133 protein-coding genes, 1 tRNA gene, 1 rRNA gene and 3 pseudogenes (1 of these 138 only partly in view) are annotated in these 110404 nt (G+C 47.0%); 67 read left to right on the forward strand and 71 right to left on the reverse strand.

Annotated features, from left to right (window positions below; all coding sequences use genetic code 11):
• Window positions 1–74 precede the first annotated feature (74 nt).
• The 5 genes from NWF04_06150 to NWF04_06170 all read right to left on the reverse strand — a co-directional run bounded on the left by NWF04_06150 (window position 75) and on the right by NWF04_06170 (window position 4340).
• Window positions 75–752 carry an anaerobic ribonucleoside-triphosphate reductase activating protein gene (locus NWF04_06150; GenBank protein MCW4006159.1) on the reverse strand — a complete coding sequence of 226 codons (678 nt, stop codon included), beginning with the start codon at window positions 750–752 and terminating at the stop codon, window positions 75–77.
• Entirely contained in the window at window positions 752–2896 is a 2145-nt protein-coding gene (locus NWF04_06155; protein MCW4006160.1) for a ribonucleoside triphosphate reductase, read from the reverse strand. Before NWF04_06155 ends, NWF04_06150 begins: the two co-directional genes overlap by 1 nt.
• Window positions 2893–3378 (reverse strand): transcriptional regulator NrdR, encoded by a 486-nt coding sequence (nrdR, locus tag NWF04_06160; protein MCW4006161.1) that lies wholly within the window; start codon window positions 3376–3378, stop codon window positions 2893–2895. The genes NWF04_06155 and nrdR overlap by 4 nt, the downstream gene beginning before the upstream one ends.
• A 339-nt stretch (window positions 3379–3717) precedes the next feature.
• The gene (locus NWF04_06165) at window positions 3718–4050 is read right to left on the reverse strand and encodes a hypothetical protein (GenBank protein MCW4006162.1); all 333 of its coding nucleotides are present in this window, start codon (window positions 4048–4050) and stop codon (window positions 3718–3720) included.
• A gap of 134 nt (window positions 4051–4184) precedes the next feature.
• Window positions 4185–4340: a ribbon-helix-helix protein, CopG family gene (locus NWF04_06170; protein ID MCW4006163.1), complete on the reverse strand. Its 156-nt coding sequence runs from the start codon at window positions 4338–4340 to the stop codon at window positions 4185–4187.
• Window positions 4341–4507: 167 nt separating this feature from the next.
• Here NWF04_06170 and NWF04_06175 point away from each other — a divergent pair, with 167 nt between their 5' ends.
• From NWF04_06175 to NWF04_06265, 19 genes are all read left to right on the forward strand, one after another.
• On the forward strand, window positions 4508–5695 hold the full coding sequence (locus NWF04_06175; GenBank protein MCW4006164.1) for a DUF2213 domain-containing protein: 1188 nt from the start codon (window positions 4508–4510) through the stop codon (window positions 5693–5695).
• A gap of 43 nt (window positions 5696–5738) precedes the next feature.
• Window positions 5739–6164, forward strand: coding sequence for a DUF2190 family protein (locus NWF04_06180; protein MCW4006165.1), 426 nt, complete (start codon window positions 5739–5741; stop codon window positions 6162–6164).
• A gap of 11 nt (window positions 6165–6175) precedes the next feature.
• Window positions 6176–7141 (forward strand): phage major capsid protein, encoded by a 966-nt coding sequence (locus tag NWF04_06185; protein ID MCW4006166.1) that lies wholly within the window; start codon window positions 6176–6178, stop codon window positions 7139–7141.
• 19 nt (window positions 7142–7160) lie between these two features.
• A complete protein-coding gene (locus NWF04_06190; GenBank protein ID MCW4006167.1) occupies window positions 7161–7415 on the forward strand; it encodes a hypothetical protein in 255 nt (84 codons plus the stop codon).
• Window positions 7412–7651, forward strand: a complete 240-nt coding sequence (locus tag NWF04_06195) for a hypothetical protein (GenBank protein ID MCW4006168.1) — start codon at window positions 7412–7414, stop codon at window positions 7649–7651. Before NWF04_06190 ends, NWF04_06195 begins: the two co-directional genes overlap by 4 nt.
• Before the next feature lie 4 nt (window positions 7652–7655).
• A complete protein-coding gene (locus tag NWF04_06200) occupies window positions 7656–8873 on the forward strand; it encodes a hypothetical protein (GenBank protein ID MCW4006169.1) in 1218 nt (405 codons plus the stop codon).
• Window positions 8870–9100: a hypothetical protein gene (locus tag NWF04_06205; protein ID MCW4006170.1), complete on the forward strand. Its 231-nt coding sequence runs from the start codon at window positions 8870–8872 to the stop codon at window positions 9098–9100. The genes NWF04_06200 and NWF04_06205 overlap by 4 nt, the downstream gene beginning before the upstream one ends.
• Before the next feature lie 7 nt (window positions 9101–9107).
• Complete coding sequence (locus NWF04_06210) at window positions 9108–10304, forward strand: hypothetical protein (protein ID MCW4006171.1); 1197 nt, start codon at window positions 9108–9110, stop codon at window positions 10302–10304.
• 56 nt (window positions 10305–10360) lie between these two features.
• Window positions 10361–11260: a zinc dependent phospholipase C family protein gene (locus NWF04_06215; GenBank protein MCW4006172.1), complete on the forward strand. Its 900-nt coding sequence runs from the start codon at window positions 10361–10363 to the stop codon at window positions 11258–11260.
• Between the two features lie 112 nt (window positions 11261–11372).
• Window positions 11373–11741, forward strand: coding sequence for a hypothetical protein (locus tag NWF04_06220; GenBank protein MCW4006173.1), 369 nt, complete (start codon window positions 11373–11375; stop codon window positions 11739–11741).
• Between the two features lie 2 nt (window positions 11742–11743).
• Window positions 11744–12826, forward strand: a complete 1083-nt coding sequence (locus NWF04_06225; protein MCW4006174.1) for a hypothetical protein — start codon at window positions 11744–11746, stop codon at window positions 12824–12826.
• A complete protein-coding gene (locus tag NWF04_06230) occupies window positions 12823–13164 on the forward strand; it encodes a hypothetical protein (protein MCW4006175.1) in 342 nt (113 codons plus the stop codon). Before NWF04_06225 ends, NWF04_06230 begins: the two co-directional genes overlap by 4 nt.
• Window positions 13161–14135 carry a hypothetical protein gene (locus NWF04_06235; protein ID MCW4006176.1) on the forward strand — a complete coding sequence of 325 codons (975 nt, stop codon included), beginning with the start codon at window positions 13161–13163 and terminating at the stop codon, window positions 14133–14135. The genes NWF04_06230 and NWF04_06235 overlap by 4 nt, the downstream gene beginning before the upstream one ends.
• A gap of 6 nt (window positions 14136–14141) precedes the next feature.
• Window positions 14142–14999, forward strand: coding sequence for a phage tail tube protein (locus NWF04_06240; GenBank protein MCW4006177.1), 858 nt, complete (start codon window positions 14142–14144; stop codon window positions 14997–14999).
• Between the two features lie 11 nt (window positions 15000–15010).
• Window positions 15011–15484 (forward strand): hypothetical protein, encoded by a 474-nt coding sequence (locus tag NWF04_06245; GenBank protein MCW4006178.1) that lies wholly within the window; start codon window positions 15011–15013, stop codon window positions 15482–15484.
• Window positions 15485–15514: 30 nt separating this feature from the next.
• Window positions 15515–15883 (forward strand): HK97 gp10 family phage protein, encoded by a 369-nt coding sequence (locus NWF04_06250; protein MCW4006179.1) that lies wholly within the window; start codon window positions 15515–15517, stop codon window positions 15881–15883.
• Entirely contained in the window at window positions 15880–16422 is a 543-nt protein-coding gene (locus NWF04_06255) for a hypothetical protein (GenBank protein MCW4006180.1), read from the forward strand. The genes NWF04_06250 and NWF04_06255 overlap by 4 nt, the downstream gene beginning before the upstream one ends.
• Before the next feature lie 2 nt (window positions 16423–16424).
• Complete coding sequence (locus NWF04_06260) at window positions 16425–18011, forward strand: hypothetical protein (protein MCW4006181.1); 1587 nt, start codon at window positions 16425–16427, stop codon at window positions 18009–18011.
• Window positions 18012–18020: 9 nt separating this feature from the next.
• On the forward strand, window positions 18021–18209 hold the full coding sequence (locus NWF04_06265; protein MCW4006182.1) for a hypothetical protein: 189 nt from the start codon (window positions 18021–18023) through the stop codon (window positions 18207–18209).
• A gap of 359 nt (window positions 18210–18568) precedes the next feature.
• Here the strand turns inward: NWF04_06265 and NWF04_06270 are convergent, their stop codons facing one another.
• Both NWF04_06270 and NWF04_06275 read right to left on the reverse strand, forming a co-directional pair.
• Entirely contained in the window at window positions 18569–18841 is a 273-nt protein-coding gene (locus tag NWF04_06270) for a hypothetical protein (protein ID MCW4006183.1), read from the reverse strand.
• Between the two features lie 43 nt (window positions 18842–18884).
• Complete coding sequence (locus tag NWF04_06275) at window positions 18885–19121, reverse strand: hypothetical protein (GenBank protein ID MCW4006184.1); 237 nt, start codon at window positions 19119–19121, stop codon at window positions 18885–18887.
• Window positions 19122–19299: 178 nt separating this feature from the next.
• Here NWF04_06275 and NWF04_06280 point away from each other — a divergent pair, with 178 nt between their 5' ends.
• The 11 genes from NWF04_06280 (at window position 19300) to NWF04_06330 (ending at window position 26019) form a co-directional block, all read left to right on the forward strand.
• Window positions 19300–19428 carry a hypothetical protein gene (locus NWF04_06280; GenBank protein MCW4006185.1) on the forward strand — a complete coding sequence of 43 codons (129 nt, stop codon included), beginning with the start codon at window positions 19300–19302 and terminating at the stop codon, window positions 19426–19428.
• Window positions 19429–19570: 142 nt separating this feature from the next.
• Window positions 19571–19789, forward strand: coding sequence for a ribbon-helix-helix domain-containing protein (locus NWF04_06285; GenBank protein MCW4006186.1), 219 nt, complete (start codon window positions 19571–19573; stop codon window positions 19787–19789).
• Window positions 19790–20059 (forward strand): type II toxin-antitoxin system RelE/ParE family toxin, encoded by a 270-nt coding sequence (locus tag NWF04_06290; protein MCW4006187.1) that lies wholly within the window; start codon window positions 19790–19792, stop codon window positions 20057–20059. It begins immediately after the preceding gene.
• 134 nt (window positions 20060–20193) lie between these two features.
• Entirely contained in the window at window positions 20194–20601 is a 408-nt protein-coding gene (locus NWF04_06295; protein MCW4006188.1) for a hypothetical protein, read from the forward strand.
• The gene (locus NWF04_06300; GenBank protein ID MCW4006189.1) at window positions 20594–20842 is read left to right on the forward strand and encodes a hypothetical protein; all 249 of its coding nucleotides are present in this window, start codon (window positions 20594–20596) and stop codon (window positions 20840–20842) included. Before NWF04_06295 ends, NWF04_06300 begins: the two co-directional genes overlap by 8 nt.
• Window positions 20843–20878: 36 nt before the next feature.
• The gene (locus NWF04_06305; GenBank protein ID MCW4006190.1) at window positions 20879–21208 is read left to right on the forward strand and encodes a hypothetical protein; all 330 of its coding nucleotides are present in this window, start codon (window positions 20879–20881) and stop codon (window positions 21206–21208) included.
• Entirely contained in the window at window positions 21205–22638 is a 1434-nt protein-coding gene (locus NWF04_06310; GenBank protein ID MCW4006191.1) for a terminase family protein, read from the forward strand. The genes NWF04_06305 and NWF04_06310 overlap by 4 nt, the downstream gene beginning before the upstream one ends.
• Window positions 22635–24086 (forward strand): ATP-binding cassette domain-containing protein, encoded by a 1452-nt coding sequence (locus tag NWF04_06315; GenBank protein ID MCW4006192.1) that lies wholly within the window; start codon window positions 22635–22637, stop codon window positions 24084–24086. Before NWF04_06310 ends, NWF04_06315 begins: the two co-directional genes overlap by 4 nt.
• Before the next feature lie 329 nt (window positions 24087–24415).
• Entirely contained in the window at window positions 24416–25483 is a 1068-nt protein-coding gene (locus tag NWF04_06320; GenBank protein MCW4006193.1) for a DEAD/DEAH box helicase, read from the forward strand.
• 34 nt (window positions 25484–25517) lie between these two features.
• Entirely contained in the window at window positions 25518–25682 is a 165-nt protein-coding gene (locus tag NWF04_06325; protein ID MCW4006194.1) for a YHS domain-containing protein, read from the forward strand.
• Between the two features lie 190 nt (window positions 25683–25872).
• Window positions 25873–26019: a hypothetical protein gene (locus NWF04_06330; GenBank protein ID MCW4006195.1), complete on the forward strand. Its 147-nt coding sequence runs from the start codon at window positions 25873–25875 to the stop codon at window positions 26017–26019.
• 6 nt (window positions 26020–26025) lie between these two features.
• Here NWF04_06330 and NWF04_06335 read toward each other — a convergent pair whose 3' ends face one another.
• The gene (locus NWF04_06335) at window positions 26026–27303 is read right to left on the reverse strand and encodes a DUF1015 domain-containing protein (protein MCW4006196.1); all 1278 of its coding nucleotides are present in this window, start codon (window positions 27301–27303) and stop codon (window positions 26026–26028) included.
• A 180-nt stretch (window positions 27304–27483) separates the two neighbouring features.
• On the reverse strand, window positions 27484–28566 hold the full coding sequence (locus tag NWF04_06340; GenBank protein MCW4006197.1) for an alanine--glyoxylate aminotransferase family protein: 1083 nt from the start codon (window positions 28564–28566) through the stop codon (window positions 27484–27486).
• 333 nt (window positions 28567–28899) lie between these two features.
• On the opposite strand from NWF04_06340, the gene NWF04_06345 reads away from it, so the two are divergent.
• Window positions 28900–29145, forward strand: a complete 246-nt coding sequence (locus NWF04_06345; protein MCW4006198.1) for a hypothetical protein — start codon at window positions 28900–28902, stop codon at window positions 29143–29145.
• Between the two features lie 178 nt (window positions 29146–29323).
• On the opposite strand, the gene NWF04_06350 is transcribed toward NWF04_06345, so the two are convergent.
• The 9 genes from NWF04_06350 to NWF04_06390 form a co-directional block, all read right to left on the reverse strand.
• Complete coding sequence (locus tag NWF04_06350) at window positions 29324–29659, reverse strand: hypothetical protein (protein ID MCW4006199.1); 336 nt, start codon at window positions 29657–29659, stop codon at window positions 29324–29326.
• A gap of 300 nt (window positions 29660–29959) precedes the next feature.
• Window positions 29960–30190: a DNA-directed RNA polymerase subunit N gene (locus tag NWF04_06355; protein MCW4006200.1), complete on the reverse strand. Its 231-nt coding sequence runs from the start codon at window positions 30188–30190 to the stop codon at window positions 29960–29962.
• 14 nt (window positions 30191–30204) lie between these two features.
• Window positions 30205–30615: a 30S ribosomal protein S9 gene (locus tag NWF04_06360; protein MCW4006201.1), complete on the reverse strand. Its 411-nt coding sequence runs from the start codon at window positions 30613–30615 to the stop codon at window positions 30205–30207.
• Window positions 30616–30617: 2 nt separating this feature from the next.
• Window positions 30618–31061: a 50S ribosomal protein L13 gene (gene rplM, locus NWF04_06365; GenBank protein ID MCW4006202.1), complete on the reverse strand. Its 444-nt coding sequence runs from the start codon at window positions 31059–31061 to the stop codon at window positions 30618–30620.
• A 5-nt stretch (window positions 31062–31066) separates the two neighbouring features.
• Window positions 31067–31429, reverse strand: a complete 363-nt coding sequence (locus NWF04_06370; protein ID MCW4006203.1) for a 50S ribosomal protein L18e — start codon at window positions 31427–31429, stop codon at window positions 31067–31069.
• Window positions 31426–32244 carry a DNA-directed RNA polymerase subunit D gene (locus tag NWF04_06375; GenBank protein MCW4006204.1) on the reverse strand — a complete coding sequence of 273 codons (819 nt, stop codon included), beginning with the start codon at window positions 32242–32244 and terminating at the stop codon, window positions 31426–31428. The genes NWF04_06370 and NWF04_06375 overlap by 4 nt, the downstream gene beginning before the upstream one ends.
• A 101-nt stretch (window positions 32245–32345) precedes the next feature.
• Window positions 32346–32747 carry a 30S ribosomal protein S11 gene (locus NWF04_06380; protein MCW4006205.1) on the reverse strand — a complete coding sequence of 134 codons (402 nt, stop codon included), beginning with the start codon at window positions 32745–32747 and terminating at the stop codon, window positions 32346–32348.
• Window positions 32741–33325, reverse strand: a complete 585-nt coding sequence (locus tag NWF04_06385; GenBank protein MCW4006206.1) for a 30S ribosomal protein S4 — start codon at window positions 33323–33325, stop codon at window positions 32741–32743. The genes NWF04_06380 and NWF04_06385 overlap by 7 nt, the downstream gene beginning before the upstream one ends.
• A gap of 3 nt (window positions 33326–33328) precedes the next feature.
• The gene (locus NWF04_06390) at window positions 33329–33802 is read right to left on the reverse strand and encodes a 30S ribosomal protein S13 (protein ID MCW4006207.1); all 474 of its coding nucleotides are present in this window, start codon (window positions 33800–33802) and stop codon (window positions 33329–33331) included.
• A gap of 316 nt (window positions 33803–34118) precedes the next feature.
• On the opposite strand from NWF04_06390, the gene NWF04_06395 reads away from it, so the two are divergent.
• Window positions 34119–34790, forward strand: a complete 672-nt coding sequence (locus NWF04_06395; protein ID MCW4006208.1) for a hypothetical protein — start codon at window positions 34119–34121, stop codon at window positions 34788–34790.
• Between the two features lie 4 nt (window positions 34791–34794).
• Window positions 34795–35562: a hypothetical protein gene (locus NWF04_06400; protein MCW4006209.1), complete on the forward strand. Its 768-nt coding sequence runs from the start codon at window positions 34795–34797 to the stop codon at window positions 35560–35562.
• A 295-nt stretch (window positions 35563–35857) separates the two neighbouring features.
• Here NWF04_06400 and NWF04_06405 read toward each other — a convergent pair whose 3' ends face one another.
• From NWF04_06405 to NWF04_06425, 5 genes are read right to left on the reverse strand one after another with little or no spacing between them, the layout of a single operon-like run.
• Window positions 35858–36658 carry a hypothetical protein gene (locus NWF04_06405; GenBank protein MCW4006210.1) on the reverse strand — a complete coding sequence of 267 codons (801 nt, stop codon included), beginning with the start codon at window positions 36656–36658 and terminating at the stop codon, window positions 35858–35860.
• A 23-nt stretch (window positions 36659–36681) separates the two neighbouring features.
• A complete protein-coding gene (locus NWF04_06410) occupies window positions 36682–38193 on the reverse strand; it encodes a glutamate synthase-related protein (protein ID MCW4006211.1) in 1512 nt (503 codons plus the stop codon).
• Window positions 38193–39335, reverse strand: a complete 1143-nt coding sequence (locus NWF04_06415; protein ID MCW4006212.1) for a glutamine amidotransferase family protein — start codon at window positions 39333–39335, stop codon at window positions 38193–38195. Before NWF04_06415 ends, NWF04_06410 begins: the two co-directional genes overlap by 1 nt.
• Window positions 39328–40620 (reverse strand): FAD-dependent oxidoreductase, encoded by a 1293-nt coding sequence (locus tag NWF04_06420; GenBank protein MCW4006213.1) that lies wholly within the window; start codon window positions 40618–40620, stop codon window positions 39328–39330. Before NWF04_06420 ends, NWF04_06415 begins: the two co-directional genes overlap by 8 nt.
• Window positions 40621–41064, reverse strand: a complete 444-nt coding sequence (locus NWF04_06425) for a 4Fe-4S dicluster domain-containing protein (GenBank protein ID MCW4006214.1) — start codon at window positions 41062–41064, stop codon at window positions 40621–40623.
• Window positions 41065–41339: 275 nt separating this feature from the next.
• Between NWF04_06425 and NWF04_06430 the strand changes: the two genes are divergently transcribed.
• On the forward strand, window positions 41340–42443 hold the full coding sequence (locus NWF04_06430; GenBank protein ID MCW4006215.1) for a phosphate uptake regulator PhoU: 1104 nt from the start codon (window positions 41340–41342) through the stop codon (window positions 42441–42443).
• A gap of 95 nt (window positions 42444–42538) precedes the next feature.
• Window positions 42539–42769 carry a hypothetical protein gene (locus NWF04_06435; GenBank protein ID MCW4006216.1) on the forward strand — a complete coding sequence of 77 codons (231 nt, stop codon included), beginning with the start codon at window positions 42539–42541 and terminating at the stop codon, window positions 42767–42769.
• Between the two features lie 21 nt (window positions 42770–42790).
• On the opposite strand, the gene larB is transcribed toward NWF04_06435, so the two are convergent.
• Window positions 42791–43579: a nickel pincer cofactor biosynthesis protein LarB gene (larB, locus tag NWF04_06440; protein MCW4006217.1), complete on the reverse strand. Its 789-nt coding sequence runs from the start codon at window positions 43577–43579 to the stop codon at window positions 42791–42793.
• Window positions 43580–43659: 80 nt separating this feature from the next.
• On the opposite strand from larB, the gene larC reads away from it, so the two are divergent.
• On the forward strand, window positions 43660–44901 hold the full coding sequence (gene larC / locus NWF04_06445; protein MCW4006218.1) for a nickel pincer cofactor biosynthesis protein LarC: 1242 nt from the start codon (window positions 43660–43662) through the stop codon (window positions 44899–44901).
• Window positions 44902–44908: 7 nt separating this feature from the next.
• A complete protein-coding gene (gene larE, locus NWF04_06450; GenBank protein ID MCW4006219.1) occupies window positions 44909–45736 on the forward strand; it encodes an ATP-dependent sacrificial sulfur transferase LarE in 828 nt (275 codons plus the stop codon).
• Here larE and amrB read toward each other — a convergent pair.
• Genes amrB through NWF04_06465 form a run of 3 tightly spaced genes read right to left on the reverse strand, consistent with a single transcriptional unit; the run spans window position 45733 to window position 48826 of the window.
• On the reverse strand, window positions 45733–46611 hold the full coding sequence (gene amrB / locus NWF04_06455) for an AmmeMemoRadiSam system protein B (protein ID MCW4006220.1): 879 nt from the start codon (window positions 46609–46611) through the stop codon (window positions 45733–45735). The two genes, larE and amrB, sit on opposite strands and share 4 nt — an antisense overlap.
• A 9-nt stretch (window positions 46612–46620) precedes the next feature.
• On the reverse strand, window positions 46621–47559 hold the full coding sequence (gene rpsB, locus NWF04_06460) for a 30S ribosomal protein S2 (GenBank protein ID MCW4006221.1): 939 nt from the start codon (window positions 47557–47559) through the stop codon (window positions 46621–46623).
• A 16-nt stretch (window positions 47560–47575) separates the two neighbouring features.
• Window positions 47576–48826, reverse strand: coding sequence for a phosphopyruvate hydratase (locus NWF04_06465; protein ID MCW4006222.1), 1251 nt, complete (start codon window positions 48824–48826; stop codon window positions 47576–47578).
• Between the two features lie 281 nt (window positions 48827–49107).
• On the opposite strand from NWF04_06465, the gene NWF04_06470 reads away from it, so the two are divergent.
• From NWF04_06470 to NWF04_06510, 9 genes are all read left to right on the forward strand, one after another.
• Window positions 49108–49479, forward strand: coding sequence for a prefoldin subunit beta (locus NWF04_06470; protein ID MCW4006223.1), 372 nt, complete (start codon window positions 49108–49110; stop codon window positions 49477–49479).
• A gap of 21 nt (window positions 49480–49500) precedes the next feature.
• Window positions 49501–49788, forward strand: coding sequence for a DUF3194 domain-containing protein (locus NWF04_06475; protein ID MCW4006224.1), 288 nt, complete (start codon window positions 49501–49503; stop codon window positions 49786–49788).
• Window positions 49785–50789, forward strand: a complete 1005-nt coding sequence (locus tag NWF04_06480) for a DHH family phosphoesterase (protein ID MCW4006225.1) — start codon at window positions 49785–49787, stop codon at window positions 50787–50789. The genes NWF04_06475 and NWF04_06480 overlap by 4 nt, the downstream gene beginning before the upstream one ends.
• 10 nt (window positions 50790–50799) lie before the next feature.
• Window positions 50800–51687, forward strand: a complete 888-nt coding sequence (locus tag NWF04_06485) for an ATP-binding cassette domain-containing protein (protein MCW4006226.1) — start codon at window positions 50800–50802, stop codon at window positions 51685–51687.
• Window positions 51687–52511 (forward strand): energy-coupling factor ABC transporter ATP-binding protein, encoded by an 825-nt coding sequence (locus tag NWF04_06490; protein ID MCW4006227.1) that lies wholly within the window; start codon window positions 51687–51689, stop codon window positions 52509–52511. The genes NWF04_06485 and NWF04_06490 overlap by 1 nt, the downstream gene beginning before the upstream one ends.
• Window positions 52508–53299, forward strand: coding sequence for an energy-coupling factor transporter transmembrane protein EcfT (locus tag NWF04_06495; protein MCW4006228.1), 792 nt, complete (start codon window positions 52508–52510; stop codon window positions 53297–53299). The genes NWF04_06490 and NWF04_06495 overlap by 4 nt, the downstream gene beginning before the upstream one ends.
• 159 nt (window positions 53300–53458) lie before the next feature.
• Complete coding sequence (locus NWF04_06500) at window positions 53459–54772, forward strand: hypothetical protein (GenBank protein ID MCW4006229.1); 1314 nt, start codon at window positions 53459–53461, stop codon at window positions 54770–54772.
• A gap of 65 nt (window positions 54773–54837) precedes the next feature.
• Window positions 54838–55707, forward strand: coding sequence for a TIM barrel protein (locus NWF04_06505; GenBank protein MCW4006230.1), 870 nt, complete (start codon window positions 54838–54840; stop codon window positions 55705–55707).
• Window positions 55708–55790: 83 nt separating this feature from the next.
• On the forward strand, window positions 55791–56135 hold the full coding sequence (locus NWF04_06510; protein ID MCW4006231.1) for a hypothetical protein: 345 nt from the start codon (window positions 55791–55793) through the stop codon (window positions 56133–56135).
• A gap of 36 nt (window positions 56136–56171) precedes the next feature.
• Here the strand turns inward: NWF04_06510 and NWF04_06515 are convergent, their stop codons facing one another.
• The 19 genes and pseudogenes from NWF04_06515 to NWF04_06605 all read right to left on the reverse strand — a co-directional run bounded on the left by NWF04_06515 (window position 56172) and on the right by NWF04_06605 (window position 67900).
• Window positions 56172–57440, reverse strand: coding sequence for a molybdopterin-binding protein (locus NWF04_06515; protein MCW4006232.1), 1269 nt, complete (start codon window positions 57438–57440; stop codon window positions 56172–56174).
• Window positions 57415–58665, reverse strand: a complete 1251-nt coding sequence (locus NWF04_06520) for a molybdopterin molybdotransferase MoeA (protein ID MCW4006233.1) — start codon at window positions 58663–58665, stop codon at window positions 57415–57417. Before NWF04_06520 ends, NWF04_06515 begins: the two co-directional genes overlap by 26 nt.
• Window positions 58666–58988: 323 nt before the next feature.
• Window positions 58989–59480, reverse strand: coding sequence for a 50S ribosomal protein L30 (locus NWF04_06525; protein MCW4006234.1), 492 nt, complete (start codon window positions 59478–59480; stop codon window positions 58989–58991).
• 1 nt (window position 59481) lies between these two features.
• Complete coding sequence (locus NWF04_06530; protein ID MCW4006235.1) at window positions 59482–60132, reverse strand: 30S ribosomal protein S5; 651 nt, start codon at window positions 60130–60132, stop codon at window positions 59482–59484.
• A 131-nt stretch (window positions 60133–60263) separates the two neighbouring features.
• Window positions 60264–60842 (reverse strand): annotated as a pseudogene (locus NWF04_06535) (50S ribosomal protein L18).
• Window positions 60842–61297, reverse strand: coding sequence for a 50S ribosomal protein L19e (locus tag NWF04_06540; GenBank protein MCW4006236.1), 456 nt, complete (start codon window positions 61295–61297; stop codon window positions 60842–60844). Before NWF04_06540 ends, NWF04_06535 begins: the two are co-directional and overlap by 1 nt.
• 257 nt (window positions 61298–61554) lie before the next feature.
• Window positions 61555–61947: pseudogene (locus NWF04_06545) on the reverse strand (50S ribosomal protein L32e).
• A 1-nt stretch (window position 61948) separates the two neighbouring features.
• On the reverse strand, window positions 61949–62494 hold the full coding sequence (locus NWF04_06550) for a 50S ribosomal protein L6 (GenBank protein MCW4006237.1): 546 nt from the start codon (window positions 62492–62494) through the stop codon (window positions 61949–61951).
• Between the two features lie 27 nt (window positions 62495–62521).
• Window positions 62522–62905, reverse strand: coding sequence for a 30S ribosomal protein S8 (locus NWF04_06555; GenBank protein ID MCW4006238.1), 384 nt, complete (start codon window positions 62903–62905; stop codon window positions 62522–62524).
• 14 nt (window positions 62906–62919) lie between these two features.
• Complete coding sequence (locus NWF04_06560; GenBank protein ID MCW4006239.1) at window positions 62920–63084, reverse strand: 30S ribosomal protein S14; 165 nt, start codon at window positions 63082–63084, stop codon at window positions 62920–62922.
• A gap of 15 nt (window positions 63085–63099) precedes the next feature.
• Window positions 63100–63651 carry a 50S ribosomal protein L5 gene (locus tag NWF04_06565; protein ID MCW4006240.1) on the reverse strand — a complete coding sequence of 184 codons (552 nt, stop codon included), beginning with the start codon at window positions 63649–63651 and terminating at the stop codon, window positions 63100–63102.
• On the reverse strand, window positions 63635–64477 hold the full coding sequence (locus NWF04_06570) for a 30S ribosomal protein S4e (GenBank protein ID MCW4006241.1): 843 nt from the start codon (window positions 64475–64477) through the stop codon (window positions 63635–63637). The genes NWF04_06565 and NWF04_06570 overlap by 17 nt, the downstream gene beginning before the upstream one ends.
• 120 nt (window positions 64478–64597) lie before the next feature.
• Window positions 64598–64960: pseudogene (rplX, locus tag NWF04_06575) on the reverse strand (50S ribosomal protein L24).
• A 9-nt stretch (window positions 64961–64969) separates the two neighbouring features.
• Complete coding sequence (locus NWF04_06580) at window positions 64970–65368, reverse strand: 50S ribosomal protein L14 (GenBank protein ID MCW4006242.1); 399 nt, start codon at window positions 65366–65368, stop codon at window positions 64970–64972.
• Window positions 65369–65411: 43 nt separating this feature from the next.
• Window positions 65412–65729, reverse strand: coding sequence for a 30S ribosomal protein S17 (locus NWF04_06585; GenBank protein ID MCW4006243.1), 318 nt, complete (start codon window positions 65727–65729; stop codon window positions 65412–65414).
• The gene (locus NWF04_06590) at window positions 65729–66010 is read right to left on the reverse strand and encodes a ribonuclease P protein component 1 (GenBank protein MCW4006244.1); all 282 of its coding nucleotides are present in this window, start codon (window positions 66008–66010) and stop codon (window positions 65729–65731) included. The genes NWF04_06585 and NWF04_06590 overlap by 1 nt, the downstream gene beginning before the upstream one ends.
• Complete coding sequence (gene rpmC / locus NWF04_06595) at window positions 66007–66270, reverse strand: 50S ribosomal protein L29 (GenBank protein MCW4006245.1); 264 nt, start codon at window positions 66268–66270, stop codon at window positions 66007–66009. Before rpmC ends, NWF04_06590 begins: the two co-directional genes overlap by 4 nt.
• Window positions 66270–67412 (reverse strand): 30S ribosomal protein S3, encoded by a 1143-nt coding sequence (locus NWF04_06600; protein MCW4006246.1) that lies wholly within the window; start codon window positions 67410–67412, stop codon window positions 66270–66272. The genes rpmC and NWF04_06600 overlap by 1 nt, the downstream gene beginning before the upstream one ends.
• A complete protein-coding gene (locus tag NWF04_06605; GenBank protein ID MCW4006247.1) occupies window positions 67412–67900 on the reverse strand; it encodes a 50S ribosomal protein L22 in 489 nt (162 codons plus the stop codon). Before NWF04_06605 ends, NWF04_06600 begins: the two co-directional genes overlap by 1 nt.
• A gap of 356 nt (window positions 67901–68256) precedes the next feature.
• Between NWF04_06605 and rrf the strand changes: the two genes are divergently transcribed.
• From rrf to NWF04_06625, 4 genes are all read left to right on the forward strand, one after another.
• Window positions 68257–68376: ribosomal RNA gene (gene rrf / locus NWF04_06610) — 5S ribosomal RNA — on the forward strand.
• Window positions 68377–68467: 91 nt separating this feature from the next.
• Window positions 68468–69535: a hydrogenase expression/formation protein HypE gene (hypE, locus tag NWF04_06615; GenBank protein MCW4006248.1), complete on the forward strand. Its 1068-nt coding sequence runs from the start codon at window positions 68468–68470 to the stop codon at window positions 69533–69535.
• Between the two features lie 281 nt (window positions 69536–69816).
• Entirely contained in the window at window positions 69817–70638 is an 822-nt protein-coding gene (locus NWF04_06620; GenBank protein ID MCW4006249.1) for a helix-turn-helix domain-containing protein, read from the forward strand.
• Between the two features lie 81 nt (window positions 70639–70719).
• Window positions 70720–70807, forward strand: a tRNA-Leu gene (locus NWF04_06625).
• Between the two features lie 57 nt (window positions 70808–70864).
• Here the strand turns inward: NWF04_06625 and NWF04_06630 are convergent.
• From NWF04_06630 to NWF04_06640, 3 genes are all read right to left on the reverse strand, one after another.
• Window positions 70865–72157 carry a tyrosine-type recombinase/integrase gene (locus tag NWF04_06630; GenBank protein ID MCW4006250.1) on the reverse strand — a complete coding sequence of 431 codons (1293 nt, stop codon included), beginning with the start codon at window positions 72155–72157 and terminating at the stop codon, window positions 70865–70867.
• Window positions 72158–72177: 20 nt separating this feature from the next.
• A complete protein-coding gene (locus NWF04_06635; protein ID MCW4006251.1) occupies window positions 72178–72435 on the reverse strand; it encodes a hypothetical protein in 258 nt (85 codons plus the stop codon).
• A 99-nt stretch (window positions 72436–72534) separates the two neighbouring features.
• The gene (locus tag NWF04_06640) at window positions 72535–72924 is read right to left on the reverse strand and encodes a hypothetical protein (GenBank protein ID MCW4006252.1); all 390 of its coding nucleotides are present in this window, start codon (window positions 72922–72924) and stop codon (window positions 72535–72537) included.
• Between the two features lie 537 nt (window positions 72925–73461).
• Between NWF04_06640 and NWF04_06645 the strand changes: the two genes are divergently transcribed.
• Complete coding sequence (locus NWF04_06645; GenBank protein ID MCW4006253.1) at window positions 73462–74379, forward strand: phosphatase PAP2 family protein; 918 nt, start codon at window positions 73462–73464, stop codon at window positions 74377–74379.
• Window positions 74380–74435: 56 nt separating this feature from the next.
• Here the strand turns inward: NWF04_06645 and NWF04_06650 are convergent, their stop codons facing one another.
• The 6 genes from NWF04_06650 to NWF04_06675 form a co-directional block, all read right to left on the reverse strand.
• Window positions 74436–74759 (reverse strand): winged helix-turn-helix domain-containing protein, encoded by a 324-nt coding sequence (locus tag NWF04_06650; GenBank protein ID MCW4006254.1) that lies wholly within the window; start codon window positions 74757–74759, stop codon window positions 74436–74438.
• 110 nt (window positions 74760–74869) lie between these two features.
• The gene (locus NWF04_06655) at window positions 74870–75670 is read right to left on the reverse strand and encodes an ABC transporter permease (protein ID MCW4006255.1); all 801 of its coding nucleotides are present in this window, start codon (window positions 75668–75670) and stop codon (window positions 74870–74872) included.
• A 1-nt stretch (window position 75671) separates the two neighbouring features.
• Window positions 75672–76610 carry an ABC transporter ATP-binding protein gene (locus NWF04_06660; protein MCW4006256.1) on the reverse strand — a complete coding sequence of 313 codons (939 nt, stop codon included), beginning with the start codon at window positions 76608–76610 and terminating at the stop codon, window positions 75672–75674.
• Window positions 76611–76705: 95 nt separating this feature from the next.
• Window positions 76706–77002 carry a hypothetical protein gene (locus NWF04_06665; GenBank protein MCW4006257.1) on the reverse strand — a complete coding sequence of 99 codons (297 nt, stop codon included), beginning with the start codon at window positions 77000–77002 and terminating at the stop codon, window positions 76706–76708.
• Window positions 76977–77672: a hypothetical protein gene (locus NWF04_06670; GenBank protein MCW4006258.1), complete on the reverse strand. Its 696-nt coding sequence runs from the start codon at window positions 77670–77672 to the stop codon at window positions 76977–76979. The genes NWF04_06665 and NWF04_06670 overlap by 26 nt, the downstream gene beginning before the upstream one ends.
• Before the next feature lie 160 nt (window positions 77673–77832).
• Window positions 77833–78414: a DUF996 domain-containing protein gene (locus tag NWF04_06675; GenBank protein ID MCW4006259.1), complete on the reverse strand. Its 582-nt coding sequence runs from the start codon at window positions 78412–78414 to the stop codon at window positions 77833–77835.
• Between the two features lie 412 nt (window positions 78415–78826).
• On the opposite strand from NWF04_06675, the gene NWF04_06680 reads away from it, so the two are divergent.
• The 5 genes from NWF04_06680 (at window position 78827) to NWF04_06700 (ending at window position 85005) form a co-directional block, all read left to right on the forward strand.
• On the forward strand, window positions 78827–79693 hold the full coding sequence (locus NWF04_06680) for a mechanosensitive ion channel family protein (protein MCW4006260.1): 867 nt from the start codon (window positions 78827–78829) through the stop codon (window positions 79691–79693).
• Window positions 79694–79935: 242 nt separating this feature from the next.
• Window positions 79936–80730, forward strand: coding sequence for an ABC transporter ATP-binding protein (locus NWF04_06685; protein MCW4006261.1), 795 nt, complete (start codon window positions 79936–79938; stop codon window positions 80728–80730).
• The gene (locus NWF04_06690; protein ID MCW4006262.1) at window positions 80727–82421 is read left to right on the forward strand and encodes a hypothetical protein; all 1695 of its coding nucleotides are present in this window, start codon (window positions 80727–80729) and stop codon (window positions 82419–82421) included. Before NWF04_06685 ends, NWF04_06690 begins: the two co-directional genes overlap by 4 nt.
• An 801-nt stretch (window positions 82422–83222) precedes the next feature.
• Window positions 83223–84173 (forward strand): winged helix-turn-helix domain-containing protein, encoded by a 951-nt coding sequence (locus NWF04_06695; GenBank protein MCW4006263.1) that lies wholly within the window; start codon window positions 83223–83225, stop codon window positions 84171–84173.
• A 103-nt stretch (window positions 84174–84276) separates the two neighbouring features.
• The gene (locus tag NWF04_06700) at window positions 84277–85005 is read left to right on the forward strand and encodes a hypothetical protein (GenBank protein ID MCW4006264.1); all 729 of its coding nucleotides are present in this window, start codon (window positions 84277–84279) and stop codon (window positions 85003–85005) included.
• Window positions 85006–85943: 938 nt separating this feature from the next.
• On the opposite strand, the gene NWF04_06705 is transcribed toward NWF04_06700, so the two are convergent.
• A complete protein-coding gene (locus NWF04_06705) occupies window positions 85944–87104 on the reverse strand; it encodes a CBS domain-containing protein (GenBank protein ID MCW4006265.1) in 1161 nt (386 codons plus the stop codon).
• Between the two features lie 104 nt (window positions 87105–87208).
• A complete protein-coding gene (gene thsB, locus NWF04_06710) occupies window positions 87209–88849 on the reverse strand; it encodes a thermosome subunit beta (GenBank protein ID MCW4006266.1) in 1641 nt (546 codons plus the stop codon).
• Between the two features lie 450 nt (window positions 88850–89299).
• Here thsB and NWF04_06715 point away from each other — a divergent pair, with 450 nt between their 5' ends.
• Window positions 89300–89656 carry a hypothetical protein gene (locus NWF04_06715; protein ID MCW4006267.1) on the forward strand — a complete coding sequence of 119 codons (357 nt, stop codon included), beginning with the start codon at window positions 89300–89302 and terminating at the stop codon, window positions 89654–89656.
• A gap of 106 nt (window positions 89657–89762) precedes the next feature.
• Here NWF04_06715 and NWF04_06720 read toward each other — a convergent pair whose 3' ends face one another.
• The 6 genes from NWF04_06720 to NWF04_06745 form a co-directional block, all read right to left on the reverse strand.
• The gene (locus NWF04_06720) at window positions 89763–90818 is read right to left on the reverse strand and encodes a PTO1314 family radical SAM protein (protein MCW4006268.1); all 1056 of its coding nucleotides are present in this window, start codon (window positions 90816–90818) and stop codon (window positions 89763–89765) included.
• Window positions 90818–91126 carry a hypothetical protein gene (locus tag NWF04_06725; GenBank protein ID MCW4006269.1) on the reverse strand — a complete coding sequence of 103 codons (309 nt, stop codon included), beginning with the start codon at window positions 91124–91126 and terminating at the stop codon, window positions 90818–90820. Before NWF04_06725 ends, NWF04_06720 begins: the two co-directional genes overlap by 1 nt.
• 158 nt (window positions 91127–91284) lie before the next feature.
• Window positions 91285–91644: a hypothetical protein gene (locus NWF04_06730; GenBank protein MCW4006270.1), complete on the reverse strand. Its 360-nt coding sequence runs from the start codon at window positions 91642–91644 to the stop codon at window positions 91285–91287.
• 122 nt (window positions 91645–91766) lie between these two features.
• Entirely contained in the window at window positions 91767–92294 is a 528-nt protein-coding gene (locus tag NWF04_06735) for a hypothetical protein (protein MCW4006271.1), read from the reverse strand.
• A gap of 132 nt (window positions 92295–92426) precedes the next feature.
• A complete protein-coding gene (locus tag NWF04_06740) occupies window positions 92427–92579 on the reverse strand; it encodes a hypothetical protein (protein MCW4006272.1) in 153 nt (50 codons plus the stop codon).
• A 169-nt stretch (window positions 92580–92748) separates the two neighbouring features.
• Complete coding sequence (locus tag NWF04_06745; GenBank protein MCW4006273.1) at window positions 92749–92892, reverse strand: ribbon-helix-helix domain-containing protein; 144 nt, start codon at window positions 92890–92892, stop codon at window positions 92749–92751.
• Between the two features lie 879 nt (window positions 92893–93771).
• On the opposite strand from NWF04_06745, the gene NWF04_06750 reads away from it, so the two are divergent.
• Both NWF04_06750 and NWF04_06755 read left to right on the forward strand, forming a co-directional pair.
• A complete protein-coding gene (locus NWF04_06750) occupies window positions 93772–94020 on the forward strand; it encodes a hypothetical protein (GenBank protein ID MCW4006274.1) in 249 nt (82 codons plus the stop codon).
• A gap of 89 nt (window positions 94021–94109) precedes the next feature.
• Window positions 94110–94271 (forward strand): hypothetical protein, encoded by a 162-nt coding sequence (locus NWF04_06755; protein MCW4006275.1) that lies wholly within the window; start codon window positions 94110–94112, stop codon window positions 94269–94271.
• Window positions 94272–94319: 48 nt separating this feature from the next.
• On the opposite strand, the gene NWF04_06760 is transcribed toward NWF04_06755, so the two are convergent.
• The 3 genes from NWF04_06760 to NWF04_06770 form a co-directional block, all read right to left on the reverse strand.
• Window positions 94320–94688, reverse strand: a complete 369-nt coding sequence (locus NWF04_06760; protein ID MCW4006276.1) for a methylglyoxal synthase — start codon at window positions 94686–94688, stop codon at window positions 94320–94322.
• Between the two features lie 129 nt (window positions 94689–94817).
• The gene (locus NWF04_06765) at window positions 94818–95030 is read right to left on the reverse strand and encodes a LuxR C-terminal-related transcriptional regulator (GenBank protein MCW4006277.1); all 213 of its coding nucleotides are present in this window, start codon (window positions 95028–95030) and stop codon (window positions 94818–94820) included.
• Window positions 95031–95032: 2 nt separating this feature from the next.
• Window positions 95033–95188: a hypothetical protein gene (locus tag NWF04_06770; protein ID MCW4006278.1), complete on the reverse strand. Its 156-nt coding sequence runs from the start codon at window positions 95186–95188 to the stop codon at window positions 95033–95035.
• A 368-nt stretch (window positions 95189–95556) separates the two neighbouring features.
• Between NWF04_06770 and NWF04_06775 the strand changes: the two genes are divergently transcribed.
• Window positions 95557–97974, forward strand: a complete 2418-nt coding sequence (locus NWF04_06775) for a DEAD/DEAH box helicase (GenBank protein MCW4006279.1) — start codon at window positions 95557–95559, stop codon at window positions 97972–97974.
• A gap of 237 nt (window positions 97975–98211) precedes the next feature.
• Window positions 98212–98694 (forward strand): GNAT family N-acetyltransferase, encoded by a 483-nt coding sequence (locus NWF04_06780; GenBank protein MCW4006280.1) that lies wholly within the window; start codon window positions 98212–98214, stop codon window positions 98692–98694.
• Between the two features lie 305 nt (window positions 98695–98999).
• On the opposite strand, the gene NWF04_06785 is transcribed toward NWF04_06780, so the two are convergent.
• Window positions 99000–99449, reverse strand: coding sequence for an ATP-binding protein (locus NWF04_06785; GenBank protein MCW4006281.1), 450 nt, complete (start codon window positions 99447–99449; stop codon window positions 99000–99002).
• Window positions 99450–99695: 246 nt separating this feature from the next.
• On the reverse strand, window positions 99696–100367 hold the full coding sequence (locus tag NWF04_06790) for a winged helix-turn-helix transcriptional regulator (GenBank protein MCW4006282.1): 672 nt from the start codon (window positions 100365–100367) through the stop codon (window positions 99696–99698).
• A 208-nt stretch (window positions 100368–100575) separates the two neighbouring features.
• Between NWF04_06790 and NWF04_06795 the strand changes: the two genes are divergently transcribed.
• From NWF04_06795 to NWF04_06810, 4 genes are all read left to right on the forward strand, one after another.
• A complete protein-coding gene (locus tag NWF04_06795; protein MCW4006283.1) occupies window positions 100576–101454 on the forward strand; it encodes a carbon-nitrogen hydrolase in 879 nt (292 codons plus the stop codon).
• A 13-nt stretch (window positions 101455–101467) separates the two neighbouring features.
• Complete coding sequence (locus NWF04_06800) at window positions 101468–102532, forward strand: agmatine deiminase family protein (GenBank protein ID MCW4006284.1); 1065 nt, start codon at window positions 101468–101470, stop codon at window positions 102530–102532.
• Between the two features lie 44 nt (window positions 102533–102576).
• Window positions 102577–103368: a sugar phosphate isomerase/epimerase gene (locus NWF04_06805; protein ID MCW4006285.1), complete on the forward strand. Its 792-nt coding sequence runs from the start codon at window positions 102577–102579 to the stop codon at window positions 103366–103368.
• A 149-nt stretch (window positions 103369–103517) separates the two neighbouring features.
• Complete coding sequence (locus NWF04_06810) at window positions 103518–104051, forward strand: CDP-alcohol phosphatidyltransferase family protein (protein MCW4006286.1); 534 nt, start codon at window positions 103518–103520, stop codon at window positions 104049–104051.
• A gap of 29 nt (window positions 104052–104080) precedes the next feature.
• Here NWF04_06810 and NWF04_06815 read toward each other — a convergent pair whose 3' ends face one another.
• The 3 genes from NWF04_06815 to NWF04_06825 form a co-directional block, all read right to left on the reverse strand.
• Entirely contained in the window at window positions 104081–104953 is an 873-nt protein-coding gene (locus NWF04_06815) for a hypothetical protein (GenBank protein ID MCW4006287.1), read from the reverse strand.
• A 55-nt stretch (window positions 104954–105008) separates the two neighbouring features.
• A complete protein-coding gene (locus NWF04_06820; protein ID MCW4006288.1) occupies window positions 105009–106724 on the reverse strand; it encodes a 4Fe-4S binding protein in 1716 nt (571 codons plus the stop codon).
• 200 nt (window positions 106725–106924) lie between these two features.
• On the reverse strand, window positions 106925–108184 hold the full coding sequence (locus tag NWF04_06825; protein ID MCW4006289.1) for an MBL fold metallo-hydrolase: 1260 nt from the start codon (window positions 108182–108184) through the stop codon (window positions 106925–106927).
• 246 nt (window positions 108185–108430) lie between these two features.
• On the opposite strand from NWF04_06825, the gene NWF04_06830 reads away from it, so the two are divergent.
• Window positions 108431–109573: a hypothetical protein gene (locus tag NWF04_06830; GenBank protein ID MCW4006290.1), complete on the forward strand. Its 1143-nt coding sequence runs from the start codon at window positions 108431–108433 to the stop codon at window positions 109571–109573.
• 191 nt (window positions 109574–109764) lie between these two features.
• Window positions 109765–110404, forward strand: the 5' portion of a protein-coding gene (locus tag NWF04_06835; protein MCW4006291.1) for an isopentenyl phosphate kinase. Its footprint extends 164 nt past the window's final position; the window shows 640 of its 804 coding nt (coding positions 1–640); it begins with the start codon at window positions 109765–109767; its stop codon lies beyond the right edge, outside the window.

A 110404-nucleotide genomic window follows, 5' to 3' on the forward strand; every position in this document is an offset into this window, starting at 1 on the left:
TAGCGAAGACTAAACAGGCTTTAACCCTTAAACTTTATGGTTAAAAAGAAGAGAAGAAAAAGAAAACTTCTGCGTCAAACGCGCAGCACGACGTTTTTAGCGTATTTACGGGCGATTTGTGCAAAGCCATCGATGGTTTCAGGCGGATAAGGACGCTTAGACTGGAACGTTTTATCCAAAGTATCCTGCGCCACGAACTGCTGCAAAGCATACGTCGAAGCATCCTTAACCAACTCGCCAATGCACTGGGCATCTTCAGGCGTAACCAAATCTGGAACCATAGTTGTGCGAAACTCGTAGGGAACTTTGCCTGTTTTTAGGATTTCAATAGAACGCATAAGCCCAGTTGTGTCAGCTGCGCCAAGAGAGCCGTATTTTTCGGGGCACGCTTTGATGTCAAGAGCAACATAATCCACGTAGCCTAGGCATTCTTCGAGTACGTCAGGGTAAAACCCGTTAGTGTCCAGCTTTACGGAAAAACCGCGTTCCTTGAGTTTTGCCAAAAACCGCGGCAACTCCTTGTGCATGCAAGGTTCCCCACCCGTAACCACCACAGCGTCCACGTATTTTTTACGTTTCTCCAACAGCTCTAGCGCTATGCCCTCTTGTAGAAAAGGGGGTTTAGGGTCAACGGCGGTGCGCCAGTTATGGCAAAAGCCACAGCGCAGGTTGCAGCCAGGAGTGAACAGCACCGAAGCGACTTTACTGGGGTAGTCTATGAGACTGATTTTTTGCAATCCGCTAAACTTCATCAGTTGGTCACGACGGTTTGGGCTGCCATTGGCATGGTGGTCAGGATTTTTGATTTGTCGAAGGTGGTGCGCATGTCGAATTCTGCTTGTTTGCCGTCGTTCCATTGGTCTACGGGTCGTAGGTATCCGACTACTCGGCTGTAGACTTCGCTTGGGGATGCGCATACGGGGCAGTTTTTGTGTTCGCCGCTGGTGTATCCGTGGTTTGGGCAAATGCTGAAAGTGGGGGTTAGCGTGAAGTAGGGTAGGCGGCTGTTCCATGAGACTTTTTTGATGAGTTCAGCAGCGGATTTCCATGAGGGCAAGCGTTCGCCAAGGAATATGTGAAATACAGTGCCGCCTGTGTAGAGGGGCTGGAGTTGTTCTTGGTTTTCCAACGCGTCAAAGAGGTCGCCTTTGAAGTCTACGGGTAGCTGGGAGCTGTTGGTGTAGAAAGGCTCAGCATGCTGGGTTTGCACTAGATGCTCGTTAGCAACAATAATGTTGGGGTAACGACGTTTATCCGCACGTGCCAACCGGTACGAAGTACCCTCTGCAGGGGTAGCTTCAAGGTTGTAGATATCACCAGTTTCTTCTTGGAACCGCAAGAGTTTTTCGCGCATAAACGTGATGGTTTTCACGGCGAATTCTAAGCCGTCGCGGGTACCGATGTTTTGTCCGATAAGGTTGAGGACGGATTCGTTGATGCCTGCTATGCCGATGGTTGAGAAATGGTTCTTCCAGTAGCGGTCGTATTTGGCTTTGACGTGGCGCAGGTAACGGCGGCTGTAGGGGTATAATCCGCTTTCAGTGAAGGCTTCAAGGACTTTGCGTTTTATCTCCAAGCTTGCGCGAGCAACATCCATATTGCGTTCAATACGCTCGAAGTATTCGTCTTCGTCTTTAGCCAAATAGCCCACACGAGGCATATTCAACGTGACTACGCCTATGCTGCCTGTAAGAGGATTGGCACCAAAAAAGCCGCCGCCTCGTTTGCGTAGTTCACGGTTGTCAATTCTTAGCCTGCAACACATGCTTCTTACGTCTTCAGGGCGCATGTCACTGTTAACAAAGTTGCTAAAGTAGGGCACACCATATTTGGCGGTGACTTCAAAGATTTTCTGTGAAACCGTGGAGTCCCAGTCAAAGTCTTTGGTGATGTTGTAGGTGGGAATGGGGAAAGTGAAGACTCTGCCTTTGGAGTCGCCGCGTTGCATCACATCGGCGAAGGCGGTGTTGAACATTTCCATTTCTTTGGTCATGTCGCCGTAAGTGTCGGGGGTGACTTTGCCGTTGAAGAGTACGCCTTCGTTTTTCATGAAGTCGGGGACGTTGAGGTCTAAGGTGAGGTTGGTGAAGGGGGTTTGGAAGCCGACGCGTGTGGGTACGTTCATGTTGAAGAAGAATTCTTGCAGGCACTGTTCGACTTCGCGTTGGTTTAAGCCGTCGTAGCGTATGAACGGTGCAAGGTACGTGTCAAAGTTGCTAAAAGCTTGTGCGCCTGCGGCTTCGCCTTGCAACGTGTAGAAAAAGTTGACTACTTGCCCAAGGGCAGTGCGAAAGTGCTTGGCGGGTTTGCTTTCAATTTTCCCGGCGACACCTCCAAAACCGGACATGAGCAAATCGCTTACGTCCCAGCCTACGCAGTAGGGTCCTAAAACTCCAAGGTCGTGGATGTGTAGGTCGCCTGCGAAGTGGGATTCGGCGATGCTTGCGGGGTAGATGCGGCTTATCCAGTATTTGGCTATGACGGTGGAGGAGAGGTAATTGTTTAGACCTTGTAGCGAGTAGCTCATGTTGCTGTTTTCTTTAACTCGCCAGTCTTCAATTTCCAAGTATTGGTCGACTAGGTCAGCGCTGCTTAGAAGCGCAGCTAACTCACGCATGTCTTGATGCTGCTTGCGGTAGAGAATGTATGCCTTAGCGGTCTGTGCGTGACCGTTTTCGATAAGAATCTTTTCAACTAAGTCTTGAATTTCTTCAACTGTTGGGCAACCATCCTCGCCAAAATGGTTCTGCAAAGAAGCGATTACTTGGTTGCTGATTTTCTTGGCTTGACTGCGGTCGCGTCCCCCAACAGCTTTCGCAGCCTTCCAAACAGCTATTGTTATTCGTTCTGGGTCAAAGGGTTCTAGTTTACCATCACGTTTTCTTACGAATTTCATTCTTTTTTCACCTCACGGAGCGCACGACTAAAGTCTTCAGGTTCTTCAAATCGCTTATACACTGAAGCAAACCTGATATACGCCACACGATCAAGCAGTTTTAGGTACTTCATCACGGAATCCCCGATTTCCTGTGAAGTCACTTCAGCTTTGCCCTTCAACATAAGGTCTTGACGAACATGGCCAGCTAATTCACGAATTTGATCCAAAGTCACAGGACGCTTCTCGCATGATTTCTGAAGCCCACGTATCACCTTGTTTGCGTCAAACCGTTCTAGTTTGCCGTCTTTTTTGCGAACCATAAGCTCGACAGTTTCTATGTACTCGTAGGTGGTGAAGCGTTTGCCGCAGGCTACACATTTTTTGCGTCGACGTATAGTGTTTTCCAAGGAATCGCGTGTTTCCAAGGTTTTAGTCTCATCAGAACCGCAGTAGGGACATTTCATGGCTTTAACTTCGCGCGTGCTGTAGTGGTTATCCACACAGATACACACTAACTATAGTGGCATATTTAGTGATTATAGACAAGAAGATGAAATATCGCGAAACATAAGAAAGCAAAATGTACACAATCCAGTAGGATACAAAAAGACAAACAACAGCAATTAACGCAGATTTAAGCAGATAAAGCCAGTTTAGCTTATATACTACGCAAATAACCCCACAGCAAACCGCTTCCCCAAAAACACAAGCAAAAACCACCCAATTAGCAACCCAAAAACCCGTGAAAACATAAATACACAAACCGCACTTAAGGGAAGCCAATCCCAAAAAAAGACGCGGCAACAAACCCAGCAAAACACGAAGCCAACAGCAGGCAGTTAGCGGGGCGAATTTAGAAAGCCCTGTTTAGCAGCGGCAACGTACTGGATGAACTCAAGCTGCGAGGTCTTTTCTATGTTGAGTGGGTGCTGGATTTTGCGGTAGAGGTTTTTCATTATCAAGATTTCGATGTAACGTGCGCCTATGCCAAAGAGTTTTTCGAGACCGTATTGGAATTGTTTGAGGCTGTGGGGTATTTGGGGTTTGGGCAAGCCATGGTTTTTTTCGATGTATAGGTAGACTTTTTGGGGTATGGATTTTCCCAAGGAAAGAAGAGCAGTATCTATGGAGTCAAGGAGCAGGTTGTTAAAATCTTCGTGTGGAGTAACCATTGTATTAAGTCAACCAGCCGCCAAGCATCAAGCTAGCAGCGACATCCATTTAAAACTTGAACAAACATTTAAGCATAATTACCTATCACGTAATATCACAGTTTTCCAAAAACAACCTCCAGCACAAACAAAGACTAGCCGTGAAGGTCATTTTTGGTGCGGTGAACCTGCTCTTTTACCAAACTCAAATCCTTAGCGTAATTCATAAACGCCAAACGCAAAATCTCACTTTCACTAGCACCCAACCTCCTCGCCAATTCACCAAGAATTTCACGCTGCTCTTTGCTCAACCAAACCTTAACCACACATTTCCTAGGCAACCAACTTCGCTCTCCTATGTAAGTACCGCAGAAGGTACCGTGCACAGCCCTGCGCGCGGACCACCAGAGGGTACAACTCGTCTTTTCAGTTTCGATAGTATATTAGGGTGGTATCAGAAGTGTGAGGTTCAACAGGTATGGCATGGGAAGAAACTGAAGAGATTATTCAAAGTGGGCATAGAAGCCCTGACGAGTTTGAGCAGGACACGTTTGAGACGGTCATGTTAAATGAGGAAGAGGGAATCAAAGCGGTGGTTGGTAAGCTAAAAGGCAAAGCCGTCGTGGAGATTCAAAGCATCGTTTTTGACAAATCTAAAGGATGGACTGTGCAAAAAGCCCAAGACTGGTTTAACCAAAGCCAGCAAACATCCGTTACGGAAAGGTTCTGCGCGGTTTTCCCTTTTGAAATCCAAGAAAAAATCGCCGAGAAGCCCTTGCGCATCAAAGGAGTAGCACTAAGCGCGGGGATAAGCCGCAACCTAAACGTGTACCTGCCCGAGGAGCTGGAGGCGTTTGCACAAAAACTAGTTGGCGCCCCCATGTACATCGAGCATGTGGCGGTTCCGTTTGCAGTAGGCAAAGTCACCAAGACCACATGGGATGGCAAAAACCTGCTCTATGAAGCAGAAGTCTATGACGAAGAAACCGCAGATAAAATCCGCAGAGGAATCATAAAACACGTAAGCGTAGGAGCTGACTACGAAACCATCGACGTGTTAAATGGCAAAGTCCCCCATGGACTGCGCAACGCCGAAATAAGCCTAGTTGCTGTGCCTGGAATTCCTGATGCGAACATACAAATCATAGAGAAGCTGCGCCTGCAAAACGCTGTGGAACCTGTGATTGCTGGGGAGTACGTTTTGGGTTTCCATCAGAGCTTTGATGTGTTTTTGCCTGAGCATTTTAGCACACTGTGGCTTGATAGGGAAAGTGGCATCTTGGCGTTGATGGGCAAGCTAAAAAGCCAACCTGAAACACAGCGCGTAGCGGCGGTGTTTTTTTCAAAAGAGAAAATGTGGGATCAAACCAAGATACAGGATTGGCTAAGGCTACACCCTGACTACATGACCCCCGTCCCCACTACAGCAGTAGCGGCGCCTGCAAAGACTCCTCAAGACAGGGATGTTGTTGAGAGCCTGCTAAAGAAGCCCAGTGAACCGGTTATGCGGGTGAGTGAAGCTTTGAGTTTGATTCGGGGGGTTTTGCCTGCGCCTTTGGTTATGCGTAGCTGGAGTTTGGGTCCGCAGCGTATGTGTCAGGAACTGCGCAGGGTTGTTTTTGATCTTGAAAAAAGGCAAAGTCACGAAGTGACCGGGAGTAGCTGAGGATGAACTTGGTGAAAACGAAAACAAAGGGAGAAAATAAGCAATGACTGATTTAACAGGTAAAAGCTGGATGGGTATAGGTGAAACCGACGACCCCAATGCTTTAATTGAATCCTTTGAAACTGCAGCCATCGTAACTAAGGGTGACCCTGTGTATTTGAGTGCTGACCATAAGGTTTCTCCTGCTGCTACAGCCCAAGACTGCATAGGCATAGCCGTCAAAAGCGCTGCTTTAGGCGCACAGTGCCCCGTACTGGTCAAGGGCAGAGTGAAAGTTAGAGCAGGCGGCATCATACGCAGGGGCAAAGCCGTTTACGGCGCAGACGCCTCACGCCGAGTGCTGGAGCTAGCTGACCTCTCTGTAGACGAAGCAGGCGAAGAAACCTACGTCATCTACTACAATCGCAAACTTGGAATCGCACTTGAAACCACTGCAGCTGGAGGAGATTTGCTGTTTATCCAAATCTAGGTGAGAAGCATATGAAGCCAAAACTTTTTGAATCTTTGATACAGGACGAAGGCAGCTTCAAGGAACACATGGCGAATCTGCAGCACAAAACTAGTGTGCATCCGTTTTTGAAGCGTTACTGTGAAGTCGGTGTTAAGGAAGGCTTGTTTAGCGACAGCATAGGCGCGCTGGGCAGGCTACATGACACACTGGTGCAGGCGGCTTACCCCGAAATGATAGGCAGAAGCATCATAACCGTCATGCCAACCACCGAAGCCATGGAACGCTTCCCCCTAGACGAAAAAGCAGTAGCATACCGATACGCCGAGGGCGCAGCTACGCGTTTGAGCGGCAAGAAAAACACTGTTGCGGACGTGTACACCAGCAGCTTAGCCGAGTCTTCAGAAGAATGGACCCGCGAGTTCCTAGAGGACGCCACCTGGAACGTCATGGACGTCATGGTCGACAAAGTCGGCAGAGCCCTAGGCGAAGAAGAAACCGACCAAATCCTTGACCTCTACGGCGCAGTTGCAGACGCAGATTTGGCAGGGGGTGCACCCATAGACAAAGGGGGCGCGTTTTTGGATTGGAACGGCGCGGTTAAGCTTCATAATGCAGTGCGAAGTGAAAACTGGAAACCCACTGTTCTTGCGGTAAACGAAGTTCAGCTGCATCAACTGCTTTCAGACGACAAATTCATCAACGCACAGTACCTGCCCGCAGAGCAAACCAACATCGAACAAGGCAGCATAGGCAACATCTTGGGTATGCAAATCCACGCAAGCAACTTGGTACCTAACGGCACAGCCTACGTGGTGGACACAAGGGTTGCAGCTGTTATGCTTTTGCGCAGAGACATAACCGTGGAAGACTGGGAAGACATCAAAAACGGCAAATACGGCGTACGAGCCACCACCCGCTTTGGACTGGGTATTCTGCGAAGCAACGCCATAGCGAAGATGACCAACATCGCAACCACCCTGACCGCACCAGAATAAGCAGCAAGGGGAGAGAGTCATGGCTTGGTATGAAGGCAAATGCCCTGAATGCGGGAAACTGCATCGTTCACGCAGGAAAAACGACGTTGTGGTTTGTGACTGCTATACGCAGTGCCCAATGTGCGGTTCAGAGATGACGCCGTACATGCCTGACCTTGCCGTGAACACCTACGGCTTAGACGAAAAAAGAGACATAGCAGTGCTGATGGTTTGCACTCTTCATTTCCCCATGTTTTTTAGCACAAAAAAACCCGTAGAGGTAATTTGCAAATGAGACGTTTAGTTGAAAGAATGCAACTGGCAAAAACTGTCCTACACGAACTAAACAGACAGCCCCTTTGCCGAACCGAACTAGAAAAAAGAACCGTACGCAAACTAGGAACCCACGCCACTTTTGAGGGCATGTTCCGCTTCCTAGTGCAAGGCGGCTACGTACAAAAAAGCGACATAAAACACCGCGCCCCCTACATCCTAACCCAAAAAGGCACCAAATTCTTGGAGGCAATCTAAGCTAATGAACAAACTTTTGAAACAGCTAACCGAATCCTTGACGCTTAAAAAAAGAAGCGGCTACGCTTTCCCCAATCAAGCTACGGTGTATGAAACGCCGCAAGTGCCCTTATCAGAGGTCATGTCGCTGTATGAGCGTGACCCAACCTGCAAGGCAAGCGTGGATTTGCTGGCGGCTTCCGCGGTAGGCGCAGGATTTTACACTACCGTGAAAGAAACATACGAGAAGGCCAAGGAAGCAAAACGTGCAATTGACGAATTTAATGAAGCCGTCAACTTGGATGCATTGCTTTGCGATATGGCGCGCGCGTTGATTGCTTGTGGGAACGATTTTTGGCTTAAGTTGACTCCTGAGCAGCTTTTGGATTTGCGCAGGTTGCCCGTGGATGCGGTAGAGCGCATTGAACAAAGTTACCTAAGCGAGCAAGTTAACGTTTTGAAGATTCCCTACAAGGTGGAGGGCTACAAGCTTAGGCAAAGCTACGGCGGCGAAACCCTCTCAGAGCAAGCCGTGGTTCACTGGAAAATCAATTGCCTAAACTTTTCAGGCTACGGAACAGGTGTCTTGCAGGTTCTGCTCCACTCGCTGGTTTTGCAGTCAGACAAACGCCCCGCCTTTGCATGGATGAAAGCCAAAATCGAACGCATCATGCCCAAAATTTTCGAGAAATACGCTGGACCCGACGTTTTAGCACTGCTTGAACGCGCAGACGAAAACACAATTCGCAGCTTTGAGAAAGTCATTAAGAACCGCGGCGAAGAAGGCGCTTGGCTGTTTTATAACGGCAAAGGCACCATCCAACCAATAACCCTTGACCCGCGCGCCCGCTTCGAATACTACGTGGACCATTTGATTAACCAGTTCTATCTGGGGTGTGAGACGCCCCTGCCAAGGCTGTTTAGCACACCTGGATTCACAGAAGCCTCAGCCAAAGCGGCGTTGGAGCTGCAAAACATGCTCATACACCCCGTGCAACGCTACATCAAACGGCAAATAGAACGCGAACTCTTCAGCACCGTACTTCGCCAAAAAGGATTAGACCCGCAAAAGGCACAGGCGCGGCTGCATTGGGGTTCTCCGCAAACCCAAGAAGTCAACCTATCTGACCTGCTCAAAGCTGCTGAGTTGGGGTTTGTAAGAAAGGATGAGTTTCGTAAAAACGCCGCAAAGTTTGGCTGGGAACTCTGGCAAGAACCACAGCAGACAGGGGAAAAACCATGAACGCGGTTGAATACGGCAGATACGAAGAAGCGTACAGGGCAATTCACAGTGCTCTAAGCGGAATTGCATGTGCGCCCCCTGGAAAGAAAATAACTAAGTGGGAGTTCACGTGGAACGCGGATGATTTGGTGGAGGCACTGCGGGCATACGGTGGGGAGGAGTTGTTGTTTACGTTGACGTTTGCGTGGAGTGCCACGGGGAATTTGCAGGAGATAGCGCGCAGTTAGAGGATGTTTGGAGGATGCAGGGTTGACGGGGGCTTGGTCGTATAATGCAGAAACAAATACGGTGTCGGTTGTGGGTGGAATCAGCGGTTTTTTGGATGCGTACAATGCGGATGTTGCTGGAGGCTGGGGTAAAATCCACAAACAGGGAGAGAACCAGTTTTTACTGGAATGCAAGCTGCAGATAGGTGATGGAAGCACGCCCACAGTTTTTGCAGATACAAACAAACAAGTGGTCTTAAGCAACGCCGTAATATCGACAACCTCAGACACTTCAAGAAGATTCATACAAATCCTAGATGAAGCAGTCTTCACGTTAGGCGCAGTAGACAACCCCACGTTAAAAGTAACCTCAGGCGGTTGCCACATCCTAAATTTAGAAGAAACCAACTATTACTATGCAATTCATTCCAGTTCAGCGGCGCAGGTTTATTTGTATTCGTCAAGTTTTAGCGGTGCAAACTTGGCTATGGATTCGTTGCTTTTCCTAAATGGGCAAGAGGTGCGGGTTTGGAATTGCCAGTTCAATGGCAGAAGCCACATAGCATACCTAAACAACGGTTCAGTATACAATGTTATGGCACTGTCCACTGCAACTGCATTAAGGCGTGTAGTAAACGCTGTTGTAGATAAAGTAGCAGCTTTGGGATGCTGGAGGGGAGTTTGGTTCCAAAATGAAATATCCCAGAGGATATCAAACGTTTTTTCTCGCGAATCAAATAAGGGCATAAGAGTAGAAAACATAGGCGGGTTTGATCAGTTTCTGGTTAACCCAGATTTTGACACTTACACGTTTGAGTGGGTAGGAACAAATACGGGGAAAATCTTTCGCCAGTACGAGTTTGACCTAAAAGTCACTGACAAAAACAACGGCCCCATAGAAGATGCAGCAGTGAAACTTTGCGACCAAAACGGCGCAGAAACATTCACCACCACAACCAACCCCACAGGCAAAATCGATACGCAAACTGTGACCCGCGGCTACTACGACCAAGCCCACAACGACGCCTTACAAGACTACACGCCACACACGTTAACCATCACCAAACAAGGCTACCAAACCTACACCAAAAAATTTTTCCTCGAACACAAAACCCAATGGGAAACCAAACTCTCAAGAGCACAACACATCCTACTAAACCAGGGCACCCCTACCCTAAACCTAAAACCATCTGACCCCGAAAACATCCAAACCCTCCAACTCTAAATATTCCGTGGCAAAACTTAAATCGTAAACCAAAGAGAAGTAAGAAAGAACCAAGCATGCCCACCAAAACTCAGACTGCAACGTACATGGGGTTTTTTCTGTGCGTCGTTTTTTTAGCAAGTTTTAGCTGTCCTAAAACCGTGGCGTGGAGTAATGGCGGCTACAGCGTTGACCCTGCAGAGCCAGGTTATGGGACTCATGACTGGATAGCCCAGCACGCACTGGATTGGCTGCCAAACCAAGAAAAACAGTTCTTTACTGAGAATCTTGCTTGGTACCTGTATGGCACGGAGCTGCCTGATAACGCGGACGCCGCAGACGGCTTGGGGGACACTAGAAAGCATCATGTGTATTTTTTTGTGAACGGTTCACTGCAAGATGATGTAGCAGCGGTTAGAGCCCAAGAAGAGTATGTGAAGGCGCAGGAATCGTTTGAGGAGGGCAATTTTAGCGCGGCGGCTATGCATTTGGGCATGGTGGCTCATTATGTTTCAGATGTGGCAGTTTTTGGGCACGTTATGGGTGCGGCGGCGGATTGGGGTGCAGAAGAGCATCACAGCACATACGAGAGCTACGTGCAACGCCGAACTGAAGTTTACGAAAGCGAATTCAACGCTTACCTAACATTTGACGGCAACCTAACACAGACTTCAGCATACGACGCAGCGTTGACGGCGGCTTATGCCTGCACTTTTGGCTCAGAAAACCTCTACAACTGCACCTACATGGACGCCAGCTACAACTGGAGCGACCCTGCCTACAAAAACCAAACAGGACAAGCCCTAAACCAAGCAGCCAACGCCGTAGCAGACATCATGCACACCTTCTACACCCAAACAGTCATCCCAGAATTCCCCACAACATACAGTCTGGGAGCCCTGATTTTAGCCGCATCCATTTTGGCGTTTACAACAAAGAAAATGCACTCAAAAAAACACATAGCCACTAAACCATAAACGTCAAGGTTTTTTGTAAAAACCGCAGGCAGAATGAATTCTTATCCAATAATTATAGAGTTTTGTTTTTTGTTTGCCAAAATTGCTTAAATTTTTTGTTGTAGCTGTTTTGGTGAGGTTAAATGAGTTGGCAAGTGTCTTGCTTTCGGATGTTCGTGATGTGGTGAATGTTGGTGTTGGGGATGTTTCTGATGTTAAGCTTGAGAAGATGATTCGGCGGGCTCAGGTTACGTTGGGGCTTGAGTTGGGCAGGGAAGTAGACGCCGCAGATTGTACGGAGGCAGAAAAAGAGTTCATAGTGCTGCTTTCGGCGGTTTATGTTGTTTGTTTTTTGACTGGGGGTTCAGCGGCGGGTTTGAATTTTAGCGTGGGAGGCCAAAATGTAAGCGTTGCGGGTCAGGCTCCGCCTTTGAGTATTTTGCAGGAGGAAATAGGAAGAATACTCTGCGCATTAAAGCAGCCAAAAGTGGGGAGCGCCTAAACATGACGTCGGTTCCTCAAGCCTACTACGATTTTGTTATGGATTACGCGCCGTACCTGTATGTGACTTCGGGGCAGGGTCCTGATTTGGAGTGGGGCAGGGCAGCGTTTGCAGCGGGGTTTGCAGTGGATTTTTTGTTTGAAGCATATTTTGACCCGCAGTTTGACGCTCAAGGCAGCGAGATTGAAGCCAAAATCGTAGAGCTTACCGACTGGATTCTAACCCAACAATGCACTGACACGCATAAACTGGCATGTGGGGGCTTTAGAAGCACCGAAAACAGCACCCAATACCACAGCGCCGACGCTTGCCGCACCATACCCGCCCTGCTAAAAGCCTACGAACTCACCAGCAACCCAACTTATTTGGGGGCGGCGGTTTTGGCTGGGAACGTTTTTCTCTACAACATGCAGCACATGCCTAGCCAGCTAGGCGTTCACGAGAGGTATTATGGCGGGTTTGCTAGGGCGGTTACGTTGGATGAGGCGTGGCTATTGGATATGGATGTTCAGTGTCTGCATGGGCTTTTGGCGCTTAGGATGCTTGGTGTGGCTGACCCCCCAAACAAGGACAGGTACGAACAAATCGGTGTGGATGCGGCGGGGTTTTACCGTGGGGGGTTAGAGGAGTGTTATGATCATTACAGTCCAAAACCTACGGGCGATAACGATTGGCACCGAACTGACGCGGCTGAGAGTGTTGTTTGGGATGACTCTTTAGCCTACGCATTGTTTGGGCTCTACGACTACGAAGGCTACAGCAACAGCGTGCAAAAAGCCTACATGAAACTAAACAGTATAGGCGCCTCACGCCAGTATGCCGCGTACAACCCCGCGGTTTGCTGGGCAGGCTACCTAAACCTCACCTCCAAAACCCCCGCTTGCAACTACTACGACGCGGTAACGTCAGGCATACTTGCTACGCTTAGGCGCGGGCATGATAAGTCCTGCTATCAGCACAGCCTACAAGTCATCAAATCCCATGCACAGGAGTTTATGTTCTGGGGGTTAAGCATGCAGATTATTCGCCGTTGGAGAACACGCAGGCTATGGCGACGGTTTGCTGGCTGGGGCAGCTGTTCTTGAGTTATGAAGCGCCTGTTACAAGGTTCACGCAGGTGCTAAACAGCAAAGGCGAAAACGTAACGCTGTATCCACTGAAGGCGTACAGCGAACCCGTAGTTTACGGCGAAGGCTTAGACATCAAAGCTTTGGCGGTTCCGTCTAAAGCTGAAGAAGTTCTCATAGAACCAGGCTACTACGCCAGCGACTACCTGACTTTGCACCTGTTTGCACCAGTTAGGCGCCACGATAAAATCTGTCGAAACGGCGTGGACTATGAAGTTCTGGGCGTGCAAGAGTACACCTTCAAGGGTGAAACCGCTTACCGCAAAGTTGAATGCCGGAGGCTGCTTGGGCAATGAGCGAATTTGAAGACCCCACAACCACGCTGATACGGCTGCTCAAATCCAACTTGCAGGTGGTCAAGGATGACGGCTCCATTGCTGATGTGGAGGTTAGCCGGGAATGGCAGGGCAGCGAAGCGTTCAGGGGCTGCGAGGGGCAGGTAACAATTGGGCTCTTTGATTCGCTGGACCAAAAACTAGAGCTAAGCGGCAAAACCCGAAAACGCACCTCCACACTACGGGTAAAAATTTGGACAACCGAGCAAACAGGTGCAACCGAAAACAGCAGGGTTTTGCGAAACAAAATTGTGGAGGAAGTTAACCGTGTTTTGCGGCAAAACCGCGCCCGACCCAACCAGACCCTCTACAGCTTCTACGGACTAAGCCCCACATCAGAGAGCCACAGTGCCTTTTGCGGTAGCAACGAAGCAGCCCCAGACGCGCAGGAGGAGTGGACGCAGCTTTCGGTGCAGGATTACCAGAAACTGTGGAGCAGCGATGATGACCGCTACGAGTTAAGCAACTGCGTGGAGGGTCAGTCTGCTGCGGCTCTGTTTGGTTTTAAGTTGGAGAGTCGAGAAAAAGCCGTCAAGGCAATTGCATTGCAGTTTGAAGGTTACGGCGTGGTGCCAGCGGGCAGTGGAGTGGTTGTTAAGGCGTGGAACAGCCAGTTAGGAACGTGGGTGCAGGCGCAGTCAAGCGGGGGCGAAGAGGACCAGACCGTCAGTGTTGTGTTGTCGTTGGATTTGCCTGATTTTGTTGACGACAAAGGCTATGTGTGGCTTCTTGTCCAAACCGCGAACGTAAGCGATGGCGAAACTCCTGCGGTTTTGAGTTGCGATTATGTGGGCTGCACGGTTACGGTTAACGGCGTAACGTACTGTGATGTGGTTGGCTACCGTGAGGTTGACCGCGTTGACGTGAAGCCCTTTGTGTTTTGTACGGAGTTCACGGTGAAATCATGGTTCTTTGAGAACATAGGAGAATAGAAGAGAATGCCTGAAACATATAGTGCCCATGAAAGCCGCCTTTACTTTGTGGATGAAGCGGTTTATGGCGAAACCCCAACTGACCCGTCAATGTTTAGCGTTACAGCAGACAGCATAGAGCCAGCGGTGAACCCAAGCAACATCAAACTACGAGGAATAGGCAGCATCGATTTGCAAACCATCAAAAAAGGCCTACGCGCCCCCACCCTAAAACTTTCGTATCCGCTGCCAAGCGAATCCCCCATAAGTTTTTTGCAGTACGCGAAAAAAGAACTAGAAAAATCGCTGAGCATCCAACTGCTATACTACAAAGGAGTCTTCTCTGCCGCCACGGACATCATTTCGTTGCTGTATACGGGATGCAAATTCCAAAAGCTGCAGGTGGAATGCAGCACCGAAGACGTAGTAAAAGCCTCTGCTGAGCTTGTTGCACAAAACGTCTCGACAGGAACCGCTAAACTCTCAGGCGCCAACTACGCAGACTACGAAGGGGCAGTTCCGTTTTATGATAGCTACATCAAAAAAGGCGCCACAACACTTGAGCGTGTGACCGACTGGAAATTCAACGTTGAAAACAGCCTCAAACAAGTCTCGGTAGTTCGAGCCAGCAACGGGCACCTGCTCAAGTACCTCCCGTATAGGAGCCGCAGCCTCACAGGCGAAGTCGTTTTCGAGTTTGAAAGCAAAGAAGAATTCGACGACATCATCAACGATGAATCCTTCAGCTTAGAATTCGGGCTGGGCGCAACCAACAAAGCCACATTCACAGACTGCAAATGGGAAAACATCACCACACCCGCACGCATCGAAGAACTCATCAGCCTAAAAGCAGGCTTTGTCGCCAAAACCTTCACCATCACATAGGAGCCAAAAACATGCACAAACAAACCCTACAAATCGGAACCGAATACGGCAGCCAATACGCTGGCACATACGTCTTCCAAGAAATCACCTGGGCAAAACGCAGCCGTATCATCCAAAAAAACACCAAATACCACGCGCTCACAGGTCAGGTGTTAAGCAGTGACTTCATAGCCATACAGGCGCAAACCATCTGGGCAGCCCTCAAGCAACAGCCGCCAAGTCAGCCCTTGACGTTGGATAAGCTACAAGGTGAAGAAGACGGCATCCCCATAGCCTTAGGCGAGTTGCTGTCAAGCACGGTGAATCAGTTGTGCACGGTTAGCAGAGAAGAAAACGCTTTTTTATCCGAGCCATCCGACGACAAAAACCCCACGATGCAGTCACAGAGTTTAGGCTCTGCAAAGAATTCGGCTGGACCCCCAAGCAGCTCGCCAAGCAGTCCGCCCGAGTCATCCAGCAATTCACCATCATCCTCAACGAGGTAGACCGCCAAACAAGGGAGGAAGCAAGAAAGTATGAGCGTTAAAGTTAGCATCAAATTGGAGGGCGCTAAAGAGTTCGCGGATGCGCTAAGCCGCTTTGACCGTGAAATGCAAACTCAAGTGCAAAACAAGATGGCAACGTGGGCACAAACCGTCAAAACCGAAGCCGCCCGCTTAGTCCCAGTTCGCACAGGGTATTTGCGAAACAGCATCTACGCGCGCAGTCAAGATTGGCAGGTACAAATCGGAGCAAAAGCAGCCTACGCCGCCGCAGTCGAAAAAGGCACCAGCAACCGCCGCACCCGACCTTTCATCCAGCCCGCCGTCCAAAAAAAGCTGCCCCAGCTTGAGCGTGTTCTGCGTGAAGCCATAGAAGCAGCCAAAACGGGGGCACAACTATGAGTTTTAGCCAAATAGCCGTCACCATAAGCGCCGTAAACCAAGCCAGCAACGAATTCAACCAAATCCAAACCGACGCCCAAAACCTAGCAGCCCGCATCAAAACCGTAGGAACCGCCATGGCAGGCATCGGCGCTGCGGGAACTGCTATAGGATACATAGCTAACCAGTTTGGAATCTTGGACGATGCACAAGCACGGGCGTTTAACTCGGCGATGATGGTGGTAGCTGCAATGGGCATTTTTATGCGAACCAGCGCAGGAGTTGCCATAGCCCAAAAAGCCTACGCAGCCGCCACCGCCTTTGCCACTTTGGTGCAAAACAGCTTAAACATCAGCTTCGCCACGTTTTTAGCCCTCACAGGCGTAGGCATCGCAGCAATTGTCGCCGCGGCAGCTGCTATGGTAAGTTTTGCAAGCAGCATGGACTCCGCAACTGCCAGCGTTGAGAACTTTAACCAAGCCAGCGTCCAAACCCCCACGCAAGCACGCAGCATCCAAAGAGCAGGCGAAGCAGAACTCTACAGAAGAGGAGTAGAATAACCGTGAGCATAGCAGCACCTAATGTGGCGGTGGTTTTTGGGGCAGTGCTGCCGCCGCAGGGCGATTTTGTTTCACTGCAGGTGCATTTGGGTTGCAGCAGCGAAGTAGGCAGCTTCGACGCCGTTTTAGCGAATTTTGACGGCAGATACAGTCCCAACGGAGCCTACCCCATAAGCGTGGGCGCAGACGGAAGCATCAGCGTAGGTCGAGGCGTTAACTGCCCCTTGCTTATGACGTGTCGCGTAGAGAATGTCAAGTACAAATCCACGGCAACGCAAAGTTACGTTCAGGTTTCAGGTCGGTGCTGGGGGGAGCGGCTGTTTCGCAGAGTCGTCACAAAAACCTACGCTTACCAGAAGGGCGAGGACATAGTCAAGAACCTGCTGGATTACTATGTGGGGTTGAGCCATGACCGCGGCGGCGCAGAACTTGTCGAAAACACGGACACTAGCTACATCAGTTTAGTCTACGAAAACGCCCCCGTCTTTGAAGTGCTAAAATACATTGCACAAAGCGCAGACCATCAAGGAACCATAGGCTACGACTTTCGCATTGCGCCTGATGGCAAATTCGAGTTCTTCCCCAAAAACAGCAAACCCAACTTTACCAACCTAAACGAGTGCATAGAACAAAGTGAGTACCGCCAAGACGTCTCACGCGTCCGCAACAAAATCACAGTCTACGGCGCCGCAGACAAAAGCCACCCCACAGCCAAAGACGAATGGACAGAAACCCTAAACCCCACCGACGGCCTATGGACTGCCACCTCAGGCATAATCAGCTCTGATGCATCCACAAAAGTTTTGGGTGCAGGAAGCATCAAAACATACGCGGAAACCCTACAGTACGCAGGCAGCATATTCACTTTGGACACGGGCAAACTAGTCGATGCCCAAGCGTACCCCGCCTTGAATTTTTGGCTAAACCAAGATATCTCGTTTAACGGGAATGTGACGGTGACGCTTTTTGATGGAGTAGGGCGCACGGCAACGCATGAGGTTAACGTGGGAACGGGGAAGTGGTTTAAGGTTCAGGTGGGCACGGGTGTGGAGAACGCGGATTTGTGGCAGGTACAGAGCTGGTTTGATTGGTCGCAGATTTGGCGCATACGGTTTACGTGCTGGTTTGATGAGGCAAGTACGGGGTCGTTTTGGGTAGACGGCTTATTCTTTGGGGGCAGACGCTACGAAGCTACGGCTCAGGATGCAGCTAGCCAGGCAAGTTTTGGTTTGCGCGAACAAGTAGAGGTCAACGAGGAGTTGTGGAGCGACGCTGAATGCCAAGGACGCGCCCAAGCCCTACTAACAAACCTCAAAGACCCCGCCCAATCCCTCACCCTAAAAAGCACCGTCATAGACTACGCCACAACACCGATTCTAGCAGGCGACACCGTGCACGTAACACTACCTGTTGAAAACGTAGATGATGACTTTCGCGTCTTAAGCGCAGAATACTACATAGACGCCAACACGCAAACCTTAGAAACCACGTTGGAGCTGGGCAAAGAAGCCCCCATGCTCGCAGATTACGTCTACGCGCTAAAAAGCAAAACCGACAGCCTAAGCAGGTACAAAACAGCAGGGAGGTGATAGCACAGGTTGGATAAGCATAGTAGGCGTGTGGTGGTGGAGGTTGATGAGACGCTGCATCGGGAACTGCGCAAGGTTGCGTTGCTTAATGATTTGAAGATGTATGAGGTGGCGAATGCGATTTTGAAGCAGGTGCTAAGCGATGAGGAGCAGGTGCGGTTGCTGGTGAAGAAACTCAGGACCTGCGGATTCAACTAACATTCACTCCCCACAGGTTTTTCTCGTCTAACGTCTGTTTTTACATGGTTTATCTGCATGTTTGGCCAGTTTTTCTTAAAAAGTATGAACATTTCTCAAATCGGTTTAAATACTGTGGGAAGTATGTAGTAGTTGAACATAAAAGAGGTTGGATGAACAAGATGGAAATTGGAACATTAGTGGTTGTAGGTCTGGGTCTATGCGCCTTGCCAATTGCCTCCGTTGAGTACGTCATGGCACGTGCGAAAAGGGAAGCTGCCAGGAAAACCCAAATCTAAACCCGCCAGAGGGGTTAACGTGGGAAGAGCGAAGAGGAACGCAAATAATTAAGCGGGGCATTAGACCTCGTTTTTCTCCGTCTACATTTTGAGTTTTATGTAAAGCAGTGTTTGCCCGCAGATTAGGGCGACTATCCAGATTATCAGGTTTGCTGCAAGGTTTGTTGTGCTTACTGTCCAAAGGTTTGCGGCTCCGGCTATGGTGCTTGTTGTGTGGGTTGCGTAGGTTAGGGGCAAGCCGTAGTCGGTGTGTACGTTGTCGGGCATGTTAGATTGAAAACCCCATGTGACCGAAAGCAAGAGCAGGGCTGCCCAAACGCCAGTAAAAAGCATCAGGACTAAATGTTTGTTCATGCCAAGCATCTCTGTGGAGCAGCTAAAAAAGCCTATGCTAAAGCTACGGTTGCTGTGGCGGGTTGTGGCGGCGTTTCTTGGTGGTGGTTAACAAGGCAACGGCTTGGGCGTGGCTGCATCGCCCCTTGCTTAGAAAACCCTGGCAGTTACAACTAAGTTTTCCCGTAGCAGGCTCTTGCGCAACAATGTAAGTGCCATGCTCCCCCACAACATTATAGACGCCATTACCCAAAAACTCCACCCTACCACTATCAGCCAAATAACAAGCCTTCTGAAACATAACATCCCCACGACGCAAACACATCACCACCAAACAAAAGCACAAAGCCCGATTAAAACAATTTGCCAAATCCACCCAACAAACCACCCCAAAACCATCTACAGTGCATGTATATCGATGCATGTTACATAGGCTTATAAGCGCTCCAAACCAAAAATGGTAACTGGAGTTTAAGTATATGCTTTCAAGAGATTGTGACGGATGTGCACAACTGCGCCTATGCATAGAAAGATTCCAAAAAGTCAACAAAAACGAAAAAGTCTACTGCCCAGACGGCACCGCCCACCTAGTAGACCAACACAACTAAACAACGACCAAACCACAGGCACCAACTAACCGCTCTTCTTTTTGTTTAGGCTGTGAATTGCAGGAACTGTTTTTTGGATTAAAGCGAGGGTTGGGAAATGTTTATGTTGCCGCGTAAACAGTAGTGTTTACGGTAGATTTTGATGGGACAAGTTCAACTCAGGCTGCCAGAAAAAACTGTTGCCGAAATCGACAACTGGATAGCCCAAGGCAAATTCAAAAGCCGCAGCGACGCCATAAAAACCATCATAGCCCTCTACGAAGAACGCGAAAAAACCCGCCAATTCTACACCATGCTAAACAAACGCAGCCAAGAAGCAAAAGACCACCCCGAAACCCTAATCCCAATAGAGGACATCTAAGTGCCCTACAAAATCCTGCTACACCCCACCGCAGCAAAAGCCCTAAAAAAACTCGACGACACAAACAAAACCCGAATCAAAAAAGCCCTAACCGACCTCACCCTTAATCCCACAAAAACAGGCAAACCCCTACACCCCTCACAATACTACAGCACCCGAACAGGAAACTACCGAGCCATCTACCAAATACAACCAAATCAAAACACCATCATCATACTCTTCATCGGACACCGCAAAAACATATACAGCGACTTCACCAAACTAATCTAACACGCACAACCCCAAACATAAAACGCATGCGCAACAAAAGAATTTACAAATTTTCAAACTATCAAATTTACACATTTGCTAATTTCATGACGGTTTATATTGGTTTTTTGTGGTTTGCTGTTTGTTGATTTGTCATGAAGGATGTGTTGAATCAGATTAGGGGTTTGGTTGCTGGGGATTTGGTGGTGTTGGAGTGGGATGACGCTAGCATCGGCAAGAGCCTTAGCAATGGTATTGGGGGTATTGATGTGCCTGTGAGGAGCTGGGGCGTGTTTGTGGGCGTGTTGGGTCAGAGACGTCGGCACGTGATTTTGGCACAGAACGCCTTCCGCTACAGTGACGGCTTGTATGATATTGATTATACGGCGGTTCCTGTTTCTTGGGCGACGAGCGCGACGGTGTTGGCTAAGGCGCATGTTTGTGGGGAGGAGGCGCAGGTTTTGCTTAACAGTTTTACGTTGAATGAGAAGGTGAAGGGTGAGAAGACGAGTTTTGGTAGGTGTAGGCGTCAGCGTCAGGAGCGGGTGCGTAATCATGACTGACTGGGTTAAACGTGCACTTACAAGAAGAAGCAGCAGGTCAACAGCGTGTAGACCAGAAACAGTTCCCAGCGAGCGGTTGGTGGTTGGGGTAAAGTTTGCGGTTGTGATGACGGCGAGTTTGACGGTTTTGGAGGTTGCACATTTGGCGTTGATAGGAACCTGGAACAGTGAGGTCTTCGCGAGCATCACAGGCTTGATAGGAACCATAACAGGCGTAATCATCTCACAACGAACCGACTAGCCGAGGCGAACCTATTTGGACCCTGATTTTAATTGTATGCAGAAAAGGGGGGAGGGGGGTCGAAGCCAGCACACCTCCAAACGGTTTTTGCAAAGAAAAATTGCGGATGTAACCAAGAAATTTGATGGGGACACGCAGCATATTCGAGCCAGCCTCATCCAAGACTTAAAGAGGCTGCAGGAAATCGCCGTCAACCAAGTAGTCTCCAAAAGAGGACCAAAAGGAAAAGAAAAACAGAACTGGGCGAAGCTTGCCGCGTACATTAGCCAAGTCATCAACGGCGTGGCTAGAAATTATGACGTGGCGCAGATAAAGTCTGAGTTGGAGGAGTTGCGCAGGGTTGTGGGGGAGATGGATAAGTCGTGAGCCTGTCGCAGTTCAAAAGGGAGATTAGGCAGCTTAAAGAGCAAGCCGCGCAGAAACAGAAAATTACGGTGCCATCAGACGCCTTGGAGTTTTTTAGGGAAACCCTACAGTTTACGCCTACTGCTTACCAGAAGGAGCTTATTTGCCAGTTCCAAAGCAGCCAGTTCATAGCAGCGCGTTGGGCAAGACAAACAGGCAAAAGCCACACCATCAGCGCCCTGCTACTGCATTACGCTCTCACCCACCCAGGCAGCTGCGTAGGCGTTTTTGGTCCTAGCTGGCGGCAAACCAAGCTCATCATCAAGCACGTCAACGCGTTTTTGCAAAAGCTGCCCAAGTCCGTGCGCAAACGTCCCCAGAAAACCAGCGTTCACCTCGCCAACGGCAGCACCATCGAAGCCTACCCCAACAACCCCGAAACCATCCGAGGACCCAAACTGCACATAGTCTACGCCGACGAATTCAACTTCATCCCCAACGACGAAGAACTCTACGACGCCATCTTGTTCACGCTGGGAACCACGGATGGCAAATTTGTCTGCACCAGCACGCCCTGGCACACCAGCAGCATCTTTTACAAAATCTTCCACCACCCCAGCTACGGCGAATACGCCAAAAGCCACGTCACCTACGAGCAAGCCCTCGAACCAGATGGACCGCTAAAGCCACAGATTCTAAGCCGCATAAAACGCCAACTCGAAGGCGACCCCGCACGGTGGAAACGTGAAATGCAGGCGGATTGGGCAGAAAACGAGGATGCCTGGCTTAGCCAATCGCTCATAACCAGCTGCATTGACCATACTTTGGAGTACACGGGTTTTCAAGCCGCCGCCAGGGGCAACTTTTACATGGGTTTGGACCTTGGCAAGCACCAGGACTACAGCGTCTTAGCCGCAGTTCAAACCCAAGGCGCCCAAGTAAAGCTTGTTCACATGCACCAGTTCCCCCTAAAAACTCCGTATGCCGCCGTTATCGGATACGTCAAAACCTTAAGTGACCGCTGGCAAACTGCGCATAAAATCTTGGTAGACAGCAGCGGCGTGGGTGACTACATCACTGAGGATATGCAAAACGCGGGCATACCTAACGTGGAGGGCGTTAACTTTACGGTGCAGTCTAAGCAGCAGATGGCGCAGCACCTAAAACAAGCCATGACGGAGTCGCGCCTAAGCCTGCCGTATGATTCGGGGCTCATTTCCGAGTTAAATGTGGAGCAGCATGAGCTTAGCAAGGACGGCAAAATCAAATTCAACCATCCACAGGGCACCCATGACGACCGCTTCTGGGCACTTGCCATGGCAACATACGCCACCCGAAGCAAACCCGCACCCAAACTATGGGTTTTGCCCAAAACCGCAAACAAAGCCAAAACCCGCCTCCAACAACAGCGAAGACGCTTCAAAGGCAAAGCGGCAGGAGAAAAAAGATGACCCGCCGACGCCGCCTCGAGCACTTCAAGGTAACTAAGCTCAAACGCACCTACAACCGCCAAACCGCCACGTTCACTTTTGATATCAGCTATCAAACCGCGCCCGCAAAGCGCACACGGCGCACTCAAGAAATTTCAGAGGCGTTTGGGTTGGGGACAGACCAGACTAGAAAGTTTACGTTGTATGAGAACACGCAGATTCACATACGCCCAACCGATGTCGTGTTGATTACGGGGGAGAGTGGCAGTGGTAAAAGCGCGTTGCTCAAAGCCTTCAAAGCTGACCTCTCAGAGGAAGCCCAAAACACGCAGAACCTAAACATTGAAGTGGACGTGCCGATTATAGAGACGGTGGGGGATAGCACCAGCCAAGCCGTAGAAGTTTTGAGCAGGGTAGGTTTGAATGATGCGTTTTTGTTTTTACGTAGCTACTCTCAGCTTAGCGATGGACAAAAACACCGCTACCACATCGCAAAACTTTCCCAAACAAAGGCGAAATGGTGGCTGCTAGACGAATTCACCAACACTTTAGACCGCGACACCGCAAAGATTGTGGCATTTAATCTGCAAAAACTTGCACGCATACAGGGCAAAGCAGTCATTGTAGCAACAACACATACGGATTTGAAGGCGGACCTTGCCCCTAACGTGCACATTCACAAACGTTACGGCAAAGAAGTCACCATAACCTATTGCCCCGACGCGAAAGCCAAAAAATGCAGCCTAAACCGGCGCCTTCGCGTTGAGCAGGGCACCATTCAAGACTACAAATTGCTTAGCCAGTTCCATTACCGCACAGGACGCTTAACTGCACCCAAAAAAATTTTTGCCCTCAAACATAAAGACCAGACCTGCGGCGTAATCGTCTACGGCTACCCATCGCCGTTATGTTTTGGCAGAAGCAAAATGTGGAAGGGCACCTTTAGGGAGTTGCAGCAGCAAGTTAGCGTGATTAGCCGTGTGGTCATACACCCAAAATACCGCAGTATAGGTTTGAGCCAAAAACTTATCCGCCAAACCCTCCCCCGTGCGGGTACGCCCAATGTGGAAGCGGTGGCGGTTATGGCAAGGTATAATCCGTTTTTTGAGAAAGCGGGTATGCGAAGAGTTGCTCAGAGTACACCTTCTGTGGCGGTTGAGGATGCGCTTTTGGAGTTGGAGGGGTTGGGGTTTGATTTGGCGTTGCTTTCTAGTGAAAGCTACAGCGAGAGAAGAATCCAGCAGGTGGGCAAAGAAAAAATCCAGGGTGTTCTGGAGGTTTTGAGCAGAAAAGATGCTGCGATGAGAAAACGCATAGCGTCAGCGCCCAAGATGTATCCAAAACACGAGGAAACAAGAGCAAGAATCCACGCCATGACCGCCAAAGACTTGGCTAAAGCGTTAAAGCGCCTAAGTTTTGCAGCGCAAACCAAAGTTTACCTGTTTTGGAGCAAAAACCACCCTAAATAGCAAAGCAGCGACCGTCCGCAACAAACCTTCAAGCCAGTTAATTGCTCGCGTTATTAGTTGTCAAACGTTGACATTAATCTAACAAAACGCGGGGGAGGTTTGGAGTGTTTTTCTCGTTGGGCGGTAAATGTTTTTATATATCAAAGCGTGATGTTGTGTCGTCACATTCACTCATGTTACATGCGAAGCTCCTGAAAGCTTTTGATTTCAACACATGATCAGTTGTGGCAGGAGAATAAATCGGATATATGTTAGAAGTGCAGTCATTTAAGGACCTACCTTTGAGTATGGAGGTTCAGAGAAGTTTAGCTGAGCTTGGTTTTAAAGAAATGTTTCCTATTCAGGCTCAAGCTATTGTGCCGTTGCTTGAAGGCAAAGACGTTATTGGTCAGGCACAGACCGGAACGGGCAAGACAGCCGCGTTTGGAGTTCCCATGGTGGAATGTTTAGACCCCCAGCTTAGGCGGGTTCAAGGCTTGATTTTGGTGCCTACTCGCGAGTTGGCGTTGCAGGTTGCAAAGAACATGACGCAGTTTGCCAAGCACCGCAGATTGAAGGTTTTGCCAGTTTACGGCGGAGCATCAATTGAACGGCAAATGCGAGAACTCAGAGGCGGCGCACAAATCGTCGTTGGAACCCCTGGGCGCGTCATAGACCTAATTGAACGCCGAATACTTGATTTGAACGCCGTCAAAATCGTAGTTTTAGACGAAGCCGACCGCATGCTCGACATGGGCTTCATCGAAGACATCCAATACATACTCACCAAAGTACCCAAAAACAGGCAAACTAGCCTTTTTAGTGCAACCATAGACAAAACCGTCATGAAAGTCTGCGACAAATACATGCAAAACCCAACCAAAATCTTGGTAAGCAAAGACGAAATCGGCGTCACCCAAATGAAACAGTACTACACCATCGTTAACCCCCACAGCAAATTCGACATGCTAAAGCAAATTCTCAAAGAAGACAACGTAAAACGCGCCATCATTTTCTGCAGAACCCGTCATGAAACAAGCAAAATCGCAGAAAGGCTCGCCCGCAAAGGATACAACACCCAAGCCCTACACGCAGGTTTCTCGCAACCCCAAAGAGAACGCGCCATACAGGCTTTTCGCACAGGAAAACTCAACCTGCTAGTTGCTACTGACGTTGCCGCACGAGGCTTAGACATCGAAGGCATCACCCACATAATCAACTACGACGTACCCGAAGACCCACCAGTGTACTTCCACAGAGTCGGCAGAACCGCCCGCAAAGGAACAGAAGGAACCGCCATCACATTAGTAAGCCACGGCGAACTCTCAAATTTCAACAACATCAAAGCCCTAACAAAAACCACCATAGAAAAAATCGCATCCGCCAACGAAGACTCAGCCATCGTGAGTTTCTTCTAACCAGTAACCATAAAAGCAGGAAAAACAACTCTCTTTGAGGGCAAGACCAAAAAAAATGTTCCGAGACCCAGTATGCGGCATGAATCTAGACGAAAACACAGCAAAATTCAAAATCACTTACCAAGGCGAAACATACTACTTCTGCAGCCTACCATGCAAAAAAAGATTCAAACGCCACGCAACAAAATACGTCAAATAACCCACCAACCATTGCGAGCCCCCTTTTAAGGTAAGGCTCCAAAATTTCCTCTACACAAACAACAACCAAAAGCAGCAACGCAATAGCGATCTGCTAAGAATTCTGCAGTTAAACTCAAAACAGGGTCTAGGATTTTAGGCGAAAACGGTTTTGCCTTGTACATAATTGTTTTGAACATGGAGGTGATAATGTGACGGATAAAGAAAAAATTGAAAAGGACGCTAAGAAAACGGGCAGTCTTGTCGGTAAGGGTTTGAAGAAAGGTGCACAAGCAACGAAGAGTTTTGGAAAAGGCGTAAAAGAAGAACTTGAAAAGGACAAGAAGGAGAAGAAGTAAGAGCGCCTAGAGCTTGTCTGTGGCGGATATGTCCATCATCATTAAGCCCGAGGCAGGTTTGGGGTAGAAGTCAGTGGATTTTTCGGGGAGGCGTTCGCGTTTTTGAGCGATTTGCCAGACCATCGCGGGGTCAAGCGGGTTGATGAGAAAGGCTAGTTTGGCGTCGCCTTGGTTGACTTTTTCTATGGCGGTTCGCAGGGAGCGTTCGTAGTGGATGTCTTCGTCGATTTTTAGCTCACCTGTTTTGATTAAGGTGTTGAATATGAAGTCGCGCAGGATAACCACGTCTAGGAGCGCTACGTCTTTGGGGGTGTTCTTGTTAGCTGCTTTTAGGGCTTCCTGCTCGTTTTTTAGGAGCATACCGTAGGCTTTGGAGCCGTCGTACATGCAAAATACGTGCTCTGTTTTGTGGTCTGCAAGAAAAGCCTCCAACGTTTCAGCGTCGGGCGCAAGTTCAGTTAAATGGAAGTGCTCCTTGAAGAGGTCGAGTACGCTTTGGGTTAACTCAAATTTTCGCAGAAGCCTGTGAGTTGGCAAAATCAAGAGCCCTTCATCTTGCACGGGAACCAAGTAGCTCATGTGAAAATTAAAAGCCAAATCCAAAGACCCCGCAACCTGCTCTTGGCGCTCATCACGGTAAGCTATGGCACTTTCGTATCGGTGATGCCCATCCGTGATTACAAGGGCTTTATCAGCTAAGGCATCTTGAAGCAACCGAATCTGGTCAGGCTCAGTTATCTGCCACACTTGATTTTTCACGCCAAACTGGTCTTCAACAGCAATTACGGGCGCAGTCTGCGTTACCTTAGCAAAAAAGTCAACGGTTATGTTTTCTGGGTCAGAGTAAATCAGGAAAACGGGTTCAAGGTCTTTTTGGATTGTTCGTAACATGTTTAGGCGGTCAGCTTTGGGAGCAGCAAAAGTGGTTTCATGGGGGAAAACCATGTTTTCACTGTAGGGGTAAAGGCGCAGGGCGGCGATTAAGCCTGTTCGGGTGTGGTTTTTGCCGTTGGAGCGAAATTCTTGGCGGCACACGAAAACGGAAGGGGAGTCGTCTTTTGCCATTATGTGTTCGTTGAGCCATTCGTAGATGCGTTGATGCACGGTTTGGTAACGGTTCTCCTCTAGGGGCAAAATAAGGCGGCAGTAATTGTATGGAGATTTTTCGTAGTATTCGCGTTGCATGTCCTGGTTGATTTTGTCGTAAGGTTGAGTTATTAGGTTCTTGAGGTTTCCAGCTTTCTCGGTGTACCGTATGGCTTTAAAGGGTTTAATGTCTACCATGATTTTTCAGCTCCCAGATTACGAAATATTCAAACTATTATTTTGTGCAAAGACCAGCTTTGTCGGGGTTTCTGCCTGTTTGAGTCGCTATGACAAAGTCTAAACTGAGAAGTTTATTGTTTTTGGGTCACCAGCAAGGTTTCCTTGAGGCTACATCCAAAACAGCACATGTGAAGGAGGTTAGTTGGTTAGGTTCCAGAGTTCGTCAATTGTGTCAAGGGCTTCTTTTATTGTGGGCACGGTCCATTCGCCCATGTGTCCGATGCGGAAGGTTTTTTCTGCTAATGCGCCGTAGCCGTTGCTGATTTCTAAGCCGCGTTCTGATAGTTTTTGGTTTAATTCTTTGACGTTTTTGCCCAAAATATTTTTGATACATGAAACCGTTATGGATTCATAGCCTTTTTCGGGGAACATTTCGAAATGCTTTTTCGCCCAAGTCTGCGTGAGTGCTGCCATGTCTTTGTGGCGTTGATAGATTTTCTCGTAAGTCTCAGCGAGCATAAGGTCTAAGCGTTTGTTTAGGGCGTAAAGAAGCGAAACGTTTGGCGTGAAGGGAGTTTGATGCTTTTGTTCGAACTTGAAAATCTCCAAAATATCAGTGTAGCCGCCACGGTTAGGCACAGTCTCGGCGCGTTCCAAAGCACGGTCACTAACCAAAGCAACAGCTAAACCTGGGGGGAGGGCAAAGCATTTTTGGGTGGAAGCAAAAAGCACGTCAACGCCCATTTCATGAGGCAAAGTTTTATCGCCAGCCATGGAGGAGACGCTGTCCACTGCGAAGACCACGTCAGGGTAGTTCTTGCGCACGAGTTTGCCAACTTCAGAGACGGGGCTGCGGGTGCCTGTTGAGGATTCGTTGTGGCACATGGTTAAGGTGTCGTACTCACCCGTTTCAAGTTTCTGCGCTATGACATCGGGTTTAACAACGCTGCCCCATTCAGCCTCCAAAAAATCAGCGACCTTGCCGCAGGAACGCACAATTTCTCCAAACCGTTTAGAAAACGCGCCGTTAATGCAGCACAACGCCTTCTTTTTCACGATGCTACGGCCAACGATGTCAAACCATAAAGTGCCTGAAGAGGTCGTGGTGGTGGGCTGATAAGCATCGGGCAACTCGAATAAACGCGATAGCTTGGCGGTTATGTCAGTGTACAAGGCGGTGAAGGCTTTGCTTCTGTGCCCCATAAGAGGTTTAGTTTGCTCGTTAAGTATTTCGAAACTTACTTCGGTTGGTCCGGGAATCAAAAGTTTCTTGTGCATCATGTTTTTCTCCTTAAACGGTTAGAGGCTCCAGTAAGCCACATCATTGGTGCATCCACTGTTTTGCAGCCCATTTACATCAAAACCGATGGAGCATACGAAGTTAACTGCCTGCAAGCAAGAGTTGACCTTTACCCAAATTGGTTATGTTACGTCTGGAAACGTATTTTTGGGGGAAGGTCATTGCAATTAACCCCTTAAAACAAGTAGGGGCATAAATTTTGCTTATAAAGTTTATGTTGTGTGAAGCTTAAAGCAGAAAAGGGCAAAGGTGTAAAGTGTTCTATAAGATTGTTCTAAAATTAAACCTCACAAGGGATTTAAAGGCAAACTAGTATGAATGCTACAGGAGAGTTAAATTCCTCGATGTCAAAAATTGAAATGGTCCTTGAGGTACTAAGTGACGGCGAATGGCATAGCATAATGGAAATACAGCAGCTCACCGAACTCAACGAACAGCAAACCAAAGAAATCGCTGCTTTTCTTTTTGAATACGAATTCGCCAAAGTGGACGTAGAAAGCAACAAAGTAAGAATAAGCAAATGCTTTAGAGAACTTTTAACCCAAGTAGCAACCTGCTAACAAACAAGCAAGCAGGCACTTGAACCTGAAAAGTTTTTCGCGTCAACCCAACAAAGGCAAATACGCCTCAAACCACAATGAGTATTCAGAAAAAGCATAAAAAAGGAAAGACGTAAAGCAGCAGCTACAGCAGCGTTTCGTCCAAACCAGATTGGCAGTATGCAAAAACAAAAGAAGCTTATTTCTCAAACTCATCAAAGAATTTGAGAAGAAGCTCTGCAACTTTTTCGCCAAGGGGTGTACTTAGATAGTACTTTTTTAGCGGGTCGATTCGTTCGCTTTTAGCTAAGCCTAAAGACTCAATCTCAAGCATTCTAGCCCTGAAAGTACCGTCACTCAAAGTCAAATTGTTCTCTCGCATGAAATCCTTTGCTTCTTTCCATTTGCCCCTGCCCACAGAAAGCAGCAAAAGACAGTCGATAGCGTGGTCCTTCTCCAGCATAGCCTTTATAGCCGAAAGCTTAGAGTCTGTTAGGATTTGCTTTACCTTCTCCTCTTCTCCACGTTTTTCCATATTTCACCACTCATTGTTTCTTGATAATAAGGATTTAACTTAAAAGAATTTAACTTATATTACGATTTGTGAAACATATCGGCAGAAGTCAAACTCGGCAAACCCGACAAAATGTTGGGCAAAGTTAAAATGGATTAGCAACGAAACCCCCGCCGTTAACTGTTCCTCCGATTTAATAACTCATCCATTATGTAGTCATAGTTTAAATCTTTAATGTAATCTGCAGGGTTTGATGCAGCATTTAGAATGCTTTAAACCAGAAAAGTAGACAGAAAAGAAAAGTAGGAATCAAAAAGGGGTTTAGGCGAAGTTGCGGGTTTCTTTGCGTCTTTCGGCTTCTTCGTAGAAACGCAGGACTTCGTCGATGATTTCAACGTTTGACAACAGCATCCGGCGGCAGCAGAAACGTTTAACGCCTAAACTGTCAAGGACATCTTTGGCGTTCTCTCCAGTTCGGATACGGCGGGCAAACTCTTCCCATCGGTCTCCGACCAGTTTACCGCAGGTGAAGCATCTAACGGGGATAATCATCTTTTTTGCTCCTGTTATCTGTAGCTCTTTTGCTCTTTTGCTCTTGCGCCTGGACCACCGAATTTCTTGGGTTCTTTGCTTCGGGCGTCGCCAGCGACCATGGTTCGGTCGTATTCGGTGAAGACTGTTCGCATGTGGGAGCTCTTGGTCCATTTGAGCAGAGCATTTGCAATGGCCATGCGGGCGGCTTCTGCTTGTCCCATGTAGCCTCCGCCGCGGGTTTTAACGTCCATGTCGACTTGTTTCCAAGCGGATTCGCCAGCCTGCAACAAAGGCTCCATAATTTTCTCGCGAGCAATCTCGGGCTCAATAATCTCAACAGGCGTCATGTTAACACGCACCTTACCCACACCCTGACGAATTACAGCGCGGGAGGTTGCGGTCTTGCGTTTTCCACTAACAACAATTACTTTTTTGCTTGGCATAACTATGCACCTCTATTCCAGCCGATTTCTGCGGCTAAGTCACCCACGGTTAAGCGTGGACCGTTTAGGTTTGCTGCGTTAGCTTGCTCAACTGTTTCTAGTGTGCAAGCAGCGAATTCTTCGGGGATTCCCATGTAAACTTTGAGTTTTTTGTAGGCGGTTTTGCCTTTGGGTTGCCTCCAGGGAAGCATGCCGCGCACGGTTTTGCGTACTATGCGGTCGGGGCGTCGGGAGTGGAATGGCCCACGTTCGGGGGCGCCTACTTCAAGGAACGTTTTGGCTTCGGCAACTTTGTTTTTGCGTTTGCCAGAAATTACAACTTTTTCGGCGTTCACAATGATTATGTCTTCGCCGTTGAGTAGTCGTTTGGCGATTTTGCTGCACATTCTACCAAGGACTAATCCTTCGCCGTTGACTACAGCTGCTTTAGGATTTATGCTTTGCATCTTTTTCACCCAATAATCTTTACTTTAGAGCCAGCAGGGTTTTTCTCTATGAGTTCAGCAATAGACAAGTATTTTGCTTTTGCGGCTGCCAGCTTTGCTTTTGCCTTCTCAGAAGCAGAAAAAGCAGCAACAGTTACTGCACGATCAATTGTGCCCACGGCTAAAAGTTTTCCAGGCACTAGCAACGTGTCGTTTTCGTCGGCGTAACGGTTTAGTTTGCTTAGGTTCACGGCTATGCGTTGCCTGCTGGGTTTAGATAAACGTGCAGCAACATCTGACCAGATGCTTACGTTTTGCTCGCGGCTTTGCTTCTTTAAGGAAGTTATAAGCTGTAGTAGCTCAGGGTTTGTAGATTTGGTTTCTCTCATTTGATGTCCACCTTTAGCTGTTCTTCAAACTCTTTTAATCGTTTATCCAATATGTTAGTTGCTTCCTGCAGTATCTGCTTGGGAGGAAGCCCACCGTTGGATTCGATGTTCATAATGAACATGTCTTTTTCCCATGTGACGTTGATTCCACCGTTGTTGCGGTTGGGACAAAGCTCCACACAGTCCATGCACAGGTTACAGGAAAGCAAGTCAGTTACGACCACCTTGTTTGATTTCATCGAAAGGACTTTTTTGGAGCATATATCGACGCATTTGCTGCAGTCGTCGCAGGTTTTGGTTGGAACCTCGATTTTGGGGTAGTACTTGTATGCTGCTACGCATACGGGTTGCCATTTGGCGTGAACTCTTCCTGTGCCCAGTCGGGCGTAAGCTTCAAGTTTTAGTTTTTGTCCCTTTGCCAACTTTGCAATCGGCAGTTTCTCGGTAACTGGAACTACATCAGGGTTTTCGGAAACCATCTCGCCAGAGTAAACGGGGCGTGTTTCCTCGGTTGATTCGGCATTCAAGGTCAGGGTGACTCTGCATTGGGGGCAGCCGAATTCGCTTTGGCACTCGCAGTCTTCGGGAAGGTTGTAGTTGGCGAGGTCGGTTTTTAGGGGAAGAAGACCAAGTCTGTGGGCAATCATTTCGTCTTGAAGCACTGATGTGTTCTCAATCATAACTACCTCGTCGATAGCCATGCAGGGAACTTCAGAGAGGGCTATCCTGCGCAGAGCGTTCATTAAGGGAACGTTAGCGTCTTTAACGACTATGCGAAGGAACGCTTCATCTTTTTCAAGGACTTCAATTTTCACGTGCTCAGACACTCCACAAGTAACTACAACAAATTTTTGCGTTCAATACAGACATGAGAGCTATTTCAATATTTCCGTTAACAAAGGGGAAAGGGAAGCGACTAAACGCGTCTGCCCCTTCTGCCACCGGGTCTACGGGTACCATCATGGGGAACAGGCGTAACTTCTTCGATGCGCTCGATGCGGAAGCCAAAACGTGCGAAAGCTCGGATGGCTGCTTGTGCGCCTGGACCAGGAGTACGTGGACCTGAACCGCCGGGGGCACGGACTTTGATGTGGATGGCTGTTATGCCTTTGTCGCGGGCGATTTCTGCGGCTCCTGTTGCTGCGCGCATTGCTGCGTAGGGGCTGGATTCCATGCGGTCTGCTTTGACGAACATGCCGCCGCTTGTGCGGGCGATGGTTTCTGCGCCTGAAATGTCGGTGATGTGAACCATGGTGTTGTTGTAGGAGCTAAAGATGTGGACTACGCCCCATTTTTCAGATTTTTTGCTGCTCAAAATCGTCCACCTCTACGTCTTCGTCGGTCGTTAGGCTGCCTGATTTCAGGCTGTTTGGTTACGATGGTCATTGCTACGCGGGTTGGGTGTGCAGCGTTCACAAATTGGCTATCAGGAGAGTAATCAATTACTTTTTCGTCTTCGCGTGAGACGATATAGCCTGGAACGGTGACTCTTCGGTTACCGATAACTACATGACCGTGTGTGATTAGCTGGCGTGCTTGATAGGGGGTTTTGGATAGGCTTTTGCGGAAAATGATTGTTTGGAGCCTGCGTTCTAGGATGTCTTCGATGGATAAGTCTAAAACGTCGTCCAAAACGGCTGTTTCTTGCAGAACGCCGATTTTTTTGAGGCGTGTTAGCAACTCGTTTTCCATTTTCACGCGCTCGTCTGGGGTTTGACCCATTAGGGAACGTGCGATGCCTCTGAATTTGGAGAGCATGGTTTCGTGGCGCCACAGTTCATGCTTGTTTCTTAAGCCGTAAGTTCCAAGAAGTTTAAGTTCTTCTTGCAGGATGTCTTTGCGCCAGGGGAAACGTGGGGTATCAAATTTTCGTCTTTGCCTTTTAGGATCGCCCATCTATTATTTGCCTCCGCCTTTGCCTTGTGGGGTCTTTTTCTTGACGCCCAAGGATTTGCCTGCTCTGCCGGTGGTTTTGGTTCGTTGACCGCGTACTTTTAGGCTGTAAGCGTGGCGGTATCCTCTCCAGCAGCGAATGGACTTGGCAAGGTCAATGTCGTTTTTAGTTGCCAAAGCAAGGTCTGCGCTTATAACGTGCAGGTCTTTGCCCGTGTCAGAGTCCTTGCGGCGGTTCAAAAGCCATGCAGGTATATTGTAACTGTAAGGGTCTTTGATGATATCCTCAATCTTGGATATCTCAGATTCTGTAAGAAAACCCGCCCTCAGGTCAGGGTTAATGCCTGCTTTCTTGAGAATGATATTTGCTAGACTCAGGTTCACACCTTTAACTTTGGTAGCAGCATAAACAGCCTTAGCAGTTCCTGCCGAATCTGAACCCAAGATACGAACTATGTGATTGAATTCCTGAGATGACATCTGATTATTCTTCCGTTAACCTTGAAGCATATACGAAATGACATAGTCTTTATTTAAACCTTACTTCCACAGGTTCTGAGAAATCTTTGGCACTTGTAGACAAACAGGGGTTTTAGACTGGCGTGTGAAAATCATCACTTGCAGGTTCTATGGTTTGATTGAGTTGGGGGAATGATGTAACACATCGGGTTTATAACAAAATAAGTCCACTTTTAATTAACTCTCTACTTCTCAAAAGAGGTGTTCCATACGAAAATATTTATGCTTTACATCTCTGTACTATACAAATGAGATTTGAAAAATGGTCGAGGTTTTATTGGCTACTGTAGACCAGAATAAAATAGATTTAGCCATTGCTGGTATGGAATTAGCCAAAGCCGCAGTACCACCAACCATAGAACTGATAAAAGGGCGATTTCTATCAAGAAAAACGGTAAAAGTGGAGATAACGGCTATTGCGGTATATTCTTTTTATAATCCAATACCAATGGAAGATTACCATAGTGCATTTATCAAAAAAATTGTTGAGAATCGGGTCGATAAAAATAAACTGAACATTAATGATGTAACAGTTAGCTATTCTATAAGCCCAAACGTAAAAACCTTCTACCCACTGGGATTATCTGACTTCGGAGAAGACATCCTAAAACAGGACGAAATTTTATCGTTATACGCAGGAATAGACCAAATACGAGTCTTCATTCACCCATCGCAACTACAAATGTCTTCAGAAGACTTAACCACATTCATTCAAGCCTTTGATGATTTTATTACAAACACAGCAGAATTGCTGAGAGCAGAAGGGAAAATCCCGCTAAAGTTTGCAGTAAAACACATAGTATTCAATACAAACAATCAGCAATTTCTCCAAAACTGCCCAAAACTCATCGCAGATGAAAGCTTAAGAGTGTATTGCTGCAATTCTAAACTATCGATTACATACTCAAAGGTGGATAAGCTACTCAACTTAACCCGTGTCCTATGGTGATAAAATGTTTCTGTCTTGCTCTTTTTTTAAGCCGCTAACATCTGATGTCTTTAACATACTGCTCAAAAAGGGAACATACTCCCTCCATAATGATTTTAAACTCTACATCAAAAATACAGTCGAACAGACAGGCTTTGCCCTTCCCCCGAATTTTGAACCACAGACTTCATCTCTGGGAAAGTTAATTGAGGTATATTATGATGATACAATCACTGTCAGAACGATGGATGAAATAAACTTGGAAATGCGCAGTCATATTGTCAAATATACTGAAGGACCTAAATGGGCGTATATATTCCACAAAGAACCACTAACCAACATAATAGGAATATTCGCTAGCAGTAGTGATGCAGGCAGAATAGCGAAAAATATCGGAGTGGCAACAAAAAAAGCGAGTACTGGCTTGGTATCTGCACCTTTAAAAAGCGTATCTTTTCTCTTAAAAGAAAAGGAGAATGAAATTAATAAAATAGAGGAATTTAGTGATACTATAGAAGTTAGAGCTAGTGACGTTAAAGACCCCTATATAGCGGATGTTTGGCTTAAAGGTTCAGCTGTTGACGAATCAATAGAATATGAGAAACTGATTAGAGACCCTGCTATAGGCGGCATAGTGGAATATATGGCAATTAATTATAAGAAGAAAACATACTACATTTTTTCCGATGGTCGTTTATTTACGAGGCAAGCATCCGAAGAACTTTTAGAAGATGTTTATCCAATCTATGAAATTGTCGAAAGATTATATTCCGTCGGAGTAGTCCAAATTTAATTAGGATGCACCCCTTTGTTTTTGTGTGTTTTATATTAGGACCTCCCGCTTATCGTCCCCTAAAGATGATTTCGATGTATCTGCGGGTGTTTTTTCCCGGTTAGTGCTTCGTTGGGTGTTATGTAGTTGTAGAATATTTGGGTCTTTAATTAACAGGACTCTCCACAGAAGAATGGAAAAAAACAATGCCAAACAGCGCCACGCCAACCTATTAGGATGCAAATATTAATTCTATGCAGAAAGGGGGAGGGGGTCTACGTGGTTTTGCAGAGCTGGTGGAAAGTGGGGGTTTGGTTTAGTAGGCGTATATTCTGCCGTAGGGTCTGCTTGAGTAGGGTATGATTTTTTTGAAGGGTTTGCTCATGATGGTGTTGTAGTCGGTTTTGAAGTGGTTGCAGTATTCTTTGACTAAGGTTTCGATGGTGGTTTTGTCGGTTTCGTTGATGTCTGTGACTTTGACTTCTTTGCCCAAGTGGGTGACTTCGCCGCGTACGTAGATGACGCCGCCGTGCATGCCTGTGCCGACGAATTTTGCTCCGTGGGGTTCGTCGTCTTTGAGGTTTAACCCCATGACTACGAGGATTCCGCCTGCCATGTATTCGCCCAGAAAGTCCTGTGCGGTTCCGCCTACGACCATGGTGGATTTTTTGTCGAGATATTCTTTCATGTGGATGCCTACGCGAGTTCCGACGTTGTCGCGGATGAAGATTTTGCCGCCTCTCATGCCGTAGCCTGCGATGTCGCCTGCTCTGCCGTGTATAACCATTTGTCCGTCGTTCATGGTGTTGCCGATGCAGTCTTGGGCGTTGCCGTGGACTTCTATGCTTTGTCCATCCATGAAGGCAGCTAAATCGTTGCCGGGCGTGCCGTATATGTCGATTTTGAGTTTGTTTTTAAGGTCAGTTCCGATGTAGCGTTGACCGTAAACGTTGCGTATCTCAATTTTTTTGGCGCCTGCCTTGTCGAGTTGACGCAGCAAAGCGTTGAGTTCGCGGTAGTACATACCAGTTGCGTCTACTTTCCAGACATCATCTTGTAGGGTTAGGCACGCGTGAAACTTGGCGTCAATTCCAGCAAAGTTTTTTTCTTCAACCATTTCTCATCATTCTCCATACAGATTTATTGTCCTGCCAGTTTTACACCCAAGATTTTAGCTTCAGCCTCAGTTAACCCGACGCCGCGCAGGTGCAAACGGTTACCACGCAAGCTCTCTATAGCGTTTACGCCCATGCCACCCATCATGTCCTTGATTTCAAGGCTCCAGCCACGCAGCAAATTCGAGAGCCGCTCAGCCGCAATATCAGGGTTCACGCGCTTGCTAATCCACGGGTCACTAGTCGCAATGCCCCACGGACACTTTCCAGTGTAGCATTTCTGGCAAACCGTACATCCTATAGCGATTAAGGCGGCGGTTCCTATGTATACGGCGTCTGCACCCAACGCTATGGCTTTGAGGACATCACCGCTGTTTCTAAAGCCTCCTGCGGCAACCACGGAAGCCATGTTACGAATGCCCTCATCACGCAAACGTTGGTCTACACTTGCGATGGCAAATTCTATGGGTATGCCTACGTTATCTCGGATAACTTTGGGAGCTGCACCAGTAGAGCCGCGCACACCGTCAATGGCTATGATGTCTGCTCCTGCCCGTGCAATGCCACTTGCGATGGCTGCGACGTTGTGAACTGCTGCGATTTTGACAGAAACGGGTTTTTCGTAGTTGGTTGCTTCTTTGAGGGCGTAGATGAGTTGGCGCAGGTCTTCGATGCTGTAGATGTCATGCTGAGGCGCAGGTGAAAGAGCGTCAGTGCCAATTGGTATCATGCGGGTTTTGGCTACGTGGTCAGAGACTTTCTCGCCGGGGAGGTGGCCTCCGATGCCGGGTTTTGCGCCTTGGCCGATTTTGATTTCGACTGCGGCGCCTGCGTTAAGATACTTGGAGTGAACTCCGAAGCGTCCTGAGGCGACTTGGACGATGGTGTTTTTGCCGTACTTGTAGAGTTTGGATGCTAAGCCGCCTTCTCCAGTGTTGAAGTAGGTGCCTGATTTGGTGGCTGCCCGCGCAAGGGCTTCATGAACGTTGAGGCTAATTGCACCGTAGGACATGGCAGTGAAAAGGATGGGGGTTTCAAGGGTTAGCTGGGGGGTGAGTTGGGTTTTCAGTGTGATGTCGTCGCCGTCCACGTCAACTTCTAAAGCGTCGGGTTTTTTGCCTAGGTATGTGCGGATTTCCATGGGTTCGCGCAGGGGGTCAATGGAGGGGTTGGTGACTTGGCTGGCGTTAACTAAGAGTTTGTCCCAGTAGGTGAGTTCGGGTTTGTCGCACCCCATGCCTGTAAGCAAGACTCCACCAGTTTCTGCTTGCTTTTTGATGTCGTAAATAGACGCTGAGGACCAGTTGCCGTTTGCACGGTAGGGTCCAGGGTTTTTGCTTACGGTTAGGGCGCCTGTGGGGCACATGGTTACGCATCGTTGGCAGTTAACGCAGTTTTCGCTGTCGCTACACATAACGTCGTCTTCTTCGTCGTAGCTATGGGTTTCGTAGGTGCACTGGTTGACGCAGACTTTGCATCGGATGCATTTTTCTTCGTCACGTTCCACGATGTAGTCTGAGGGTAAGTAGCTTTTCATTACTGATGCGCCTCCAAGGTGGGTATGGATTCGATTAGTTTTTTGCCGCCGATTCTGCCTATGACGGGTTCGCCGCCTTTAGGAGTCCAGAGGCGGTCAAGCTGGGGCGAAACAAGGCGGATGGATGCTTCTTCTGAGGACAAGTAGAGCAGGTCGCCTTTGGTTGCAGCTATCATGGGTCGCAGTTTGACGCGGTCGGTTAAGCCTATCATCTCGCCGTGCTGAGCAACTACAACGCTAAAGGGTCCATTCATTAACAGGCTGCCATAAGTTTGGCGCAGAACTTTTGCGAGTTGGCTTTGCTTGGTTTGCGAAGCATCGATTTCTGACCAAAACGGCGGAGCCATAATCTGCGCAACCAACTCGATAGGCAAACGTTGACGCCGCATAAGCAAATCAAACGCGTATGCTACTACTTCGGTGTCGGTTTGCAGGGTGCATTTGTACCCAAACATTTCGAGGTAGCGGCGGTTTATGCCGTAGCTGGAGATTTCGCCGTTGTGAACTACTGTCCAGTCAAGGATGTTGAAGGGGTGTGCGCCTCCCCACCATCCGGGCGTGTTGGTTGGGAACCTGCCGTGGCATGTCCACAGGTAGCCTTGGTATTCTTCGAGGCAGAAAAAGTCGGCTATGTCTTCGGGGAATCCGACTCCTTTGAAGACGCCCATGTCTTTGCCGCTGGAGAACACGAAAGCTTTGCCTGTTTCAGTGTTGATGCGCATGACAGCGTTTATGATGCATTCTTCTTCGTTGAGGGCACCTTTGAGCAGGCTGGGTTTAGGTTCCACGAAGTACCGCCACAGCAATGGGGGGTCTATGACGTTGGCGGGTTTGGTTTGCATCTCCTCTTCGTGAACGATAGTGAAGCAGGAAGAGAGGATTTTCTCGGTTTTCTCTTTAGCTTCAGGGCTCAGGTACATGATGTGAAAAGCGTAGTAGTCTTTGTATCTGGGGTAGATACCGTAGACAGCAAAGCCGCCGCCTAAGCCGTTGCCGCGGTCATGCATGTTCGCAATTGCCGCTACGGGGTCGCGTGAGCTGAAACGTTTGCCTTCTAAATCCATCATGCCAAATATGGAGCATCCTGAGAAGTCCTTGTCGTGACCGTAGGGGTTTATGATTTTTCTGTCATGTTCATTCATCGTTTTTGCCTCCAAACCCAAGTTTTTCTCGCAAAGGCGCAGGCAGTATAGCTAAGCCAAAGTCCTCCGAGAGCAGGGATTGTTTGAAATCGTCTACGTTAACCTTGTTTTTTATGAGGTAAAATATGATACCCGCGCGTTCGATGTCGCCTAGAAAAGTCATGCCAACTATGACGCCGTCTTTGAGGACGAGTTTTTTGTAGACACGTTTGTTCTCGTCTGTGTGGGTTAAGATTTCCAGGCCTGCGGGGTCTTTGGGGTTAGCCAAGCCAACTGAGACGATGGGGACACCGAAGTATTTGAGGGAGCTCATATTGGTTCCGCCCGCGTAATCTGCGGGTTTGCCTGCCATGTTGTAGCCTGCGATTTTTCCTTCCAAAACAGCTAAAGGCCAAAGGGGCAAGAGGCGGTTTTGGTCTAGGAGGAAATCGTATGCTTCGGCTACGTCTCCGCCAGCGTATATGTCTGGGATGCTAGTTTGCATGCGGCTGTCTACGAGTATGCCGCGGTTGGTTTTCACGTCGGTTCCCGCGACGACTTCTGTTCTGGGGATTACGCCGATGGCTACGATTACAAGGTCACAGGGCAACTGCTCACCTGTGGTTAAGGTGACGCCGCCGACGCTGCTTTCATCTTGGGGTTTGCCAAGGATTTTGGTGACGGATTTTCCGGTTAGGATGTTGACGCCTGCTTTTTTGATGACTTCTTCGACGATGGTTGAGGCTTGCGGGTCAAGAATCAAACTCAAAATCTTGTCTTGCAACTCAACGAGGGTAACTTTTAAGCCGCGCTTAACCAACGCGTCGGTTACGCTAATGCCAATTAAGCCTGCGCCTATGACGACGACGTTTTTGGCGTTGATTTCATCGATTTTCTTGGAAATGCTCTGCGCATCGTTTACAGTGGTGAAAGTGTAGACACCTTTTTTGTCTGAACCCTCCATCTTTGGGACAAAAGGTTTGCCGCCGGTTGCGATGAAGAGTTTTTCGTAGGGGACTTTTTCGCCATCGTCAAGAACTACGGCGTGTTCAGCGGTGTTTAGGCTCGCGGCTTTTTTGCCTGCCAAAGCTTCAACCTTGTTTTCTTGCCAGAACTCGTCACTACGGGTCTTCATTTTTTCAAAGTCAGCTTTGCCGCTGACAAAATCGCTAATCATGGGGCGGCTGTAGTGGGGGCAGACTTCTTCGCTGATAACAGCTATAGAGCCTGAAGGGTCTACTTCGCGGATAGCTTCAATTGCACCTACGCCCGCGGCGCAGGCACCGATAATTACGTATTTGGACATTTAGGGTTCTACCTCTTTGAATTCCAATGCTTGGTTGGGGCAGTTAGCTACGCATGCAGGAACCTCAAGCTCCACGCATCGGTCACATTTGGCAACAACTTTGCCTTCCACATCCATTTTTATGGCGCCGTAGGGGCAAATCATAACGCAGGTCCAGCAGCCTATGCATTTGTCGGGGTTGTGAGTTACTAGACCAGTTTCTTTGTCTTTTGTCATGGCGCCTGCTAGGCATGCTTCAACGCAGGGTGCATCGTCGCAGTGGCGGCATTGGATGGCAAAGCTTACGGGTTTGCTCATTTCCCGGCGTACGCGGCTGATGGGTCGGGGTTTTTCTCGGTTGTAGGCTTTGATGATGTCTTTTGATTTGGAATGCTGAACGATGCAGTAGACTTCGCATAGCCCACAGCCCATGCAGGCGTCGGGGTTGGCGACTATTTTTTTCACCATGGTTTTTTCCACTTTTTATGTTGGTTAGCGTGAGCAGGTGAACAGTAAGAGAGGGAGTTCAACGTTGTTTGTGCAGGAAACCTTCTTATCCGCCAGCGTTTATTTAGCTGCGGTTAATAGATTTCTACAAGTGTAAAGCCGTGTGCAGTATCACCTGTTCGGGGAACTTCCCTTAGAAGGTAACGTGTACTCTATATAATGGTAGTGAAAATCATTTATATGTAGCGCAATGAAACATACATTATACATGAATCATATAGACAGGTGAGTTTGTGGCATCAAAAGACCTTGGGTACAGGCGCGTACAAAGCACAGGCAGAGGCTCATACATAATAAGCCTCCCCAAAGAGTGGGTCCAAGACCTCAATCTAAATCGCGGTAGCGAAATAGCCTTCAACCTCCAACCCGACCAGTCACTAAACCTTGTCCCCAGAAAAATCTTGGAGAAAACCGAAAGCCCAAAAGACGCCAAACTAAAAGAGTACTACGTGAGCGTTGACCCCGCCGAAGACCTACAAGCCACCCTGCGCATGATGCAAGCCCTCTACGTCATAAGCGCGGATGTCATACGCATACACTTTCGCGCCAACGTAGACGCCAACAAATTCAAAACCGAAATCAAAAACTTCGTCCGCGACACCTTCTTGGGCGCAGAAATCATCGACGAAACCGACGACGAAATCACACTACAAATCCTAATCAGACACTCCGAGTTCCCCATAGAAAAAGCCGTCCGCCGCATGACCATCGTCGCCCTAGCCGCGAACCGCGACGCCATATCCGCCCTCAAAACCCCCAACAGCGACCTACACCAAAACGTGCTAAACAGCCACCACGACGCCAACAGATTAGGACTTTACGTCGTACGCCAACTAAAATTTGGCATAGAACACAACATGTCCAGAGAAATGGGGTTTAAGACCCCCAAAGAATTTTTGCTCTACCGCATAATCGTCAACTACATACGCAACATAACCGAAAACGCGCTTAACGTCATGAACAATCTGGCACACTTCCAAAAACTAGTCAACGACCAAACGCTTTTCATAAAAGACCCTGTTGACGAGGAGGTTTACTTGCAGATACTAAGCTTCAATGCGCTGGCGCATCAGCTTTTTGAGGACGCAACCAAAGCCATGTTCAAACGCGACTACAACGACGCCGAAAACCTCATCCCCAAACGCCAATCCTACGTAACGCTCGAAAACGACTTGATCAGGCTTATGAGCAGCAAAAAACTTGACCCCAACATAACCGCTATCCTGCGGCTTGTTTTGGACAGCTCCAGACGCATACTCGACTACGCACAGGACATAGCAGAACTTACGCTGAACCGAACCGTAGAAGAACTCTGCCAATCGTTCGCCATCAAATAACCCCTTTTACAAGAGTATCTACGAGTTAGCGCGCCCAAACATTAATTAGTATTACCTTTATCTACAAACGTGCTACCAAAGGTTGTGGGTCAGGCATGGACGAACTCATCAGCAAAGAAAAACTAAGAGAACACAGCATACAAAAAATGTTCCAAGACCTCGAAGGCGAAATCGACCTCATAACAGCAACCGCCAAACTCGGCTTCAACCTCAACAAAACCAACAAAGAAACCCACAAAATCACACTCGCCTACATCGAAGACACCAAAAAAATCGTCGCCACCCTAAAATCACGAATCAACCTACTCTGGGAAACAACCAGCTAAACCCCACTTAACCAGCAGCGGTTAAGGGGGGCTTTTGAATTTTGCTGCACGGTTTGCAATTAGGGTTGCCGTGGCGCCTGCTGCGACTCCGCCGTCTATGTTGACCACTGCTAGCCCCAGTGAACAGGACTGGAGCATAGCCATCAAGGCGCTTACGCCTTTTTCTCCAAACCCAAAACTGTTCGAAGTCGGCACCGCAACCACGGGAACATCCACCAAACCCGCCACCACCGAAGCTAAGGCACCTTCCCTGCCAGCCACCACCACAACCACATCCACGTCCTCGGCGACCAAGGTCTTAAGCGGCTGCATTAATCGGTGAATTCCCGCGACGCCTACATCATACGCCAAGACTACTTTGCACCCCATCTCCTGCGCGATGACCTTGGCTTCCTCGGCTACGGGTATGTCGGAGGTTCCAGCGGTCAGTATGCCGACTTTGCCGCCTGTACTTTTCACAGTGAAACCAGGTTTTTTTAGGATTGCCATGCAGGCTTTTTGGCAGATTTGCAGTTGCGCGTCTGTGGGGGCGTTATCTTGCAGGGTTCGTATGTGGGCGGGGCTGCATCGGCTCACGATTACTCTGCCGCGTTTCTCCAACGTTTTCAACGCAATTTCTGCTACGTCGGGGGCGGTTTTGCCTTCTGCCAGAATTATTTCGGGGATGCCTTTGCGTAGTTCGCGGTTGCCGTCTATCTTTGCGATGCTGCCTAACTCGTCAATAGCTAAAAGCCTAAGCATCTTCTCAGCTTCAGGGGGGGATAACTCTTTTTTTGCAACCTTTTCCAAAACATCCCTAAAAGAATCCATCACAAGTCGAACCACATAAAGACCACAAATGATATATCCATTATGCCTTTTTGTGATGATTAAACGTCTTGTGAAGAAAAATGCCAAAACCCAAAAAAATAGTTGTTATAGACTGCCAAGTTGCAGGCGTCGCAGGCGATATGTTGCTGGGCGCGTTGATAGATGCGGGTGCTGATGTTGACAAAATTGTTTTGGCTATAGAATCACTTGGCAGGGAAGCGGGCTATGAGGATGTCAAAGTTGAAATCAAGCAGGTGTTGCAGGGGAGTTTTGGAGCAACCAGCATTGACGTAACCACCAAGACCGCAGGCAAAAAAAACGGCAAAGTACTCATCGAAATTGTCGAGAAAACCGCAGAAAAACTTGGGCTATCAGAAAAGGCGCAGCAGTTTGCCTCAAATGCAGTTCGCACGTTAGTTGAAGCCGAAGCCACACTGCATAAAACAGGTCTTGAAGATGCACACCTGCACGAAGTCGGATTAATCGACACCCCAGCCGAAATCATTGGGGTTGCAGTTGCCGCTGACGACTTAGGCGTATTTGAAGCGAAAATCTACGCAACTCCCGTCTCGGTTGGAGGCGGCTTATTTGAGTTCTCCCATGGCACAGTTTCTAGCCCAGCCCCCGCCACCCTAACCATACTTCAAAGCAAAAATTTTCTCTTCAAAGGCGGACCCATCCAAGCTGAACTTGCGACCCCCACAGGCGCCGCCATACTAGTCAACTTAGCTGAGAAGGTTACGCCGTTTTATCCGCCTATGGCTCCGTTGAAGGTAGGATATGGTGCGGGAACCAAAAAGTTCAAGGGCGTTTCAAATGTGCTACGAGTTACCTTAGGAACGGGGTGGGAGCAGGGGCTTTTGGAGGATGGAATTGCGGTTTTGGAAACCAACGTTGACGATGTCACGGGCGAGACGGTGGGTTACGTTTTTGACCGTTTGCTACAGGAGGGTGCCAAGGACGTTTGCATAATTCCGATGTTTACGAAGAAGAATCGTCCAGGGCAGATTATCAAGGTAATTGCTGATCCTGTGGATGTGGGGCGGTTGTCGCGGGTTTTGGTTGAGGAGACAGGGACGCTTGGAGTGCGCATGTATCCCTGCCAGCGGCATATAACAAGCCGAGAAACCCTACAAACGCAGATACAAATCGGCGAAGCAAAACAGACCGTGAAGGTCAAAGTTTCCAAAGACTCAGAGGGCAACGTCTTGAACGTTAAAGCTGAATATGAAGACGCCAAGCAAGTAGCCCAAAAAACAGGCATGCCGCTTAGGGAAATCTGTGAGTTAGCCGTGCAAAAAGCCAAAGAACAACTCAAGTGAAAACGTGATGGAAGAGAAAACCACGCAGCTTAAGCGTTTCATCAAGGAAAAAGGCGCAAACGGCGTAGTGGTGGCGTTTTCTGGAGGCGTAGACAGTGCAACGTTGGCGGCGGTTTGCCATGAGGTCTTGGGTGAGAAGGCAGTTGCGGTGACGGTTAAGTCGGCTATGTGCACCGTTGAGGAGGTTGCGCAGGCACAAGCGGTTGCTAAAGGCTTAGGCGTTAAGCATCTTATTGTGGAAGCCGATGTTTTATCAGACCCCAATGTGGCAAGGAATACTGAGAACCGATGTTTTTTCTGCAAAAAAATAATTCTGCAAAAACTCGGGCATACCGCGCAGGAACTGGGGTTTGGGGCGATTTTTGAGGGCACCAACCTAAGCGACCTGCAAATGCATCGTCCAGGCTACCAAGCTGTAGTTCAAGTCCAAAACGTGTACAGCCCCTGGGTCATAGGCAGATTCACCAAAGAAGAGATTCGAGAACTCGCCGCCAAACTTCAATTGTCCGTGCATGACAAACCAGCCAACGCCTGCTTAGCCACCCGCATAGCATACAACCAACCCATAACCGTAGCAAAGCTTGAGCGCATAGCCAAAGCCGAACAGTTAATCAGGCAACTTACAGGAGCCAAACAGCTACGCGTACGCGACCACAACGGGCTGGCAAGAATCGAAGTAGACAAAACCCAACGCTCTAAGCTCTGCAGCACTCAACCAATGGACGAAATCGCAGAAAAACTCAAGCAATTAGGCTTTAGCTACGTCACCCTTGACTTGGAAGGTTTCAGGTCAGGAAGCATGCTTCAAACAAGTAAAAAAGAGCCGCAAATTTAGGGTTTGGTGGCGCAGGCGTTTTTGGGTTTTGTTATGGTTAGGGCTGCGTAGCCTACTGTTGATGTGTGGTCGCCTGTGATGTCGCCGCTGGTTTTGTGTTGTAGTAGTTGGGCTTTGGGGGCGCATAGGCCTTTGGCGTAGGTTATTAGGGCGGCGATTGGGGCGTAGCCGCAGGCGCTTATGTTTTGCTCTTCTAAAACGGTGTAGAGTTGGTTTTCGTTTAGGTTTTCTATGGCGTTTATGGCGGCTTGGTCTTTGCGGTTGACGGAGGTTTGGGTTTCGTAGTGGGTGAAGTCTGTGGAGGCGATGACTACGGCGTTTTTGTTTGCGAGAACTTCGGTTAGGGCTCTGCCAACTTCGCGGGCGGACTGCAAATCCTGCATCAAGAAGCAGATGGGTACGAATTTGAAGTTGTCGCCGTAGAGGTACTGCAAAAACGGCAGCTGCACTTCGATGCTGTGTTCTCGCCGGTGAGCGTTCTCGTCTACATCCAAAATCCCCGACTCAGCAACCAACGCCTCAGCAACGTCTTCGTCGATTTTTACGTCGCCCAAGGGGGTTTGCCATGTACCAGTGGTCATGATGGATAAGCCTGTGCCCTCGCCTGTGTGGTTAGGACCTAAAATCACAACTGTGTCGGGTTTGCCGTCTTGGGCTAGAGCAGAAAAAGCGTTTGCCGCTACGGCGCCGCTGTAGACGTAGCCTGCGTGCGGACAAATCAGCCCCAGTATGTCGCGGGGACCGTTGGGGTTCATGTGGGGGAGTTTTTGGGGACCAAAAGGGTGGAGGAAGCAGAATTTTATTTGCGCAGTTAGTTCTTCAGCGGTTCCTTCGTAGAACATACCTGCTACGACTGGTCGCCGAAGACTACGCATATAGGTTAGCTAATCCTCCTCGTGGGAAATCTTGGCTTCAAAGTCTTCTACTGCAACTTTGGGGTTCTGATCTGCTGCTAACTCGCCGCGTTCTCGTAGCACCTGTCTTGAGAGGAGCCAGAAGATTACAGCTAGGGCGCGTCTGCCTTTGTTGTTGGTTGGGATGACGAGGTCTACGCCTGAGAATTCGTTGTCGGTGCTGCATAGGGCTACGATGGGTATGCCTACGTCGGATGCTTCTTTGACTGCTTGGGCGTCTGCGCGGGGGTCAGAAACGACGATGATTTCGGGGTCTACTCGGTTGGGGTACAGAGGGTTTGAGAGCATACCGGGTATGAATCTGCCGATGAGGGGCATGGAGCCGGTGAGTTGGCAGAATTTGCGGATGGGTTCGTGAGCGTATAGACGGGTTGCTGCGACGGCGATTTTTGAGGGGTCGTAGCGGGCTAGGAATTTGCCTGCGACGCGTATGCGGTCGTCGGTCTTTTTTACGTCTAAAACGAAGAGTCCGTCGGGGCGTACGCGGTAGATGAAGGGTTCCATGTCTTGGGTTTTCATGCGGGTTCCGATGTGGATGCCTGCGGAGAGCAGGGTGTCGCGTGGGAGCAGGAGGTCTTCGCCGTCTGAGGGCGCCGTTGGGGTTTCGGGAGCTTCAGGAGCTTCTTCAAAGACTTCTTCTTCAGATTCGATTTCAACCTGAACTTCTTCGTCTTCAGCTTGTTCTTCCTCAACTTCTTCGGGTTGGGTTTCTTCTTCAGCGGCTTGTGTTTCTTCTGCTTCTTCAGGTTGTTCGCTTTCTGCTGCTTTAGCTTCTTGTTCTTCTACAGCGTCTGGGGCTTCAACCTGTTCTTCCTCAACTTGCTCTACGTCGGGTTTTTGTTCCTCGACTTCTTGGGGTTCGGCTTCGTCTTCGGTTGAGGGTTTCGTTTTTATTTCATCTTCTGCCAAAATAGTTTTTCTCCTGTTAAATTTTTAATTCAGCCATTTTTGCGCGGCTACCAAGGAAATGTTCAATCCTTAGCAGCTCGTTTAGCTTTGCAATACGTGAGCCTTCAACTACACCTGTTTTGATAACAGGGCAGCCGTAAGCTACTGCCAGATGAGCAATATGCCAATCTGGGGTGTCGCCGCTTCGGTGAGACATAACGCAGCTGTAACCGTTTCTTTGGGCGGTCTGGATGGTTTCCAGCGCGTCGGTTAAGGTTCCGATTTGGTTGACTTTGATTATAATCGCGTTTCCCGCATTTATTTTAACGCCTTGGCTTAGGCGCTCGTTGTTGGTGGTAAAGAGGTCATCGCCGCATATCATGCAGTTTTTGGTTTTTGCGGTAAGCTCAGCAGTATTTTCGAAGTCATTTTCGTCAAAGGGGTCTTCCACGTAGGTCAAATGATATTTTTCGATGAGGTCTTTTAGGTATTCTAGCTGTTCGCCTGAGTCGCGATTTACGCCTTCGGTTTTGTATTCGTATTTTTGTTCTTTGCTGTTGTAAAAGGAAGCCGCTGCGACGTCAACACCAAAACCGCATTCAAAATCCAATTCGTTGCCCACGTCTTCGCAGGCTTTGGCTATGACTTCAAATGCGTCGTTACCGTCAATATTAGCTATCCAAGCGCCTTCATCGCTTTTGCCTGCCGTGAAGGTCTTGTCTTTCCTTTTGAGGGCGTCGCCGATTTTTTTGTGAATCATAGCGTTGGCGGTTACGGCTTCAAGGAAGGTTTCTGCGCCGTAGGGCAAGGCGAGGTATTCTTGGATGTCGGGGCTTTTGCCGCGTGCGTGTTGTCCGCCTGAGATGCAGTTGCCTAAGGGGTAGGGCAGGGTTGTTGCGGTTGTTCCGCCTAGGAACTGGAAGAGGAGCAGGTTGTGGCTGTTGGCGGCTGCTTCGGCGTTGGCTATGCTTATGGCAAACGCGGTGTTTCCGCCTATAACTTTGAAGTTTGTTGTGCCGTCTATTTCGTGGAGGGTGTTGTCGATTTCTTCTTGGTAATCGGCGTTTAGCCCTGCAAGTTCAGCGGTTATGAGTTCATCAACTTTCTTTACGGCATCATCTACGCCGCCAGGTGGGTAATAGACTACCTCAGCTTTTCCCCGGCTTTTTCCCGCTGGAGCCGCTGTACGACCAAAGCCAGAAGTTGTAACCACATCCACTTCGATGGTTTCTTCGCCACGGTTGTTAAAGATTTTCCGCGCAATTAAGTCCTCAATTATCGACGACACGCTAGATTCCTCAAGTGGATAGACATTCATGTTTAGCTCTTATTTTAACTTTCGGAAAACAATCTTTCACGTTTAACGTCTTTTAGCCAATTCTCACCCATTTACTGATAAGACACGAAAGTTTTTTTGGCGGGTCTTTACGAAATGAGCCAAAGCGGTGTTTCTGCTTTTTGGGTGTTTCATTGGGGAAAAAGTGGTTTTTTGTGAGCAAAAATTTCTGTGACTTGATAATACTTATTTATGGGCGCGTGGCTTTTGTGTCAGTACGGAAGGAATTAGTTGTGAGTGACGAAATTTCAAAGTTACCTCCTCAGGTTCAGGAACGTCTTATGAGGCTTCAGCAGCTTCAGCAGACTATGCAGACTATTTTGCAGCAAAAGCAGCAGATAGAGTTGGAGCAAAAAGAGGTTGAGCAGACTCTTGCAGAGTTGGATAAAACCTCTGATGATGCAGTGATTTACAAGACCGCGGGTTCTTTGCTGGTGAAGTCAGATAAAGCCAAGGCTGTTGATGAGCTAAAGGAACGCAAGGATTTGCTGGACACAAGAGTTAGCGTTTTGGGCAGGCAAGAAGAACGCATGCGCAGCCAACTCAAAGAAGTCCAAAGTAAACTTCAGCAAGACCTAAACCCAGTCTCGTCAGCTTCCCAGTAAAGGGGTAAAAGGTGAGTCTCGTTGGAGCTTGGCATACCCGAGTTAACCGACGAGCAAATCGAAACCCTCTGTGACGAAGCAGAGAAAGCCGCTAGACGGCACATTTTTTATGTTGTTGATCAAAAACAAGTCGAGACGCTAAACATCAGCGTGGAGGCAGAAGGTACAAAGCCTGTTAGCTTAACCGTTGAGGTGGACTTGCAGCTTTTACCTAAAGCACTGCCCCAAGTTAACCAGAAGGCGCTGGTGGATGAAGCTGTGAAAAAAGCTTTTGAAGCCATTGAAACATACTTGAGAACGCTAAAATGACCTTCAATGATATACTTGGGCTCTTAGACCAAACCCAAGCCCGCCACGTTTTGCTTCTTTGCCACCACAACAGCGACCCCGACGCAGTATGCTCAGCCTACGCCTTCATGGGCTTGCTGCAAAAGCTGCGTCCCAAACTGTCAATCGAAATCGGCACAGGACAAGGCGTTAGCAGGCTTACAAAAAACCTTTTCAGAAACCTGCCCATAACCGTGAACCTGCACCCAGACGTGGAAAAAGCCGACGCCATCATTTTGTTGGATACCAACACGGTGCAGCAGCTAGACAGCTTAGCAGAGCACGTAACCAAAACCACATCACCCATCATCGTTGTAGACCACCACGCAGCGCACCCCGACACCCAAGCCCTATGCAGACTATGCATAACCAACGAGGACGCCTCAAGCACCTGCGACATCGTCTACGGCTTCTACAAAGAACAAAACATCAAACCCGATCAAAACCAAGCAAACGCATTGTTCATAGGCATGGCTTTTGACACCCGCCATTTTGTACTGGCAAATTCGGGCACGTTCAAAGCGATTGCGGATTTGGTGGACAGCGGCGTTAACGCACAGGAAGCTTTGTCGATGCTGGCTATGCCCATGGATTTCTCAGAACGCGTGGCTAGGGTGAAAGCTTGTCGTCGTGCAAGGTTGCTAAGGCTGGGGAACTGGATAATTGCGTTAAGCCACGTAAGCGCGTACCAAGCATCAGCGGCTAGAGCTTTGACGGATTTGGGGGCACACATGGCAGCAGTTGCAGGCGAGAAAGGCGAGAAAATCGAAATTAGCATGCGCTGTACCCGCGAGTTTAGCCAAAAAACGGGCATCCACTTGGGCAGAGACATCGCCAAGCCGTTGGGCGAAGCTTTAGGCGGCATGGGAGGCGGTCACGCTATGGCAGCGGGCGTGAACGGCACTTCGGATGTGGAAATTGCACTGAAACGTTGCCTGCGGCTTTTGAAGGAAAAATTCGCCAAAACCTCCAATTCTGAGTAGTTACTCTTAAATGAAGCCGTCATACGCTTTAGGTAAGCAGGCACAAACAATGACGGTCATTGAAACCAAAAACCTAACATACACATACCCTGGCGCGTCAAAGCCGTCAATCCAAGACGTCTCCATAAAAGTTGAGGAAGGCGAATTTGTCCTCATCACGGGTCCAAGCGGCTGCGGCAAAACCACTTTGTGCCGAACTTTTAACGGTTTAATTCCACAGTTTTACCAAGGAGAAATGCAAGGCGAAATCTTGGTTGCAGATTTGGATGCTTCCAAAAGACCCATCCATGAGATGGCAAAGCATGTGGGATTGGTTTTTCAAAACCCCGAAAACCAGCTATTCGCGTTGAGCGTAGAAAAAGACGTTGCGTTTGGGCTGGAAAACTTGGAGTATACGCGTGAGGAGATGCGTGAGCGGGTGGATTGGGCGCTTAACTTGGCGGGTATCTATGATTTGCGGGAGCGTTCACCTCATGAAATGTCAGGCGGCCAGCAGCAGCGCGTGGCGATTGCAGCGGTTTTAGCCATGCAACCTAAAATCATAGTTTTAGATGAACCCACAAGCTTTCTAGACCCCTTAAGCGCAGAAAGAATTTTTGAAGTAATCTATCACCTAAACAAGAAACTGGGCATAACCGTGGTTTTGGTAGAGCACCGCTTGGACTTGACCGCGAAATATGCTAACCACATCATAATTATGGACGAGGGCAAGGTCTGCTTTGATGGTGACCCAAAAAAGGTGTTGAGCACTGAAGCTGCGCGGCTAATTGGCGTGGGTATTCCTAAAGCAACGCTTCTGTATGAGATGCTGCAAAAAGAAGGTGCAGACCTTGAAAAAACCACGCCCCTAGCCTCCGATGAGTTGGCAAGAATCTTAAAGGAGGCACTGCACAAGTAATGCTAACTGTGGATAACGTGCGGTTCTCGTATCCCAGCGGCGTAGAAGCCCTCAAAGGCGTCTCTCTAACCGTCAAAGACGGCGAGTTCGTTGCGATTATGGGACAAAACGGCGCAGGCAAAACCACGCTGGTCAAGCAATTCAACGGATTGCTAAAGCCAACCCAAGGCAGCGTACAAGTCGACGGCGTAGAAACCAGCAAAAGCAGCGTCGCCTCGTTAGCACGCAAAGTCGGATTCGTCTTCCAAAACCCCGACCACCAACTTTTCAGCGAATCTGTCGAAGAAGAAATCGGGTTTGCCCTCAAAAACTTTGGATACAAACCAGAAGTCATTGAAGAACGCGTAGATTGGGCGGTAAACCTGCTTGGGATTAGCCAGTACCGTAAGACATCGCCGTTTATGCTCAGCGGAGGAGAACGAAAACGTGTCGCGTTGGCGTCGGTTTTGGCTTGGGACCCGCAGATTCTGGTTTTAGACGAACCCACCATAGGGCAAGACCACAGGCAAAAACAAAACCTACGCCAATTCGTTATGCAGCTGCAAACCCAGAAGAAGACCATTGTTATGGTTACGCATGATGTGGAGTTTGTGGCAGAATGCAATCCGCGGGTTGTTTTGATGCGTGGCGGACAAATCTTAGCCGACGGGAAGGGCAAGGACATGTTAACTGATGAGTCGCTGCTTGCGCAGTCGTCAATTGTTTTGCCTCAAATCGCGCAGGTTTTCACACAGCTAACCGCTGAAGGACTGCCAAAAAATATCATCGACATCTATGAAGCAAAAACGCTGCTGTTTGAAGCGTTGCGGAGGAAACAACCATGAGCATATTCGACGGCATGAAATTCCGCAAAGTCTACTCCCCCATACACAACCTCGACCCCCGCATAAAATTCATCTACGTCATATCCGTATTTTTAGCCGCCATACTGTTTGGAGCTATTATTCCGTTGGTTGCCTTGTTTTTGTTGCAGGTGCCGTTTGTGCTGATGGCGCGTGTCCAAAAGCAGTGGCTACGTTCACTTCGGGGCGCCGCGTTCTTAGCAACTTTCATATTCATCGTAAACATCGCGGGCAACTTTTTTGTAAACGGCTACGTGATAACCGCTGCAAACATTGAGAACGCCGTGGCTATGACACTACGGTTTGTGGTTTTGGTTGAATCGTTCTCCGTGTTCTTCTTGACAACTTCGCCTGACCATTTGGGGTTGGCGTTGGAGGAGAGCCGTGTGCCCTACGAATTCAGCTTCGCCTTCACCACGGCAGTTCGTTTCGTGCCTGTTCTTGCTGAAGAAGCCCAAACGATTATGGATGCGCAAAAAGCCCGCGGTTTGGAGCTTGAAAAAGGCAATTTGATGAAGCGCATACGCAAATACATCCCCGTGCTCATACCCCTAATTGTAAGCGCCATCAGACGAAGCCTCGAGTTAGCTGAAGCCATGGAGTCCCGAGCATGGGGCGCAGCAAAAAAACGAACCAACCTGTACGCGCTAAAACTGCACAGAAACGACTACCTGCTGCTAATAGTTATCTTGGCAATCTTGGCGGTAACGGTCTACATGTTCTTGTACGTGCAAATTCCCACGGTACGCGGCTTCTTTGGCTTCCCATAAGAATGGGTTTTTTGGGTTTGCGAAAGGAGCTGCTAAAACGTTTTTGCTTAGAGGTTAAGCAGAGTTGAGGAAACGATTTTAAGTTCCCGATTCAGTTTTTGAGTGATGACACACAGGCTGTTTGCCGTCGTTCTGGTTTGTCTTATTGTTAGCCCATGTTTGCTTGTTGGGGAGGCTACGCGGGCTTACGCCTCAGAGTCTACGCCAGATGTGTATTTTGGGGTGGACATAGCCTACGGCGACCAAATCGCAGATGTTAAAGAGTTAATTGACCAGGTCAGCGAGTTTACGAACCTGTTTATTTTCGGCTGCACGGGGATAACTCGAAACACCAACAAGCTGGTGGAAGCTTGCCAGTACGCCTACGACAAAGGCTTATCGTTCATACTGTATGAGCCGCTTTGGAGCGACGACCCCCACTGGTTCATGCCGTTCATGGGAACCGAAAACATAACCTACGAAGACGCCAAAGCCCGATGGGGAGACCAGTTCCTTGGCGTGTACTACTTTGATGAAGTAGGGGGCAAACAGTTAGACATTAGCAGTCCCCGACCTGTCTACGTCGACGAAGATAACATCTCGGCAACCGCAACCTATTTTGAGCAAAACCTAAACGCAAAACTGTCAGAAAACCTAAACAAAGGCATTCCACTGTTCACGTCAGATTACGCTTTGTACTGGTTTGATTACAAGGCAGGGTACGATGTCATATTCGCGGAGTACGGCTGGAACTACAGCAGGCAACTAAACACGGCATGTTGCAGGGGAGCGGCGCAGACTCAGGGGAAAGATTGGGGCATGATTGTTGCTTGGACATACATGAACCCGCCCTATATTGAGTCGGGGGAAGAACTCTATCAAGACCTCATCTTGGCGTATGATAACGGCGCAAAATACATAACCATATTCAACTCGAACAGAAACTATACCAGCAGCATCCTCCAAGAAGAACACCTACAAGCCATGAGGCAGTTTTGGGAGCACATACAAGAAAACCCCAGAAAAGCAGTTCCCGTTGAGCAAAGAACCGCATTCGTTTTGCCCCACGGCTACGCCTACGGCTTTAGAGGACCTGAAGACAAAATCTGGGGACTCTGGGAAGCCGACGACTTCGCCTACAGCCTAAGCGTAAACGTAAACCACCTCTTAGACCAATACGGCACCGCCCTTGACATAATCTACGACGATAACTTGGAAACAGGCATAGCCGACAACTACAAACAAGTCATATACTGGAACGACACTAACCTCCCAACAGCTCCACCCACACCTACAAAAACGCCAACACCCACGCCGTCGCAGACCCCAACAGAGAGCCCAAGCCCGCAGACCACACAATCACCCACCAGTTCGCCAAGTCCACAAGACAACTTGCTTTTCTCGTTAGGGCACGTATATGTGGTTGTGTTAGGGGTTGTGGTGGCTGCTGCGGTTGCGGCAGTAATTGTTCTTAGGCGAAAACTGACGGCGTAGGGAAGCACGTTTTTTAGGCTCAAACCCCGTATGAAGGTAACTACACAAGAAAAGGCGTTGTTTTGATGGTTGAGCATGCACGGTTTGGTCCTGCGGGTGTTCCCCCAGTGTTTAGGGTGATGGGGGCAAAGACTGCTGATGTTCCCAAGCTGCTGCGAGAGGAAGGGTTGGATGCGTTTGAGTACGCGGCGGTTAGGTGGGGGCAGTATCCGCAGATTAAACAAGAAGAAGCACAGAAACTGGGCGTGGCAGCCAAACAAAACGACGTCAAACTGAGCGTACACGCTTCTTATTTTATCAACTTGGCAGGCGAACCCCAAATCGTCCAAGCCAGCAAGAACAGGTTAATCGCAGCAGCCACAGCAGCGCATTGGATGGGTGCGTACGTGGTGGTTTTTCACGCGGGGTTTTATGGCAAAAACAGCAAACCCCAAACGTACAAGAAAAGCGTGCAAGCCATCAAAGAGGTTTTGCAAACCCTCAAAGACCAAGGCATACAAGACGTGAAGCTGGGTCCTGAAACCATGGGACGCCACAGCCAATTCGGAACCATAGAAGAAATCGTAGATGTCTGCGAAGAAATCGAGCAAACCCAGCTAGTCATCGACTGGGGACACATGCACGCGCGAAGCGGAGGACAACTCAAAACACCCCAGGACTTTCGCGAAATCATAAACAAAGCCGAACACAAACTGGGTATAGAAGCCGTACGCAACATGCACTGCCACTTCAGCAAAATCGAATACACCTACAAATCAGGAGAAAAACGCCACCACCAACTAGACAACCCCGCCTACGGACCCGAATTTGAAAACCTCGCTCACATCATCAAAGAATACAAAATGCATCCCACCATCATCTGCGAAACCCCCATGCTTGACATCGACGCCAAACAAATGCGCGATACGCTACAAAAAATCCAGGAAACCATCTAAACGCCAAGATGAGGCATAGTTTTGGTTTTTAACATTAGATTTATTAGGTCATGCTTCGTGTTGTTGGTTTAAAGGCGATTTGGATGGCTGGTCTTTCGAAGCTTGGTGCTGAGGGCGTGTTGCCTTTGGCGTCTGTTGTGTTTTATGGTTTGGCAGGTTTGATTTGGCTGGTTATGTTGCCTTTGACAGGTTTTCCGCCCCATGTGGGGTTGCTTGGCGTCGCCAGCGTCTTGGCAGCTTATGGGTTATTCAAAAAATCTCCGTGGGCAATGTGGCTGATTCTGGTTTTGTTTGTCGTAATCACCGCGTTTGCGGGAATCACCGCAGTTTCAGTTATAGGAGTTGACGTGCTTACGGGCGCGGGTATGCTGGTGTATGCTGTGCTTACTTGGGTGTTCACTTTCTACGCCGTAACCCACAGAAAATAAGAAAAGACAAAAAGGGCATTAACGCCCACCAAAGAATTATTGGATGGTTTTGAACAAGGAAACGGTGGTTTTTTCTTGGGCGTCTATGAATTGTTGGTCAGCGGGAACTTCGACGTAGCCGTCAGCTTTTGCGAGCGTGGTTATGGCTCCTGACGCACCTGTTTCCACGGGGTCAGCTTGCCACCCTGACGCGGTTTGGGTTAAGCGTACCATAACAAAGGTTCGCCTGCCCTTAGCCGAAAACATGCGTTTGCCCGCGGTGGCTTGGATTGTTGCTCGTTCTTTGGGGTCTTTGCCCGCCATCATCTGAATCACGGGACCTGCAAACAAGTGGAAAGTTAGCAAGGCGGAGGTGGGGTGTCCAGGGAAGGAGAAGATGGGTTTTTCGCCTGCGAGTCCGACGGTTACGGGTTTGCCAGGTTTTAATGCGATTCCAGAAAAAAGCAGTCCAGGCTCGCCTAAAGAGTCCACGGTTGAGGGCACGATATCTTTGGGTCCAACAGAGACCCCGCCTGAGGTCACGACAACGTCAGCTGCGGCTAAGGCTTTTTTGAGGGCAGCGTGCAGTTTGGGTTTCTCGTCTGGAACCACGCCCCAATACAAAGGCAAGCCTCCGTGTTCTTTTACGGCGGTGCAGATGCTGTAAGCGTTTATGTCATAAATTTTTCCGGGGGGCAGTTTTTTGGTGGTGGGGTCTACGACTTCTCCGCCTGTGGAGAGCACGGCAACTTTTGGGAGCTTGTAGACTTTGGCTTTAGCGTTTCCCAGCGCGGCTAAGACGCCGATTTCGCGTGAACCCAAGGTGGTTCCTGTTTTGAGGGTAAGTTCGTCTTTGTGTATGTCGGCGCCTTTTTTGAGGATGTTCTCGTTTGGAGTGGTGCTGCGGTAGATGTTGACGACGTCGTTTTCTTTGTTTGTGTCTTCGACCATGACAACTGCGTCGGCGCCTTTGGGGATGGGGGCGCCTGTGACGATTTCGGCGGCTTCACCGTTCTTTACGGTTACGGGAGGGGGGGCGCCGATGTGTATCATGCCGCAGACTTTGAGTTTTACGGGCTCGTTTTCTTCTGCGCCGTAGGTTTCTTTGGCTTTTACTGCGTACCCGTCGACGGTTGAGCGGTTAAACGGAGGAATATCTAATTGGGCAACTACGTCAGCGGCTAAAACGCGTCCTGTTGCATCAAGCAAAGAAAGCGCTTCAACGCCTAGTGGCGCGACTTTGATTTTTTGGGCGACTATATCCTTGGCTTCTTGGTAAGAGAGCAGTTTTCTAAACATGTTAACTCGCCACTTCTGCTTGGGCAAACATGTGCACCACAACCGATGCGCCTTCAGCTATGCCCTCGCGGTTCTCAGGAACAATAACGTAGCCGTTCGCCCGCGTCATGGTGGATATGGCTCCTGAACCTCTAGCGCTGATGGTTTCGGCGTAGAATTCCTCGTTTTTCTGGGTAACTTTGACGCGAACAAAGTTTTTGCGTCCTAACGCCGTGGCAACTTTGCGTTTCATAACCGCCTTTATTACGGGGCGTTCTTCGGTTCGTTTTAGACCAAGCAGTTTGCAGATAAGCGGTCGGGCGAAGACTTCAAATGCGGTTATGGCGGCGACGGGGTTTCCGCTAAAAACCATGACGGGTTTGCCTTCTAAGACGGCAAGGGCGGTGGGCATGGCGGGGCGCATGGCTATGCCGTGGACTATGATGCCGGGTTCGCCGGTTTTGTTGACGGCTTCGGGGACAAGGTCTAAGCCGCCTACGCTGGTGCCGCCTGTGGTTATGACGGCGTCGGCGATTTTAAGGGCGAGGTGGAGGTTTCGGACAATGTCGTCGGTGTTGTCGGGGGCTATGCCCAAATCTAGGGGTTCAGCGTCTAAGTCGCGGCACATGCCCGTTAAGATGATACGGTTGGTTTCGTAGACTTGTTTGTCACCGCGTTTATCGCTTGTTTTTGCCAGTTCATTGCCCGTGGCTAAAATGGCGATTTTGGGGCGCTCCACCACGGATACCTCGGTGTTGCCAAGGGCGGCGAGCAAACCCAGATGGTAAGCTTTTAGGCGGGTGCCTGCCTCTACGGCGACTTCGCCTTTTTTGAGGTCTTCGCCTTTGCGCGAAACATTGGCGTAGTTTGCAGCTTGGGCGGCGACTTCGATTTTCTCGCCTTTGGGCTGCGTGTATTCTATCATGACGACTGCGTTTGCGCCTTTGGGCAACGGATTGCCTGTCCAGACCTGTTTGGCTTGGCGGTGGTTGGGGTCATCGAGTTCGTCGCCTTGGGCTAAACGGAAAAGCAGCGGCTTAAACTGAGACGCCCCAGCAGTGTCCTCCGCGCGCACCGCATAGCCGTCAACAGCTGACCTGTCAAAACGCGGCAAATCCTCACTCGCAACCATATCCTTGGCAAGCACGCGGTTGTAAGCTTCAGTAAGAGGAATAGTCACTTCTCGACACGGCTTAAGCTCCAAAGCATCAAACCACTTCTGCAAAGCCTCATACGTGAAAGTCAATTTCTGGAATCCCCGCAGTTTACTCAAAACGGTTCACACACAGCAATTGGCACGATAGGCATTAAAAAGTGTATCGAACACAGACCCAAACAAAACAGAACCCAAAAAACAAAACATCATCAACACCTCAAGCTTTAGCCGGCAACCACGAAACTAGACCCCCGCCCCCTATCGTTTCTGCATACAATTAAAAACAGCATCCAAATAGGTTGGTGAACGGCTGCGGCGTAGGCATCTGTTTCTTTAGCTGCAGGTATCAGTGCCTTTTATGACAAGCGCAGTTAAGACTAAACGAAGTTGCTAAATAGAAATTGATAAAAAGATAAAACAAAGAAGAAAGGTTTGGTTGTTTAGACCATTCGTTTTACGAGGTCGTTGATTGCGTCGCCGCGGTAGCCTGCTTCGCCGCCAGCGTTGAATCCTTGTTTGGTTTTGCCTTTGTAGCCTTTCTTGGGGGGGTGGAGCCTGAAGATTTTTTGGTTTCCTTCAAGGTGGCTGTAGTCAACTTTGCAGTCTACGATTGCTTGGGCTAGTTCATCAAGGGTTTGGTAGCCGACTTTTTGTGCGTACTCGTCGGTTAGGGGTTTTCCGCCTTTTTGTTTTCCGCGTTGTTTGAGCATTGCAGCAACTGTTTCTTTGGTGGCTTCGCCCCATGTGAGGTAGCTTTGGGCTCTTTGGAGCATGCCTTTGTAGGCGGGGCGGTTGTCAATGATTACAGCGTGGTTTGTGTGGACTAAGTTTAGGTATTCTAAGGTTTCTCGGGCTTCGCGTTGTGCGCTGATGGTTCCGCGGATGCGAACGGCGACAAAGCATTTGCAGTTTTGTGTTTGTTGTTCAGACATTTTAGCTCACCCAATCCTTTGGAGTAATCAAACCGTAGGTCTTCTTTAGTGCATCGAAGGTAGCGTAAGCAAAGGAGGGAACTGTTCGTGTCGAGCCGTAGGTGCGTGTCCACAGGTCTTTGACTCCGGCTAAGCCCAGGATGACTTTGCCGACTTCGCCAGTGACCAAGCCTAAGCCTCTTGGACCAGGAACTATAACAACGCGGACGCTGCCACATTTGCCTTCCACCTGGAAAGGAACAGAGTGACCACGACCACAACCGCACTCCCAACTACCGCAGCCACGTTTAATGGGAACAATGTTTAAGCGTGCGTCAGCAGCGGCTTTTTCAATAGCGTTACGAACTTGACCAGCTTTTCCAGAACCCAAACCAACATAACCATCCCTGTTACCCACACAGACAATGGCTTTGAAACGGCTTTTTTCGCCTGCGTCAGTTTGTTTCTGAACCAAGTTAATGTTTATGACTTCTTCTTGCAGTTCAGGAAGCAAAGCATCCACTATTTGGGGTTCAGAAATCTTTAACCCGTTTAGGAAAACATCATCCAACGAAGTGATTTTGCCTTCCTGAATCATTTTGCCCAAACGTGTTTTAGGAACCCACTCTTCCAAGTTTGTCCTTGGGCGGTCTCTTGATCTTTGTCTTGACATTATGCTTTCTTACCACCTTTAGGTTTCTCTGCGGGCTTATCAGCCTTCGCTTTGGCTTTGGCAGGTGCCTTGGCTTTAGCGGGGGCTTTAGCCTTCTTTGGTTTTGACTCTTTTACTTTTGCTTCGGCGTTGAACGTTTTTAGGATGTCTGCTTTGACTTGCTCGAAGTGTTCGCTGGTCTTTGCGGGTGCAAGACCTTTTTTTATGGAAGCAGAGAATTTGGGTGCGTATTCTTCAGCTTCGCCTAGGGTCTGTGCGTATTCTACAATGTGTTCTCCAGCGCAACGTTCCTCAACGATTTTTTCGTCATCATGGGGAACTTCAACACCAGCGTCCACAACGCCGCTCATAGCAGCGAAGACTTTGGAGCCCTTCGTTGGTGAAACCAGACCCAAATCCAAGATTGCGTTTTCAACGCTTTTAGCTTTAGCTTTCAAGCCGCATAGTAGCCCTGTTAGATACGCCGCGGGGATGTTTCCAGTTGCAGCTTTCCAGCCATAAGAGTTGACTAACTCGCGGCTGTGCGCGGAAGCCAAAACTTCATCGCCATGAGCCTTGGCAACTACGATTTGCACGACAGTGTTTTTCAAGCTGCTACGGGTAACCAAACGAGGTTTTCCTGAAACCACGAAGGCTTTGCGTGCCTGATAATCAGTTTTCTGTTCACGACGCCTGCGCAGTTGAACTCTATAACGGGAACTCTTTGCCATTAACGTTTCCTCCACATTTCATGAGTTTTTGCGAACCGTTCCATTTCAGCAATTGACGCGAATCGTCCACTGCCAGCCATCAAATACAACTGTCGATAGTTGTGTTCTGTGACGGTACGGTTTGCCTTGAGCATTCTTAGTCTTCGGCGTAAAGCACGAATCCGAAGCATCCAAGCCGCCTTCTTTGATACAACCGCGCGAGGACCAGCACTCTTGCTGCCAGGACCCTTACGGCGACCTTTGCGTTTCTTAGCGGCAATAACCTTAGCGCGTCCACGGCTAACGCCTTTCTCAGGCAAAGTAACAATAACTTTTTCGTGAACTAGCCTGCGGATTTCTTCGCGTGTAATTGCAGATTCCACATCGCCAACCCGTGCAGGGTCAATCCAGACGCGGTTTCTGCCGACCTTTAGTATCTGTGAGGCTAAACGCCGTTGATTAGTAAGATTGGTCATTGTTTCTTAGCTCCCTTGGCTTTCTTTTTGGGTTCAGCCTTCTTCTTGGGCTTGGCCTCTTTTGCGGTTTTCGGCTTGGGTTTCTTTTCGGCTTTCTTTTTGTCGTCGGCTTTGGGTTTTTTCTCTTCAGCCTTTGGCTTCTTCTCAGCAGCTTTAGGTTTCTTCTCTTCAGCCTTCTTCGGAGCAGGTTTCTTTGTGTCTTTGGTTTCTTCTTCAGCTTCTGCTTCTTCGTCTTCGATGAGAGCTTCTTTTACTTCTTGGGCGTTTAGGATTTTGATGTTAAGTTTGCGGGCTTCAGCGATTATGTCTACGCGTTTTCGTTTACCCACGGTGTGAGCGATCCTTGCTGCTTGGGTTTCAGGGTTAACAGCTACGACTTCGGCGACGTTGTTAACCAAGACTTCTTCGTAGCCAGAAGGATGCAAACCGCGAACGATTTTTGCGCCTTTGTAGCCGCTGCTTGGACCTGGGGGCCAGCCTTTGATTTTGCGGCGGATTTTGTTGTCCAAGCCACGGGGTCGCCTCCAGCTTTCGCTGAACTTGTCATAGCGCCAGCTTTCAGGACGAACAAAAGCAGGTTTCTTAGCTTTAGCCCGTGCGCGAACTCGCAGCGCATTTTGCAGTGATGGAGAATCTTTCTTGTCGGTCATTTTAGTCCATTCCCTCGTTTCGTTCGTATACGTATATGCCGTCTAGGAAAACACGAGGATCCTTGTTTGTCACTTTCGTAACCATTTCGATATTTGCAGCTGTTTGGCTGACATCTTCTAGGGCTATGCCTTTGATGATGATGTCCTCGGGCTCTAGGGTGACTTTGACGTCGCCTAAGATTTTGGCTTTGCGGGCGCGGCGTTCACCAGTAAAGTTTTCGACCAAGACAGCGCGGTCTTTGAGTTTCACGGTTATGGGGAAGTGGGAGAACACGATTTTGAGTTTGTATGTGAAACCTTTGGTGACGCCAGTTATCATGTTGTTTATGTGAGAGTTAACAGTGCCCACCATGGCGGCTTCTTTTTTGCGGGGCCACTCAGCCCATATCTTTACGGTTTTGCCGTCAGCATTAAGGGAAACAGGAGCAAACGAAAAATCCCTAAACAAGGTTCCTTTCTCACCTTTAACGGTGACTTTACCCCCATCTAGGGTTAACTCTACATTATCGGGGACTTCAATTATTCGAGAGACTTCTGGCAGTCGCATTTCAAGCACCTTAATCTTTCTTTTTTATTAATACACGAAGGCTAGTAGCCTGCCTCCGGAATTCTTTTCTTCAGCGTCCCTGTGAGAAATAACGCCCGTGGAGGTGGAAACCACCATGATGCCGACGTTTCGGGAAGGCAGGAATTTCTTCTCCCAATCCTCAAACTCGCCGACTTTGACGGAGAAACGGGGTTTCACAGAACCGCATTTGTTGATTCTGCCCATTAACTGGACTTTGAATTTGCCTTGGCGGCCGTCATCGATGAATTCGAATTCGCCGATGTAGCCGTTTAACTGCATAATACGCAGCACTCGACCTAAAAGTTTAGAGGCAGGGCTAATTACGCATTCGCGTTTGTTACGCATCTCGTTGTTGATTATGGTCGTCAAACCATTGGTTAAAGTATCCATACTCTTTTGCCTCGTTACTCATATTTTTTAAAGCCAAGTTTAGGCGCGGCTTCTCTAAAACAATGCCTACACAAATATAAATCGTAGCGTCGAATGACAGGACCATAAGATCCACATCGTTGACAAGGCCGTGCACCTTTGCCGTATTTACGCTCTTTCTTTAATTGTTGTTTTCCCATGCAATCTCCTCTGTTTTAGACGATTTCCGCTCCTATAGTTTCTTTTATGAACAAAACCGACTCCGCGGGTGTAAGAACATGTTTGTGTCCAACTTTGGCTTTGCGTCTTCGGCGGTCGCGCACACGGTCACCGGGACGATTCACGGTAACACAGACGTCCATGCCAAAGATACCAATGTTAGGGTCATATTTTACGCCAGGTATTTCGATGTGCTCTTTTAGGCCAAAGGCAAAGTTGCCGCGTTCGTCAAAGCTTTTGCGCGAGATTCTGTTTTCTACTACGGGCAACACTTTTTTGAGGAAGTCTATGGCGGCTTGCCTGCGCAGTGTGACAACGCATGCGATGGGTTCGCCTTGACGTATGCCAAAGTCGCGTATGGACATTTTGGCGTTTTTCTTGACGGGTTTTTGACCTGTGATTTCGTTTAGCACGCGAAAAGCTTTGTCAAGAGGCTCTCCTGATTTGCCTACGTTGAGGTTGACGACTACTTTTTCGATGCGGGGCTGGAGCATTGGTTGCTCTTTCCATTTCTTGAAGACGGCTTCTGTCTCAGACAACTGGCGCAACCTCCTCTGCGGTTTCTTCTGGGGCGGTCTCCGCTGGCGCTGCTTCAGGTTCAGGCTCTGGTTGAGCGGGTTCTGGAGCAGGTGCTGGCGCGGTTAGGGGCTGTGAACCCTCCAAAGAGAACACGAAGTCAAGAATTGTCTGGTAACGCGCGCCCTTTTCATCCTCGACAATTACGAGAGCGTTTCGGCGTTTCTTGGCTTCGGCTTTTTCAATCTCTACGATTTTGCCGCGTACGCCAATGTTTTTTCCGCCAGTGATTATGGCTGAGTTACCTTCCTTTAGAGATAGGCAGCCGACGATTTCTTTGGATGGAACAGATAGTTTGAGCATGTCAAAGGTTTGGTAGATGTCTTCGCGTGGGTTTTTGGAGTCAGCAACTTTGATTGTTAGGTTGGTTCCGTCGTGGAAGTTTAGTTGTATGCCGCTGGGGGTGGTTTTTTTGCCTTCTATGCGGCAGAGTTTAAAGTTGCTTTCGTCTTTGCCGATGGATTCAAGGAATAAGCCTTTGTGATTGGGCATTATACGGTAGTATTTGCCTGCGTCAGGCATGGAAATTACGTCCATTAAGCCTACGGGGAACTCGTCGTCGCGTCGGGTTTTGCCGTCAACAAGCACTTTGCCTTGTGAAATTGCTTTTTTGGCTTCTTTTCGGTTTTCTGCTACTTTTAGTATGTCACGGAGAACAAGCGCAAGAGGCAAACAACCGTGCAGGCTGTGAGGGCCAGACGAGGGTTTAATTGTCCAAAGTGCCTCTTTCTTGTGAATTGGCCAAAACTTTGGTGCGGGTTTGCGCTTTAGCCGTGCTGTTTTTCCATTTTTACCCATTTATTTTCCTCCTTCAGCTTTGGAAGCTTTGCGTTTGGGTGCAGGCTTCTTTTCAACTGGCTTTTTTGCTTCAGGCTTTTTCTTTGAAACAGGAGTTGTTTCCTTTTTCAATATTGGCTTTTTGCGTTCCAATATAGCCTTTCGGCGTTTATCGTCCAGAGTCAGGTTTTTAATCATGATCTTTGAAGGATGCAACGCTACGAACACGGTGTTTCCGTCAACTTTCTCTCGGGTCAAGCCTTCAAGGAATACGCGGTAGTGTTTCATGTCGATAGTGGAGACTTTGCCTTCAAAGCCTTTGTTGTCTCCGCGCGTTACACGAACGGTATCGCCCTTGCGAACTGGAAGAGCTTTAACGCCGTTCTTAGCCAAAAGCTCAGGCGACAACGGAGCAGTCATTAGCTTATGGCGCAAATGAGCAGGCGCATTATAAAGCATCTTTCGCTGCTTCCGAGGATTTTTTACTGGTTTTGTTGACTGCATAACTTTCACCTACACTATTATACTAGAGGCGCTTGCAACTCGGGGCCATCTTTCAGCTGCCTCTCTTGCTACTGGCCCGCGGATTTCTGAACCTTTCATTTCACCGTCAGGGGTGATGATAACTGCTGCGTTTTCTTCGAACTGCACCCATACGCCGTCGATGCGTCTGAAAGGGCGTCTTTGGCGTACGATGACTGCTTGGAAGATTTTCTTTTTCAGGTCAGGAGCGCCTTGCCTTACTGAGACGGTGACTTTGTCGCCGACTGCAGCTGAGGGGTAACGGCGTAGCCTGCCTTTGTAGCCCAGGCTCTGGATTAGTCTGAGTTTGCGTGCACCAGTGTTGTCGGCGCATTTGAGGATTGAGCCCGCAACTAGTCCACGCGAGATTTTCTGTCCGTGTCCAAGCATGCCTTTTGCGACTAGGGCTCTTTGTTTCGCTTTAGCAGCCATTTTACTTCTCCTCCATCTTTTCGACTACAACAAAGGAAACGGTCTTGCTAATTGGGCGGCACTCAGCAATTTTTACGCGGTCGCCTTCTTTAGCGTCAATGCATGGGGGGTTGTGTGAGGGAATATTGCTTCGTCTGCGTTCGTACCGCACATATTTGGTTGAGAACTGCAGGTACTCACGTTCAACGATAACAGTTTTGTCCATCTTTGAAGTGGCAACAACACCATCCAATACGCGACCTCTAACGGGGAGGGTTCCGTGGAAGGGACAGTTTTTGTCGTCACATGTTTTTTTGGGTTTCTTGAAAGTCAGAGACATTACCATAACCTCTTTACGGTTTTTTTGAGGCGGTCTTCAGGTTTTCCCACGAGAAGTTTGCCGTCGACTTGAACGGCGGTTCCGTCGGAAAATTGAAACGTGAAAACTGCTGATTCTTTAACTATGCTTTTGGCTTTGCCTTCGTGTTGAAGGGTGAAGGTGTTTCGGGTTTCATCCATGACCATGCCGTTTATGCCTACGTAGCCAGCGTGGCAGCTGCTGGTGACTTTGCCGTGGGTGCCTATGAATTCTTCACGGACGATGTCAGGAGTTACTTTCATTTGGATTTACTTCCTTTGCCTTTTTTGGGGGATGCCGCCTTGCCGTCAGCGCTGCGGATGCCAAGTTTGTACTCGTTCTCCACAGTCAATAACTGTGCAATGGTCTTACGAATCACCCAAACCCTACTGGGGTTCTCAATAGCACCACCCGCACTAATCAAGGTTCTTATACGAGACAACTCTGCCCGCAATTCCCCAAGTTTCTTAGCACGGTCAGCTGAAGACATCTTGTCAATATCTTTTAGACGCAAAAGCACCATTACTCAGATGCCTCCTCAGTTTTAACAGGAGCCGCACTGGACTCTTCAGGTTTAGGCTCTTCTTTAACAGCCTCAGCCTTTGCTTCGGGTTTAGGAGCCTCTTTAGCTTCAGGTTTAGGCTCAGGAGCTTTCTCAACTTTAGGCGCCTCTTCAACCTTAGGAGCTTCCTCAGCAGGTTTAGGTGGCTCTTCAGCGGGTTTTTCCTCAACCTCAGTCTTAGGAGCTTCTGCAGCTGGCTTGACCTCGGGTGTTTCTTCAACCTTAGGCTCGGGTTTAGGCTCAGGAGCTGCTTTGGCGGGCTTTTCTTTGACTTCAACGGGTTTCACTTCTGCAGCCTCGGTAGCGGGTGTTTTTTCCACTTGGGGTTTGGCTTCAGCGGTTTGTGCGGTGGTTGTTGTTTCTTTGGGTGCTTCGGGTTGTGGTGCAGGTTCGGGTGCGTCTTTGACTACGACTTGTTCTGCTTCAGCGGGTTTTTTGGCTGCGGGTTTAGCTGCGGGTGTTGGGGGTTTTGTTTCGATAATTGGAGCTTCAGGTTCTTCGGGTGGCAGGTCGGTTATAACGGTTATTTTGTCTGGGAACTTTGCGTCTGGGGGCATGATTTTTACTTTTACGCCAAACATGCCAGGTTTGAGTTGTACGTGGGCTTCGGTTTTGCGCATATACGTAAGGGCGGGGTCGCCGCATCTGGGGAAGTAGCCTGCGCGGAATTTTTCGAATCTTGCGCGTTCAGTGCGAAGTTTGCCGCTGATGACGATTTCGCAGCCTAAAGCGCCAGCTTCCATTACTTGGTTAAGTGCCCAAAAACCTGCGCGGCGGAAGTGTATTCCTCTTTGCAGGGCAGAAGCGACACGGGAAGCAACTACATAAGCGTTAAGTTCGGGAACCTCAATTTCAGAAACAGAAATCTGCGGGTTAGCTACACCAAATTTCTCCTCCAAAACAGCAGCTAAACCTTTGATTGTTTCTCCACCGCGTCCAATAACAATACCAGGGCGCATGGCGTAGATAACAACGTGGGTTCCCAAGGGAGTTTTGGACAGGTTTACGCCGCCGTATCCCGCGCGTTCAAGACGTTTTTGTAGGAACTCGTCGATTTCGGCGTTTTTGATGGCTTCGGATATGAAGCGTTTAACTATGGACATTATGCGGTTTCTCCTGAGTCGGGTTTTTCGGTGAGGACGATTTCGACGTGGGTTAGGGTGTCGTATTTTGGTGAGGCTCGTCCATGAGCGCGGGGCATGTAACGTTTGATTTTCATGCCCGGGTATGCGGCTGCATGGGTTATTTGTAGTCTGTCAATGTCTAGACCTTGATTTTCAGCGTTAGCCTCGGCGCTTTGCAGCAACTTTAGGGTCTGCTGAGAAGCTTTAATCGGGTATCGTCCAGCAAAAGCACGCACCAATCCTCCGCGGTGACCAGCCTTCTTACGGTAACGGCGGAAGGGCACGGCTTTCTTCTTCTCCATGACATCCCTAAGGTAATCCTTAGCTTTAGTCAATGTCATGCCCTTAATGGTCCTGCAAACTTCTCGGGCGTGTTTATGGGATACCCTAAGTTCTCGACCGCTTGCTTTCACGGTCTTTTCAGGGTCCAGTTCTTCGGTTATTATGGAGTATCCCCATTTTGGCAAATCGTATCTCTCCAACTGCGCAAAACAACAGCGTAAACGCCAATTATAAGGCTTTCCATAACCCGACAAAGTTTTAGATAAAATAAGCTACCTAATCGCAACTCAGAAAGACGAATCCGAGCGTGAAGTGTCCAAAAAAATGATGCAAACATAAACTATTATAGTTTTTCCACAAACCCCAACAACAAAAACCACAAAAAGCAAAACCAAAACTGCGGCGGGCAACAACAAACACGTTGCAAAAAAGACCAAAGATTGCTTCCAGAAAAAACAAAAGCCGCCAGCAACAAAACAAAGCATGATTTGCGTGCACAGAAGCGAAAGGTTAATTGGGGAGTGTGGTGATGTGGCTATTGTTTGCCGGTCAAAGGGCGCGGGTTCCACCTGATCCCGTTCCGAACTCAGAAGTTAAACCGTGTTCCGTTCCCATGTGTAGTGCGGTCTTCGGCCGCGTGAAAACGGGAAAGCTGGCAACACTTCATTCTTACCTCTTCTTGTGTTTCAAGGTTTTTTGTGCGATGTGTTTATGTTCCTGTTTTGGGGTTAGACGTATGCGAGGGCAACTGTATGAGTGAGAAGAAAGCCCAGATAACCATGATGCATGGTGCAGGCGGAACCGTCATGCACAACTTAGTTAAAGATTACATTGTCAAAGCGTTTGCGGGCATTGGCAACGCTGAGGTTCCTTTGGAAGCAATGGATGACTCCGCGGTAGTTGATGATATAGTCATTAAAAGTGACAGCCACGCGGTTAAACCCATATTTTTCCCAGGCGGCGACATCGGACGCATAGCCATATCAGGAACCGTCAATGACATAGCCGTACTGGGCGCTGAACCCCGCGCCTTAGCCTGCGGATTTGTCCTAGAAGAAGGCTTATCCATGGAGGATTTCCAAAAAATCCTAGACAGCATGCGCCAGACCTGCTTGGAAGCAAACGTGGGCATAGTTACAGGCGACACCAAAGTTGTAGAGAAAGGCGCTTTAGGCGGGTGCGTAATGAACGTTTCAGGCATCGGCAAAAGAACCCCCGCTTTAGAGCACAACATAGAAGTAGTCAAACAGTACAAGCCTGATTTTTCGGCGCGGTGGCTGCTGGATTCCAACCTAAAAGCAGGCGACAAAATCATTCTTTTGGGAACCATAGCTGACCACGGCTTAGCGGTTCTTTCAGCTCAGGAAGGACTCAAATTCGCAAGTGAAATCCTCTCAGACGTCAAACCCCTTAACCAAATGATACAGCGCATGCTTGCGGAAGTCGGCGGGGTCGTGGCTATGAAAGATGCCACCCGAGGCGGCTTAGCAGACGCACTGCATGAATGGACAGAAAAATCCAACGCAGGCATACTTGTACAGGAAAACCAAATCCCCATCCGAGAAGACGTACGCGTCGCGTGTGAAATGCTCGGACTTGACCCGCTTGAAGTAGGAAATGAAGGCAAAATAATCATAGGCGCCGTAGCCGAGAAAGCCCAAGAAATACAAAGTTTCCTAAGAAAAACACCTGAAGGCAAAGATGCCCAGATAATCGGCGAAGTCACAGAAGAATTTAGCGGCGTAGCCATGCAAACGGTCGTGGGCGGCAAACGCATAATCTCTAGACCTGTAGGCGACCCTGTCCCGCGCATTTGCTAAACCACAAAAGTAAAAATCATCAATTTTTTGGTTTTTATAAATGAGGCAAAGTGGGCACCGTTATATCGCTTGGCGTTTGTAGAAGGCGGTAGTCGTTAGCAGCAGGGTCAAAAGTAGACATCAGTATTAGGTGCGCCCAATGCCTCATTTCCCTCCTATTGGGAGGAGAACTATTCGGTGGATATGTTATAAGCTCTAGTTGGTAGGGTTACTACCGACAGTTGGCAAAAGGTTTTAAGCGTGAAGTTTGAAAGAGAGACAGAAAAATGGCGGGAAGGGTATTGTCTGAAACTGCAGGCGTTGAAGATGATATACAGACTCTGGTGCGGCTTGGGCTTAACGGAGTGCAAGCAAAAATCTATCTTGGACTGCTACGAACAGGCTTAGCCAAAGCACAAGAAATAGCCAAAGCCTCAGGCGTCGCCCGACCAGACGTCTACCGCACCCTAGCACAACTCCAAGAAATCGGCTTAGTAGAAAAAATGGTAACCACCCCCATAAAATTCAAGGCACTGCCGATAAACTATGGGTTGCAGATGCTTCTAAAACAACGCGAAAAAGAAAACACAGACATACAAAAAAAAGCCTCCCAACTAATAAAAAGCTACCAGAACACAGACGAAAACCTCGTACCCCAAACAAGCGACGCCCAATTCGTCCTAATCCCCAAAAAAGAAACCATCGTCCACACCGTACAAGAAATCGCCAAAAAAACACAAACCCACATGTACTTCATGACCCCCCTCAAAAAACTCTTACCCCTCATCATAAACCACCCCGACATATTCAGTGCAGCCACCAAAAGAGGCGTAAACGTCCAAATCCTAACCGAAAAACCCGAAGAAAAAACCGACCTCACCAAACCCACCCGAGAACTCAACAAACACCCAAACTTCGAACTCCGAATGATCCTAACCCCCCTAAACGTCGACTTCGGAATCTTTGACGACCAAAAAATCCTGCTCAGCACCGCAGCCAAAACCAACCCAACACAAGCCCCAGCCATATTCTCCAACAACCCCGACATCATCGAACTCGCCAAAAACTACTTCGAAATCGCCTGGATAACCGCCATAGAAACCAAACCCACACCCAAAAACTAAACCCAAAACCCAACAACCAACCCCCACCAAAGGTAAATAGATATTAAGGAAAAACCGCTTTCACTTTTCGATACCACACAAGCAGGGGTCTCCAAGCCAGGTCAACGGAGTAGGGCTTAGGACCCTATCGCGTAGGCGTTCGTGGGTTCGAATCCCACCCCCTGCACCATATATAAATAAACTACAGGGGGTTTGTTCTGGCGATGTTAAGCGGTTTTTTGTCATGTTAAAGCTTCCTTTTTCTAAAGATTTTAGCGTCTTGAAAATCGGTGACATATTCAAATCCTGCCTCTATTAGGCTGCAGACGTCTTTTTCGGTTTTAGCTACTTTAGAGATGTAGTCGGTTTCTCCTTGGAAGAGGGCTTCTTCGAGTTGGATGTATAGCAGCGTGTTTTTGATGTTTTTGTGGCCGAGCCTTTGCATGACGTAGTAGATGTCTTTGGTTTGATGGTAGAGTATGGTGCCTTTCCAGTGTCGGAAGGTGTGGAAGTGGATTTTCATCAGTCTTGGGTTGCTGAGCTTGCGGGCTAACCGTTTTCTTTGAATGCAGAATAGTGTTCCGAAGTGGTCAACTGGCATGGGTGCATGTGAAAAGATTCTTTCGCCGTAGATTTTAGGTATCTGCGTCAGCATTTCCAACATTTTATTGCTTAGGTGTACGACTCTTGGGTTACTGTTTTTTTCGGCTGTGATGTTTACGACTTTGCTTTCGAAATCTATGTCGTCCCATTTGAGCTGCCAAATTTCGCCGCATCGTGCGCCTGTTTCTTTGAGCATCTGCAGGAAAGTTGCCACGCGTTGGGTGCAGCCTGCGATGAGCTGGTCGATTTCGGTTTCTTTGGGAATGAAGGGCAGTTTGCGTATGCATTGGTATAGTGGGGCGTCCCATTTGCCGCCAGCCATTTTTAGGAATGAGCTGTAGGCGTCGACTGCGTTGTTTTTTCTGCCGTTGCTCCAGGTTTGTTTAGCTATGACTGCTTTGATTGTTTCGGGGTCGTAGAGGTCTGCGCCGCGTTTTACCATAACAAAGAGCAGTTTTGAGCGTCCAAGTATGGTTTGTTCGCTGTAGCCGCCTTTTTTCAACCACCAGATGTATTCAACGATTTTTCCTTTTACGTCAGGTTCGTTTCTCCGCAGAACTTCGGCTGTTTGAGGTTCTGCTGCCAAGTTTTTCGTCTCCATGACGCATATTTGGCTACCCTCTAGTATGCCCTCGAAGGTTTTTAATGACTTCGTATCAACGGTTGAAATATTTTCAATGGTTCGCTTTGCCTGCTGCAGGTCGTTTGGGTCTGAGAATCGCAGGCCACAGTCCCGGCAGATCCATCGTTGAATCTTTTGTCCATAAAAAATTCGGTTGCCATCCCGCCAAACTTTTTTGGAGTTGCATCGTGGGCATTGGGGGCTGACGTCGGCGGAGCCGTCTGCAGACTCCGACTTACATGAGTTTGAACCGGCTTTGGTGGTGCCAAATACGCAGTCTGGGGGTTGTGTCGCGTTTGGTGTAAGTTCAGCCATTCCCTCCCACTCTACCTAAACTACGATTCAATTTGTTCTAAGTCAGGAATGCCGAAAGCATTACACAGATTCTTTAGTGCCTGTAAAGCCTTAGCCTGTTTTTTCTGGTCGGAAATCACAAGAATTCTTGACTTTAGCAGTTCAAGCTCAATTTTAAGGTCCAGCTCTTCAATTAGTTGTAGTCTTTGTTCATGGTCGCTTAGCACAGTGTTGATTTTGTTTAGGATAGCGCCGATGTCTGCGATGATTTCTTGAATGGTTACTCGTTTGGGCTTCAACTATTTGTCACCTTGACCAACTCTCAGGCAGAACGTAAAAACTATCTATCGTCGCAACGAGATCATCTCGTTGTAGAGGGCGGCAACGAGACTATTCTTTTAAGGATACATCTTTAGCGCAGTTATCAACGCTTGGAGCTGGTCTTCTGGAGCCGTTAGAAGTAAAACATTCAGGTCTTTTTTTCTCAGTTCTATAGCCGCTCTTCCTCTTACGCTCAACTTGTAGAGGGGTGAGATAAAATGTGGTCTTGAATACCTAATGCCTTGAGTTTCCAGCCAATGCTGTTTATAGAGCGCTTTAACTCGTCTATCGACGTTTTGTTTTCCCTTGTGCCTAAACCCCTTGATGGCTCTAACTTCTTTGAATATGTCGTAACTCGCCAAAAGCTTCCCATCTGGATAGAGAATCAAAAATATTAGGAAATTAAGGCTGGCTTCTCTACCGCTAAAAACCTTAAGACATGTGCCTTTACCTCGCTTCCCCGCCATAGATGTCTACTCCCCAGACGGGAAGGAGGCAAAAACTGTGATGCCGCTGGCTGAAGGAAGTTTAGTTTAAAGAAGTATGGCAGCAAAAATATCATATTATCAAATACCTACATTGAGTGATTACCAAGCGGCTCACCTTAGTTGATTTCTAGACCGTTGAAATTAACCATAAAAGGCGAACTCCCTCGGAGGGAGTTTGATACTAGTGTAGAACAGTAATCCATTGCCAGCGAGTGTCTCTTTGAATCGTCAGAATTGTAGATTATATCACTGTTCAGGTCATTAGTTATGTTCCATACACTAATGAAAGGGCAACCAAGAAGAGACTAAAGGGAGAATTGAAGGGGCTTTGGGCAGTTCTTCGGCACATCGTTTTTTGGTGTCTCTTCTTGGCTGTCAAAGGTTTTTGTAACTAGCTTGAAGCATAAAAAGAGAACTCCCTCGGAATGAGGCATGTTTTTTACTTCTCTATCAGACCTTTTGACAAATAACAGGGTTGAGCGTTCCTTCCGTTCAATCTTCTCTTGGCGTTGGCTAATGGTAAAGAAAAAAGACGAACACAAGCTTAACTTAGAACTCAGGGTTGACTATCACTCTTCCCGCTTCTTTGCTCTTCTTTTTCCTGTTCTCTATTCTGTTGCTTTAGCTATTTTCTGTTTTGCTTACAAAATAATGCCTGGTCCGGAGTTTCTGATTTTAGGTTTTCTGGTTTACGCAGCGTACAACAAGAAAACTTGGGGTTTCTTGAAGGATTGGCTTCCATTCATTACTATTTTTGTCTCCTACGAAATCCTCTATAGCGTAGTTGGTATGACCGTTGCAAACCGTCTCAATTCAGGTCCACTTAATTTGGAGATGCAGTTATTTGGTCAAATTCCCAGTTTGCTTCTACAGCAAACTATCCGAATGCCTATTTTAGATTACACAGGCGCATTCTTCTATTCAGCTTATTTCTTTCTCCCAACAATATTTGCATTCGTTCTTTGGAAGAAAAGCCCTAAAAACTACTGGAAATACATGATTGCATTTGGCGTATGTACCTTCTCTGCGCTGATAACATTTCTTTTCTATCCCGTAGCTCCTCCATGGATTGCCATTCCAAACGTTACCCCAATCTTAACCACTTCAGTGGATGCTAGCTTAGGTCTTCCGGTTTACAAGTGGATTTTTAATTTCCTCAATCCAGACTTGTATGCTGCTTTTCCAAGTATGCACTCAGCTTTACCTTGGCTGGTTTTCCTCTTTGCCTTCAAGACTTGGAAATGGAAAGCTCTCCCGATGATAGTTTTTCCTGTTGGAACTTGGTTTAGCGCAGTTTACTTAGGTGAACACTATTTCGTTGACGTTTTAGGCGGAATTGCCTATGCTACCGTCGCTTTCATAGCTGTAAATACAATTTTGCCATTCCTGTCTTGCCGCTTGAACCTATTAAAAAAGCATATTCCCCAACTCTGAGAAAAAATTGGACGGGTGGGGCTAAGTTTTTTGATTATCCTTCTTATGAGTTGGAATCAATTAGATGTTGAAAAGGTCTGAGTGGCGTTTTCTATTGCTGTTTCGCTTATTTGTTTCTCAATAAGTCGATAGTTGCTTGCCATAGCTTGTGACAAACAATATGTTGTACCGTATCCGTCTTGAATTGTACGAACAAGATGGTTCTTTTGGAGAATTTCAAGATGATGGGTGATGGTTTTATAGCTAAGCTTAAGGCGCTTTGAAAGTTGATTAGCGTTTTGTGGTTCTTCTTTTAGGGTTCTGAGTATAATCGCTCTGCTTGGTCCGCCTCTATTGCCAGTTAAAAGTTTCCAAAAAGGAGGAAAAAGGGGGGTTGTCATGGAACGTTATGTCCACATCGTTGTAACGTATTGTTTGGAAGGCTGATAAAAAAACAGCCTGCCTTGACATCTTTTAGCTCTGACGTATGCATCGTTTTCATATCAGATTCCTAATTGAACTCTTTGCGCTTGAACATAATCAAGCCTACGACTGTCGTAACAATTAGGTAGACTGCCATGATTGCTAATCCTTCTGGAACAGTAGGATTGTAGGATGTCATTGTTGTGCTGCCAAAGTGGTTCACAGTTACATTAGGCGGATAGGGGTTTTGAAGTATAGTTGACATAATTGATCCGCCGTAACTTAGGCTAAACCATGGTTCTACAGGAATCATACCTGCAATTTGGCTGATGATACTAAATCCTAACATGAGAACAACAATGTCTACAATGAATGCGTTAGTGCTGCTCTTGAATAGTGAGCTTACAAAGAAGACGAATCCAACGATGGCTGCAAGGTAGAAGTAGGCAAACAGCACTGACAAACCAAATTCAGACGGAACAGCGTTATAGTACAGCCCAGTCAACGTTATAGACGCTGCAAATACGCCAAATGTGATGCATGCTGCTATGAAAGCGGACAACCACTTACCTATGTAAATCACTGACCTGCTAATAGGGTTTGGAACACTAAAGTATCCTGTTTTATTCTGGAACTCGCCAGATATGGCATCTCCGCCAAAGAAAACTACTGACAGCGTTATGAATATGGGCGAAAATGTTCCCCATAATCCAAAGATACCCTTGCCCACGAAATAAGCTAAAGCCACGCTCATTACAAGCGTTAAAGCCATCAGTATAAGAAAACGCCTTGACCTGATATAGTCAAGCAAGGTATACTTCATTATGACGCCTATCTGTGCGAATTTGGACGGAACTTTGTTAATACATCCAGATTTTGTTCTAATCATTTTATTTTCCTCCTTTTACTAGTTTGAGATAAGCCTCTTCAAGCGCTGATGATGCCGGTTTGAAGCTGACTAACCCAATTTTCAAAGCGAAAATATCGGCGAGAACTCGTTCCTGCACGTCAATTCCGCCCGCAAAATGAACCAACAGCGTATTCTCATCTTTTTCGTCAGCCGACTCTACGCCCGAAATTGAAGTGACCTTGCTCATTATTCCAGGTGTGATTGAGTGGCGTATGCCTACTTCGACGATGTTTTCTCCGTTAGATGCCTTTGCTGTTACGTTAGCAAGTGTGTCATGGACGATCAGTTTACCTTGATCAACCATTGCAACTTCATCGCAGACATCTGCGACTTCACTGAGAATGTGTGAGCTCATGAAAATCAGTCTTTGATGGTTTTTTAGGGACTTTATTATATCTCTGACTTCGCTCATTCCCCGTGGATCCAGCCCTGAGGTGGGTTCGTCTAGCAGAATTATACAAGGGTCGCTTAGAAGCGCTGAGGCTATGCATATTCTCTGTTTCATGCCCTTGGAGAACTTGTTGACTCTTTTGTCAATCCAGTCTTCCATTTTAACTTCTGAGATTGAATATTCTATTCTGCTCTGTTGCTCAGAACTTGGCACTCCTCGGATTTCAGCAATCATTTTTAGTGCTTCTCTTGCGGTTAGTGAGGAGTAGATTTCTGGGGTTTCAATTAATGCGCCGACAGATGCGAGTGCTTTCTCTTTCTGTTTGTGCACGTCAACTCCGTTTATGAGAGCTTTTCCCGAAGAAGGCGTGATTAGGTCGGTAAACATTTTGAGGGTTGTTGTTTTTCCCGCGCCGTTAGGGCCAAGAAAACCGACGCATTTTGCGCCTTCCGCTTTGAGATTTAGGTTTGAAACAGCAGTAAAAGAACCGTACTGTTTCGATAGGTTTACTGCTTCAATTGATGGCATTTTGATTCACCTTTATCTCAGTCCATTAGCGGAGACACTTAAAAGGCGGACTCATTCCGAGGGAGTAATTAAGAAACAACGGAAAAAAAGATAGTTTAAGTTTTTATGCCTAATCTTGGGAATTTGAGTTGCCCCACATACTTCATTATCCACTGCACAAAGTCGTCGTATGCTTGAGCGCCTTCTTTTGTTAAAACGACCAAGCCGTTTTCGTCAATTGTGATGAAGCCCTTCTCAGACATCCAGCCTAAATACTTAATCAGTTTATCATATGCTAGACCCGTTGTAGTGGCGAGGGCTGTTTTATTCATCCTGTTTTTCTCTTTCAGCGCCTTGATTATTCGGGCGATGACGTAGAGGTCAGGTTTAGAACTCGGCTCTCCTGAGTTCATTGCTAAACCACCGTAACTCCCAAAGAAGATTATCTAATGCCCTAATCTGATTATAACGCCTCGAAAGGTCGTTTCTTAGCAGTAAGAAGACTACCAGCAGCGAAACTAGGCCTAACAAAGGACCACCGATTACATCTATTCGGTGAAATAGGGTAAATGTGATAAAATTCTCTGCTATACCTATCGCAAAGAATGTTATTACCCAGTAGGCGACAGCTTTAAGCAACCCATATACGGCATAGCTTAGTCGTCCTCTCGAAATTTTGTCAAATGTTTCGTCCCAATCCAAATCCAGCAAGATTTCTAGTGCTGAGGGAAAGCCCTGAGAGAGCGCTTCTTTCCAGTCACCTGTTCGGACTGAATCGACATTTTTTCTAACTACCAATACGCCTATTGCAACGCCCGTAATGGGGATAAAAAGTGACAGAACAGATATTATGATGATGTGAGGTTTGTCAAGGGGTATAGCTAAGTTTAGGAAGCCTATTGACGCGCCTACTGCTAGGAAAACTATGATCGAACTGATAACAATCAGGGCGAATTTCTTTAGAGAACTGGAGAGCGCGTTGTATTTTTTGACTTGGTCAAGAGTTTCCATTAACTCAGAGACTTTCGAAACTACGCTTTCCTCTGTTAATCCTGAGTTGGTTCCAACTTTTTTCTCTGACATGTTATTACCGCCTAAACTCGTAATGAAGGCTTAAGAGTCAAAACATTTACGTTGACTCCAAGTGAATATAAACTAAACTCCCCCTGAATGAGTTGACAGTGGAAATCTATCTATTGGTTAGGTCCTTTGCTTATTTTGTATTTGGAAGGTTCTTGCTTCCTCAATATGCTTTATATAAGAGCGTTGGTGGCGTATAGCCGTTTGGTTGATTGTGCAGCGAGTAATGTCGAGGTTTCATACTGAAGAAGCCAAGGGCGGCAAATATCCATGCAATCAATATCAGCAGTAATCCGACTAATAGTATGGAGAATACGGAACCCCACCAGAGCAAAGTGCCTGCAGTTTTAAACAATGTGTCTCCAGACTTCTCAGCAAGTGCATTGAATGTTTTCCTCAGATAAGTTGTAGCAAGCACGAAGAACACAAAACCCGTTATGAGACCTCCGATAAGAATGATTAATCCAATTTCAAAGCCTATGGTGAACTCGAAGGTTGCTCCTGCAAATAGACCTGCGGAGGCAAAACTAACCAGCATTGCTGCAATGGCTGCTCCAACTGCAATTAAAGCGACTGAATAGTATTTGAGGCCCATCCGAGTATTTTTGTGGATGCCTTCGTCTTGATAATAGTTTGAGAATTCTTTTGTTGCTTGAAGGAGTAGAACTATGCCTATTACGCCTAAGCCCCAGCCGACGAATGGAATTAAGCCGAGCAAAAGCAATATTGTAGCTTCGATTGCCACGGTTTTGCTGCATTGAAAGTTAACGTTTATTCTCCTCTACCCCCTTTTCGATTAACCAGAGTTTAGGCGTCTAGCATCAGGTGGATTTTAAGCACTTATAAACTGAACTCCCTCCGAATGAGTCAGCTTTTTACCTCTTTACCAGATTTTTGGCAAGGTATTCGATTTAAAAAATTGAAGCGAGAGATGTAATACGGCTACCCTTTCAGAAACTCTTCAGCAAATACTCAATACAAATGCTGCTAACGCTGAAATCTTAGCGTCCATTATCCTATTCGTTACTATTGCTGTTGTAGGATGGGGCACTTACCTTGTTTTTAGCAGGTACTTTTCTAGATGGGCAAAGAAGACTGAGACCACAATAGACGATGACATACTCGTCGCCGTGAGAACAATAATAGTAATAATGATAGTGATACTGGGAATAGAGTATGCCCTCCAACCGCTATCATTCTTACAACCATACAGGGATACCTTAAACGAATTGTTCACGGTACTCCAAATCTTACTAGGCGCATTTGCCTTAACCAGAGTCTCAAACATACTAGCGGACTGGTATGCTGACCGAAATAAACTCATAGCTGGGAAAAGCAGCAAGCATATTTTGTTTATTCTCAAAAAAGCTGTTCAAGCAGTGATTTTCATCTTTGCTTTTCTTATCATACTATCTGTCTTCAACATTGACCTCAGCGGCGCAATCGTGGGCTTGGGCGTCGGAGGCATCGCCATCGCGTTTGCCCTACAAACGGTACTAAGTGAGTTCTTCAGCACTTTCTCCATTTATTTTGACCGCCCCTTTGAGATTGGAGACTTTATCGTGGTAGGCGATTATAGTGGTACTGTAAAAAACATCGGCATCCGGTCAACCAGGCTCCAACTCCTACAAGGTGAAGAACTCGTTATATCTAACAAGGAGCTAACGGAGCATAGCGTACGGAACTTTAGGAAGCTAGAGAAGAGGCGTGTAACCTTCAACTTGGGCGTGACATATGACACGTCATCGGAGAAACTGCGAAAAATCCCGCTTATCATAAAAGAAATCTTCGACAAGATTGAGTTCGCCGAATTAGATAGGGTTAACTTTACCGAGTTCGCCGATTACAGTCTAAAGTATCTTGTTATCTATTATGTGAACTCATCTGATTACGGCACATACTTGGATACGCAGGAGAAAATAAACTTGGCAATTAAGGAAGCGTTTGAATGTGAAGGAATAGAAATGGCATTCCCAACAAGCACAGTCTACATCAACAAGTCAGTTGATTTCAAGCCAAATTAACTATTGACTAAAGAAACTTGCGTGTTATTTGTCGTCAAATGTTAACGTTAAAATTGTTAAGAAAAGGCTTAGGCATCAGGATATTTCAAAGTTAATCTTTAGCGGATATAAATTGAACTCCCTCGGAATGAGGTACAAACAAAAATACGAAATAATACCAGTCTATGCAGTGGTTGCCCGCTTGAAGAGGGGCATGCCAAAAATCTAAATGCGGTAAACTCTAATGATTAGAGGGGTTAAACTTGCTCAAAACTAACGCTATTGTGTCTGGTTCTTTAGCATTAAAATTGACGGGTGTTTCTAAACGCTACAGTGATGTGACAGCAGTAAATAGTCTTACCTTAGAGGTAAGAAAAGGTGAAGTTATCGGTCTTTTAGGCCCCAACGGTTCAGGCAAATCAACGCTCATTAAAATGATGCTGGGCTTAGTCAAGCCTGACAGCGGAACCATAAACGTTTTAGACCTTCCCCTGCAGCAGAATTCTATCGGAGTAAAAAAGAGAGTGGGCTACGTGCCTGAAGATGCTGGCGCTTACGAGTTTTTGACTGGGCTTGAGTTCCTTGACTTTGCTGGCGACGTTTTTGGGATGGATTTGGGGGAGAAGAAAAAACGGATCGAAGAGTTCCTCAAGGCGCTGAGTTTAGAGGGCAGGGAAGGTGACATGATAAGTGGTTATTCGGAGGGTATGAAAAAGAAAATTCTAATTATATCAGCGCTCATGCACAAACCCGAACTGCTGCTCTTAGATGAACCGCTAAATACTCTTGATCCAAAGTCAGCTAAAATCGTCAAGGACCTGCTGCACCAATTAGCCCAGCAGAATGTAACCACCGTTATATCGACTCATGTGTTGGAGATTGCCCAAGCTATATGCAGCCGCATAGCCATAATGTATGAAGGAAAGTTAATTGCAGTTGGGACGATGGATGAGTTGAGGCAGCAGGCAAAAATGCCCAATTCAGCCTTAGAAGACATTTTCCTCAAGCTTACTGGAACAGATGATGTCCAACCCATTGTTGAGGCACTCTCGAAATGAACTGGAAAACCGTCCTACTGCTTATAAGTGTAAATCGGAAAGCTAAACGAACAATTCAAGAATCCAAGCTTAGAAGATACCAAGAGAACAAACTATTCACCTACGGCATGTATTTGCTGGCTTGTTTGATAGGCATAATAGCGGGAGGATTAATCGGCAACTTTTACTCAGCATCCAGCCAGACAATGCAAAGCGCTGTTTTAGATGGCGCAAAATACTTCTTAGTAACTATCCCGACCATTGTTCTGCTCTACGGAGTAGTCTTTACTCAGATAAATCAGGTACAACGCATGGGCGCTAAAGTTTCAGTTCAGCCCATGTACTGGTTTCCCATCTCTTGGAAAGAACACACCTTAGCATCCATAATATCGAGCCTGCTTGGCTTACCCTTAGCAATCACAATTTTAATCAGTTCAGCCGTTTTGACGGTGTCTGTTTTTATGGGGATAATCCCCATTGCAATCCTCACCGTATTGGCATTATCGGCAAGCCTGCTCTTAGCCAGCGCAACAACCGAGGTCTTCAAAACCCTACAGCTCAGGCTACTTGGCGCAGTAACAAAGGGTGCTGGAAGAAGCGCCATCTGGCTAAGACTCGCCTTCTCCATAGGCGCAATGATTGTATTTTATGCGGTTTACTATTCGATCATTAATCAAGTAACGCCTACGCTTCTCTTTGAAGCCGTAGCTGGCGGGCAAAGGATGCTTTGGTTTATTCCTTATGTGTGGCCGGGCATGGCGCTCTCTGCATTCGCCAGCAACCTCTGGATGGAAGCGTTTCTCTTCTCTTTGGCAAGTCTTGGTTTCATAGCCGCTATCTTCTATGTGGCAACATACGTTAACACTCGATTTGGACTGTATCAGTTACCCACAATTAGGCTATCAAGCGGCGTCTATATGCCCAAGCAGAGCTTGTTTGCAAAGCTAGGTTTCTCCACTGTTGAGGCAGCACTTATGAAAAAAGAGTTTAAAACGGTTACTAGACGCCATGAGTTAAGTTTTATCTTTATTTTTCCCATAAGTATGCTTATGCTTGTTTTTTTTAATGTTCTGAGGGCGCCTCAAACAAGTCCTGTACCAATGGGCGGTTACTCATTTTTGTTTGTTCTAATAACGTTAATTCCAGGGCTTATGATGCTTCCTCTTTTGGGAACATTGCTGACAACTTTGGAGGGCAATAGTATTTGGTATTTGTTTTCGTCGCCTATTTCTGCCAAGTCGATTGCTAAAGCAAAAATTTTCTTCCTATCATTCTTTGCCCTATCGATTACTTTGATTTGTTCAGTAATTGGCGGTATTGTGTTTAGACCACCGGCGCTGGTTATAGCCGTGACTTTGCTTGAAGCGGTGTTCTTGATTTTTTCTCTATCTGCTATTTCAGTTGCCATCGGAATCAAAGCGGCTGAACCAAGAGGTATCTTTGGCGTTAGCAAGATGGTTAAGCCAAAGTGGGCTCTACTTGGATTTATCCTCTGTGTTGCCATCGGTGCAGCTATTATTGCCCCGATTATTCCCTATGCCTTGAGCATTTTTGCTGTTTCATTTCTCCCAACCATACTGCAGCTTCCAGAATACTATGTTTATCTTGCATTACTGTTAAGCGGCGTAATCGCAGTTTCTATGACGTACATCTTTCGGGGGGTTGCAGTGGATAATGCTGAACAGTTGCTTGCTGACCCCGACGCTATTTAAGAGCATATCATGCGAGGCTTATCAGCGCAACTCGATAAGGTTCTGATTCCTTTTTAGTCGCACTCCCTCAGAGGGAGCAACTCTTTAATTTCTAAGTAGATAACAAGCCTGTGGGTGTTATGATGTTGTGGACAGGTAAGTTATCTTTGGTTATTCTATGCTTAATTTTGCCTGTCTTGATAATACCACTCATCAGCATTCTCTTATTTCCCGAAGCATCTTTAACTACATCCATTCTCGTCGGCGTCGTTTTTTCTCTGTTTGTCGCCATTGGACTGCGACTTATACAAGGGGCAAAAGCTATTGGAGCACGCTTCATTATCGCCGTAATAATTATCGCTGTTTTGTTTGGTTTATTAGCGGGAGTTCTCCTCAAACTCTTAAGTTGAGTTACTCGATAGGGGCAGAACGCTTGCCTAAAGAGGCTGTGCTTCTGGAGTTTAAGCATGTAAACGGTTCTGGCTGACTAACTATTGTCTCAGGAGCGATTAGTTTAGAAGAAGAAAAACGGCTAAATTCCTACGGAAACTGTTGTTCTTCTTTCCAAATACCGATCATCTATTAAATTGATGGAAGAAGAAGACAAAGCCGCACACACATACTTGTCTTCTTCTTTCAATTAATTCCAGCACTTAACAAAAGAACAACAACAAGCCATTTTTCCAACTGTTGTTGTTCTTCTGTTTTCATTTCTTTTAGGGCGTAGTGGCGATTGTAACGGTTGGGACTTACTACTTCTTAATTGGAGCCATTTCATATTATTAAAATATTTAAATAGGTTTTTAATTATATGAAATTACCATGAGACATTTGGACCCAGAATACGCTTTCAGTCATGCAGAGTTGCAGTTGCTTAGAGAAATCGCTAATAGAAAGCAGTCTCTGCCGCAAATCAGGCGGTCACTTTCAATTAAGCCATCTCTTCTTTCTCACAATTTAAACAAGCTGAAGCGTAAAGGGCTAGTCCAAACAACCGAGCAAGGAAATAGGAAATACGCATGCTTCAATGAGGCAAAACATGCTTCTCTGCTTAGAGATTTACTGGTTGCTTATGATTATGTGGATTGGGAAAACGTCCTGTCTGGAAAAGCAATCGAAATCCTCTTCCAAGCACTCACTGACAAAGAGAGCAAATTGTCGGGTTTTTCAGGTGCTACGCTTTGGCGCTATCTCAAAGAACTAAAAGCAAGAGGCATAATCACCCAAACCCAAAAAAGCTACCAAATTAACCCGCAATTCCCAGTCCTTATAGAATTCCTAAAGGAATACCAACAGTATTTTGCCAACAAAATTTCCAAAACCCTCTCAGAAAACGCGGTAATTCTATGGCAGCACGGCATGGACTTTCTAGTCAGAGCGCCCAAAACTGCAAAGCTGCCCTCAGACAATTTCTACAAAACTGTGACGTCCATTTTTGTCCAGTATGGTCTTCCGCTTTTCTCTGACTTTGACATTTACTTTTACTCAACAAGCAAGAAGGCAATCAAGCCTGAAGATGCTATACTGCACACGCTCCTTGTGGAGCCGGGCAATGTGCGATACATAACTTACGCTCTTTTGCTGTTTAAAAAAACCGAAAAGCAAATTGACAAAACATACCTGCTGCAGGAAGCGGAAAGGTTGGGGCTTAAGACGCAGGTAATGGGTATGTTGCAATTTTTAGAAACGCATGAGCCGCAAGAGGGGCAACAGTTGCCAATGTGGGGCGAATTTGTTGAAAAAGCAAGCGGCTATGGAGTGTCTGTTGATTGACTCAAAGGCGCTCTTTTGATAAGAACTATCTCAAACAAGAATTTGATAAGCTAAACAAGACAATAGCACAGTCTCTTGAACTTTTTCTGATGGTGGCGGCGCCATGGCGTTCTTTGGATTAAAAGCCGCGACAAAAGACATAGACATAATCCTCACCGGCAAAGACGCGCTAAACAGCCTGCAAACAGCCCTCAAAGTCACAGGTTACCATGAACCAAACCCTGTTCAAATCACCAGAGCGTACAATAAAATGCAAACCAGCGCCATACTGGAAAACCAAGACGGCTTCAGATGGGACCTCTTCCTAAACAAAGTCTGCAACGCACTAACACTGTCCAGCAACATGAAAAGCAGGGCACCCCCACTCTACAAAGGCAGCCGCCTAAAAGTCTTTTTAGCCTCAAAAGAAGACCTCTTTCTCTTCAAAGGAATCACCGCGCGCGAAGCCGACCTGGATGACCTGCGAATTCTCGCTCAATCTGGACTTAGCTGGGAAATCGTGAGCCAAGAATGCAAAAGCCAATCTCAAGTTTCGGGCGTTTGCTGGGAAGATGCGCTTTACCAAAACCTGCTGGATCTTAAAGTAAAGTACAGCATCCAAGCTCCAATTGAAAAAGCCCTGAGGCAGACAGCTGAACAGAAAATAATTGAAAAAACCTTGCTAAGGCAAATCCAGAAAGGAAATCGCACCATCAAAAGCATAGCAGCAGAAATCAAGGAACCACCAAACTTCATCCAAGACGAGCTTAAGCGGTTAGCAGATAAAGGGCTAATTACAATCGATAAAACAAGCAAGCCACACAGGTTCTTTTTAGAAAGGAAAACAGCTTGAAGAACACCGTTTACACAATAAAAACGAAACAAGCTGAGCTACAGGAAACCATAACAAGATTGTCGGTCTGCCGGTCATAACAAGGCTTTAATACTGATTTCAAGAAAACAGTTTACAATGAAGCTGACTGAAAGAGAACTGAAAATTCTGCAACTTAAACAGAAAGGCTTAAGCGACTATAGGATAGCCCGCAGAATGCACACGGACCCGCCAAACGTGACTCGTTCACGAAAAAACGCCCATAAAAAAATACTTGAAGCGGTAGCATCCTTGGAGTGGGCGACAAGAACAGGATTAGAAATTCCGTTAACTAATAGAACAGATAGTTCTTACAGCTATTTCTTATAAAAAACAGTTAAAAAAGGAACGGCTACTGTGCTTAACTCGGCATTGTGTAGTTAGCAAGTCCGAGAATGCTTCCAGCGCCTCTGGAGTGTAAATGGTAGGTTGCAGCTCATGTTTGTGTGCATAAGAACCTAGAAATACAAAACGAAGCAACATGCTCCCGAAAACGCTTACAATCCTTACAGCCAACGCCATCCTGAGACATACCTAAATCGCCAACAGAACAATTCTACAACTACGCATTAATGCCTTGAGAGCCTAAACACGATATTATCGCAAACAAGACATTTGCCTGTATCCCAAATATACGGGGCTATGCGATAGAGCTGATGTCTAGATGACATCGAGGCACCATGTAGCTGAAGAGGCGCGTACAAGCAGAGATTCAGAACCATTTATTTTTTGCTATTTTACTCTTTGATGTATCGTAATTGAATCCTGATGTTGAATACAAAAAAATAGTTTATTGTTTGCCTCACAAAAGAGACTTTTGATCAGCGTACTCACTGGTTTTCCTGTTCCGTATGGCGTACCAAATGTGAGGCAAAAGTTCGGGTTAACAGCGATTTTCTTTTGTGGACAACAGCTACAGGTTATATTGACGGAAATCTTCGCCTCAAATAGCCCTGTACAAAGTCGTGGTCATTTGCTAATTCAGTGCTTTTCACAATTTGACCCTCAAGCCTATCTAATGCAATCTTAAACGTCTGTTCGACACCATATCCTTCGCCTGAACTGAAAAACGCACCCTTCTTTGTTCTAAATTGTAGTCGGCAGTGAATTAACTGATCACCCTTGAAGTTAGTGCCATGCGTCTTCATGTAAACAAATAATGTGCCCGCCTCTAAGGTTCCTCCGTATCGGTGGGTGAAAGAGTCGAAGTCATCCATAACTGCGCCTCGCTGGATTTCGTCAATTTCCACGCCTTTTACTGAAAACTCCACGGTAAGCCTTTCCACTGGTTTTTCCATCTGCGCGAGCGGCTCAAGAAAGTCACGTTTAGTTATGATGCCAACAGGTCTTCCCTTGCTAACGATCACCAAAGAGGAAATGTTGAATTTGTGCATCTGCTCCTCAGCATCTCGCAACTTGGATTCAGGCAACACAGTGACTACAGGCTGAACCATAATGCCCGTCGCAGGAATACTTAGAGCAGAAACTTTCTGGCCTACTCTTTCGCCAAATCTTTGCACATGTCTAGGCTGAAAGATATTGTCAATAATGTCGGATAGGCTCACCATTCCCACGAGTTTTCCCTCTTTGACTATGGGAACATGCGAGATTCCCTCGCTTCTTAAAAGGCTTAACACTGCCCCTAATGATTCGTCTTCTTCGATGACAAACGGCTTCTTTGACATTATTTCTTCAACATGCGTGTTGCCCCATTGATCCATTATAGCGCTATGAATAACATCCTCGTCGGTTACAAAACCTACGAGCTTATTTTCACTGTAGACTGGAAGTTGCCTGATTTCGCTCTGGATCATTAACTTAGCGACCTTGCTAAGAGTATCCTGTAGAGTAACGGCAGGCGCTGACTGCGTCAAAGTTTTAACTTTGGTTCCAGACGCATCTAAACTGGATCGTTTTATTGATTTTTGGGAAATAACGCCTTTGTAACTGCCTTTATCATCGAAGACTGCTAAAACAGGCGGCATCCCTTCTTTGAAACGTGATAAACAAGAAGAAAGCGTATCATTTTCCTGTACTTGTATGAAACCCTTTGAAAAAACATCTTCCACAATTTTAACCATAAAAACACTTCAGCACTGTTATTTATTATCCTTGAGTAATTTAAGCTTAAGAGACTTAGGGCACACTCTTACATTAGTTTCTTAACAAAATTAAAGGGAGAAAATTATTCTCCGCCCATGCCACCAGGCATTCCGCCGGGGCCGCCTCTGGGGGATTTAGCTGTTATAATGTCGTCTACGCGTAGGATCATAGCTGCTGATTCCGCTGCTGATTTGATGGCTTGCTCTTTGACGACTATGGGTTCGATGACGCCGTTATCGATGCTGTTTTGGAGTTTGCCAGTGAATATGTTGATGCCCATGTATTTGCCGTCTTCTTTGTCATGTACTTGACGTAGCTCTATGAGTGTGTCAATTGATTCTAAGCCGCCGTTCTCTGCAAGCGTGCGTGGAATGACTTCGACTGCGTCAGCAAAGGCTTCCACGGCGAGTTGTTGTCTTCCGCCAATTTTGGTTGAGTAATTGCGTAGTTCTTTGGCGATTTCGATTTCGATGGCTCCGCCGCCAGCGACTATTTTGTTATTTTCCGTTACGTCTGAAATTACGGATAACGCGTCAGTTATGACTCTTTCAGCTTCATCAACCATTCGCTCAAGCCCTGCACGTATTAGAATGGCTACTGAGTGAGGGTCTTTGCATTTTTCGACGAAAATCATTTTGTCATCGCCAATCTTGCGTTCTTCCACTAAACCCGCAAAACCCAAATCTGCCGCCTTTAAATCATTCAAATTAGAGCTCACTCGCCCTCCTGTAGCTCTCGCGAGTTTTTCCATGTCGGATTCTTTTACTCGACGTGCTGCCATGATGCCTTCTTTAGAGAGAAAGTGTTGTACCATGTCGTCGATACCTTTTTGGCAGAACACAATGTTTGCGCCTGAAGCTTTAATCTTGGTCACCATCTCTTTTAGTGTGCTATCCTCTTGGTCTAAGAAAGCTTTCATCTGGTTTGGTTCATGGATGCGTATTTCCGCAGTTATTTCGGTTTTTTCAATTTCTAACGCAATGTCTAAAAGGGCAATTTTTGCGTTCTCTATCTTTTTGGGCATTCCCGAATTAATGACTTCTTTGTCCACGATTATGCCTCTGACGAGTTGTGTCTCGATGAGGCTTTTTCCTGTCTTTTTCACCAGTTGTATGTTATCTATGTCGGCTATCGTCTGGTCTGCGGCCTTCTGGGTTACTTGTTTTACCGCTTCTAGGGCTATTTCTGCAAAGTGCTCTTTAGCACCACCCACAGCTTTGCTGCCCATAGCGGTCAAAGCGACTTTCAGCATCATTTTTTGATTCTCTACGTCAATGGGCACCGCGTTTTTTGCAATTATCTCGATTGCTTTCTGTGCTGCTTTACGGTATCCTGCGACAAGTATCATTGGGTGGACGTTTTGGTCTAGGAGTTGTTCGGCTTTTTTGAGCAGTTCACTGGCTAACACTACGACGGTTGTTGTTCCGTCGCCGACCATGTCGTCTTGGGTTTTGGCGATTTCAATCATCATTTTTGCCGCTGGGTGCTCCACGTCCATTTCCTTGAGAATTGTGGCGCCGTCGTTGGTTATGGTGATGTCGCCTAAGCTGTCGATAAGCATTTTATCCATGCCCCGTGGGCCCAGAGTAGTTTTAAGCACTTCACCGATGACTTGGGCGGCCATAATGTTGTTTCGTTGGGCTTCTTTGCCCCTACTTCTGGTGGTTCCTTCCTTTAGGATGAGGACCGGTTGACCACTTTGGGTTTGTGTTAAATATGCCATATTATTCTATCCTCAATATTATGTTCAAATAATATTCTTTAGCATCGTCAGCGTTTTAGGAATTCACGGGGCTCTCCCATATCTATGAGTCATGCCGAAGAAGACGGGTTTGACCTGCAAGAGACTGAAGGCTTGATACTTTCAACTGTTAAAGAACCGCTGACTTTGTAAGTTATATATTGTCATACAGGGATTTAAACACGTTTAGAGAACAAGCGAGTACTAAGGTATTCACCATTATTGCTCTATTGTTAATACTTAACTATTTGTGCCTCAATTCCATATGTATTACTCGAAAAGAACTTGCGAAAAGACTGAAGCGTTTCAGTAACATTAAGTAATAGTGTGCTGTTTAGCGTAAGCATAGGCAATTAGGAAATAAGGGCGCCGCCATAGAAGAAGCTTAATGTTTTATGGCAGCACCAATTTTCAGAGTTGAAAGGGATTAACTTGACAAAAACTGATGATATTTTATTGGAGTTGAATAGAACAGTCGCTAGGTATCTGCTGGGAGTTCGCCCGTTTCAATACAAGAAAAAGACATATCATTTAATCGACAATTACGTTGCAGTACCTTACATGAAGTGTGATGTGTGTGGGACTTATCCGACATACGAGGTTTCCGTTATTGAAAGCAAAGAGGGCACGACGCTACGCGTGGGAAACGATTGTATTGATAATTTGACAGGACAAAACGTTTCAGAATGGTTTAAAAGTTTCAGAAAAAAACGCGAAAGCATCATGGCAAACAGAAAATACACTGACCAGCTACCACGAGGACAGGAACAAATAGCGGTTGCTACCTGAGCATAAGCGCCACGCGCCACAACTTAAGAGTTGGGCACAATAGACGTTTATTTAAAGCGCTGTTAAATCTTGGGCAGTCAATTTTTGTATACTAACCATTCAAAAATTAAATGTTTACTCGAAAGGCCCAATTCATGTAAGCGCTAATATCTCTCGAAAGCACCAGTGAAGGCTCAACGTAACAGTGAAGGCTACACTTTTGGCAGTGACCTATTTTTTTCCAATCAAAACCTGAAACGGCATCTTTAACGCCTTTTTTAAAGACCGAGACACTGCTCGCGTAGTCGTTGTGGACATAGCAAGGCAAAACCAAGTTTCCATGGGGGTCAATATTTATCATTGCCCAAGGCTTGCATTGCCAGTTTTTCTCTTTAGCCAGAACTTTTAGATAACCAATTGAGTTAACAATGGGATAACCTTGCTGCTTCATTTCAATAAGCCTACGCGCCATTTTCGGTACCTTATCAATAGCAGCGGAGGATGCATTAGCATTGCAGTATTCATGTGCGACGGCTACGGAGATTTTTGTGCCCAACGTTCGCGCTAACTCCACCAAACTTTCCGTTTCACCGATGTTCTCCGCCATCACAGTGGTGTTGATGGTTACTGAAACTTTTTCTTTCGCCGCCTCTATGCCTTGCACTGCTTTTCTAAAGCTTCCACTGACCCCTCGGATAGCATCATGAGTTTTCTCCAACCCATCCAAGGAAACATAGACGACACCATTAATGTACTTGGCTACCTCGCCTATTTTGGCTTCAAGCAGCGTACCATTGGTTATCAAACTTGTATGCAAAGGCAGAGACCGGGAAAAAGCAAGAATATCCACCAAATCACGCCTAAGCAACGGTTCCCCACCTTCAAATGCTACTCCAACGGCGCCTGAATTGTATATCTGTTTCAGAATGGCTTTCGTTTGCGGTAAGCTTGGATCGGGGCTGGGTCTTTTCCAGAAAGGGCACATTTTGCAGCGAAGGTTGCAATTGTAAGTAAGCTTGTGCCCACAAAAGAAAGGAACCTTCGCACCAAGCATGTTTGAGATTAAGACACGGTAAACTCGAATTCCTAGCCAGAGGGGTTCTACATATTGGCGAATGGTTTTTTCTCCTACAGGATAATTAGAAATCCACCTACAGCTCCCACGGTAAATGAAAGGGTGCATTAATTCTTTAGTTCTCTGTCTTCACTGTAGTTTCGGTCCTCATGAACTTCTTCTTCTGCCGCATCTTGTCTTTCTTGTTCACGCACGCTTTCAGCTTCTCCTTTGGCTTTTGCTCTATCTTCGGCTTGACCTTTTGGCGGATAAACAGTATCCAACCAAACTTCAAACTGCACCTTATAATCAGCACTGGAAAAAGCCCAATCACATAATCCACTGATGACCTTGCCAATATCAATGTCGTGTTCGTCTGAAAGACTCTTCAAAAATTCTTCCCACTTTGCAGGTAAAGTAATTGAGAAACTATCCATAAAATGAAATCTCCACACTCTTATTAGTGCTAACGTGTATTTAAGTATCAAACGCACTTGAAGCGTTCAATTGCCGCCAAGCAGTAGACGAATAAAAGTGACCATGGATTAGGTCCGAGAAGGCATTTTGCCCTTGATGCCATTTACTAATCCTCTACTTACTTGAAGAATTTAGTTGCTCTTACAGAAGTCTGCGACCCGGAGACTGAGGGATTAATTTCATAAAACATGTTCTTGAAGAAATTAGTGGCTTCATCATTACAGACGTTGAAATCGTTAGTTCTCATGGAAAGTGCACAATGGTTCTGAGCGTTTTTCTCGATAAAATTAAGCAGTTCTCTACCATGGCCTTTACGTTTTTCCAAGCAAGCAGTATGTATATCTTCTAAATTACTGTAGAGTATGGTCCTAGCCCAAGACACCGTTTTTCCATCAACAAAAAGCGTATACAATATTTCATCGTCTACTTCGCTTTCCTGCTGAGTTTCAACAATTTCCACTTTGGCAATTCTGTCCATCATTTGAGCCTTCTCAGAATATAGTTCACCTTTTTTTGTTAACCTGAAAATCAGGGTGTCGAGACCAAAAAGGTAAGCTTACCAATAAAATAAGTGGTGTCATATTTATTCGCATTCCACTCTCATAATGCATTGCACTGTGTAACCCGGATTCGCAAATCTTTTTTCCTTTCAAGCAAATCAGTAACCTCGTCAAATTCACAGGTGTAATCCTTATGCTCCTTAACCAATCTTTTTAGTCTACATTGGCTAAAGTAACCCTCGTATAATCCAAACAACAGTATCCCCAAGAAGCCTAAGATAAGAAAATCAGAGAACGCTTCCGCTCCACTCGTATAAACTGCGAGTAGTATAGGGAGCAAGATTCCAATAGCACTTAGGTAGGATGAAATTGCGCCTATAAGTGCTCCCATAACATCTATTTTGTTATCGTTGATGCTCTTAGCAAGGCTGGCTTTTCGTTCCCAAAGCGTTGCGGTATCATTTGATTCCACTGCACTGAACAAATTGTCAAAAGCTTCGACCGACATATTGCCTGTTCTGTTGAGAAACGCATGGTTCATTTTCTGGTGATACGACTCTCGACTTTCTATATACTTCTCTTTAAGAGCGGTATTATCAATGTAGGGCGTTTTTCGAACAACAGCCAATGCATACTTTGTGTTTTCAAGAAAGCTCTTTCCTGATACTTGGTCATTGAGCGTCAGGTTGAAGCGTGTTTGTTTTTGACTTTTGATTATTTGCTTAGAGTTTTCGATTCTTTTTCACATAACTAAATGGATCTACCTTTGTTCCTTTTGCAGTCGCAGTCTTGTTGCAATCTCTTGTGAGATTCTTTCGAATCCTACTGCTAACTCTGTGCTGTCAACTTCATCTATGGGATAGAATTTGCCGTCTTGGTCTATGAATACAAGCTCTAATTTTTTATTAGCCATGTCTTTCAACTCTTGGTGTAAATTGCATACTGCACAGGTTCTAAACCGGGGGGACCACGACTACTTGGTTCCTTACGCAATCTTACCATGCGTTGAGGCTAGTCGGCTTCCCCTAATACCTTCCTTCGTTAGGAAGGGCTTAAAATACAGTTACTGTGAGTTGCTGCTACTATTCTTTTTTGACTATCCACGTCTTTATCGCGTCTTCGACAGCGCGGGATAGGTCGCCTTTTTTTCCGCCAAATTTTTGAACTGTCTTTATTCTGAGTTGCTTTTCGAGTTCATCAGGTAAATCTACGCTTATTCGACCCATAGTTCATCTTCGGCTTGTTTTTTGTGCACTGTGAGCCCGCATCCCTTATTTTTCTGATCTATTTGAGTTCACTTATGCGCATATACTGTTATGTGCACAGTAGCTTATATACATATGCCAACAAGTGTTAAAGATTAAAAAAACTCCACACCCACTAGTATTCGTTTATCGTGGAATCCACAACTACTCTACAACCATGACAATTTAACACTTTGTCACTCGTGCAGCTTTTCGATTACGAAGAAGGGCATTTGACAATAATGAAGAGTGATAAATTGAAAAAAGGCAACATAGAAATGCTTGTCTGCTATGCTGTTTATTGAGTGGAATTTTGTGAATCATCGCAGATATTTTGATTCTCCTAATTGTGGAAGCTGCATATACAAAGGAAGCAGTTACGGTTGGGGACAATGCTCCTTAAACATCTGGAAGTATTGATTATTTTGGAGGCACTTACAGGACAGACTAACAAGCTTATTGTACGAGTAGTTGACTGTCAAAAGAAACCAATCCCGAATGTAAAGGTTAAAGTTTTCAAGATAGAAAAAGAGCCAATAACACCCGAGCAGTGGATTGAGAATCTAAAAAATGGGGGCTCCATTTAAAAGATTAGTTGTCTCGATGAACACCGATAATAATGGTGCCATAACCGCCGAGCTCCCCCAAGGGTCTTATGAAGCTAAAGTCGAAAGATACGGTTTTAATCAAACTTGCGATTTAACCCAAAATGTTGAAGTTCTCGTTGTAAAACCGAAAAAGCATTGGTGGTACTGACAAAAGACACAGACTCTTCCGATTAATCATTGCAGTGAAATGAAAAGCTTAACTTCCCTTTTTCCATAGCTGTAAATGGATTATGGTTAAATATGCAATACGACAATGTCATCTTTCCAAATTCCACAGACTTTCACTGTAGGAAATGCGGAATATGCTGCAGAAATCAACCACCAGATATTAACTTCAAAGAACAAAAAAGAATACAAACGGCAGGTTACAAAAATTTCATGCAAAACCCATCCAACCCAAAGAACCGAAACATTCGCAGAAAAAAAGACGGAAGCTGCTTCTTCTTCACCAAAGAAAATACATGCAAGATTAACTCTATTAAACCATCAATATGCATTCTAGAACCATTCATTATAGCAGACTTTGATTATAACACGAACATGATTTTTCTCAATTTGAATCCTTGTGCAGTCAATAATTGTAAAGGTGTCATGACTGAGGAAAAGATAGCTATAGAAGAAATTGGGAAAGCCGCCCAAACTATCGTTTCGGATTGTTTAGAAATAGTCGCGGAGAAAACAGGGCTCTTAGTAACCGACAAAAAAGTTGCTTTTTTAACGAGGCAACTATTTAATGATTCAAATCTCATCTAAAACAAGATAGGGCTAGCTGGTCCAAGAAATATAAGCGCCTTTTAAATCCTAAAACATGATGCTGGAAATCAACATGTCGGCAGTTGCTCTGTTACAGGCTGTTGGGGTATTGTATAGCACCGCTATTCTAAGAACAGCCTTAACATCGACATCATGAGGCTGAGACTCAAGAGGATCCCAAAAAAATATTAAACAATCAAGTTTTCTATTGGCGATCATACTTCCTAGCTCCATATCACCGCCATAAGGACCACTATTTAGCAAATTTATATCCAACAGGGTTTTTTCGATAATTCTTTTTCCTGTGGTTCCTGTTGCATACAGACAGTATTTGGAAAGCGTTCCTTTGTTGAAGTCGCACCATTCAACAATGTCTTTTTTCTTGTTATCGTGCGCTACAAGAGCAATACTCTTCATGGTTACTCACTCCTAAAAGTAATAGAGTACGAAGTATTCGTGCCCCCTATAAAAGCATGCTCGAACATTAACCAGTATCTCTTATAGAAGAACGATATTTATGGATCAAACTTCCGTAAGAAAAACGGGTCATGTGCCTGAAGCAAGAAAGGCGGGCCGCTTGGATTTGAGTCTATCAACAAAGTCTAAATCCGCTTTCGCACGTTCCAGTTTCTTTAGAGCATTCTTTCTAGAGCGGGTCACGTTGGGCGTTTCCACCTTTAGTTTGCGAGCAATCCTATAATCAGACAACCCATCAACATTCAAACGTAAAATTGCCTTCTCCCGCTCAGTCAACGCCATAGCTATGTCTCCTCTTCAGAAGTGTCATGTAAAGTCACGCCTTCGGCTAGCAAGTCCTTCTCTGATGCTTTGTAGGCGTCTACGCCAAAGCTTGTCATAGCCCAGCACCAACCGCGCCGCTCAACAACCACCGAATCCAATTCCTTTGGCTGCCGCATGAAGTGCATTTGACCTTCTTTCGAGGAACACCAGTAAATAGATCGGCTGGCAATGCTTTGCCGCAGTGAGGACAATTGATTATCTTTCGACTCAAAGATGCCATCTCCTGCCAAACCTGCTACTAGACAGCAGATGTCCTTAAAAAAGAAAAAAGGGAGAGAAGCTGCGGAGAAACTAAGCTGGAAATTGGACGCCGATGGTGATACAAGGGCGATTTTTCGGGTCCGAATCCCACCCCCTGCACCAAATATAAACAAACAGGCCCTAGGCGTTGAGTATTATCCTTTTTTCAATACTTGAATGTGTAAAAAGCGGATTTCTGCAATAGCGCTTTTATAATAACAGAAGTAGTTGTAGCTGGAAAAAGTTGCCGACTTCTTACTACTGCAGAAAATGTGGCAAAACCCACTCGCATCAGGAATACTCCCAGAGTTTATTCTGCAAAGAATGCGGCAGCTTTCTTAAACGAGGCAGAAAACCAAATAATTTCAGACCTTCCTCAATCAATAAGCCCTCACAGTCTAAACCAACAAACGTACCAAAGAAAGAAACCACCCCGCAAATAATGCAACCATCACAAAATCCCGTTGCACACACTCAAGAAATTCCTGCACAAGAAGCATGCTTTGAAGAGTTAGAAAAACCCCTTCCAGAAAACATAAGCACCTATTTGCAAAATAAAAAAATTAAATTTTATTCCCATCAGGCAGAAGCCATAAACAAAGCACGACAAGGCAAAAACGTAATTATTACCACCCACACAGCTTCAGGAAAAACTTTGGCATTTAATATTCCGGTTTTTGATGCCCTCACAAACGATAAAAAAGCAACAGCACTCTACATTTATCCCTCAAAAGCTCTAACAAATGATCAACTTAAAGTTTTGCAGGAAATCGAGAAAGGCACTGGCATCAAAGCAGATTCTAACGTTTACGATGGTGACACGCCAAAAGAGCAGCGTGCAGTTATACGTGAAAATTCCAGAATAATTTTGACTAACCCTTATGGTTTGCATCTTTACCTTCCATGGCATAGGCTCTGGCGGTCTTTTTTTCAAAACTTAAGGTATATTGTACTTGATGAAGCGCATGTTTACCGAGGCGTTTTTGGCTCAAACGTCGCCATGCTTCTGAGAAGACTGCTGAGAATCTGCAATTTTTACCATGCAGACCCTCAAATCATACTCTCATCAGCAACTATAGCTAATCCGCAGGAACACGCAAAGAAACTAACTGGAAAAGATTTCGAAATAATTTCAAACGATGGCTCCCCAAGAGGAAAAAAATCGTTCATATTTTGGAATCCACCCTTCACTAACCCAGCAAAAACAATTCGCCGATCAACACATCAAGAAACCAAAGACCTTCTTACAGTTAGCGTCATGAAAAACTTGCAAACCCTCTGCTTTACAACCTCGCGACAAATGGCGGAGCTTATAGCAAGATGGACTAAAGAAGAGCTGAAAAGAAGAAATCCTAAGCTTTACAGTTCAGTAACTGCCTACAGGGCAGGTTACCTTCCTCAAGAACGACGGGACATAGAAAATCGTCTAAAAACCAAGGACTTAATCGGTTTGGTTTCTACAAATGCGTTAGAACTTGGTATTGATATAGGTTCTTTGGACGCCGTGATAATTTCGGGTTACCCGGGGACAGTCATATCTACGTGGCAGCAAGCTGGACGCGCAGGTAGAAACAAAAACGATTCAACCGTTACTTTGGTTGCTTTCCAAAATCCGCTTGATCAATATTTTATGAAGCATCCACAAGAGTTCTTTGATAGACCACATGAGCAAGCAATCATTAATCTGCACAATCGGCAAATTACTTCAGGCCATATTATGTGTGCATCTGACGAGTTGCCGCTTACCGATTCGGACCAAAAATATTTTCCAGAGCTCTTCAAAGAAAGTGTTCAAGCCCTTGCACAAAAAAACCTTCTGAAAAAAACTTCACAGGGTTGGACGTACTCTGGGCTGGAAAGGGCAACTAGAGTTGTTAACCTTGAAAGTATTAGCGGAAAAACAGTGAATGTACTTTGCAATGGGCATATTCTTGAAACACTTCCCTTAAACAAGGCTTATGAAGAAACCCATGCAGGAGCAATCCTTCTACATCAAGGCGAAACCTACCGCTCAGAAGAACTAAATCTCAACAATTTCACTGCAACGGTTCGGAAAGAGAATACCAACTATTATACTGAAACACAAAAAAGCGTCGAAGTAGCAATCAAGAAAACATTGGAAGAAACGCAAACAAACCTCAAAACCTCTTTGGGCGAATTAATAATCACTGAAAATTGTCATTCATACGTAATTAAATCCAATGATGTAATCATCAAAAAACATACGCTTGATTTGCCCTCTTCGTCTTTCTCAACGGTTGGTATGTGGTTTATTGTTCCTGAACAGATTAGAGAAGAAGTTGAGGATAAAGGCTTGAATTTCGAGGGTGGATTGCATGCTCTTGAACATGCCATTATTGCGATGGCGCCAATGTTTGCAATGTGTGACCGTTGGGACATAGGCGGAATGTCAACAGCCGAGCATACAGACACAGGAAAACCAACAATCTTCATTTACGATGGTTTTGAGGGAGGAATCGGTATTTCAGAAAACCTTTATTCAAACATAAAACCGCTATTAGAAAAAACGTTAAAGTTGATTGAAACCTGCGAATGCAAAGAAGGCTGTCCATCCTGCATATACTCGCCTAAATGCGGAAACGGAAACGAGCCATTAGATAAAAAGGCAGCAAACATCATCTTGCAACGTTTAATTAAATAACTTAAGAACCCTTTCAAAAACGTTTTTAACTTATCACGTAGGCGTTAGTGGATTCAAATCCCACCCACCCCTGCACTAACGCCTTCTTTTATATGGGAAAAGGTGGTATGATGGGGGCGAGAGATGTCTTCATGTACAAATAAACAGGAATTGAGGGATAGAAATAAATGATAAACCATAAAGGTAGGATTTGAACTGACACATGGACTTATTTTTTGATTGTGAGGTTTCGTAATTATGGAGAAGGAAATCAGCGTGGGATATGCAGTCATGAACAACTTGGAATCCTGGATGCGGTTAATTGATGTTGTTCGCAGGACTTTTCCCGGATTGGGCTCACAGGAAGAAATAGACGAATATAAAAATACAGTTGAAAAAAATATAGCCCGAAAGAGCGCAATATGCGCCGTAACTGATAATGAGGTCGTTGGTTTTCTTTTGTTCTCTACAAAATATAACATGTTATGTCACATGGCCGTACATCCAGATTACCGGAGAAAAAAGGTTGCCTCAAGAATGATCGAGCTAATGTTAAACGATTTGGACAAAACCCAGGATATTGTGGTTTTGACTTTTCGAGCAGACGATGAAAAAGGGGACGCTCCCCGCGCTCTATACAAAAGCTTTGGATTTGAAGCGGATGAGCTATGCTATAACATGAACTACCCCGAACAAAAATTTATTTTACGTGCAAACCATAATTCACCAGACTTAACCTGATACCAAAGAAACATCGAAGGCGATTACACAACACAAATAGCGCTTAACACGTTTTCGTTAGAAGGTGTTGCCGAAAATTTGCTATGCACAACAACAACCAACAGGCGCTACATGCGTTTCTGTTTTGTTGCCTGCAGGTTAACCACCACAAGCAGAAACACCTAACACCAGAACAACTGTGATTAACTTTAAGCAAAAACCTCAATTCACGTAAATAACAAATAACAAACAAAAGAACTTCATGCACTTCAAGTTCGAATCTCACCCCTTCACCAAAATTGTTGTTTAGGGTGTGTAGTTAGAGTTTATGGTGGTTTTTTGTGTGGAGGCGGGAAGTCTACAGTGAAGTTTATTTGTTTTATGGGGGAGGCGTCTTTGATGTTTCTTGGTGAGGTGGCAACTATGATTGTTAGGCCAGAGTGTTTTTCTATTCTGTTGAGTAAATAGGTGAGTTCAGCGTTGGCGTATCGGTTGTGTGCGTCTTTTACTTCGGTTCTTTTGCCAAATAAGGCATCTGCTTCATCAAAGAAGAGAACCGCGTTGCTTTCTTCTGCATCCTGAAATATTTTGTCTAGGTTCTTTTCTGTTTCTCCAATATACTTTCTGAGTGCCTTGGAGAGATCTACCGTATGCAGGTCCAGATTCAATTCATGAGCTAAAACTTGGGCAGCCAACAGTTTTCCTGCAGCATTAGAACCACAAAACAGTACGCAGGTACTTTTTCGTTCAGATTTTTTGGCTTTAGAAATTTTCACATCACGCTGTACATAATTGCAAATTTCCTTTAGTTGACCTATTTTATCCAAAGGAAGCAAAAGATCAGCCCATACAGGCTTTGACACAACTTTGTTCACAAAAGAAACCGCTCGGAACTTAGCATCTAAGGGTTTAGCCAACAATAATCCCTCCAAACATCAACCAGACACTATCAAACAAGAAACTAAAATAACCTTTCAAAACAAAAACAGCCGTTAACGCTTTGAATAGGCATTGCCAAGCGGTTAGGGGAAGTTAGCCTTTAGCAGTTGGGGCAAAAGTTGTTGGTAGGCTGGGTTGATGGTGTAAGTTGTTTGGGTTTTGTTGTTGTGTGCTTCTATGATGCCGTGGTTTTTTAGTTGGTGTATTTGCCAGGTTAGGGCTTGGGAGGTTATGTTTAGGTTGGAGGCTATGGTGGTGTGGTTGGTTTTGCCGTCGTTTTCTGCTATGGCGTTTAGGACTTTTTTGGCGGTTTTGTGGCGCAGAACGGAGAGTAGGGTGATTTCTTTTTCTGTGAAGGTGTTTGATTTGAAGAAGCGTTTGTGTTTTCCGTCGCGAACAAAGCAGATGCCGCCTTGTTTTTCCATGACTTGTATGTGGAACTGGACGGTGCCGATGGCTAAGCCTAGTCCTGTGCAGACTCCGCGAAAATCTACTCCGGGGTTTTTGGCGATAAAGGTGTTAATGGCGACTCTTGTTGAATTGAATTGGCTGATGTTTTGGTTGCAAATCAGGTTACTGTACTGAATTGGGCACAGAGCCGTTACGGAATCTGAGATTTCGTCAATCTGGACAAGGGCAGCGTTTTTTTCAGAAAAGCCATGCACAGCGTCAGTTTGCAGCTGAATTAGAGCAGCAAAAGATAAAGCTATCAAAAACGCCAGAAGAAACCCAAAAGAGCCATTCTGCAGCCTCATTTGTCAACCAAAAAGCCATATTTCGTTGCAGCTTATAAAAATATTCGTAAACAACTGTACTAGTAAACCACCACCCACGCAGCAGTTTTGCTTCCACAAAACTCATCAGGTTCAATATAAGGAAAAACACGGTAGACAAAAAGAAGGATTTTCAGAAAAGTTATTGTACCCAAATGCGTTAGGTGCTTTCCAAAGGAAGAACCTCAAATTGGATAAAGATGCAGTTTTTGATGCCCGCGAGGTTGTTGTGGGGCTGGTTCAGATGGCGGTTTCAGAGAGTCCAGAAGATAATCTGAAGGTTACGGTGGAGAAGGTTGAGGAAGCCGTGCGTAGGGGTGCGCAGGTTGTTTGTTTGCAGGAGCTTTATCGTTTGAGGTATTTTCCGCAGCAGGAAAGTGTGGATGCATCAGCGTTGGCTGAGTCTGTTCCGGGGGATTCTACGGCGGTGTTTTGTGAACTGGCAAGGCGGCTTGAAGTGGTTTTGGTTGTGCCCGTTTTCGAGAAAACCGCTGAAGGCAAATTCTACAATTCGGCGGTGGTTATTGACGCGGATGGCTCGGTTTTGGGGGTTTACCGCAAAATTCACGTGCCCTTTGACCCGCTGTTTTATGAGAAGAACTATTTTGAGCAGGGCAACGGCGGTTATGGGGTTTATCAGACGCGTTATGGCTGCGTTGGCGTTTTGATTTGCTATGACCAATGGTTTCCTGAGGCTGCGCGAATCAACGTTTTAGAGGGCGCAGACATCATATTCTACCCCACGGCTATAGGCACCGTCAAAGGCTGCAACTCGGATGATGGAAACTGGCAGGAAGCATGGCAGACAGTGCAGCGCGGACACGCGATTGTTAATGGGGTTCATGTGGCGGCGGTGAATCGGGTCGGCGTTGAAGGCGAGTTGGAGTTTTGGGGTGGCTCGTTTGTTTGTGATTCGTTTGGCAAAATCTTAGCCCAAGCGGGGCGCAGCGAAGAAGTTTTGGTTGTAAAGGTAGACTTGAGCAAAAACCAACGTATCCGTGAAGGCTGGGGTTTTCTGGATAACCGACGCCCCGACACCTACAAAAAACTAACCCAGAGTAAACCATAAGGAAGAAGCAGGTATGAATTCTGTTGACGTTTTAGGCAAAACCCCTCGCGAGTTAGGCTACAGGATGCCTGCGGAATGGGAAAAGCACGACTCGATTTGGCTGTCTTGGCCCTACGACCCTGCTACGTTCCCGTTTCGGGTAGAAAAAGCTGAAGCAACCTACGTGGAAATCATAAAAAGCATTCATGAAAGTGAGCGGGTGAATTTGCTGGTTCGCGACAAGGCAATGGAGCAGCGGGTGCAGCGGATGCTTTTGGGGGCAGGCGTGGATTTGGGTCAGGTGCGGTTTTTGCGGTTTGACTACGCGGATGTGTGGTTTCGCGATTATGGTCCCACCTTTGTGGTTCACGCGCAGGGGGGGTTGGGTATGGTTCGCTGGGTTTTTAATGCGTGGGGCGAAAAATACGATGACTTGTTAAAAGACCGCTACGTTGGGGATTACCTGCAGCAGCTGATGGTTGGGGTGCCGTGTTTTAAGCCACAGATCGTGTTGGAGGGCGGCTCAGTTGATGTTAACGGGAAAGGATTGGTGTTGACAACAGAGCAGTGTTTGCTAAACAGCAACCGCAACCCCGAGTTGGATAAAGCGCAAATCGAAGTAATCTTGAAGGATTACTTAAACGCCAAGAAGGTGATTTGGCTCAAAAAGGGCATAGCAGGCGATGATACGGATGGTCACGTGGATGATATTGCCCGCTTCGTTAGTCCCAGCACGGTTTTGTGCACCTACGAACCCGACCCCACCGACGAGAACCACGAAATCTTAAAGGAAAACTATGAACTCCTCTGCGACTTTTGTGACCAAGACGGCAACAAACTCAACGTCATCAAACTGCCCATGCCCACAGTTTTAGGAGACGAAAACGAACGCCTGCCTGCTAGCTACGCTAACTTTTACATAGGCAACAAAACCGTTTTGGTTCCAGTTTTTGACCATGAAAACGACGCTTTGGCGTTGTCGATTATTCAAGAGCAGTTCCCAGACCGCAAAGCAGTTGGCATTAACTGTGTCGACTTAATCTACGGTTTAGGCTCGATACATTGCATCAGCCAGCAACAGCCAGCCGCAAAGGTTTAGGTTTCCGCGAAAGGTTATAGTAGGTTTGTCGGGAAGGTGTTTGTATGTCAAAGTTGTATGTGCAGCCTTTGTGCCATGATGATTTGCCGGATTTTGTTGATTTCGCGTGTTTGGGGGGTTATAATTTGGAGGTTGCTTCGTTTTCTTTTGCTAACGTGTATGAAACAAATTGGCAGGAGGTTTTGGAGGAGCACAAGCGCAGGTTGTTGGGTTTTGGTGGGGAGGTTTCGTTTCATGGGGTTTTTCAAGATTTAAGCGTGCACAGCAGTGACAAGCGGATTTGGCAGGTTTCTAAAGAAAGAATTCAAAGTAGCTTGGAGGTGGCGCAGGCATTGAACGCGTCAAAAGCGGTTTTTCACGGGAATTTTAATCCGTTCATAACTGACCCGGACTACAAGAAAAACTGGGTGGAACGCAACGCAGAGTTTTGGAGCCAAGCCTTAGACAGTTTTGGGGGCATAATACTTTTGGAGAATGTTTGGGATGCTTTGCCTGACGCGTTCGGGGCGCTTTTTGAGGCGGTGGGTTCTTCGCGGTTTAAGATGTGCTTTGATGTGGGGCACGCGAACGTGTATTCAAAAAAGCCGTTAAAAGAGTGGCTCTCTGATTTACGGTCGGAGATTGTGTACATGCACTTTAGTGATAACGCGGGCGAGGCGGATCAGCATTTGGAGATGGGCAAAGGCAAAATCGACTGGAACCAGTTCACCCAAGAACTTGAAAACCAAAACATGCACCCCGACGTCACGCTGGAAATGATAACCCTAGAAAAAACCAAAAACTCAGTGCAGTACATGCAAAAACACGCAATATACCCCTTCAACCAAGCCAAATAGGAAGAATGCAGGTTTTCTTGGGTGTGATTGGTAAAACCTGTAAACGGTAAGCAAATACATTTAACAGTCTGCAGGGAAATCCAGATTTGGAGAGGTAAACGCTGAGTCTGTATAGGCTTCGCGCCCAAAAAGATGATGTGCTGTTTGGTTTGGCAAATGTAGCGCGGCGGTGTGGTTTTACGCCTAATATGATGACGGCGTTGGGTTTGGGTTTTGGCGTAGCTTCGGGTGCTGCGTTATCGTTTGGGGGGTTGTTGTTTGCGTTTGCCTTTGGGTTTTTAAGCGTGTTTTGTGATGTGCTGGACGGGACTATAGCGCGCAAGTTCCATTTAGAATCAAAAGAGGGGCTGGTTTTTGACTCGTTTGCTGACCGAACCTCAGAACTCGCAGTTGTAGTCGGCGCATTGGCAGGCGGCATCATAGAACCCATCGGAGTAGTCGCCATCGTCGGCTCCACCGCACTTTTCGCCCTACGCAGCCTAAGCCACTCACGCGGATTCAAAACCGACTACGTCTACTTTGGCAGAGCAGAACGCCTCACCTTCATACTGCTAGGACTAATCGTGCCTGCCTCAGGCATAAGCAGCCTATGCTTCGTACTCGCAGGCGGCTTTGGATTATTCTCTTCCGCCCAAATCGCAGTGTTTCTGTGGCGCCAAAAAATACACATGCAACCCGCATAACCAACTGCAACAAGCCAGAAAAAATGGCGTTACGGAGTTTTTCTTCGTTTGAAGAAGCTTAGCACTATGGCAACTACAATAACAGCCAACGCTGCGGCTAAGACGATTATGCCTACGGGTATGTGCGTGGTGGGGGTGGGTTGGGTTGTGGAGGCGTGCATGAGGGGGTAGCGGTCTTGATTTAGGACATCAATGATGTAGGGGGTATCGCCAATGCCATCACCGTCTGCGTCGGTTCCTGTATAGTCGCTCCAGTAGTTGCCGCGTCCGCCGTAATCCCAAGTGTGTACTTCCTCATCTGTGGTGTAGGGGTTTTCGCAAAAGCAACCGCTAAAATGCACGTCGTTATCTACAAATGCGTTATGAGCCAAAACAATATCGAGGGGTTCGTCGCCTGGCGTGTTTACTCCAAAGAAGATGCCTTGTTCGTTGCGTGCTATGTGGTTTTCCATGATGCGGTTGGAGTCGCCTGAGAGCAGGATGCCTACGATGTTGTCAGTTACCGAGCAGCCTTGCAAGGTGTTATGCGAGGTCCAAAGGTAGATGCCTACGTAAAAGTTGCGTATGTTAAGGTTGCACACGGTGAGGTTTTGGAGTCCTTTGCGGGCTAAATCGATGCCCATGGTCCAGGGTACGGGGCTTAGGTCTTGGTCGGGGCCTTTTCCCACTACGAAATCGTCGGTTCGGGTGCCATTGTAGGTACCTTCTAACGTGTAGCCTGAGCCGTCGATTACGATGTTGTCGCAGTCAACGATTATGGAGGCGTAGACGTTTCCCGTGAAGGTGTAGACGTTGCCGTAGCGTTGAATGGGGTATGTTGTGGGTTCAAGGCTGCCGTCGGGCAAAATCTTGACGGTGGGCGGGTTATTTTCTGCGTCTTGGGCGGCAACGGCGGGTAACATCAGGCAAAACGCCAAAGCCAGAATCATAACCAAAAGGGCGGGTTTGTGCGTCGTTTTAGGCAGCCTCCTCTGGTTGGTTTGGTTTGTCGTTGGATTTATTGTTTAGCCAGTTGCGTGACTTCGCCACGGTTTTTCCCAGAACCTTGAATTGCAGGCAGTCTTCGTAGGGGCACATCTCCACACACCGCAAGCACATTATGCATTGGGAAGTTGCCACGTCCCCGCCTTTGAGCTCGTAAACCTCGGTAACTTCAGTTGGGCAGACCCGTTTGCAGATGCCGCATTTCGTGCATTTCTCCGCGGTTTTCTCCAGCCGCACCCCCGACACCCACTTAAACGGCGCAAAACGGTTAAACAACGCAATCAACCCGCCCAACGGACAAATGCGACACCACGAACGCCTGAAAAAGAACGCTGCTATAGTAACTAGAATCAGTATGGAAACGTTTAGCGATGTTACGTATTGTCCTAGTTGGAGGAAGTCGCCTGTGGTGGGGCTGAAAATCCAGTCGGGGCGCATTACGCCTGTGTATGCTTGGGAGAAGACGCATAGGGGCTTCATGGGGCAGACTTGGCAAAACGGCGCGGCAAAGTACGTGTAGATGAAGCCGCCTTTTTCGGTTTCGGGGATTAGTTGGGTGCCAAATAGGCTTTGGGAAGCAAAAAGTACGCTTAGAATGAGCATGGCGGCTAATATGACGTAGCTTAGCTGGTGGAAGCGTTCGTTAAATTTGGGTGAGAAACGCCGATGCCGTATCTGCAGGGCTTTACGCAGGCGGGTAATCAAATCCACGTACAGTCCAAACGGGCAAATCCAGCCACACCAAAACCTGCCCAGCAGAACCGAAGCCACAACCACCAACCCAACCACAATCGCCAACCGCTCCGCGCCTGACATCAAGTAATCTACGCCCCAGCCGCGTCCCGCATCCCAAAACGGGTAAATGTACGCCTGCAGCTCCCAAAGCGGACACGTCACCGTGCGTCCACAGGGAAACCAGCAGCCAAAAACAGGCAAAGGCAAACCATCAGGCAAATCCCCAAAAGCCTCTGCACCGATAAGGTATTCGTGAGTGGCGATTTGCTCGGCGGGTATGGGCAAGTTTTGATGGTCGACAAAAACGCCAAAGAAGATTAGGAAAATAAAGGCGATTTGCACGAACAATCGTATGCCACTAATGGTTCGGGTTTTGTTTCTTGCTCCTGCAGCTATAGCAACTACGCCTACGCTTAGCGATATGGCAGCTAACGCAAAGATGAGGTAGTTAGGTTTGAATGGGGGCAAGGGTAGGGGGGTGGGTTGGGGTGCGAGGGGGTTGTTGGGGTCGGTGACGTTGGCGTAGAGTCTGTCGCTTATGTGGTCGCGGATGGGAAAGATGTTCCAGTAACCAACCATGTCAAGCGTTTGGGTTACAGAGAAGCGCCCCTGCGCGTCCGTGGTTACGTTACGATCAATCCACGTGTAATCAGGACGAGTAAAAGTTACGCGTATAGTAAAGTTGGCGTCAGGAGGAGAGATTTCGCCCCAAACGGTAACCGACTCACCCAAGTAAACGTCGACCTTGCTGATGTTTGCGGTTATGCAAGGACCATAGCAGGCAAGAGGCGGCTCAACCTCATAGGCAGCGGGGGTTTGCTGGTTAACCTGTGTAGCGAGCGGGGCGGGATTGTTGGTTGCGGCGGTAGCTTGCAGGGCAAAAGGCTGAGCTACAGATAAGAAAAAGACTGCGACAAGCAGCATGGCAGGTACAAAAACGGTTTTGGGCGACAACTTCCTTTGCTTGCTAGAAGCCAGAGCCACACCCATCTCTTTTATGCCACCAGTTCAGCACGTAAAAATACTGACTTAGCCTTAACTTAAAAACCTTGGCAAACCCCCAGTTAACCCCCAACACGCGCACTAACAGAGCAAAAACAGCCTCAGCAACAACCAGAAGCACAGAAACCTTTTGGCAAAGTTTTCGAGAGGGGTTAGATGGTGATGGTTTCTTGTTTTTCTGGTATGTGGACGTTGGTGAGGGGGCTGATTTTTTGTTTGAGGGCTTGGGCTTGTTCGATGTCGCCGTGGATGAGAAGCGTTTTTTTGGGTTTGAGTTTTTCGACGAGTTTTGTGAGTTGGGTTTGGTCGGCGTGTCCTGAGAGCTCGATTTGGGTTATGTCTGCTTGCAAGGTGAAGGATTCGCCGTTGACTTTGAAGTGGCGGTTTTCTTTGGCGGCTTTCATGGGGCTATCGGGGGGCAGGTAACCGGAGGTTAGGATGATGGTGTTGTAGTCGACTTCTGCCCACTGCATTAGCAAGTTGAGGCTTGCGCCTGCGTGTCCAAACCCTGAGGTGCAGATGACGATGGCGGGTTCTTGGATTTCGCTGGTGCGCTCAAGGTTTTTTACGTGCTTGTAGGTGAAGGGTTGGCTTTGCTCTTGAAGCTCTTTGGTGAACAGGTGCGGGTTAGCGTTAAAGTGCGCGGTGACTTTGTTGGCTAAATTTGAAATTGTGTAAACGTTGTATTTGGGCAGGACACCTTGTGTTATGGCGTTGTCGATGCGTTTAGCCATCTCCTGTGTGCGGTGGAAAGCAAACGTTGGAATCAAAACGTTCCCCCGATGCCTTAGGGTGACCTTGACTTTAGAGAAAAACTGCTCTATCAACTCTTTGCGCGGCGGTCTGACTTTTCCGCCGTATGTGGACTCGGAAATCAAAACATCGGGAGTCTTGGGCAGCGCGTCGATGGTGCAGCCGTCAAGAATCTCGGTGTCGTGAAGGCAAAAGTCCCCCGTGTACAGGACGGTTTTGTCTTCGCATTGGAGGCTTATCATTTTGGCTCCTGCGACGTGCCCTGCGCCGTGTAACTGGGCGGTCATGCCTGGCAAGTTGAGGTGGTCGGTTACGAGCCAGGAGTCTTTGACTTTGGCGGCGGCTTGGATGTCGTAGTTGGCTTTGCCTTTGGAGTTTTGGATTTTAATCATGTCTTTGAGCAAATCAACGGTTATGTCGCGGGTAATTTTAGAACCCACAATTACCTGTTTGTTTCGGGACTTGTGCAGGCGTACTAAACTGCCCGTGTGGTCCAAGTGGGCGTGGCTGATGAATATGGCGTCAAAGTTTTTGGGGTACTGGTCAGTTACGCCGTCAAGTTTTATACCGTAATCTAAAGCGACTTTGCACTCTTGGGTTTCAACTGCAACACAAGAACCGCCAACTTCACGGGCGCCGCCTAACACTTTAATCTTCAACTTGTCACCTCAAACCCAAACGCATGCTTTCAAAAAGCAAACTACAGCTCAACTACCGCTTGGGATACTTCAACGTAAACGGCAGCAAAGAAACACATTAACCTATTGATAAAAACAGCAGGTTTCCCACAAGCAACCCATGCGTCAACCAGAACATGCACAAAAAACCGTGCAAGCCTGAAAGGTTTGTTTAACCAACTTTTTTAATAGAGTAGCAGATATTTGAGTAGCTAATAGGTGCGCAAGATGGTAGATGCTGAGATTTCTAAGAGGCTAAAAGAAGAAACAGAGCAAATACGCAGTTACCTCAAAGAGCAGGGAAAGATAGAAGAAAACATAATGCTTCCACGAAAAGAGTCGGTGCAGGGCGAAGCGGTGGCTGTGGCGTATCCGATTTTGGGTTTGGAGAAGTATCTGGGTTTGTGTGAAAGTAGTTTGCGTTTGGCGTATTTTCCTTCGGTTTCGATTTGTCATGATGTCATGCGTACGGTTACGTATGTGAAGTTTGGGGAAGAGTTTGGGGATGATTGTTTTGTTGTGAATGGGGAAAAGGTGGATAAGAGGGGTATGCGGGCGTTTGGGATTTTGGAGCGTTTTCGACAGGATACGGGAATTAAAACGCGGGCGCTTGTTGTGTCGCGAAACATATTTAGGGCGGGCGAGGGCGCGAAGGGGTTGGGCACGTCAGCGTCTGCGGGTGCGGCGTTGGTTAAGGCGATGATAGCAGCAGCGTACGGCGAAGAAACGAGCAATAACACGCAGCTTACCTCTGCCTACGCAAGGCTCTTCGCAGGGTCGGCGTCCAGGTCGGTAACAGGCGGCATTTCAGTTTGGTTCTCATACGAAGGCATAAAACCTCAAGAATCATACTCCAAAAGAGTCGACAACAACCAGTTAGACCTCAAACTCGTCTCAGTACCAATGCCACTAGCAATTACCACAGATCAAATGCACAAACAAGCCGTTTTATCCCCCATCTACCAACAATGGATAACCAACAAAGCCAAACACACGCTAGAGTTAGTCAAACATGTAGAAGAAAATAACGTACCCAAAATAGGCGAAATAGCCGAAGCCGACACAAGATTCTTCCACGCCATGCTACTAACAAGAGGCGCCCTAGTCTGGAGACCCGAAACAGTTGCCCTAATCCACCTCGCAAGAAAACTAAAAGCCCAAAACATACCCGCACACTACTCCATCGACACAGGACCAACAGTGTTTTTCATAACGCAAACCCAGCATGCACAAAAAATCGCAGAAGAAGCCAAAAACATCGTGGGAGAAAAATACCCCGTTGTCGTAGCAGACATGGCTGGTCCAGCGCAGATAAACAAAGAGCAAGAAACCAAGAAAGCCTTGCTTGAAGACGCAAAAGCAGCGAGCTAAAGCAAGCAGATCAGGTATAGCGTGCTGTGTTACACGCGCCAGAGGCTTTGTCCGTGGAATTGCAGGAGTAGATTGCAAGGTAACAGCACAGGCTGTGGTTTTGGGTGTGGTTTAGGCGGGTTTGGTTTTGTTTGGTTCTGGTAAGACTTTTCAATAAGAACCTTGATTATTGAGTGTGAAGGTTCGTAGTGATGAGCGAAGCAAAACCCACGATTTTGAAAATCGGCGGCTCCGTGATTACTGACAAGAACGGGGAGCTTGCTGCTAAAACTGAAGCGATTAACAGGATAGCGGAGGAGATTAAGCGGGCGGATATGGATAATTTGGTTGTGGTTCATGGCGGCGGCAGCTTTGGTCATCCCACGGCGCAAAAGTACAACATCAGTGAGGGGTTAAAGGAGGATTCGCAGAAAGTCGGTTTTTCCGAAACCCATCACGTCATGACGGTTCTTAACGGGTTGGTTATGGATGCATTTGTTTGGCACGAAATACCCTCCCTAAGCGTTACGCCCTCATCATGCATCACCACCGAGGATGGCAGGATAAAAACGTTTGAAGACTCCATTGTTTGCAAATGCATGCAGATGGGGTTTGTTCCTGTGCTTTACGGCGACGCAGTTTTCGACCAAAAGAAGGGCTTCACAGTGCTTTCAGGCGACCAACTCGTCGCATACTTAGCCACCAAGCTAAAAGCACAAAAAATCGTCATAGGCGTTGACACTGACGGCTTGTTTGACTCAGACCCCAAAACCAACAGCGAAGCACAACGTTACCCCCGCCTAACCCTAGACGAACTCAAAGAGTTACAGGGTAAAATCGGCAAAGCCCAAG

This window comes from Candidatus Bathyarchaeota archaeon (genome assembly GCA_026014465.1).
GTDB lineage: Archaea > Thermoproteota > Bathyarchaeia > Bathyarchaeales > Bathycorpusculaceae > JADGNF01.

What these genes read in the sequence shown, in the direction of transcription:
- NWF04_06150 (MCW4006159.1), bottom strand. Translation starts at nt 752, where the DNA reads ATGAAGTTTAGCGGATTGCAAAAAATCAGTCTCATAGACTACCCCAGT.
- NWF04_06155 (MCW4006160.1), bottom strand. Translation starts at nt 2,896, where the DNA reads ATGAAATTCGTAAGAAAACGTGATGGTAAACTAGAACCCTTTGACCCA.
- NWF04_06165 (MCW4006162.1), bottom strand. Translation starts at nt 4,050, where the DNA reads ATGGTTACTCCACACGAAGATTTTAACAACCTGCTCCTTGACTCCATA.
- NWF04_06175 (MCW4006164.1), top strand. Translation starts at nt 4,508, where the DNA reads ATGGCATGGGAAGAAACTGAAGAGATTATTCAAAGTGGGCATAGAAGC.
- NWF04_06180 (MCW4006165.1), top strand. Translation starts at nt 5,739, where the DNA reads ATGACTGATTTAACAGGTAAAAGCTGGATGGGTATAGGTGAAACCGAC.
- NWF04_06185 (MCW4006166.1), top strand. Translation starts at nt 6,176, where the DNA reads ATGAAGCCAAAACTTTTTGAATCTTTGATACAGGACGAAGGCAGCTTC.
- NWF04_06190 (MCW4006167.1), top strand. Translation starts at nt 7,161, where the DNA reads ATGGCTTGGTATGAAGGCAAATGCCCTGAATGCGGGAAACTGCATCGT.
- NWF04_06195 (MCW4006168.1), top strand. Translation starts at nt 7,412, where the DNA reads ATGAGACGTTTAGTTGAAAGAATGCAACTGGCAAAAACTGTCCTACAC.
- NWF04_06200 (MCW4006169.1), top strand. Translation starts at nt 7,656, where the DNA reads ATGAACAAACTTTTGAAACAGCTAACCGAATCCTTGACGCTTAAAAAA.
- NWF04_06205 (MCW4006170.1), top strand. Translation starts at nt 8,870, where the DNA reads ATGAACGCGGTTGAATACGGCAGATACGAAGAAGCGTACAGGGCAATT.
- NWF04_06215 (MCW4006172.1), top strand. Translation starts at nt 10,361, where the DNA reads ATGCCCACCAAAACTCAGACTGCAACGTACATGGGGTTTTTTCTGTGC.
- NWF04_06225 (MCW4006174.1), top strand. Translation starts at nt 11,744, where the DNA reads ATGACGTCGGTTCCTCAAGCCTACTACGATTTTGTTATGGATTACGCG.
- NWF04_06235 (MCW4006176.1), top strand. Translation starts at nt 13,161, where the DNA reads ATGAGCGAATTTGAAGACCCCACAACCACGCTGATACGGCTGCTCAAA.
- NWF04_06240 (MCW4006177.1), top strand. Translation starts at nt 14,142, where the DNA reads ATGCCTGAAACATATAGTGCCCATGAAAGCCGCCTTTACTTTGTGGAT.
- NWF04_06245 (MCW4006178.1), top strand. Translation starts at nt 15,011, where the DNA reads ATGCACAAACAAACCCTACAAATCGGAACCGAATACGGCAGCCAATAC.
- NWF04_06250 (MCW4006179.1), top strand. Translation starts at nt 15,515, where the DNA reads ATGAGCGTTAAAGTTAGCATCAAATTGGAGGGCGCTAAAGAGTTCGCG.
- NWF04_06255 (MCW4006180.1), top strand. Translation starts at nt 15,880, where the DNA reads ATGAGTTTTAGCCAAATAGCCGTCACCATAAGCGCCGTAAACCAAGCC.
- NWF04_06270 (MCW4006183.1), bottom strand. Translation starts at nt 18,841, where the DNA reads ATGAACAAACATTTAGTCCTGATGCTTTTTACTGGCGTTTGGGCAGCC.
- NWF04_06275 (MCW4006184.1), bottom strand. Translation starts at nt 19,121, where the DNA reads ATGTTTCAGAAGGCTTGTTATTTGGCTGATAGTGGTAGGGTGGAGTTT.
- NWF04_06280 (MCW4006185.1), top strand. Translation starts at nt 19,300, where the DNA reads ATGCTTTCAAGAGATTGTGACGGATGTGCACAACTGCGCCTATGCATA.
- NWF04_06285 (MCW4006186.1), top strand. Translation starts at nt 19,571, where the DNA reads ATGGGACAAGTTCAACTCAGGCTGCCAGAAAAAACTGTTGCCGAAATC.
- NWF04_06295 (MCW4006188.1), top strand. Translation starts at nt 20,194, where the DNA reads ATGAAGGATGTGTTGAATCAGATTAGGGGTTTGGTTGCTGGGGATTTG.
- NWF04_06300 (MCW4006189.1), top strand. Translation starts at nt 20,594, where the DNA reads ATGACTGACTGGGTTAAACGTGCACTTACAAGAAGAAGCAGCAGGTCA.
- NWF04_06305 (MCW4006190.1), top strand. Translation starts at nt 20,879, where the DNA reads ATGCAGAAAAGGGGGGAGGGGGGTCGAAGCCAGCACACCTCCAAACGG.
- NWF04_06315 (MCW4006192.1), top strand. Translation starts at nt 22,635, where the DNA reads ATGACCCGCCGACGCCGCCTCGAGCACTTCAAGGTAACTAAGCTCAAA.
- NWF04_06320 (MCW4006193.1), top strand. Translation starts at nt 24,416, where the DNA reads ATGTTTCCTATTCAGGCTCAAGCTATTGTGCCGTTGCTTGAAGGCAAA.
- NWF04_06335 (MCW4006196.1), bottom strand. Translation starts at nt 27,303, where the DNA reads ATGGTAGACATTAAACCCTTTAAAGCCATACGGTACACCGAGAAAGCT.
- NWF04_06340 (MCW4006197.1), bottom strand. Translation starts at nt 28,566, where the DNA reads ATGATGCACAAGAAACTTTTGATTCCCGGACCAACCGAAGTAAGTTTC.
- NWF04_06345 (MCW4006198.1), top strand. Translation starts at nt 28,900, where the DNA reads ATGAATGCTACAGGAGAGTTAAATTCCTCGATGTCAAAAATTGAAATG.
- NWF04_06350 (MCW4006199.1), bottom strand. Translation starts at nt 29,659, where the DNA reads ATGGAAAAACGTGGAGAAGAGGAGAAGGTAAAGCAAATCCTAACAGAC.
- NWF04_06355 (MCW4006200.1), bottom strand. Translation starts at nt 30,190, where the DNA reads ATGATTATCCCCGTTAGATGCTTCACCTGCGGTAAACTGGTCGGAGAC.
- NWF04_06360 (MCW4006201.1), bottom strand. Translation starts at nt 30,615, where the DNA reads ATGCCAAGCAAAAAAGTAATTGTTGTTAGTGGAAAACGCAAGACCGCA.
- rplM (MCW4006202.1), bottom strand. Translation starts at nt 31,061, where the DNA reads ATGCAAAGCATAAATCCTAAAGCAGCTGTAGTCAACGGCGAAGGATTA.
- NWF04_06370 (MCW4006203.1), bottom strand. Translation starts at nt 31,429, where the DNA reads ATGAGAGAAACCAAATCTACAAACCCTGAGCTACTACAGCTTATAACT.
- NWF04_06385 (MCW4006206.1), bottom strand. Translation starts at nt 33,325, where the DNA reads ATGGGCGATCCTAAAAGGCAAAGACGAAAATTTGATACCCCACGTTTC.
- NWF04_06390 (MCW4006207.1), bottom strand. Translation starts at nt 33,802, where the DNA reads ATGTCATCTCAGGAATTCAATCACATAGTTCGTATCTTGGGTTCAGAT.
- NWF04_06400 (MCW4006209.1), top strand. Translation starts at nt 34,795, where the DNA reads ATGTTTCTGTCTTGCTCTTTTTTTAAGCCGCTAACATCTGATGTCTTT.
- NWF04_06405 (MCW4006210.1), bottom strand. Translation starts at nt 36,658, where the DNA reads ATGGTTGAAGAAAAAAACTTTGCTGGAATTGACGCCAAGTTTCACGCG.
- NWF04_06410 (MCW4006211.1), bottom strand. Translation starts at nt 38,193, where the DNA reads ATGAAAAGCTACTTACCCTCAGACTACATCGTGGAACGTGACGAAGAA.
- NWF04_06415 (MCW4006212.1), bottom strand. Translation starts at nt 39,335, where the DNA reads ATGAATGAACATGACAGAAAAATCATAAACCCCTACGGTCACGACAAG.
- NWF04_06420 (MCW4006213.1), bottom strand. Translation starts at nt 40,620, where the DNA reads ATGTCCAAATACGTAATTATCGGTGCCTGCGCCGCGGGCGTAGGTGCA.
- NWF04_06435 (MCW4006216.1), top strand. Translation starts at nt 42,539, where the DNA reads ATGGACGAACTCATCAGCAAAGAAAAACTAAGAGAACACAGCATACAA.
- larB (MCW4006217.1), bottom strand. Translation starts at nt 43,579, where the DNA reads ATGGATTCTTTTAGGGATGTTTTGGAAAAGGTTGCAAAAAAAGAGTTA.
- larC (MCW4006218.1), top strand. Translation starts at nt 43,660, where the DNA reads ATGCCAAAACCCAAAAAAATAGTTGTTATAGACTGCCAAGTTGCAGGC.
- larE (MCW4006219.1), top strand. Translation starts at nt 44,909, where the DNA reads ATGGAAGAGAAAACCACGCAGCTTAAGCGTTTCATCAAGGAAAAAGGC.
- amrB (MCW4006220.1), bottom strand. Translation starts at nt 46,611, where the DNA reads ATGCGTAGTCTTCGGCGACCAGTCGTAGCAGGTATGTTCTACGAAGGA.
- NWF04_06480 (MCW4006225.1), top strand. Translation starts at nt 49,785, where the DNA reads ATGACCTTCAATGATATACTTGGGCTCTTAGACCAAACCCAAGCCCGC.
- NWF04_06485 (MCW4006226.1), top strand. Translation starts at nt 50,800, where the DNA reads ATGAAGCCGTCATACGCTTTAGGTAAGCAGGCACAAACAATGACGGTC.
- NWF04_06490 (MCW4006227.1), top strand. Translation starts at nt 51,687, where the DNA reads ATGCTAACTGTGGATAACGTGCGGTTCTCGTATCCCAGCGGCGTAGAA.
- NWF04_06495 (MCW4006228.1), top strand. Translation starts at nt 52,508, where the DNA reads ATGAGCATATTCGACGGCATGAAATTCCGCAAAGTCTACTCCCCCATA.
- NWF04_06505 (MCW4006230.1), top strand. Translation starts at nt 54,838, where the DNA reads ATGGTTGAGCATGCACGGTTTGGTCCTGCGGGTGTTCCCCCAGTGTTT.
- NWF04_06510 (MCW4006231.1), top strand. Translation starts at nt 55,791, where the DNA reads ATGGCTGGTCTTTCGAAGCTTGGTGCTGAGGGCGTGTTGCCTTTGGCG.
- NWF04_06525 (MCW4006234.1), bottom strand. Translation starts at nt 59,480, where the DNA reads ATGTCTGAACAACAAACACAAAACTGCAAATGCTTTGTCGCCGTTCGC.
- NWF04_06530 (MCW4006235.1), bottom strand. Translation starts at nt 60,132, where the DNA reads ATGTCAAGACAAAGATCAAGAGACCGCCCAAGGACAAACTTGGAAGAG.
- NWF04_06540 (MCW4006236.1), bottom strand. Translation starts at nt 61,297, where the DNA reads ATGACCAATCTTACTAATCAACGGCGTTTAGCCTCACAGATACTAAAG.
- NWF04_06550 (MCW4006237.1), bottom strand. Translation starts at nt 62,494, where the DNA reads ATGCGACTGCCAGAAGTCTCTCGAATAATTGAAGTCCCCGATAATGTA.
- NWF04_06555 (MCW4006238.1), bottom strand. Translation starts at nt 62,905, where the DNA reads ATGGATACTTTAACCAATGGTTTGACGACCATAATCAACAACGAGATG.
- NWF04_06560 (MCW4006239.1), bottom strand. Translation starts at nt 63,084, where the DNA reads ATGGGAAAACAACAATTAAAGAAAGAGCGTAAATACGGCAAAGGTGCA.
- NWF04_06570 (MCW4006241.1), bottom strand. Translation starts at nt 64,477, where the DNA reads ATGGGTAAAAATGGAAAAACAGCACGGCTAAAGCGCAAACCCGCACCA.
- NWF04_06580 (MCW4006242.1), bottom strand. Translation starts at nt 65,368, where the DNA reads ATGCTTGGACACGGACAGAAAATCTCGCGTGGACTAGTTGCGGGCTCA.
- NWF04_06585 (MCW4006243.1), bottom strand. Translation starts at nt 65,729, where the DNA reads ATGTCTCTGACTTTCAAGAAACCCAAAAAAACATGTGACGACAAAAAC.
- NWF04_06590 (MCW4006244.1), bottom strand. Translation starts at nt 66,010, where the DNA reads ATGAAAGTAACTCCTGACATCGTCCGTGAAGAATTCATAGGCACCCAC.
- rpmC (MCW4006245.1), bottom strand. Translation starts at nt 66,270, where the DNA reads ATGGTGCTTTTGCGTCTAAAAGATATTGACAAGATGTCTTCAGCTGAC.
- NWF04_06600 (MCW4006246.1), bottom strand. Translation starts at nt 67,412, where the DNA reads ATGTCCATAGTTAAACGCTTCATATCCGAAGCCATCAAAAACGCCGAA.
- hypE (MCW4006248.1), top strand. Translation starts at nt 68,468, where the DNA reads ATGAGTGAGAAGAAAGCCCAGATAACCATGATGCATGGTGCAGGCGGA.
- NWF04_06630 (MCW4006250.1), bottom strand. Translation starts at nt 72,157, where the DNA reads ATGGCTGAACTTACACCAAACGCGACACAACCCCCAGACTGCGTATTT.
- NWF04_06640 (MCW4006252.1), bottom strand. Translation starts at nt 72,924, where the DNA reads ATGGCGGGGAAGCGAGGTAAAGGCACATGTCTTAAGGTTTTTAGCGGT.
- NWF04_06645 (MCW4006253.1), top strand. Translation starts at nt 73,462, where the DNA reads ATGGTAAAGAAAAAAGACGAACACAAGCTTAACTTAGAACTCAGGGTT.
- NWF04_06650 (MCW4006254.1), bottom strand. Translation starts at nt 74,759, where the DNA reads ATGACAACCCCCCTTTTTCCTCCTTTTTGGAAACTTTTAACTGGCAAT.
- NWF04_06655 (MCW4006255.1), bottom strand. Translation starts at nt 75,670, where the DNA reads ATGATTAGAACAAAATCTGGATGTATTAACAAAGTTCCGTCCAAATTC.
- NWF04_06660 (MCW4006256.1), bottom strand. Translation starts at nt 76,610, where the DNA reads ATGCCATCAATTGAAGCAGTAAACCTATCGAAACAGTACGGTTCTTTT.
- NWF04_06665 (MCW4006257.1), bottom strand. Translation starts at nt 77,002, where the DNA reads ATGAACTCAGGAGAGCCGAGTTCTAAACCTGACCTCTACGTCATCGCC.
- NWF04_06670 (MCW4006258.1), bottom strand. Translation starts at nt 77,672, where the DNA reads ATGTCAGAGAAAAAAGTTGGAACCAACTCAGGATTAACAGAGGAAAGC.
- NWF04_06690 (MCW4006262.1), top strand. Translation starts at nt 80,727, where the DNA reads ATGAACTGGAAAACCGTCCTACTGCTTATAAGTGTAAATCGGAAAGCT.
- NWF04_06695 (MCW4006263.1), top strand. Translation starts at nt 83,223, where the DNA reads ATGAGACATTTGGACCCAGAATACGCTTTCAGTCATGCAGAGTTGCAG.
- NWF04_06700 (MCW4006264.1), top strand. Translation starts at nt 84,277, where the DNA reads ATGGCGTTCTTTGGATTAAAAGCCGCGACAAAAGACATAGACATAATC.
- NWF04_06705 (MCW4006265.1), bottom strand. Translation starts at nt 87,104, where the DNA reads ATGGTTAAAATTGTGGAAGATGTTTTTTCAAAGGGTTTCATACAAGTA.
- thsB (MCW4006266.1), bottom strand. Translation starts at nt 88,849, where the DNA reads ATGGCATATTTAACACAAACCCAAAGTGGTCAACCGGTCCTCATCCTA.
- NWF04_06720 (MCW4006268.1), bottom strand. Translation starts at nt 90,818, where the DNA reads ATGCACCCTTTCATTTACCGTGGGAGCTGTAGGTGGATTTCTAATTAT.
- NWF04_06725 (MCW4006269.1), bottom strand. Translation starts at nt 91,126, where the DNA reads ATGGATAGTTTCTCAATTACTTTACCTGCAAAGTGGGAAGAATTTTTG.
- NWF04_06730 (MCW4006270.1), bottom strand. Translation starts at nt 91,644, where the DNA reads ATGGACAGAATTGCCAAAGTGGAAATTGTTGAAACTCAGCAGGAAAGC.
- NWF04_06740 (MCW4006272.1), bottom strand. Translation starts at nt 92,579, where the DNA reads ATGGCTAATAAAAAATTAGAGCTTGTATTCATAGACCAAGACGGCAAA.
- NWF04_06745 (MCW4006273.1), bottom strand. Translation starts at nt 92,892, where the DNA reads ATGGGTCGAATAAGCGTAGATTTACCTGATGAACTCGAAAAGCAACTC.
- NWF04_06750 (MCW4006274.1), top strand. Translation starts at nt 93,772, where the DNA reads ATGTCATCTTTCCAAATTCCACAGACTTTCACTGTAGGAAATGCGGAA.
- NWF04_06755 (MCW4006275.1), top strand. Translation starts at nt 94,110, where the DNA reads ATGACTGAGGAAAAGATAGCTATAGAAGAAATTGGGAAAGCCGCCCAA.
- NWF04_06760 (MCW4006276.1), bottom strand. Translation starts at nt 94,688, where the DNA reads ATGAAGAGTATTGCTCTTGTAGCGCACGATAACAAGAAAAAAGACATT.
- NWF04_06765 (MCW4006277.1), bottom strand. Translation starts at nt 95,030, where the DNA reads ATGGCGTTGACTGAGCGGGAGAAGGCAATTTTACGTTTGAATGTTGAT.
- NWF04_06770 (MCW4006278.1), bottom strand. Translation starts at nt 95,188, where the DNA reads ATGCGGCAGCCAAAGGAATTGGATTCGGTGGTTGTTGAGCGGCGCGGT.
- NWF04_06780 (MCW4006280.1), top strand. Translation starts at nt 98,212, where the DNA reads ATGGAGAAGGAAATCAGCGTGGGATATGCAGTCATGAACAACTTGGAA.
- NWF04_06790 (MCW4006282.1), bottom strand. Translation starts at nt 100,367, where the DNA reads ATGAGGCTGCAGAATGGCTCTTTTGGGTTTCTTCTGGCGTTTTTGATA.
- NWF04_06800 (MCW4006284.1), top strand. Translation starts at nt 101,468, where the DNA reads ATGAATTCTGTTGACGTTTTAGGCAAAACCCCTCGCGAGTTAGGCTAC.
- NWF04_06805 (MCW4006285.1), top strand. Translation starts at nt 102,577, where the DNA reads ATGTCAAAGTTGTATGTGCAGCCTTTGTGCCATGATGATTTGCCGGAT.
- NWF04_06815 (MCW4006287.1), bottom strand. Translation starts at nt 104,953, where the DNA reads ATGTTACCCGCCGTTGCCGCCCAAGACGCAGAAAATAACCCGCCCACC.
- NWF04_06830 (MCW4006290.1), top strand. Translation starts at nt 108,431, where the DNA reads ATGGTAGATGCTGAGATTTCTAAGAGGCTAAAAGAAGAAACAGAGCAA.